Annotated in this window: 79 protein-coding genes (2 of these 79 cut by a window edge); 49 read left to right on the forward strand and 30 right to left on the reverse strand. The window is 62.5% G+C overall.

What is annotated here, in order from left to right; all coding sequences use genetic code 11:
• Positions 1 to 401, reverse strand: the 5' portion of a protein-coding gene (locus ABIE52_RS05335) for a tail fiber domain-containing protein (protein ID WP_030537101.1). It extends 115 nt beyond the left edge of the window; only the first 401 of its 516 coding nucleotides appear in the window; it begins with the start codon at positions 399 to 401; the stop codon falls past the left edge of the window.
• Entirely contained in the window at positions 385 to 513 is a 129-nt protein-coding gene (locus tag ABIE52_RS05340) for a hypothetical protein (RefSeq protein WP_003941742.1), read from the reverse strand. Before ABIE52_RS05340 ends, ABIE52_RS05335 begins: the two co-directional genes overlap by 17 nt.
• Before the next feature lie 288 nt (positions 514 to 801).
• On the opposite strand from ABIE52_RS05340, the gene ABIE52_RS05345 reads away from it, so the two are divergent.
• Positions 802 to 966, forward strand: a complete 165-nt coding sequence (locus ABIE52_RS05345) for a hypothetical protein (RefSeq protein ID WP_180279628.1) — start codon at positions 802 to 804, stop codon at positions 964 to 966.
• A 5-nt stretch (positions 967 to 971) separates the two neighbouring features.
• Here the strand turns inward: ABIE52_RS05345 and ABIE52_RS05350 are convergent, their stop codons facing one another.
• The 3 genes from ABIE52_RS05350 to ABIE52_RS05360 all read right to left on the reverse strand — a co-directional run bounded on the left by ABIE52_RS05350 (position 972) and on the right by ABIE52_RS05360 (position 2,463).
• Positions 972 to 1,346, reverse strand: a complete 375-nt coding sequence (locus tag ABIE52_RS05350) for a VOC family protein (protein ID WP_030537100.1) — start codon at positions 1,344 to 1,346, stop codon at positions 972 to 974.
• Between the two features lie 29 nt (positions 1,347 to 1,375).
• Positions 1,376 to 1,789 (reverse strand): VOC family protein, encoded by a 414-nt coding sequence (locus ABIE52_RS05355; protein ID WP_030537099.1) that lies wholly within the window; start codon positions 1,787 to 1,789, stop codon positions 1,376 to 1,378.
• A gap of 101 nt (positions 1,790 to 1,890) precedes the next feature.
• A complete protein-coding gene (locus tag ABIE52_RS05360) occupies positions 1,891 to 2,463 on the reverse strand; it encodes a helix-turn-helix domain-containing protein (protein WP_030537098.1) in 573 nt (190 codons plus the stop codon).
• A gap of 64 nt (positions 2,464 to 2,527) precedes the next feature.
• Between ABIE52_RS05360 and ABIE52_RS05365 the strand changes: the two genes are divergently transcribed.
• Positions 2,528 to 3,241 (forward strand): AzlC family ABC transporter permease, encoded by a 714-nt coding sequence (locus tag ABIE52_RS05365; RefSeq protein WP_051720889.1) that lies wholly within the window; start codon positions 2,528 to 2,530, stop codon positions 3,239 to 3,241.
• Entirely contained in the window at positions 3,238 to 3,558 is a 321-nt protein-coding gene (locus ABIE52_RS05370; RefSeq protein WP_030537096.1) for an AzlD domain-containing protein, read from the forward strand. Before ABIE52_RS05365 ends, ABIE52_RS05370 begins: the two co-directional genes overlap by 4 nt.
• Here the strand turns inward: ABIE52_RS05370 and ABIE52_RS05375 are convergent.
• Positions 3,544 to 4,200: a TetR/AcrR family transcriptional regulator C-terminal domain-containing protein gene (locus ABIE52_RS05375; protein WP_007733086.1), complete on the reverse strand. Its 657-nt coding sequence runs from the start codon at positions 4,198 to 4,200 to the stop codon at positions 3,544 to 3,546. The two genes, ABIE52_RS05370 and ABIE52_RS05375, sit on opposite strands and share 15 nt — an antisense overlap.
• A gap of 164 nt (positions 4,201 to 4,364) precedes the next feature.
• Here ABIE52_RS05375 and bioB point away from each other — a divergent pair, with 164 nt between their 5' ends.
• The 3 genes from bioB to ABIE52_RS05390 are packed head-to-tail and all read left to right on the forward strand — an operon-like array spanning position 4,365 to position 6,201.
• On the forward strand, positions 4,365 to 5,378 hold the full coding sequence (gene bioB, locus ABIE52_RS05380; protein WP_024487821.1) for a biotin synthase BioB: 1,014 nt from the start codon (positions 4,365 to 4,367) through the stop codon (positions 5,376 to 5,378).
• A complete protein-coding gene (gene bsaP / locus ABIE52_RS05385; protein WP_030537095.1) occupies positions 5,375 to 5,599 on the forward strand; it encodes a biotin synthase auxiliary protein BsaP in 225 nt (74 codons plus the stop codon). The genes bioB and bsaP overlap by 4 nt, the downstream gene beginning before the upstream one ends.
• A gap of 11 nt (positions 5,600 to 5,610) precedes the next feature.
• Entirely contained in the window at positions 5,611 to 6,201 is a 591-nt protein-coding gene (locus tag ABIE52_RS05390) for a DUF2567 domain-containing protein (protein WP_007733080.1), read from the forward strand.
• 11 nt (positions 6,202 to 6,212) lie between these two features.
• Here the strand turns inward: ABIE52_RS05390 and ABIE52_RS05395 are convergent, their stop codons facing one another.
• On the reverse strand, positions 6,213 to 7,043 hold the full coding sequence (locus tag ABIE52_RS05395) for an SDR family NAD(P)-dependent oxidoreductase (protein ID WP_037126834.1): 831 nt from the start codon (positions 7,041 to 7,043) through the stop codon (positions 6,213 to 6,215).
• Positions 7,044 to 7,126: 83 nt separating this feature from the next.
• On the opposite strand from ABIE52_RS05395, the gene ABIE52_RS05400 reads away from it, so the two are divergent.
• Together ABIE52_RS05400 and ABIE52_RS05405 are read left to right on the forward strand one after the other, a co-directional pair.
• Entirely contained in the window at positions 7,127 to 7,729 is a 603-nt protein-coding gene (locus tag ABIE52_RS05400) for a TetR/AcrR family transcriptional regulator (RefSeq protein WP_007733070.1), read from the forward strand.
• Positions 7,730 to 7,838: 109 nt separating this feature from the next.
• Positions 7,839 to 8,171: a Rossmann-fold NAD(P)-binding domain-containing protein gene (locus tag ABIE52_RS05405; RefSeq protein ID WP_030537093.1), complete on the forward strand. Its 333-nt coding sequence runs from the start codon at positions 7,839 to 7,841 to the stop codon at positions 8,169 to 8,171.
• A gap of 14 nt (positions 8,172 to 8,185) precedes the next feature.
• On the opposite strand, the gene ABIE52_RS05410 is transcribed toward ABIE52_RS05405, so the two are convergent.
• Complete coding sequence (locus tag ABIE52_RS05410; RefSeq protein ID WP_007733069.1) at positions 8,186 to 8,914, reverse strand: NUDIX hydrolase; 729 nt, start codon at positions 8,912 to 8,914, stop codon at positions 8,186 to 8,188.
• 102 nt (positions 8,915 to 9,016) lie between these two features.
• Here ABIE52_RS05410 and nadA point away from each other — a divergent pair, with 102 nt between their 5' ends.
• Genes nadA through nadC form a run of 3 tightly spaced genes read left to right on the forward strand, consistent with a single transcriptional unit; the run spans position 9,017 to position 12,494 of the window.
• Complete coding sequence (gene nadA, locus ABIE52_RS05415) at positions 9,017 to 10,054, forward strand: quinolinate synthase NadA (protein WP_003941702.1); 1,038 nt, start codon at positions 9,017 to 9,019, stop codon at positions 10,052 to 10,054.
• Complete coding sequence (locus ABIE52_RS05420) at positions 10,051 to 11,622, forward strand: L-aspartate oxidase (protein WP_030537092.1); 1,572 nt, start codon at positions 10,051 to 10,053, stop codon at positions 11,620 to 11,622. The genes nadA and ABIE52_RS05420 overlap by 4 nt, the downstream gene beginning before the upstream one ends.
• Positions 11,622 to 12,494, forward strand: coding sequence for a carboxylating nicotinate-nucleotide diphosphorylase (gene nadC, locus ABIE52_RS05425; RefSeq protein WP_030537091.1), 873 nt, complete (start codon positions 11,622 to 11,624; stop codon positions 12,492 to 12,494). Before ABIE52_RS05420 ends, nadC begins: the two co-directional genes overlap by 1 nt.
• A gap of 6 nt (positions 12,495 to 12,500) precedes the next feature.
• Here the strand turns inward: nadC and ABIE52_RS05430 are convergent, their stop codons facing one another.
• Entirely contained in the window at positions 12,501 to 13,409 is a 909-nt protein-coding gene (locus tag ABIE52_RS05430; RefSeq protein ID WP_030537090.1) for a LysR substrate-binding domain-containing protein, read from the reverse strand.
• A gap of 71 nt (positions 13,410 to 13,480) precedes the next feature.
• Here ABIE52_RS05430 and ABIE52_RS05435 point away from each other — a divergent pair, with 71 nt between their 5' ends.
• The 6 genes from ABIE52_RS05435 to ABIE52_RS05460 all read left to right on the forward strand — a co-directional run bounded on the left by ABIE52_RS05435 (position 13,481) and on the right by ABIE52_RS05460 (position 20,312).
• Entirely contained in the window at positions 13,481 to 14,374 is an 894-nt protein-coding gene (locus ABIE52_RS05435) for a dihydrodipicolinate synthase family protein (RefSeq protein ID WP_030537089.1), read from the forward strand.
• 48 nt (positions 14,375 to 14,422) lie between these two features.
• A complete protein-coding gene (locus tag ABIE52_RS05440; RefSeq protein WP_030537088.1) occupies positions 14,423 to 15,736 on the forward strand; it encodes an HNH endonuclease signature motif containing protein in 1,314 nt (437 codons plus the stop codon).
• Positions 15,737 to 15,858: 122 nt separating this feature from the next.
• Entirely contained in the window at positions 15,859 to 16,371 is a 513-nt protein-coding gene (locus ABIE52_RS05445) for a GNAT family N-acetyltransferase (protein ID WP_030537087.1), read from the forward strand.
• Between the two features lie 93 nt (positions 16,372 to 16,464).
• Entirely contained in the window at positions 16,465 to 18,456 is a 1,992-nt protein-coding gene (locus tag ABIE52_RS05450) for a glycosyltransferase family 39 protein (protein ID WP_030537086.1), read from the forward strand.
• A 34-nt stretch (positions 18,457 to 18,490) separates the two neighbouring features.
• Positions 18,491 to 19,747, forward strand: coding sequence for a hypothetical protein (locus tag ABIE52_RS05455; protein WP_030537085.1), 1,257 nt, complete (start codon positions 18,491 to 18,493; stop codon positions 19,745 to 19,747).
• Between the two features lie 61 nt (positions 19,748 to 19,808).
• Complete coding sequence (locus ABIE52_RS05460) at positions 19,809 to 20,312, forward strand: GbsR/MarR family transcriptional regulator (protein WP_030537084.1); 504 nt, start codon at positions 19,809 to 19,811, stop codon at positions 20,310 to 20,312.
• 36 nt (positions 20,313 to 20,348) lie between these two features.
• Here the strand turns inward: ABIE52_RS05460 and ABIE52_RS05465 are convergent, their stop codons facing one another.
• A complete protein-coding gene (locus tag ABIE52_RS05465) occupies positions 20,349 to 21,380 on the reverse strand; it encodes an iron-siderophore ABC transporter substrate-binding protein (protein WP_007732282.1) in 1,032 nt (343 codons plus the stop codon).
• 182 nt (positions 21,381 to 21,562) lie between these two features.
• Complete coding sequence (locus tag ABIE52_RS05470) at positions 21,563 to 23,422, reverse strand: DUF4012 domain-containing protein (protein WP_030537083.1); 1,860 nt, start codon at positions 23,420 to 23,422, stop codon at positions 21,563 to 21,565.
• 192 nt (positions 23,423 to 23,614) lie between these two features.
• Here ABIE52_RS05470 and ABIE52_RS05475 point away from each other — a divergent pair, with 192 nt between their 5' ends.
• A complete protein-coding gene (locus ABIE52_RS05475; protein ID WP_192712924.1) occupies positions 23,615 to 39,826 on the forward strand; it encodes a non-ribosomal peptide synthetase in 16,212 nt (5,403 codons plus the stop codon).
• A 348-nt stretch (positions 39,827 to 40,174) separates the two neighbouring features.
• On the opposite strand, the gene ABIE52_RS05480 is transcribed toward ABIE52_RS05475, so the two are convergent.
• On the reverse strand, positions 40,175 to 40,744 hold the full coding sequence (locus tag ABIE52_RS05480; RefSeq protein WP_030537081.1) for a DUF5655 domain-containing protein: 570 nt from the start codon (positions 40,742 to 40,744) through the stop codon (positions 40,175 to 40,177).
• A 95-nt stretch (positions 40,745 to 40,839) separates the two neighbouring features.
• Entirely contained in the window at positions 40,840 to 41,493 is a 654-nt protein-coding gene (locus ABIE52_RS05485; RefSeq protein ID WP_179090782.1) for a GNAT family N-acetyltransferase, read from the reverse strand.
• A gap of 124 nt (positions 41,494 to 41,617) precedes the next feature.
• On the opposite strand from ABIE52_RS05485, the gene ABIE52_RS05490 reads away from it, so the two are divergent.
• From ABIE52_RS05490 to ABIE52_RS05510, 5 genes are all read left to right on the forward strand, one after another.
• Positions 41,618 to 43,009, forward strand: a complete 1,392-nt coding sequence (locus ABIE52_RS05490; protein WP_192712925.1) for an MFS transporter — start codon at positions 41,618 to 41,620, stop codon at positions 43,007 to 43,009.
• Positions 43,010 to 43,012: 3 nt separating this feature from the next.
• Positions 43,013 to 44,569, forward strand: coding sequence for a pyridoxal phosphate-dependent decarboxylase family protein (locus ABIE52_RS05495; protein ID WP_030537078.1), 1,557 nt, complete (start codon positions 43,013 to 43,015; stop codon positions 44,567 to 44,569).
• A gap of 127 nt (positions 44,570 to 44,696) precedes the next feature.
• The gene (locus ABIE52_RS05500) at positions 44,697 to 46,028 is read left to right on the forward strand and encodes a class I SAM-dependent methyltransferase (RefSeq protein ID WP_030537077.1); all 1,332 of its coding nucleotides are present in this window, start codon (positions 44,697 to 44,699) and stop codon (positions 46,026 to 46,028) included.
• Between the two features lie 20 nt (positions 46,029 to 46,048).
• Complete coding sequence (locus ABIE52_RS05505; RefSeq protein ID WP_030537076.1) at positions 46,049 to 47,368, forward strand: lipase family protein; 1,320 nt, start codon at positions 46,049 to 46,051, stop codon at positions 47,366 to 47,368.
• 53 nt (positions 47,369 to 47,421) lie between these two features.
• Positions 47,422 to 48,093 (forward strand): DUF1345 domain-containing protein, encoded by a 672-nt coding sequence (locus tag ABIE52_RS05510; RefSeq protein WP_030537075.1) that lies wholly within the window; start codon positions 47,422 to 47,424, stop codon positions 48,091 to 48,093.
• 21 nt (positions 48,094 to 48,114) lie between these two features.
• Here ABIE52_RS05510 and ABIE52_RS05515 read toward each other — a convergent pair whose 3' ends face one another.
• Positions 48,115 to 48,744, reverse strand: coding sequence for a LysE family transporter (locus tag ABIE52_RS05515; protein ID WP_030537074.1), 630 nt, complete (start codon positions 48,742 to 48,744; stop codon positions 48,115 to 48,117).
• A gap of 110 nt (positions 48,745 to 48,854) precedes the next feature.
• Between ABIE52_RS05515 and ABIE52_RS05520 the strand changes: the two genes are divergently transcribed.
• Positions 48,855 to 49,511: a nitroreductase family protein gene (locus tag ABIE52_RS05520; RefSeq protein ID WP_003942413.1), complete on the forward strand. Its 657-nt coding sequence runs from the start codon at positions 48,855 to 48,857 to the stop codon at positions 49,509 to 49,511.
• Positions 49,505 to 50,110: a dihydrofolate reductase family protein gene (locus tag ABIE52_RS05525; RefSeq protein WP_030537073.1), complete on the forward strand. Its 606-nt coding sequence runs from the start codon at positions 49,505 to 49,507 to the stop codon at positions 50,108 to 50,110. The genes ABIE52_RS05520 and ABIE52_RS05525 overlap by 7 nt, the downstream gene beginning before the upstream one ends.
• Here ABIE52_RS05525 and ABIE52_RS05530 read toward each other — a convergent pair.
• Positions 50,107 to 50,910: a sulfite exporter TauE/SafE family protein gene (locus tag ABIE52_RS05530; RefSeq protein ID WP_230587605.1), complete on the reverse strand. Its 804-nt coding sequence runs from the start codon at positions 50,908 to 50,910 to the stop codon at positions 50,107 to 50,109. The genes ABIE52_RS05525 and ABIE52_RS05530 overlap by 4 nt on opposite strands.
• 92 nt (positions 50,911 to 51,002) lie before the next feature.
• Here ABIE52_RS05530 and ABIE52_RS05535 point away from each other — a divergent pair, with 92 nt between their 5' ends.
• Positions 51,003 to 51,806, forward strand: a complete 804-nt coding sequence (locus ABIE52_RS05535) for an AraC family transcriptional regulator (protein ID WP_030537071.1) — start codon at positions 51,003 to 51,005, stop codon at positions 51,804 to 51,806.
• Here ABIE52_RS05535 and ABIE52_RS05540 read toward each other — a convergent pair.
• The 3 genes from ABIE52_RS05540 to ABIE52_RS05550 form a co-directional block, all read right to left on the reverse strand.
• Positions 51,784 to 52,233, reverse strand: coding sequence for a DUF8021 domain-containing protein (locus ABIE52_RS05540; RefSeq protein WP_030537070.1), 450 nt, complete (start codon positions 52,231 to 52,233; stop codon positions 51,784 to 51,786). The two genes, ABIE52_RS05535 and ABIE52_RS05540, sit on opposite strands and share 23 nt — an antisense overlap.
• A gap of 46 nt (positions 52,234 to 52,279) precedes the next feature.
• On the reverse strand, positions 52,280 to 53,533 hold the full coding sequence (locus tag ABIE52_RS05545) for a glycoside hydrolase family 1 protein (RefSeq protein WP_082920640.1): 1,254 nt from the start codon (positions 53,531 to 53,533) through the stop codon (positions 52,280 to 52,282).
• A 140-nt stretch (positions 53,534 to 53,673) separates the two neighbouring features.
• Positions 53,674 to 56,943, reverse strand: coding sequence for an arabinosyltransferase domain-containing protein (locus ABIE52_RS05550; protein WP_371736612.1), 3,270 nt, complete (start codon positions 56,941 to 56,943; stop codon positions 53,674 to 53,676).
• Positions 56,944 to 56,998: 55 nt separating this feature from the next.
• Between ABIE52_RS05550 and ABIE52_RS05555 the strand changes: the two genes are divergently transcribed.
• From ABIE52_RS05555 to hisF, 11 genes are all read left to right on the forward strand, one after another.
• Positions 56,999 to 57,544 carry a hypothetical protein gene (locus ABIE52_RS05555; protein ID WP_007732256.1) on the forward strand — a complete coding sequence of 182 codons (546 nt, stop codon included), beginning with the start codon at positions 56,999 to 57,001 and terminating at the stop codon, positions 57,542 to 57,544.
• Between the two features lie 153 nt (positions 57,545 to 57,697).
• A complete protein-coding gene (hisD, locus tag ABIE52_RS05560; protein ID WP_020908000.1) occupies positions 57,698 to 59,020 on the forward strand; it encodes a histidinol dehydrogenase in 1,323 nt (440 codons plus the stop codon).
• Positions 59,017 to 60,159: a histidinol-phosphate transaminase gene (locus ABIE52_RS05565; RefSeq protein ID WP_030537067.1), complete on the forward strand. Its 1,143-nt coding sequence runs from the start codon at positions 59,017 to 59,019 to the stop codon at positions 60,157 to 60,159. The genes hisD and ABIE52_RS05565 overlap by 4 nt, the downstream gene beginning before the upstream one ends.
• Positions 60,156 to 60,770, forward strand: coding sequence for an imidazoleglycerol-phosphate dehydratase HisB (gene hisB / locus ABIE52_RS05570; RefSeq protein ID WP_003942383.1), 615 nt, complete (start codon positions 60,156 to 60,158; stop codon positions 60,768 to 60,770). Before ABIE52_RS05565 ends, hisB begins: the two co-directional genes overlap by 4 nt.
• Positions 60,767 to 60,916, forward strand: coding sequence for a CG2302 family histidine operon protein (locus ABIE52_RS05575; protein WP_007732248.1), 150 nt, complete (start codon positions 60,767 to 60,769; stop codon positions 60,914 to 60,916). Before hisB ends, ABIE52_RS05575 begins: the two co-directional genes overlap by 4 nt.
• 68 nt (positions 60,917 to 60,984) lie before the next feature.
• Positions 60,985 to 62,106, forward strand: coding sequence for an MFS transporter (locus tag ABIE52_RS05580; protein ID WP_037126830.1), 1,122 nt, complete (start codon positions 60,985 to 60,987; stop codon positions 62,104 to 62,106).
• Between the two features lie 9 nt (positions 62,107 to 62,115).
• Positions 62,116 to 62,751, forward strand: a complete 636-nt coding sequence (gene hisH, locus ABIE52_RS05585) for an imidazole glycerol phosphate synthase subunit HisH (RefSeq protein ID WP_003942389.1) — start codon at positions 62,116 to 62,118, stop codon at positions 62,749 to 62,751.
• Positions 62,748 to 62,999, forward strand: coding sequence for a hypothetical protein (locus ABIE52_RS05590; RefSeq protein WP_030537065.1), 252 nt, complete (start codon positions 62,748 to 62,750; stop codon positions 62,997 to 62,999). The genes hisH and ABIE52_RS05590 overlap by 4 nt, the downstream gene beginning before the upstream one ends.
• Positions 63,000 to 63,018: 19 nt before the next feature.
• On the forward strand, positions 63,019 to 63,753 hold the full coding sequence (gene priA / locus ABIE52_RS05595; protein ID WP_003942371.1) for a bifunctional 1-(5-phosphoribosyl)-5-((5-phosphoribosylamino)methylideneamino)imidazole-4-carboxamide isomerase/phosphoribosylanthranilate isomerase PriA: 735 nt from the start codon (positions 63,019 to 63,021) through the stop codon (positions 63,751 to 63,753).
• A gap of 9 nt (positions 63,754 to 63,762) precedes the next feature.
• A complete protein-coding gene (locus ABIE52_RS05600; protein WP_003942414.1) occupies positions 63,763 to 64,596 on the forward strand; it encodes an inositol monophosphatase family protein in 834 nt (277 codons plus the stop codon).
• Positions 64,593 to 65,366, forward strand: coding sequence for an imidazole glycerol phosphate synthase subunit HisF (hisF, locus tag ABIE52_RS05605; RefSeq protein ID WP_003942380.1), 774 nt, complete (start codon positions 64,593 to 64,595; stop codon positions 65,364 to 65,366). Before ABIE52_RS05600 ends, hisF begins: the two co-directional genes overlap by 4 nt.
• Here hisF and ABIE52_RS05610 read toward each other — a convergent pair.
• Positions 65,363 to 65,980 carry a TetR/AcrR family transcriptional regulator gene (locus tag ABIE52_RS05610; protein WP_030537064.1) on the reverse strand — a complete coding sequence of 206 codons (618 nt, stop codon included), beginning with the start codon at positions 65,978 to 65,980 and terminating at the stop codon, positions 65,363 to 65,365. The genes hisF and ABIE52_RS05610 overlap by 4 nt on opposite strands.
• 104 nt (positions 65,981 to 66,084) lie before the next feature.
• Here ABIE52_RS05610 and ABIE52_RS05615 point away from each other — a divergent pair, with 104 nt between their 5' ends.
• Complete coding sequence (locus tag ABIE52_RS05615; RefSeq protein WP_030537063.1) at positions 66,085 to 67,566, forward strand: flavin-containing monooxygenase; 1,482 nt, start codon at positions 66,085 to 66,087, stop codon at positions 67,564 to 67,566.
• A gap of 21 nt (positions 67,567 to 67,587) precedes the next feature.
• On the opposite strand, the gene ABIE52_RS05620 is transcribed toward ABIE52_RS05615, so the two are convergent.
• Positions 67,588 to 68,109 (reverse strand): universal stress protein, encoded by a 522-nt coding sequence (locus ABIE52_RS05620; RefSeq protein WP_030537062.1) that lies wholly within the window; start codon positions 68,107 to 68,109, stop codon positions 67,588 to 67,590.
• 103 nt (positions 68,110 to 68,212) lie between these two features.
• Between ABIE52_RS05620 and hisI the strand changes: the two genes are divergently transcribed.
• The 4 genes from hisI (at position 68,213) to ABIE52_RS05640 (ending at position 69,973) form a co-directional block, all read left to right on the forward strand.
• The gene (hisI, locus tag ABIE52_RS05625) at positions 68,213 to 68,560 is read left to right on the forward strand and encodes a phosphoribosyl-AMP cyclohydrolase (RefSeq protein WP_003942390.1); all 348 of its coding nucleotides are present in this window, start codon (positions 68,213 to 68,215) and stop codon (positions 68,558 to 68,560) included.
• Between the two features lie 6 nt (positions 68,561 to 68,566).
• A complete protein-coding gene (locus ABIE52_RS05630; protein ID WP_030537061.1) occupies positions 68,567 to 68,860 on the forward strand; it encodes a DUF1905 domain-containing protein in 294 nt (97 codons plus the stop codon).
• Positions 68,861 to 68,886: 26 nt separating this feature from the next.
• Positions 68,887 to 69,513, forward strand: coding sequence for an SRPBCC family protein (locus tag ABIE52_RS05635; RefSeq protein WP_007732240.1), 627 nt, complete (start codon positions 68,887 to 68,889; stop codon positions 69,511 to 69,513).
• 73 nt (positions 69,514 to 69,586) lie between these two features.
• Entirely contained in the window at positions 69,587 to 69,973 is a 387-nt protein-coding gene (locus tag ABIE52_RS05640; protein WP_030537060.1) for a DUF2784 domain-containing protein, read from the forward strand.
• A gap of 60 nt (positions 69,974 to 70,033) precedes the next feature.
• On the opposite strand, the gene ABIE52_RS05645 is transcribed toward ABIE52_RS05640, so the two are convergent.
• Positions 70,034 to 70,459: a nitroreductase/quinone reductase family protein gene (locus ABIE52_RS05645; protein ID WP_029255500.1), complete on the reverse strand. Its 426-nt coding sequence runs from the start codon at positions 70,457 to 70,459 to the stop codon at positions 70,034 to 70,036.
• A 109-nt stretch (positions 70,460 to 70,568) separates the two neighbouring features.
• Here ABIE52_RS05645 and ABIE52_RS05650 point away from each other — a divergent pair, with 109 nt between their 5' ends.
• Both ABIE52_RS05650 and ABIE52_RS05655 read left to right on the forward strand, forming a co-directional pair.
• Complete coding sequence (locus tag ABIE52_RS05650; RefSeq protein WP_003942406.1) at positions 70,569 to 70,991, forward strand: ArsR/SmtB family transcription factor; 423 nt, start codon at positions 70,569 to 70,571, stop codon at positions 70,989 to 70,991.
• Entirely contained in the window at positions 70,988 to 72,007 is a 1,020-nt protein-coding gene (locus tag ABIE52_RS05655; protein ID WP_030537058.1) for a cation diffusion facilitator family transporter, read from the forward strand. The genes ABIE52_RS05650 and ABIE52_RS05655 overlap by 4 nt, the downstream gene beginning before the upstream one ends.
• Before the next feature lie 34 nt (positions 72,008 to 72,041).
• On the opposite strand, the gene ABIE52_RS05660 is transcribed toward ABIE52_RS05655, so the two are convergent.
• Positions 72,042 to 72,653: a VOC family protein gene (locus ABIE52_RS05660; RefSeq protein ID WP_030537057.1), complete on the reverse strand. Its 612-nt coding sequence runs from the start codon at positions 72,651 to 72,653 to the stop codon at positions 72,042 to 72,044.
• A gap of 317 nt (positions 72,654 to 72,970) precedes the next feature.
• Here ABIE52_RS05660 and ABIE52_RS05665 point away from each other — a divergent pair, with 317 nt between their 5' ends.
• Together ABIE52_RS05665 and ABIE52_RS05670 are read left to right on the forward strand one after the other, a co-directional pair.
• Positions 72,971 to 76,075, forward strand: coding sequence for a multicopper oxidase family protein (locus ABIE52_RS05665; RefSeq protein ID WP_191908680.1), 3,105 nt, complete (start codon positions 72,971 to 72,973; stop codon positions 76,073 to 76,075).
• A gap of 117 nt (positions 76,076 to 76,192) precedes the next feature.
• Positions 76,193 to 77,431 carry an HNH endonuclease signature motif containing protein gene (locus tag ABIE52_RS05670; RefSeq protein WP_151098070.1) on the forward strand — a complete coding sequence of 413 codons (1,239 nt, stop codon included), beginning with the start codon at positions 76,193 to 76,195 and terminating at the stop codon, positions 77,429 to 77,431.
• 85 nt (positions 77,432 to 77,516) lie between these two features.
• On the opposite strand, the gene ABIE52_RS05675 is transcribed toward ABIE52_RS05670, so the two are convergent.
• The 3 genes from ABIE52_RS05675 to ABIE52_RS05685 are packed head-to-tail and all read right to left on the reverse strand — an operon-like array spanning position 77,517 to position 81,999.
• Complete coding sequence (locus ABIE52_RS05675; protein ID WP_030538060.1) at positions 77,517 to 78,488, reverse strand: antibiotic biosynthesis monooxygenase; 972 nt, start codon at positions 78,486 to 78,488, stop codon at positions 77,517 to 77,519.
• The gene (locus ABIE52_RS05680) at positions 78,485 to 81,178 is read right to left on the reverse strand and encodes a molybdopterin-dependent oxidoreductase (protein ID WP_030538059.1); all 2,694 of its coding nucleotides are present in this window, start codon (positions 81,176 to 81,178) and stop codon (positions 78,485 to 78,487) included. The genes ABIE52_RS05675 and ABIE52_RS05680 overlap by 4 nt, the downstream gene beginning before the upstream one ends.
• Positions 81,175 to 81,999 carry an FAD binding domain-containing protein gene (locus ABIE52_RS05685; protein ID WP_003941432.1) on the reverse strand — a complete coding sequence of 275 codons (825 nt, stop codon included), beginning with the start codon at positions 81,997 to 81,999 and terminating at the stop codon, positions 81,175 to 81,177. Before ABIE52_RS05685 ends, ABIE52_RS05680 begins: the two co-directional genes overlap by 4 nt.
• 260 nt (positions 82,000 to 82,259) lie before the next feature.
• On the opposite strand from ABIE52_RS05685, the gene ABIE52_RS05690 reads away from it, so the two are divergent.
• The 3 genes from ABIE52_RS05690 to ABIE52_RS05700 all read left to right on the forward strand — a co-directional run bounded on the left by ABIE52_RS05690 (position 82,260) and on the right by ABIE52_RS05700 (position 111,085).
• A complete protein-coding gene (locus ABIE52_RS05690) occupies positions 82,260 to 109,052 on the forward strand; it encodes a non-ribosomal peptide synthase/polyketide synthase (RefSeq protein ID WP_354541466.1) in 26,793 nt (8,930 codons plus the stop codon).
• An 86-nt stretch (positions 109,053 to 109,138) separates the two neighbouring features.
• A complete protein-coding gene (locus tag ABIE52_RS05695) occupies positions 109,139 to 110,161 on the forward strand; it encodes an alpha/beta hydrolase (RefSeq protein ID WP_003944025.1) in 1,023 nt (340 codons plus the stop codon).
• 102 nt (positions 110,162 to 110,263) lie between these two features.
• Positions 110,264 to 111,085 (forward strand): helix-turn-helix domain-containing GNAT family N-acetyltransferase, encoded by an 822-nt coding sequence (locus ABIE52_RS05700; RefSeq protein ID WP_030536776.1) that lies wholly within the window; start codon positions 110,264 to 110,266, stop codon positions 111,083 to 111,085.
• Positions 111,086 to 111,095: 10 nt separating this feature from the next.
• On the opposite strand, the gene ABIE52_RS05705 is transcribed toward ABIE52_RS05700, so the two are convergent.
• The 5 genes from ABIE52_RS05705 to ABIE52_RS05725 all read right to left on the reverse strand — a co-directional run.
• A complete protein-coding gene (locus ABIE52_RS05705) occupies positions 111,096 to 112,562 on the reverse strand; it encodes an FAD-dependent oxidoreductase (protein ID WP_030536775.1) in 1,467 nt (488 codons plus the stop codon).
• Between the two features lie 87 nt (positions 112,563 to 112,649).
• Positions 112,650 to 113,111 carry a carboxymuconolactone decarboxylase family protein gene (locus tag ABIE52_RS05710; RefSeq protein WP_080712754.1) on the reverse strand — a complete coding sequence of 154 codons (462 nt, stop codon included), beginning with the start codon at positions 113,109 to 113,111 and terminating at the stop codon, positions 112,650 to 112,652.
• Entirely contained in the window at positions 113,108 to 114,043 is a 936-nt protein-coding gene (locus ABIE52_RS05715; RefSeq protein WP_030536774.1) for an NAD(P)-dependent oxidoreductase, read from the reverse strand. Before ABIE52_RS05715 ends, ABIE52_RS05710 begins: the two co-directional genes overlap by 4 nt.
• On the reverse strand, positions 114,040 to 114,789 hold the full coding sequence (locus ABIE52_RS05720) for an SDR family oxidoreductase (RefSeq protein WP_030536773.1): 750 nt from the start codon (positions 114,787 to 114,789) through the stop codon (positions 114,040 to 114,042). The genes ABIE52_RS05715 and ABIE52_RS05720 overlap by 4 nt, the downstream gene beginning before the upstream one ends.
• A 60-nt stretch (positions 114,790 to 114,849) precedes the next feature.
• A protein-coding gene (locus ABIE52_RS05725; protein WP_030536772.1) for an aldehyde dehydrogenase crosses the window boundary here: on the reverse strand, positions 114,850 to 115,343 show its 3' portion. The gene runs 973 nt beyond the window's last position; the window shows 494 of its 1,467 coding nt (coding positions 974-1,467); its start codon lies off the right edge, out of view — the gene reads right to left on this strand; its stop codon occupies positions 114,850 to 114,852.

Genomic DNA, 115,343 nt, shown 5'->3' on the forward strand with positions numbered 1-115,343 from the left:
ACGTCCTTCTCGAGCGCGCTGACTTCTGTCTCGAGGGCACTGATTTTGCGGTTCAACGCTTGGATGCTCGCCATGCAGACGCCGTTCGCGTCGACGGCGGAGATCCGGCGGGCGTTGGATCCCAAGCCGAAAATCGCCGCAAAGTCTTGCGCCATCGGACCCAGGTGACGGACCGACTTGTGGTCGAATCCGTAACTCCACGTACTTATTCGGAGTGCCGTCAACCGGTCGAGCACGTCCTGCGCGCTCGTCGGAACATCTACGCCGGTATGCACGCCACGTCGATGCGCGGCCCGTGCGAACACCCACTGCGCGGGGTGTCGCATCGCGGCGTTCACCCGAATACCGACCCGAGTGCCCAAAAATTCAGTGCGCTCGCCCTCGTCAGGCGGTGAGTTCACGTCGTGCGGTTTTGACGGTCTTGTCGCTCAGCAGAATTCCCGCTCCTGCGCCGAGCAGTCCGAGGCCGATTCCGACAGCGGCGCTGCCGAGGCCCAAAGCAATTCCCAACATGATTCCTCCAAAAATTGTGCGGTGAATTGAGGGGCCAGGTGTCCGACGAAAGTGCTGCCGACCTGCTCCGCGCTCATCTTTCACATTGCTCCGCCGTGCGGGCGATGACAACCCGTCTGGACCGAATTTCTCGTGGAAAACACAGGCGTGCAACACTGGGTGAAGAACTGCTGAGTCATCGGCGTCTTGTCGGCGCCGTACGGGCGGCAGTAATTGAGTAGCCATCGACCGATCTCTAACGCAGGTTTATCTGCGCGCGGCAACGATGACCAGGCAAAAGGGTGGCATGTGAACGAATCGAGCAGTGGCTTGTTTTCCGACCTCAGCGCGTCGGAGCCCGTTGTCGACGCAAAAAGCGCCGAGCAACTGGCTGCCGAGCGTGAAACTGCGGCAGCAGAACGCTCCAACACCGACACCGCTGAACAGCGGCAGTCGCGGCTGTTCAGCGGTTAAGCGCGTCAGGACTCCTTGATCACCGACAGAACATTGCCGGCGGGATCGGTGAACCACGCGATGTCGGGGCCGTTGCCACGCATGATGCCTCGCGCATCCTGGGGGAATCCGTCGTATTTGAGAAACTCCACGCCACGTGCGGTCAGTTGGTCGACGGTTGTGTCGATGTCGTCGACGACGAAGTTGAGAATCGTGTAGGTCGCCGCTTCGTGATTCGGCTTCGGATAAACGAGGATCTCGGTTCCGCCGGCAAGATGTAGGCGAATCAGTCCCATGTCTCCGTCGGTTACCTTCAACCCGAGTGTTTCGCCGTAGAACTTCTTTGCAGAGTCGATGTCTGTCACCGAAAATCCGCTGAATGCTTTCGTGTCTGTAAGCATGACTATCTCCGTTCCCAGCGGTTGCCGGACTAGGTGGTTTGGGAATCCGTCATTCCGGATTCCATCTCGGCCCTGGCTTCCTCGCTGAACTCGATGATCTGAACGTAGTTTCCGTCGGGGTCGATCGCAGTGGCGAACAAACTGCCCCCGCGGTCTTCGAGTGGAGCGTGCCATTTTCCGCCGAGCGCATCGATGCGCTGTGCGATCGACCGGGCGTCGTCGGTTTCGACGTTGAGGAACATGCGACCCGGCTGGGGGTTGGTCTCGCCGACGTCGTCGCGTCTGTCGAGCATCACGTAGAAACCGTTGAAGTCGAGCACGTCGTAGCCGGGTTCGCCGGGAGTCCGGTCGACCTTCGGGGCGAACGCCTCGGCGTACCAGTCGCGCAAGCGTTCGGGGTCGGTGCTCGAGAGCAAAATGCTGCTGATGCTGGATCCGGACATGGGTCCTCCTGCTGTCGGTCGTTACTGTCGTCGGCAATCGAGGCTCTGGCCACGTCACCTCCCAGATACAGACTTCCCGCAGCGGCGAAACTCATCGCGGCTCAGGTGTGTTCCGACACCAAGATCGCTGTCGTCCCTGGTTCGAGCGCCCGAAAGATGTGCTCCTCGTCGCCGGGATAAGCAAGGTAATCGCCCGGTCCGAGTTCGATCGGATTTGCAGTGGGCCCGACCTCCGCCCGTCCGGTGCCGATCACGACGTGTTCGGTGGTGCCGCGTGCATGCGGAGTGGAAATACGCGGCTCGCCCGGTTCGGCGACTATCCGATACAGATCGCGTCGTGCGTTCGGTGGGCTCGGCGCCAAGAGCGTCGCGATGTACGACGCGTTTGCCGACGCAATCGCGGGACCTTCTCCGGCTCGAATCAACTGAACGGTCTGTGCCTGAGAGTCGACGAGTTGTGAGAACGGCACACCCAATGCGTTTCCGAGTGCCCACAGAGTTTCGAGGCTCGGATTTCCGAGTCCGGATTCGAGTTGGGAGAGTGTGGACTTGGCGATATCGGCGCGCCGGGCGACCTCCGAAAGGCTCAAGCCTGCTCGGGCACGTTCGCGTTTGAGTGCGACGGCGACCAGTTTCTGAGGAGTCTCCGCTGTATCCGTTTCATTACTGGGCATCGTTCGATTCTCCGATCGATCGTTCTACTTGACGAACGGTGTCACTTCGTTCAACATAGAATACATGCGTTCTTTATGGCGAACAGTTGATCGAGACACGGTTCGGGTGAGCGTGCTGATCTGTCTCTCCGTGGCCATCGTCGGTGTGTCCTACGGTGTGACGGCAGGATCGGCTGGATTCTCGTTGTGGCAGCTTTTGGCGTTGGCTGTACTCGTTCTGGGAGCGTCTTCGGAGTTCTTGTTCATCGGAATCATCGCGGCCGGAGGCGGCGCCGTCGCTGCAGTTATAGCCGGCTTGCTGATCAACTCCCGAAACTTCGCCTACGGATTGGCAGCGGGATCTTTTCTCGGCGAGGCTCGCCACACGGATTCAGGCTGGCGCAGGGGCTCGGGCTGGCGCAAGTTGGTCGGCGCGCACCTGGTCAACGACGAAAGCGTCGCGGTTGCCATGGCGCAGGGCTCGGTGAAGCAGAAGCGTGCGGCCTTCTGGTTCTGTGGGATCGGGATCGCGGTGTCGTGGCCGATCGGAGCTCTCCTGGGCGGGCTGCTCGGCAGAGTCGTCCGAGACCCCGTCGCGTTGGGATTGGATGCCGCGTTTCCGGTTGTCATTCTGGCCCTTGTCTTGCCTGCGCTGAAGGAAAAGGTGACGCTGCTTGCCGCCCTGATCGGTGCAGCAGTCGCGGTGGCCGCGTCGCCGTTCCTGCCGTCGGGTACCGCTCCGCTCGTTGCGCTGCTGAGTATCGCGGTGACGATACCGTTCCGGGAGAAGGTTCGATGAATACCGCGTCGGTCTGGATCGGTATCGTCGTGTTCGCTTGCGGTTCTTACGCTTTGCGGGCAAGTGGCGTTCTGCTCCGCGCTCGGGTGAAGCTTTCGGTTTTTGCCGAGAAAACCCTCGATCGTGCTGTCGTGGTGCTGCTGCTCGCAGTGGTTGTGACATCGACGGTCTTCACCGGGCATGACGTTGCGGGGCCGGCGCGGATGCTCGGCGTGGTGGCCGGAGGCATCTGCGCCTGGTTCAAGGCGCCGTTGGTGGTCGTGGTGATTGTCGCGGCCGGCACTACTGCAGTACTCCGACTGTCAGGAGTGTCGTAGAGCCGATTCGATGGGCGTTGAATCGGGGATCGAATTCAGGCGAGTGCGAATGCCGTCGATGAACAGGTCCAGGCCGAACTGGAAGCGCACTGTCGGATCGCCGTCGAGGAGGTCCTCGTCGGAACCGCCGCCGATCACCTCGGGGGAGTCGGGGGAAATGGGTGCTCGGGTAAGTGCCCCCATTTCTTCCATCTGCGCTCGGGACTGCTCGTCCACGGTATGGCCGAGTACGTAATACAGCAGGGCGTACGCCGCGAGTTGGGCGTGCTCGCGTGAGAGACCGGATTCTTGCCCGGCTTGTACGAAATGCTCGCGCACCTTGCTGTTCGTCATCCGCGAAGCGAAGGTGGCGCTGACCAACTCGGCGCCATCGCGGTGCGCCAGTAGGGCAGACCGAAGTCTGTGTGCCAGTTCGGAATACGCCTCTTGCCACGTGTCTGCGTCGACGGGGGCGTCGAGGTCTTCGAGGATCTTGTCGACGACCGCGCCGAGCAAGGTCTGCTTGTTCGGGAAGTGCCAGTACAGGGCGCCGGGTTGGACGCCTAGTGAGGTTGCGAGCCTGCGCATCGTGAGGTCGGCAAGTCCGAACTCGTCGAGTATCGCCATGGCGCCGTCCAGCACGTCGCCGCGTCGCAACTGCACTTGTTGTTCCCCTCGTTTCGTCCCGCTGTGGAGCGCTTTCGATCGAATGTCGATCGGACCCGCCTTTGACAGTATTCCACCACGTCTCTAACGTGAACACCGTTCAACTTGTACGGTGTTCAATTTTGCTGGTTTCGAAGGAGACGTCTGTGACCCCGCCCCCGATTAGCACGGCCCCTGCGACGGTCGACATCCTCGACCAGGCGCGCGAGCAAGTTCTCGAAAGAGGAGTTGGCCTGACCGAAAGCCAGGTGCTCGACGTACTCCGACTCGACGACGACAGGCTCGAAGACCTGCTGGCTCTCGCCCACGATGTGCGTATGAAGTGGTGTGGACCGGAGGTCGAGGTCGAGGGCATCATCAGCCTGAAGACGGGCGGCTGCCCTGAGGACTGCCATTTCTGCTCGCAGTCCGGACTCTTCCAGTCGCCGGTTCGCGCGGCGTGGTTGGACATCCCGAGCTTGGTGGAAGCTGCCAAGCAGACTGCGAAGTCGGGTGCTACCGAGTTCTGCATCGTGGCCGCCGTCCGCGGACCCGACGCCCGGTTGCTCGCTCAGGTTGCCGCAGGCATCGAGGCGATCCGCAACGAGGTCGACATCCAGATCGCCTGCTCGCTCGGCATGCTCACCCAGGAGCAGGTCGACCAACTGGCCGCCATGGGTGTGCACCGGTACAACCACAACTTGGAAACTTCGAAGTCGCATTTCCCGAACGTCGTGACCACGCACTCGTGGGAAGAGCGGTGGAACACGCTTCGGATGGTTCGTGAAGCAGGCATGGAAGTGTGCTGCGGCGGAATCCTCGGCATGGGTGAATCGCTGGAGCAGCGCGCAGAATTCGCGGCCAACCTGGCTGAACTGGAGCCGGACGAGGTCCCGCTCAACTTCCTCAACCCGCGTCCGGGTACGCCGTTCGGTGATCTGGACGTGCTGCCCGCCAGCGAGGCGCTCAAGTCCGTGGCCGCTTTCCGTCTCGCGCTGCCTCGCACGATCTTGCGCTTCGCGGGTGGACGCGAGATCACTCTCGGCGACCTGGGTGCCAAGCAGGGCATCCTCGGCGGAATCAACGCCGTGATCGTCGGCAACTATCTGACGACCCTCGGACGTCCCGCCGAGAAGGATCTGGATTTGTTGGTGGATCTGCAGATGCCGATCAAAGCACTGAACGACACTCTGTGAGCACTCCGGTGACCGAGGAGCGGTACAACCCGTTCACCGGGCGTCGGATCGTCGACGGCGTCGACGATCCGACGCCGCCTGCGGCGTCGATGGGGCTCGAGCCTCCTCGCTTCTGCGAGCAGTGCGGGCGCCGCATGATCGTTCAGGTCAGCCCTGACGGATGGTGGGCGAAATGCTCCCGACACGGTGTCGTCGACTCGATCGACGTCGCCCGCAGGTAGCGTCACTCTGTGTGATCTCTCTTCGGCAGATTCGTCTGCGCACCGCGATCGTGATCGCCGCAACCATTGCGGGCGTGAGCGTGCTCGTCGGTGTGCTGTGGGCGTTCTTGGCTCCGGCCGAGCACCTGTTGGTGGTGTCCGAGGGGCGCGGCGTCGCGTTGACGGGTGAGAGCCTTCATCAGTTCGACGCGAGCGCCGTGTTCATCTGGCTGGCACTGATCGTCGGTGTGCTGTCGGCGGTGGCGGCCTGGTTGGCACGCCTGAGTCGAGGTCCTTATGCCCTGGGCGGGTTGATAGTCGGTTCAGTGGCAGGTACCGGACTGATGGCACTCGTGGGTTCGGGCGTGACAAAACTGCGTTTCCCCACGGCCGACAATCCGGCGGTCGGGGAGATCATTGCGCGGGCCCCGAACGTCGGAACTTTGCTCGTGCTTCTGTTTCAGCCGCTCGCGGCGTGCGTCGTGACATTGGTTCTTGCAGTGCTCAATCCGTACGACGACCTCGGGGTGGGGGACCACCCGGAATCCGGGGATCCGGAATCTGGGGATCCGGCCACCGACACCGAACAGGCCGAAGTCGAAAGCCAGCCGAAACTTCCGTAACTGTTGCGTCGCTACGCCGGCGAGGTCGACGAACGCTTGGTTTCGGCTTTCATTCGCACGTCACCCAACAGTCGCCCGGAAATCAGCGCGCCCAACCGGCGGGTTGCGAAGCGAGTGCTGATCGAGGACACCCAGTTCGGCAGTCCCGATACGACGGTCGGCGGCGCGTAGCGTCGATCCAGTGCTCGGAAAGCGGTGTCCACCACCTGAGTTGCCGTCTGCATTCGCCCGACCGCCGCGTCTTCGGAGCCGACTACGTCGAAGAACTCGGTGCGCGTCGGACCGGGGCACACCGCCAATACAGTCAATCCGCTGCCGCGAGCTTCGGCCCAGAGTGCTTCGGTGAAGTTGAGTACAAACGCCTTGGACGCGCCGTAGACGGCCATGCCCGGTGTCGGCTGGAACGACGCTGTGCTGGCGACGTTGACCAGTGCTCCGCGGCCGGTGAGAAGGTCGGGCAGGAATGTGTGTGTCAGCTCGACCAGCGTGGCGATGTTGAGCTGAATCTCGGACGTGACGCGCTCGAGATCTTCGTCCACGAATGCCCCGTGTGTTCCGAATCCGGCGTTGTTGATCAGCGAGTCGACGGTGATGCCACGGTTTGTCAGCTCCTGGTGCAGCGATGCACCGACGCCGGGTGCGGCCAGGTCGGCGGGCAGGACTGTCACGATGATGCCGTGGGCGCCACGGAGTTCGGTGGCGAGTGCCTCGAGGCGGTCGGCCCGCCTGGCGACCAGAACCAGGTTTGCGCCGCGAGCGGCAAAGCGATGAGCGAATTCCACTCCGAGCCCAGCGCTGGCTCCGGTGATGAGGACGGTGGTTCCGGCTACGTCGATGGCCATGGTGGCTCCTTCGGTTCGGGTGATCCCAAATGTAGGCACTGACACCATAGTTGTCAATGACAACATTTTGATATGGTGCCACCATGCCCGCCCACGAACAGCCGTATCATCACGGCAGCCTGCGACAGGAACTCCTGGCGTCGGCCGAAGCAACACTCGAACGAGATGGCGTCGACAAGTTGTCGCTGAGGCAACTCGCGCGTGAGGCGGGCGTGAGCCACGCGGCTCCGGGCAAGCACTTTCGTGATCGCCAGGCTTTGCTCGATGCCTTGGCCGAAAGTGGATTCCATCGGATGACCGGTGCGCTCGAGCGGGCAGTCGCGGATGCTCCACCGACCGCGAGGGCCCGGTTCTCCTCGCTCGCCAATGCCTACGTGGATTTTGCGCTGGAGCATCCGGGCCTGCTCTCTCTGATGTACAGCAACAAGCATGCGCCGGGCGCCGCCGAAACTGTCGTCAACGCGGGGCACGCGACGATGGACCTGACCGTCCGGCTCGTTTCGGAAGCTCAGGCCGCAGGTGACATTGCCGCCGGTGATCCGGAAAGTATTGCGCTGGTTGCCTTTGCGACGTTCCACGGCGTCGCGACGCTTGCTGCGGGCGGAATGTTGGGCGACGTGCCGGTGGGCGAGGTGGTGAACGCGGCCTCGACGGTCTTCTGGGCGGGCCTTTCCAGGGCTGTCTGAGGTGGGGCGCGCAATTCCCCAGAGTTCTCACAGAACCAGCACAAGGGAAGCACAAGATTGCGGACTTACATAGGAGTCAAGAAGATTGATTCCGAGTGGAGGTTCGGCAATGAGTGTTTCAGAGAACGCCGCCAACAGGGGAGTTGTACTTGTCACGGACATCGGATTCGAGCACGGTGCGCGCACGGCCGCCGAGTTTCTCGACGCTGGTTGGAGCGTGGCAGTCACGGCGCGGACGGTCACCGAATTGGTTCGCGTCATGGCGGGAAAACCTGCCCATCGCTTCTTTGCGATTGTCGCCGATCCGACGGATCGTTGGCAGGCCGATCGGATTCTCGATCGGGTGACGACTCGGTTCGGTGTAATCAACCGGGTCATCGATCCGGCCGGCGCCGTGACCTCGGTGTGGTTGCAGCGCGGAAGTCTCGAAGCTGTTGCCTGACAGTGCGATCGGTGTCAGCTTGGCGGCCGTAGTGCGGCGAATTCGTCGGTGACCCGCAAGGTGGAGTCGGTGAAACGGTACAGGGCGGGTGGACGTCCACCCGACTTGCCGGACGGTGCGGTGTTGCCGGTGGGAGTCAGAACGCCTCGACGCCCCAGCACGCGTTGCAAATTGGTGGCATCGACCTGGTAACCGAGGGCAGCGCAGTAGATTTCGCGCAGTGTCGACATCGCGAACTCTTCCGGGGCCAGCCCGAATGCGATGTTGGTGTACGAGAGTTTCGCGGCAAGTCGATTGCGCGCGTGCCGTACGACGGTTCCGTGGTCGAACGACATCTCCGGCAACTTCGAAACGGGGTGCCAGGCCGTGTCCGGTGGCAGTTGTGGGTCGGCGCTGAGGGGAACGAGTCCGAGGAAGGTCGACGCGATGCGGCGCGGACCCGGCACGCGCTGTGGATCACTGAAGACGGAGAGCTGTTCGAGGTGGGCGACCTTTCGTAGGTCGACCTTCTCGGCGAGGAGTCGTCGAGCGGAGGTCGTCAGGTCCTCGTCGTCGCGCAGAGTGCCCCCGGGCAGGGACCACGTGCCCTTCTGTGGGTTGAGTGCACGCTGCCACAGCAGCACGGCCAACTCTTCACGACCTTGCGGGCAGTGATCGCCGTCACCTGCGGCGATGCTTGCGGGGAAGGTGCGAACTTGGAACACCGCTGCAAGCACTTCGTGGGTGGTGTTACTATTGGGCACGTTTTCGATCCTAAGTCGAAAACCTCGAATACGGAAATCCGGGCCAGCCCGTCCGGATTTGAACTGGGTGACGAGCCCGGGTTCACGGTTAAGGAGAACGCCATGACGACCACGACGTTATGGGAGGGATCGGCCTCGCAGATTCACGACGGCCCCGGCGGATACAACGGAGTCGAAGCGACCCCCGAGTGGGCCGCTGAGATCAAACGTCTGGCTCGCGAACGCGGCGCGACGATTCTTGCGCACAACTACCAGCTGCCTGCGATTCAGGACGTCGCCGATCATGTCGGTGACTCCCTGGCGCTGTCGCGAATCGCTGCCGAGGCGCCCGAGGACACGATTGTCTTCTGCGGTGTGCACTTCATGGCCGAGACCGCGAAGATCCTGTCGCCGTCCAAGACCGTGCTGATCCCGGACGAGCGAGCCGGCTGCTCTCTGGCCGACTCGATCAATGCCGAGCAGCTTCGTGAGTGGAAGGCCGACAACCCGAACGCCCTGGTGGTGTCGTACGTGAACACAACCGCAGAGGTGAAGGGTCTCACCGACATCTGCTGCACCTCGTCCAATGCGGTCGACGTGGTCAACTCGATCGATCCCGACCGCGAGGTTCTGTTCCTGCCGGACCAGTTCCTGGGAGCTCACGTCAAGCGCGTGACGGGCCGTACCAACATGCAGATCTGGGCTGGTGAGTGCCACGTGCACGCCGGCATCAACGGTGACGAGCTGACGGCCAAGTCCAAGTCGCACCCGGACGCCGAGCTGTTCGTGCACCCTGAATGTGGTTGCGCTACTTCGGCTCTGTACCTAGCAGGTGAAGGCGCGGTCCCCGCGGACAAGGTCAAGATTCTCTCCACCGGCGGAATGCTCGACGCTGCCCGCGTCACCAAGAGCAAGCAGGTTCTGGTCGCGACCGAGATCGGGATGCTGCACCAGTTGCGCAAGGCAGCGCCCGACGTCGATTTCCAGGCCGTCAACGACCGCGCGTCGTGCCCGTACATGAAGATGATCACGCCTGCCGCGTTGCTTCGTTGCCTTCTCGAGGGCAAGGACGAGGTCCACGTCGATCTCGAGATGGCCAAGCGTGCACAGAAGTCGGTGCAGCGCATGATCGAGATCGGTAATCCGGGCGGCGGCGAGTGACCAGCCCTGCCGGGCGTTTCGCCTGGGAGGCTCATGCCGACCTGGTCGTCGTGGGAGGCGGTGTCGCGGGCCTCACCGCTGCGCGCACCGCTTCTCTGCGGGGACTGAAAGTACTCACGGTCAGCAAGGGCGGTCCGACGGACACCGCGACTCAGTACGCGCAGGGCGGCATCGCGGTCGTCGACGATCTGAATACCGATTCCGTCGAGTCGCACGTTTCGGATACGTGTGAGGCCGGCGTCGGTTTGTGCGACGAGGAAGCTGTCTATTCCATCGTCGAAGCTGGTCACGACGCTGTTGCTGCGCTGGCCGCGTTGGGAGCGGTCTTCGATCGCGGGCGAGACGGCGAGGTGTCGCGCACCCGCGAGGGTGGGCACAGCACGCGTCGGATCATCCATGCCGGCGGCGACGCCACTGGCGCGGAAGTGCAGCGGGCTCTCAATGCTGCCGGGCTCCCCGTTCTGTTCGGTGCAGCGGCAGTCCAGGTGGTGACCAACCGGCGTGGGGTGTGCGGACTCATCGTCTCCTCGCCGGAAGGCCTCGGAGTGATCCATGCGCCCGCGGTGCTGCTCGCTACCGGCGGACTCGGTCAGCTGTATGCCTGCAGCACAAATCCGCCCGGAGCGACTGCCGACGGAATCGCGTTGGCACTCGAAGCCGGTGCGGCGATTGCGGACCTGGAGTTCGTTCAGTTCCATCCGACGGTGCTCTTCACTCCGGGCGGGGTAGGCCGCCGACCCCTGATCAGTGAGGCGGTCCGCGGCGAGGGCGCGATTCTTGTCGACACCAACGGTGATTCGGTCACCGCAGGTGTTCATCCGCTGGGTGATCTCGCCCCGCGTGACGTGGTCTCGAGGGCAATCGCAGCACGCCTACGCGATCTCGGCACTGATCACGTCTATCTCGACGCTCGCAAGCTCGACGGTTTCGATTCGAGATTCCCGACCATCACGGCGTCCTGCCTCGGAGCGGGCATCGATCCACGCACCCAATTAATTCCGGTCGCTCCGGCCGCGCACTATTCGTGCGGCGGAGTCGCCACCGACGTCCATGGACGAACGGGAGTGCCTGGTCTCTACGCAGCAGGCGAAGTGGCTCGCACGGGATTGCACGGCGCGAATCGTCTTGCGTCCAACAGCCTTCTCGAGGGTTTGGTAGTCGGGGAGCGTGCAGGAATCGCAGCTGCCGAGCGTCGCGAGGTTCATGCCGAAGTGGTCAACGTGGTGCGCAAGCCGATGCCGATTCTGCCGCGAGAGACCGTGCAGTCCGTCATGACGGCACACGCGTCGGTGGTTCGCGACGGAGGCGGTCTCCAGATTGCGCGAGCCGCGCTTGCCGACGCCGAACAGACAGTGGCGGTGGCTGCTCCGGACCTCGAAGACGCGGCGCTCACGTTGACCGCGACTGCATTGGTCGACGTGGCCGTGGCGCGAACCGAGAGCCGTGGCTGCCATACCCGCACCGACTATCCTGAAACAGATCCGAATCAGCGTCGCAGCACTCGGATCAAGATGGGTGCCGATGGAGCGCTCGAAATACCCGACATGTTGTTGACAGGAGTTCATTGATGACCGAGCAGAAGATCCTGCACGCGCCGCTCGACCGTGACGAGCTGCTCACATTGGTCAGGCTCGCTCTGGACGAGGATCTGCGCTATGGCCCCGACATCACTTCTACCGCAACGGTTCCCGCCGATGCGGTCGCGAAGGCGTCGGTCGTCTCACGCTCCTCGGGTACTGTCGCCGGCATCGACGTCGGACTGCTTGTTCTCGACGAGGTGATCGGCGCGGGTAACTACGAGGTCGTTGATCGGGTGGCCGACGGAACTCGGGTTGCGCCAGGTCAATCGGTGCTCACTGTTGTCGCGCCCACCCGCGGACTTCTCACGGCAGAGCGCACGATGCTCAACCTCGTCTGCCATCTCTCGGGAATCGCCACGGCGACATCACAGTGGGTCGACGCCATTGCCGGCACTCATGCCAAAGTGCGGGACAGCCGAAAGACGCTGCCCGGACTGCGTTCTCTGCAGAAATATGCAGTCCACGTGGGCGGAGGCGTCAACCACCGTATGGGATTGGGCGACGCGGCGTTGATCAAGGACAACCATGTTGCTGCTGCCGGTTCGGTGGTCGCAGCACTTCGTGCGGTCCGTGAGCTCGCCCCGGACATCGAGTGCGAAGTTGAGGTCGACAACCTCACTCAGCTCGATCAGGTGCTGGCGGAGAACGTGGAACTTGTTCTGCTGGACAACTTCCCGCTGTGGCAGACGCAGATCGCGGTCCAGCGCCGAGACGCTGTTGCTCCAGAAACCAAACTCGAGTCATCCGGTGGTCTCACCATCGACGTTGCCGCAGAGTACGCCCGAACCGGCGTCGACTACCTCGCTGTCGGTGCCTTGACGCACTCGGTGACGGTCCTCGACCTCGGGCTCGACATGTAGGTGTCGCTATTGCTCGGCGTCCAGCAGTTGCGGGACGGCCGAGCGAAGCGCGTTTGTCACGGTTGCGACCGCCGGGTGAGCGTCGGAGCCCGCTCGGTGTGCAATCTTGGTCCTTCGTCGAATGGGCATCGGCGTCAGGCGCACACCTAGCGGCGGATGGATTGCTCCGAGTTCAGGAACCAGCGAAACACCCTGTCCCGCAGCGACGAGGGCGAGAACGGTGGCGAACTCGTCGATGTGGTGTCGCACTTTCGGGGTGAATCCAGCTGCCTGGCATGCGCGAATAGTCATTGCATGACAAGCAGTTCCGGGAATTGCGGTAATCCAGGGACGTTCTACGCAGTCGGTCAGTGATGCGACAGCGTCGTGGGGATCTGACTCGATGTCACTCGAAGCGAGGTACACGGCTTCGCTGCACAGCGGCAATGTCGTCAGGCCCGGTTCGGTGGGGCGAGGGACGAAGTCGTAGTCGTGAATCAATGCCAAGTCCAGAGTCCCAGCTCGTAGGTCGTCGGCGACGTCCGCCGGGTCGATCTCCGAAACCATCGGTTCCAACCCGGGATGCTCGCGAGACAGGGCGATCAATGCCGCCGGGAGGATCGCCCGTGCCGCGGTCGGGAACGTTCCGATGCGCAGCGGCCCCGCCAGTCCACGACGTGCGTCGACCAATTCACCTGACGCCTGCTCCAGGCGTTGCAGGATGGCTTCGGCATGACGTGCGAGGTTCTCACCGGCGGGTGTGAGTCGGACGCGACGGCCTGTTCGTTCCAGCAGCGGCACGCCGGCTTCACGTTCGAGGACGGCCAACTGCTGCGACACCGCGGAGGGACTGAACGACAGCGCCTCGGCAACGGCAACGATGGTTCCGCGCAGCGCTAGTTCGCGCAAGAGCTTCAGTCGGCGAACATCGAGCATCAGCTCAGCTTACGCTCGACGATGGAAATGCGAACTAGACCTACAAGGTTTGTTCGGTGAGGCTGAGTTCTATGACTACGACTCGAGTTGACCTGGCCGGAATCCATGTTCCACTGATCACGCCCTTCGAGAGCGACGGTCGTATTGCAACCGATGCACTCGAACAGCTTGCGCACCAGGTCCTCTCCGAGGGTGCGGTCGGACTCGTTGCGCTGGGGACTACAGCGGAAGCCGCAACACTCACCGAACAGGAGAGAGTGACCGTTCTGGATATTTGTGCGAATGTGTGCCGTGCGAGAGGTGCGACGTTGATCGTCGGCGCGGGCAGTAACGACACGGCGGGCAGTGCGCAGGCGCTCGGGAGGCTGGCTCGGTGGCCTGAGGTCTCGGCGGCGTTGGTGCCGGTTCCCTCCTTCACGAGGCCGTCGAAAGCCGGTGTGGTGGCGCATTTCGCGCATCTGCAGTCGTCGAGCCCAGTGTCGCTGATCGTCTATCACGTGCCGTACCGGACTGCGTGCGATCTGGACAGCGGCACTTTGCAGGAGGTGGGTACTTTGCCCGGGGTTGTTGGTGTGAAGTATGCCGCGGGCGGTATCGACGCAGCTGCCGTCGAACTCTTCGCGGATCTTCCAGGCGGCTTCGCCGTACTGGCGGGGGATGATCTATTTCTCGCGCCTCTTCTGGCCTTGGGTGCGGCCGGTGGCATCTTGGCGTCCGCTCATGTGTCGACCGCTGAGTTCGTCCGCTTGGTAAAAGCTTGGGACAGTGGCGATGTGGACGGCGCCCGTGACCTCGGGCGGAGTTTGTCGAAGCTGTCCGGAGCTCTGTTTTCCGAACCGAACCCGACTGTGATCAAGGGCGTATTGCATGCGTTGGGACAGATTCCGACTCCCCATGTGCGACTGCCGTTGCTACCTGCGGGTGACGAATCGGTAGCGCGGGCGCTCGAGGTCTACCACTCTTGACTCGAACGCATGTTCGAGTATTGTGTGGGGAGGGGATCGGGGGATTCAATGAGTGTCTTGTTGTCGGATGTGGTGTCTGGTTCTGCGGTGGGGTTACGCGGACGGTTGTGGCAGTTGTCTGCTTCTGAGTTGCGTGCTGCTGCTGCTGTCGAGGCGAGTGCGGAGATTCTGCGCCTCGAGGCGGTGCGTGTGGCGGTGGTGGACGAGTTGTCGTTGCGCCCGGATGATCAGGTGATTGCCAGCCGCGGTGTCGGTTCGTGGTTGGCGGCGAACACGATGCTGCAGGTTCGGGACGGGAAGAAGATCGCCGCGTTGGGTGCGGCTTTGCGGCCGTTTCCGGCGGTGGCTGCTCGGTTCGATGGCGGGGATTGCTCGTTCGAGCATGCGGTGTTGATCGTGGCGTTCTGCGAGTCACCGCCGAAGGGGATGCCGGAGGAGGCATTACCGAAGTGCATCGATTTGTTGTTGGCTGCTGCGTCGGGGGTGGAGGCGACGACGACGAAAGTGCGGAACGTGATCGCGACGTTGGAGCGAATTTTCGAATCCGATGAGATTCCGCCCGCCGAGGATGTCGATCTCAATGAGTTGCGGATTGCTTCGACATTGAACGGTCGAGTGGTGGTGCGTGGGGATTTCGATGCCCTCAGCGGGGAAATGTTGTTGTCGGCGTTGTCGAATCTGACGATGCCGACCCCGGCACCGGACGGGACTCCCGATGCCCGGTCGGCGGCGAAGCGGACTGCGGATGGGTTCACGGAACTGATCCGGCGTTATCTCGATTGCGCCAAGACTGGTACCGATGGTGGTCAGCGTCCGCATGTGAATGTGCACATCAATGCTCGTGATTTGGCGGAGCATCGGGATTGTGCCGCACAGTCTTCGGATTCGGGTGATGACGGCTCACTGGAGCTGTCCGATCTTGATGTCGGGCACATGCCCTGGCTGGGACCGCTGTCGGTGTCGCAGACCAGGCTTCTCGGGTGTGATTGTTTCCTCTCCACGGTCCTGCTCGACGATCACGGCGCGTCGCTCGATGCGAAACCAGGGAAGAGGTTGGTCACCGCCGAACAGCGAGTGGCGTTGATCGCCCGGGACAAGGGCTGCGCGTTCCCGGGCTGCACATGCGTGCCCGCCTGGAGGGATGCGCACCATATCCGGCACTGGGCGAACGGCGGGCCGACGGTGATGAACAACCTGGTCCTGCTGTGCCGTTCACATCATCGGTTGATGCACCGCAAATCAGAGTTCGTCGGGAAGTGGGTGATCCGGATCGGCGCCGACAACAAACCGTGGTTCATCCCGCCGCCCTCGATCGACCCGCAGCAGCACCCGCGACCGGCCAACACCACATTCAAAACCTGACTGAGTGGTGACACCCGTTCAGGCGCACAACTTCACGCCGATAGGCTTCAACTCGGAGATACACCCGGGTTGGGGCCTGGAGGCCGTGTTGTGTGAACGGCTGCGAATATGGGGGAGGTCATATGGTTGTCGACGTTGTGCAAGCGGTCGAGACCGATGGGCCGGAGATTCTGGCGCTGCGGCACGCGGCAGAAGACTGGTTGGCAGAACGCGGAATCATCCAGTGGCGCCCGCGTGAAGTGTCTGTCGAGCAGGTCGGGGAGCAGATTTCGAGAGGGGAGTTCTTTGTTGCGCGAGACCGGGAACAGTCGAGGATTGTCGGTGCCCTGCGGTTGATCTGGTCAGACCCCGTGGTCTGGCCCGATTCGAACGATCCTGCCGGCTACGTGCACGGATTGGTTATCGATCGAGAATTCTCGGGCACCTCGTTGGGTGAACGCTTACTCGTCTGGGCCCATCGACGGTCCGCGCAGGAGAACGCGCAGTACCTGCGGCTCGATTGTGTAGAAACCAACGTGCGGTTGCGCCGCTATTACCGAGACGCGGGTTTCGCCGAGGTAGGGCGTCGTGACTTCGGAGACGATGCCGACAACGGTTGGTTCAGCGTCGTGCTGTTCGAGCGCTCCCTGACCTGATCCATTCACAGCAACTTTCCAGGCGGCTCCCAGTGCCGCCAGGGTTGGAGACGCGATCGTTGGCAGGACAGTAACTCGTGAAGGGACTTCCTGATGACCGCCGTTCTGCATCCGGCCCCGCGTCAGCGGCCGGCACCAACTGCCCATCGCGCGGAGCCCTCGCCGTCGTGGTTCCGCACGCGCAGTACGGGATTGGCGCTGACGATCCTGTTGGCAGCAACGGCAGTCCTGTATTTGTGGAATCTGACCGCGAGTGGCTACGCCAACACCTTCTACGCTGCAGCGGCGCAGGCCGGCTCCCAGAATTGGAAAGCGTGGTTCTTCGGGTCCCTCGATACCTCGAATTTCATCACGGTCGACAAACCGCCCGCTTCATTGTGGGTCATGGGTGTGTCCGGGCGAATCTTCGGATTTTCGAGTGCCAGCCTTCTAGTTCCGCAGGCATTGATGGGCATCGGATCGGTTGCGCTCGTATACGCGGCCGTCAAACGAGTGGCGTCGCCCGCTGCGGGTTTGGTGGCGGGAGCTGTTTTGGCAGCTACGCCCGCTGCCGCCCTGATGTTCAAGTTCGACAATCCTGATGCACTGTTGGTTCTGCTCATGACTCTCGCCGGCTACTTCGTTATTCGCGCCATGTGCACGGCGATCGGTCGTCGAGCCGCTATGTGGGTGGCGCTCGCAGGAGTAGCGCTGGGGTTTGCCTTTCTCACCAAGATGCTGCAAGGGCTGATGGTGTTGCCTGCATTTGGTGCCGCGTATTTGATCGCCGGACAGGTGCGCTTGCGGACTCGCCTGGTCCACCTGGTGATCGGTGCTGCGTCCGTTGTCATATCGGCTGGGTGGTGGGTGTTGGCAGTGTGGCTGTGGCCCGCTGATTCTCGCCCGTACATCGGCGGATCGACCAACAACAGCGTCATGGACTTGGTAGTGGGATACAACGGATTGGGTCGACTTTTCGGGAGCACCGGTGGCGGTGGCGGAATGGCCGGTGGCAGTGCAGGTTCGAGCTTCGGGGGAAGTGCCGGACTCGAACGGCTGTTCGGCAGCGAGATGGGTATCCAGATTTCCTGGCTTATTCCTGCGGCTTTGATTGCGCTGGTGTTCGGCCTGCTCGCCTGTGGGCGCGCACCGCGCACAGATCTTGTCCGTGCGTCGTTGATCCTTTGGGGTGGTTGGTTTCTCGTTACCGGCCTGATCTTCAGCTACATGTCCGGCACGATCCACCCCTATTACACAGTTGCGCTGGCGCCCGCCGTCGCGGGGATGATCGGGACCGGTGGATACGCTCTGTGGTTGGTCCGTGCCCGTTGGATCGGACGTTGCGGGTTGGCTGCGACGATGCTGGCTGCAGGAATCTGGAGCTGGGTGTTGTTGCACCGCAATGCCGACTGGCTGCCGATGCTGAAGTGGATTCTGTTGGCGGGCACTGTCGTCGGCGCGATCCTGGTTCTCGTGGGAGCTAAGGATCGATTTCGCAAGCTCGCTGTCGCTGGATTGATTCTTGGATCGTTGGCAGGGATAACCGGTTCTGCGTCTTACGCGATTGCCACTGCCGCAACAGCGCACGGTGGGTCCATCCCGACGGCCGGACCGACCGGCGCCGTGTCCGACTCCGGAATCGGCGGGGGAGGAGGTATGGGTGGGGGCCCAGAGCTGCAAAACGGTGACGCTCCGCCGAATTCTTCTGACGCGACTGTAAATCCGGCGTCGAACGGGCAAGAACTGAGTAGCGGCAGTGAAAGTACTTCCGAGTTGACGGCAATGCTGGTCAATGCGGGCACCACGTGGTCGGCCGCGACCAACGGCTCGCAAAGCGCAGCAACCTACGAGTTGGCCAGCAATACCGCGGTGATGGCGATCGGCGGTTGGAGTTCCGATCCCGCACCGACATTGGATCAATTCATCCAGTACGTGGCAGACGGAAAAATTCACTACTACATTGCCGGTGGCCAGGGCGGAAGCCAGCGAGAGGGCCAAAGCGGGGACAGCACGTCGAGTGTCATCCAGGAATGGGTCGAAGCGAATTTCACGTCGACAACGGTGGGAAATTCCACGATCTACGACCTCAGCGGGTATGTCGGATAGCGACGTAGTTGTTGTGGTAGGCAATGATCGAGAAATGTCTGGGCGCACCGCACACGAGTCGAACCGTCGCCGCGAGCAATGGACCTGGCGTGACGGGCTGGTGATCGTCTCGATCGTCGCCTTGGGAACGGTTGTCGCGGCGGTGACGAACGAAGACACGGGCGCGTCGATTCCCGGCTGCGATTCGGTGGCATCGCCGGGTCCGCCGGTGCGTATCAACTACGGTTTTGCCGGTGAGCCCGGCTATGACGACCCGGACTATCCATGGTTCTCGGGACCGAAGGCCACCGCCATGAGCGACGCACTACTCGAATCGCTGCCTTCCGATGTCGACGTTGCATTTGCGAGTCCATCGAAATCGCTCGAGTTTGCGCCGATCCAGAATTACCGGGGTGCCTCGTTTCCTGACGGGGTCGACCCGATCGAGTTCAGCGGTTCTACGTCGGCGAAGGGAACCTTGACTCGCGTCGGGCGGACTGCGGATATCTCGGTTCAGGTGCGTGCATGGGATCAGCCGGTGCCGCCGTGCTTGGAGGGTCTGGTGGATCGGCGGGAGCATCTCGAAAACGGAACAGTGCTCGACATCGCCGATTTCGAGGACAGAGCCGATTTCGAAGACACAGACGGTTCGGAAGTCGGGGGCGAGCGCGGAGTCGTCGCGTATCTCGGTGATGGATCCCGGGTTGTTGCCAGCGTCGACACGTCGACCGGAACTTCGTCGGATGCTTCCCCGCTCTTGACGATGGACGAACTGATCGCGTTAGCGACCGCGCCGGGGCTTGCGGTGACTGCGCCGGTTCCAGACTCGACGCCGCCGCCGATGGCATCCTGCTACACCGATTCTGTGAATGCCGGTCCACCTGCGTCGCGCATGGATATCGACCGACTGAATCAGTTGCTCGATGCACGTTGGAAGGATCTCGGCGCGGCAGGCGTCACTTTGGAGCGCCCGCTCGGTTCGTTGGTTCCAGATGATTACGGACAGGGAGGAGTGTGCGAGCGGATCGTCGCCTCGACAGCGGACGGCAGCAGCGATGTCGAAATATCAGTTGGTACCGCTGTGCCGGAACCGGGTGACACACTGACGTTGCCAGGCTCCACCACCGTGACTCGCCTGGTCGATCCCGATGGCTCGGGCGATGACACGGTCCGGGTTGTTCACCCCTCCGGCGAAACAGTAGTGGTGACCCAGTTCGTGACATCGGCTGGCTCCACATCGGCGTCGCCTTTGACAATCGAACAGCTCGAGTTCATCGCAACCACTCCAGGGCTGGTGATTTCGGCTCGGTGACGGTGGTGCTGGCACAATAGTGGCGAATTGTTCGTACCCAGAGACGTCGGAGGCTCAACGAATGGGCGATGCCAGCCCTGCTCGCGGTGACGATTTCTCCACCTGGTTCATCGACCAGTTCTCCGTGTACTGGCAGTCCGGCGGTGGGGCCCGCATCGAAGGACGTATTGCGGGCTATCTGTTGATCAGCGAGTCGCCAGGGGTCAGCGCCGAAGAGTTGGCGCAGGCACTCGGAGCAAGTCGCGGATCGGTGTCCACCTACATTCGTCGCTTGATCGACCGGGGGTTCGTCAAGCTCACGCGCAAGCCTCGGGATCGGACTCACTACTACGTCATGGATTCCGACGTGTGGGGCGGATTCCTCGAAACAGAGCACGTGTATCTCGAGAATCAACGCAAGCTTGCGACCGAGGCCCTGCAGTACGCAAATCCCAACGGTCCCGCGTACATTCGTGTGCTCAACATGCGCGATTACATGGGGTGGATCATCGACAATCGCATGCTGAGCAGTGAGTGGATGCGATTCAAAGCTGAACGCGACGGCAAGAAACCCGCGCCCGAATAGGACGCGGGTTTCTCGATCGCACGATGCTGATCTACATCACTTGTTCAGCTTCGCGATTGCCTCGTCGATCATCGGCACGTAGCGCTCGAGCGACCAGGGCACGGTCAGAGGGTTGATCATCGAGGAACCGGTGACGAAGGGCTGTTCGGTCGGAGCGATGACAGTTCCCCGAGCCACAGCGGGGATTGCCTGGTAAGCGGGCTGCGCTTCGATCTCGGCCCGGTTGGCCGGGTCCGAGTAGAAGGTGAAGAGCAGGTCGGACTTGTCGAGGAGGTTTGCGTTCTCGAGGCCGATGACGGCGGAGTCTGTTCCTTCAGATTCCGTCAAGGTGTAGACGACGGGATCCACCTGCAGGCCAAGTGCGCGGACCATGGCCACACGCTGCTCTTCGGCGAAAAAGACGCCGAGGGTTCCTGGGCCCGTGTTGTAGATGAAGGAGAAGCTGACGTCGGCGTAGTTCGGATGTGCTGCAGTCGATTCCGCGAACTGCGACTTGATCTTGTCGATTTCGGCTGTCGCCTTCTCGGATTCGCCCATGGCTTTGCCGATGACGTTGATCTGGTCTTCCCACGTGATGGTCCAGGGGCTCTCGGCGTAGGCGACGGTCGGCGCGAACGCGTTGAGTGAGTCGAACTGCTGCTGTGTGATGCCGGACCAGGGGGCGAGGATCAGGTCGGGTTCGAGAGCGATGATCGCCTCGATGTTGAGATCGGTTCCGCCGGTGAACTGCTCTGGCAGTTCGCCGCCTTGCTTCGTGACCGCTTCGTGGACCCACGGCAGATACCCGGTGTCGTCGCTGCCCCATGCGTACTTTTCGACGCCGACGGGGATCGTGCCGAGCGCGATTACGGTCTCTGCCGACCCCATGCCGAGAGTCACGATTCGCTCGGGTTTTTCGGTGATGACGGCGTTTCCGAGCGCACTTTCGATGGTGACGGTTTCGAAGTCGCTGCTGCTCGATTCGGTTGCGGTGTCGTTGTTACTGCATCCGCCGATTACCAGGGCGGCAATGACCAATCCACTCAGCGCCACAGTTCGGCGAAGTGAGCGCACACGGGCGTATCGCATGGGGAACCTTCCGTTGTCGATGCGCCGAGGAGTGAGACTCCGACGGATCGCAGCCGACGGCCGGTTCCAGGCGCGTCAGGAAGCATAGGCTAGCCTTTGGCAAAGTTTCAAATCTGCTGAAAGTTCACGAGCCCGACAAACGGCGACATGCCAGGGGCCTCGTCGACGTTTGCCGGTCAAGCTCAGCAGGTAGGCACGTCGACGGTAATCTTCGGGTCGTCGACCAGCGGCTGGACCGGTACGCGAGCTTCGCCCTCGGCTGTGGGCTCGGTCAGATCGAACTTCAGCTCAACCGTCTGGCCTCGCGGAATGACGGCCCTGGTCATGTAGGCCGGGTGACCCTGTTCAGTTCCGTTGACGGCAAACGAAATCTGTCCACCCACGGAGACGGCATCGAGTTTGGCGCCGGCTGTCGCAAGCAGAGTGACTGCAGCCACATTGGTGCCATTGGGCAGTCGTCCGGGGTTGTCGACGATCCCGCTGACATATTCGGTCAGGTCGGCGTCGGGCGCGTTGTTGGTCAGTCGAACGGTGACCGTTGTCTTTCGGGTGTCGCCGGTGCACGTCTGGGCTGTGTAGTCGATTTCTCGTGTGAGGTAGTAGTCGAGCTTGTTGCCGGCTTGGTTGTTGATCACCACACCGGCATACGGAGCCGCATCATCGGGAATGGTGTGCCCGAGGACGGTGTCGGCAAGAACCGATTGTTCGTCGGGGTGAGAGCTCCACACTGCGATTCTGCCCTCGCTGACACCTCTGCCCAGAGCCTCCAGTAATGCGCTCGGCGACTTGATGTTCCCGGTCATCTTCGCCACGACACGGGCCGCGATTGTCTGCAGATACTGCTTTCGTGCCTTGTTGTCGGAGGGAAAGCGTGCGTACGCGGTCGACTCGGTCAACTCAACGACGTTGTCGGCGGTGACCGACTCTCCGTCCGGCATCTCTACTGGTCCCACCGCCTCGAGGAGGTAACTCAGTGCTATCGGATCGGTCGCTATCGCGCCGTCGACCAGCTCACCCCCGGACTCCTGTGACCACAGGGACTGCCAGATCTGCGCTGCGTAGGGAAAGTGCGAGCTGAGGTTGCTGTTGCGAAAATCGGTGGTCGGTCGACTGTTTCCGTACAGCTGGTTGAAGTCAGGACCAAGGTCTATCGGTTGATTGTCCAGTGTTAGTTCGGAGTTGGGGGAGAGTGTGTCCACCCGAGCGGCGCCGTTGTCGACTCGGACGATGCCGTATCCACCCAACAGGCCGCCGGTTCCTCGCGCTTCCGCATTGGTCTGGAAACCGATGAAGTAGTTGCGCGGTCCGTCGGTGCCGAGCATCGCCGGTGCGATGCGCGCCGCGGTGGCGGTGTTCGTCAGGAGGGTAGCCAGTTCGCTTGTCTGCGACTGTAATTCTGCTCTGGCATCGTTAACTCGGCCCAGGTACTTCGATTCGGGAACTTCCTGTGCCTGCGACGACAGCAATTCCGCGGCGATAGCTGTTTCGGCCAGTTTCGGTTCCGCTTCGCGTAACGGTGCGAGTGCCAAGCGCCCACCGGGCTGCACCAATTCCGTTGGTGCGAGTGAAGTTCCGGTAGTCACGGCAGGGCCGAGAACGTCACGCGTAAGCCCCTGAACGACCTCGGTCATCTGGCGCGTCGACTCGAACGGCGACCCGATGACGGGAATTGCGGCGGTGATGTTCCAGGGGAGTGAATGGGTGTTGTCGTATGCGGCCGATGCTTCGCGATCGGCTTCCGCCGCGGCAGACTCTGCGACTCCCGTATCTCCGGCCAGGAGAGCGCTCTTCGCCGACTGTGCGTGGTCGCGAGCCGCCTCCAGGTTGTCTTTCGCCTCGTATGCCGTGTACCCGAGCCATGCCACGAAACCGCCCACTACCAGCGTCGTTGCGGTGATCGCGACTGCCGTTCTACGGCTTCGGAGAAAAGCGGCCGCCCCCTTGGTTTCGCGCTCCGGGCCCCTCGGTGGGATGGTGTTGGAGCCGCTCGGTTCAGCCCCGGAATCGTCGTCGGACTTTGGTCCCACCGTGTCGTTGTTCATCCGCTGAAGCTCCTGACGTTTGAGTGCGTGAAAGCTGCGTCGACATGTCTAGCAGTGTTGGCCCAGTGGTGAAAACTTAGACGAGACAGTAGGGTTCGGTTCGGCCGTTCGTGGTGTTCGCTCCCATGGATTCACGTGATCAGCCACCGAACGTTCGTGAAAAACAAGGCTGGTGAAATGTGAGGTGACGGGTTGAGTGCTTTTCCGTTGTCTCGGGCTCAGCTCGCGCTGTGGTTCGCGCAGCAATTGAGTCCGTCAACTCCGTTCGTGGTGGCTCAGTACGTGGAACTACGCGGACCGGTTGACGTCGACGCGCTGATCGAGGCAACGAATACGGCATGTCATGAATTGGAGTCGCCGTTCGTTCGCCTCGTCGCTACCGATGCCGAGCCGGCACAGGTCGTCGATCATTCGATCGTCGACGATCTCGCATACCTCGACTTACGCAGCGACCGCGACCCGGTTCAGCGCGCGAACGAGTGGATGACAGCGGAATACTCACGGCCACTTGACGTGATGTCTGACCGCCTGATCTCGGCAACCTTGCTTCACCTGGCAGATGAGCACTACTACTGGTACTCGCACGCCCATCACCTCGTGCTCGACGGACATGCGGCGATGACACTCACCGCTCGGGTGGCCGAGCGCTATTCGCATCTGGTTCATGGCAAGACGCTGACTCCTTTCGGTGGTCTCGGGGTACGTGCACTGCATGACCTCGACGTCGATTACCGATCCTCGTCGCGGTATCGATCGGACGAGCAGTACTGGACGGAGATGTCCGAAGGCCTGCCCCGCCCGGTTCGCCTCGCCGACGGCGCCGGCCTGACGTCCATGCCGCAGCGCATGATGGTGCGGACACTGAATCCAACTCTTGCAAAACAGCTTTCGGATGTCGCGACCGAGTGGACTACCTCCGAGGTGGCGGTCCTCGTCGGTGCATTCGCGTCCTATCTCGGTCGCATGACTGATTCCGATGACGTAGTCCTCAGCTTGCCGGTGTCCGGCCGCACCACGGCGACGTCGAAACGTTCAGGTGGGATGCTGTCCAACATCGTGCCTGTTCGTGCGCAACTCGAACGGGATCTGTCGCCACGAGAACTGGTGCGTCAGATCTCGGTTCAAATGACCGGTGCGCTACGCCACCAGCGATTCCGCTACGAGGACATGGGCTTCCAGGAAGGTCAGGGCGGATCCCGTGAGGCGGCGGGCCCGGCCGTGAACGTCATGATGTTTCACGAAGCCATTCGGCTCGGCGACGTCGTCGGCGAGTTTCACGTCCTCACATCCGGCCCCACCGAAGACCTGTTCTTCAGCATCTATCCGTCGATCGCGGGGGAGAACGTTCGCCTTTCCTTCGAAGCCAATCCGCACCTCTACAGCGAACGTGACCTGGCGATGCATCATCGTCAGTTCGTTCGGCTACTCGAGGGGTTCCTCGACTCTGCTACCCGTGCGCTCGGTGACCTCCGCATCCTCTCGACGGACGAAGTGAAGGATCTGGTCCCCGCGCTGGGTCCGCGGACGGACGGATTCGCGACGCTCGATTCGGTCATCAGAGGCGGCGCAGGGCAGGGGAGTGCTGTCGCGATCCGCGAGCAAGGTGTGGACGTCACTTACGACCAGCTCGGCGCTCGCGCGGATGCACTCTGCGCCTTGCTCGTGGAGAACGGAGTCGGACGAGGCGACGTCGTCGGGATCCTCACCGAGCGCTCGACCGATTCCGTAGTTGCATTCCACGCGGTAGTGCGGGCTGGTGCTGTCCTTCTTTACGTGGATCCTCAAACACCCTCCGAGCGTGTCGCTTTCATTCTCGACGACGCCGACGTGTCGGTTGTGGTCGGTGGCGAACTCGTGGACGTGCCGGCTTGGGTGTGCGTCGTTGATCCCAGTGGCGACGAGACCGTCGAAGGGCCGGTGGATCGACGCGTGGGGGCGGGTTCATCTATCGCCGACCTGTCTTTGGACGACACCGCCTACGTGGTCTACACCTCTGGTTCTACCGGGCGACCGAAGGGTGTCGCGGTCACGCACCGAGGCATTGTGCCGTTGCTGCGTTCTCACGCACGGCGTCTGAACATCGATAGTTCCTCCCGCGTCGCGCTCCTTGCAAACACATCGTTCGACGTGGCGATCCTCGAGATTCTGCTTGCGCACGGCTGCGGCGCGACCGCAGTGATCGTTCCTCCCGGATTGATCGGCGGAGTGGACCTCGAAGACTATTTGCGGCTCGAAGGTGTCACGCACCTGAACTCGACGCCATCGGTTCCGCTGACGATGGATCCTCGGAAACTGCCGGATCTTCGAGTGTTGAACGTCGGTGGCGAGCGACCGCCGGTGGCGCTCGTGGATGTGTGGTCGAGTCACGTCGACATCGTGAATTCGTACGGGCCCAGTGAAGCAACCGTCGCGGCATTCATGAGCGAGCCGCTCGCGCCTGGTGGTGATACTCCGATCGGGCGCCCGATCGACGGCGTTTCCGCTGTGGTGTTGGATTCGTCGTTGCTGCCCACTCCGGTCGGCGCCGCGGGGGAGCTGTACGTGATGGGACACGGACTGGCGCGAGGGTACCTTTCTCCGACGCTCACCGCGGAGCGTTTTGTCGCTGCGCCCTTCGGTGCTGCCGGCGCTGGTGAGCGTATGTACCGCACCGGGGATGTCGTGCGATGGAACGATGCCGGTCAACTCGAGTTCTTGGGCCGCTCTGACCAACAAGTCAAGATCCGTGGAGTACGCGTCGAACTGGGCGAGATCGAGGCTGTGCTCCTGTCGACTCCCGGCGTTGCGCAAGCAGCGGTGGTCGAGCGATCCGGGTCGCTTGCGGCGTATGTGACCGTGGCCGAAGGTGCAGCTCATCCGTTGAGCCAGACGATGGTGCTCGATCATCTGGCTTCCCGACTTCCTCGTTCCATGCTGCCGAGTTCGGTGACCATTTTGGCAGCATTGCCCGTCACGAGCCATGGAAAGACTGACCGTTCAGCGCTCCCCGAACCGGCGTCGTCCGCGCCGGCCGAGCAGCGCGCGGCGGTCAACCGTCCGATCGAGTACGACGAGGAATTGATTGCCTCGGTGATGGCCGAGGTCCTAGGCGTCGGAGTTCTCGGACCGCACTCCGACTTGTTCGCCTGGGGCGGTAGTTCACTCGACGCCGTGTATGTTGCCGCGCGAGTGAGTTCCGCCCTCGGAAGACGGGTTGGTGTCAGGGACGTGTTCGGTGCCCCGACGCCGGCGCGCCTGGCCCGGGTGATCCGTGCGGGGCGGGCGGAGTGGGTGGAGGAACCCCAACGCATTTCGGACGACCTCGTCGTGGAAATCGCACCGGCGCAACAACGCCTGTGGTTACTCAACCGTCTGGATCCCCAGTCGTCGGCGTACAACATTGCGTTCGAGGTCGCGTTCAGTGGTGCTCTGGATATCGAGGCGATGAGGGCGGCGGTAGGTGACCTGACCGATCGCCATCTCGTCTTGCGTACTGTTTTCTCGTTCGACCAGAATCACGATGCGTGGCCGATCCAGGTTGCGACCGCGACTCCGGTGACTCTGATCGAGGTTGCGTCCGAGGATTACGAGGCTGCGTCAGCGGATTTGGTTGCGGCGGGTTTCGACCTGGCGACCGATGCGCCTCTTCGCTTGATCCTCGCCTCCGGCAGCGACGCCGACCACCGCATGACCGTGGTTGCCCATCACATCGCCCTGGACGGCCTTTCGTTCGCGACGATCGTCTCGGACCTCGTCGCGGCGTACGACGCTCGCGCCGACGGACGGTCGCCGATCTGGCCTTCGCCCGCTCTCGACTACCGCGACTATTCCGCTTGGCACAGAACCATTCTCGGTGATCCCGCGGATCCACAGAGCTTGGCAGGACGCCAGCTGGAATTCTGGTCCGACACACTCGCCGGTGTTGATCCGACTCTTGCGCTTCCCGTGGACAGATCCCGCCGGCCGGACCAACCGTCGTCGGCTCGGGACGTGACGTTCGAGTTGCCCTCACCCATCCATGCGGCGCTGAACGAGATCGCTCGCGCGCACGACTGCACAACCTTCATGGTGTTGCACGCCTGCCTTTCGATCGCACTGAGCAAGATCACCGGTGCGTCCGATGTGGTCATCGGGACCCCGACCTCCGGACGAACGCATCCTTCGTTCGACGGTGTCGTCGGTATGTTCGTCGGGACCGTCGCGCTGCGAACGCTCCTTCGCGGCGGAGACACGTTCGGTGAGTTCTTGACTCAGGTGCGCGAGGTTGATGTGGCGGCCCTGTCCAATGCCGACGTTCCGTTCGACTGGGTGGTCGACCGTGCGGTCGGTGGGGGCGTAGGTGAGAAGAATTCCTTCCTCAGAGTGGTTCTCGCTGTCGATCCGGTAGCGCCCGACTCCGCGATCGCGATGGGAACTTTGACGGCGCACGGCACTCCGCTACCTCCGGTCCACCCTCGCTTCGACCTCGAAGTGACTGTGCGCGAGGATCGTACGATTGACGGCGACGCGAGCGGTGTTCGCGGCACTTTCCGATATGCCGCCGATCTGTTCGATGCAGGCACCGTGCAGAGCTGGGTCGAGCGGCTTCGTCGAGTGTGTGGCTCGATTACCGAGAACTCGTCAATCATGCTGCGTGACATCGATGTTCTCAGTGTTGCGGAACGCGAAGAATTGTCGGCTCGGGTGCCGGCGCCGTCGATTGTCGCGCAGTCGCTGCCTGACCTCTTCGGGGCCGTCGCAGCCCGGCATCCGAATGCAATCGCGGTGTCGAGTGGCGATACTCGTTTCACCTATGAAGAGGTGCGAGTTCGTTCGGAGGGCCTTGCCGCTGTCTTGATCGATCGAGGAATTCGAGTCGGTGATCGCGTGGCGGTCGCCCTGCCTCGATCGGTCGACCTCGTCGTAGCCATCATCGCTGTCGTTCGCGCGGGCGCGACGTACGTACCGATCGACTTGCAGTATCCCGACGCTCGTATCCACTACGTACTTGCCGATGCAGGCCCGAAAGCGATTCTGTCGACGGACGAATCTGCTGGGCGGTTCGTTGGGTACGAGCAACTTGTCATCTTCGTGGACGAGACGACTGACGCTACGGCCGACTGGCCCGTTGCACAGTCGGAGTCCGCCGCCTACGTGATCTACACTTCCGGATCAACTGGAGCTCCCAAAGGCGTAGTGGTGTCTCAGGACAACGTGTTGGCGCTGCTCGCCTCGACCCGAGAGATCTTCGACTTCAACGCCGAAGATGTATGGACGATGTTTCATTCGTACGCATTCGACTTCTCGGTCTGGGAGATGTGGGGTTCGTTGACCACTGGCGGATCCCTCGTGATCGTGGACGGTGATGTCGCGCGCTCACCCGAAAGATTCGCGGATCTGATTGTGCGGGAACGAGTGACCGTTCTCAATCAGACCCCGGCCGCCTTCTATGCGTTGGCGGAAGTCACGCAGGAAATGCTGCTTCCGCTCCGGACGATTGTTTTCGGCGGTGATCGCCTCGACGCCGGGCGCGTGGAGGCTTGGTTCGATCGGCACCCGGACGTGCGGGGCGTCAACATGTTCGGAATCACCGAAACCACAGTCCATGTCACCAGTTTCGATCTTGTCCCCGGTGACGAGACTGTCTCGCCGATCGGGTCCCCACTACCAGGGTTGCGCAGCTACGTACTGGACGCGTCGTTGAAGCCCGTCCCTCCGGGATCTGTCGGCGAACTGTATGTTGCGGGTCCGCAGGTGGCCGAAGGCTACTTGGGTCGACCCGCGATGACGTCTTCGCGATTCGTGCCTGAACCCGGATTCGATGGATCACGGATGTACCGCAGCGGCGATCTGGTCCGTTGGCGAGCCGGCCGACTCGAATATGTTCGCCGCGCCGACGGTCAGATGGCACTGCGCGGTTACCGCATCGAACCGGGCGAGGTCGAATCCGCGCTGTTGGCTCACACGTCGGTGGAGCAGGCCGCGGTAGTGGTGAGAGAACTCGACAGCGGGCCGACTTTGGTCGGTTACATCACCCCGGGGAGCGGACACGACCTCGACGGCGTCTTGCGGACTGCTCGTTCGTTGCTGCCCGCGCACATGGTTCCGTCGGCTTTGATGGCGCTCGCGTCATTACCGGTCACGATCAACGGCAAAATCGACCGAGCATCGTTGCCGACCCCGGTGTCTCTCACGCAGCCGACTCGGCAGTCGCGAGACTTCTTCGAGCAGACAGTCGCAGCCATTCTGAGCGATTTGATGGAAGTTCCGCATGTCGATCCGGTCCGGAACCTCTTCGATCAAGGCGCCAATTCCTTGATCGCCACTCGTCTTTCGTCGCGTCTGAACTCCGCCCTGGGCTGTAACCTCGACGTCCGCGATGTGTTCGAGCACCCATCCGTCGATCAGCTCGCAGACATCGCTGCTGCGCGGATAGGTGTAGGGCGAACCGGCGCGGAGCACGCGTCTGACGTGTCCTTGGGGCCTCGTTCGGACAACACGGAAGTGCACCTGTCAGCTTCCCAGCATCGAATGTGGATTCTGAATCAGTTGGATACAGACTCCGCCGGATACAACATCCCGATCGTGCTGCGCTTGGCAGGCGAGCTGGACGTGGTTGCGGCCGAACTGGCAATTCGTGACGTGATCAATCGCCATCGCACTCTGCGGACCGTGTACCCGGTTGTCGGCGGCGGCCCGGTTCAGACGGTGCTCGACGCCGAGGATGCGCTTCCGGCCTTTCAGCTCGAGGCACTCGACGGCGGCGACGCCGAGAATTGTGTAGCAGAACTGGTGGGTTCGGGCTTCGATGTCACCGTTGATCCGCCCGTACGTGCGGCACTTCTCCAGGTTTCACCTGTCGAGCACATCCTGGCTGTCGTCGTCCATCACATTGCCGCCGACGCTCGATCACTCGAATTGTTGGTCCGCGACTTCACTGCGGCGTACATCGCCCGCTCGGCGCAGCACGCTCCGCAGTGGTCGCCGCTCGCGCTCGAATACTCCGATTACAGTGCATGGCAAAGGGAATCGGGGATTCCCGAGACGGCACGCAGCTACTGGATGCAGGCTCTCGAAGGACTTCCCGAGCAGGTGACGCTTCCCCTCGATCGTCCACGTTCGACGTTCGCCCGTGCGTCGAGCTGTCGGGTGGAGATCTCAGGTTCGGTACGAACGGGCCTTCAGACACTCGCACGATCGAACAACGCGACCATGTTCATGGTTGTACACGCCGCTCTCGCGGCGCTGTTGGCGAGGTACAACGGTAGCGATGACGTAGCTGTCGGCACTGTTGTGTCCGGACGCGTCACACCTGAACTCGACGAGCTGGTCGGCATGTTTGCCGGCACGATTGTTCTTCGAACCGAAGTCGATCCGTCGAACTCGTTCGGCCGGTTGGTCGAGCAGGTTCGTCAGCGTGACGTAGCGGCGTTCGCGCACGCAGAGATGCCCTTCGAATCGCTGGTCGATCTGATCGACCCACCGCGATCGCGTTCGCGACATCCGTTGTTCCAGGTGGCGCTCTCGTTCCGAACTGCTGAGACCGCCGCGTGGTCGATACCAGGGCTGGACATCACACAGATTGCTCCTGAAGTCAGGCACGCAAATTTCGATCTGCAGGTCAACGTCACGGACGAGGGGGTCGGGGGCGAACTCGGTCTCGAATTCGTCTACAACGCTGATCTATTCGATGATCTGACGGTATCGAGCTTTGCGGGCCGGTTCGAGCGCTTCCTGAATCAAGTGTCTGTCGACCCGAATGTCGCCGTAGGGCAAATCGACCTGTTGGACAGTGCGGAACGAGCTCTTCTCGTCCCCGCACACGGCGCGGTCGACCGGCCTGATCGATCTCGACTTTCCGGTACGACACTTGCCTCCATGCTGCGCTTCGGCGTCGAATCCGCCCCGGACGCTGTGGCGGTCGAGGGTGAGGGCAACACACTGACTTACCGGGAACTCGATGCCCAGTCGGATGTCGCAGCCGACGAGTTGCGCTCCCGGGGAGTTGGAGTCGACCAGGTCGCTGCTTGGACTGCAGATCGGTCGATTGCGTCGATCGTGCAACTGTGGGCAATCGCGAAGGTCGGTGCAGCTCCGGCATTGACGGACCCGGAACAGCCGCAGGCGCGAGTACGCGATGTCCTCGAAACACTGGGCACCGGAGCGATCGGCGGCCGCAACGCTGGTGGTGAAGACGCTGGTGCTGAAGACGCTGGTGGTGAGAAAGTCACCGACTCGGTGCGCGAATATTCCGAGAACCTGGCGGCCTACGTAGTTTTCACGTCAGGAACGACCGGAACCCCCAAGGCTGTGGTCGTGACCAACGGCGGGCTCGGTGTGATCGCCGAAGACCTGCCCGGTCGATTCTCGGCTGGGCCAGGTTCTCGCGTATTCCATCGCGGAGCGCCAGGATTCGACATGACGTTGCTCGAGGTGCTCATCGCGAGTGCGTCCGGGGCCACGCTCGTTCTGGCGAAGAACGAAGAACTGTTCGGCTCGGGACTCGCATCAGCACTGAGGCGCGAGCGAATTACTCATCTGTGCGCCACACCTACTGTCGTCGCCTCCATCGGCGATCCTTCGCTGCCGGACCTTTCCACGGTGATGTTCGGGGGCGAGCGACTCGGCGGCGCGTTGGCGAAGCGCTGGCAAGCCGGACGCCGAGTCATCAACGGATACGGACCTGCCGAGTCGACGATGTATTCGCTTGCTACCGAACCACTGTCGATCGAACAACTGTCGGCTGACACTCACGACGGATCGATCGGGTATCCACTGGCCGGGGTCGACGCCGTCGTGCTCGATGATCGACTCGAACCGGTGCCGCCGGGAGTCGCCGGCGAACTGTATCTCTCAGGTCGAATGCTCGCTCGCGGTTACGCCGGCCAACCGGCCCGAACTGCGGAACGATTCGTGGCAACCGGTTCAGGCGCCCGGATGTACCGGACGGGCGATCTGGTGATGTGGAAGCCGGAAAGCCCCAAATCCGAGGGAAATACGTATCGCCTGCATTATCTCGGGCGAACCGACGTGCAGGTGAAGGTCAACGGTGTCCGGATCGAACCGGGTGAGATCGAGGCAGTCATTCAGTCTGTCGCGAACGTCGACTTCTGTGTCGTCGGGGTTCGGTCGGCCGAAGGTGGAAGTCCTCTGTTGGTCGCCTACGTGAGAAGTTCAGGTGCCGAAAGAGTTGACACAGGTCAACTTCGCGCTGCCGCCGCAGAAGTCCTTCCGACGTACATGGTTCCGCATGCCATCGTCGACATCGAGGGCGAGCTTCCGATGCGGAACGGCAAGGTCGACTTCGCCCGTCTCCCGTCGCCGACACTGGATGCTTCCCGTGCAGAGGGGCCGGCCACCGCCACCGAACGTGTTGTAGCCGGAGCTTTTGGTTCCGTCCTCGGTGGGAATGAGGACGACCGCGACGCAGACTTCTTCTCGCTCGGGGGCAACTCGCTGTCGGCCGCGGAGGTTACCTCGCTCTTGAGTAGTACTCTGGGGCTGGTTGTTCCGCTCAGGACCGTATTCGAGCATCCAACAGTTGCGGCGTTGGCAGCCCGGCTCGATTCGCTCGAGCAGAACGACTCGGTGACCGATCTTGTCCGACTGGAACCGCGCCGCGACCCCACGCCCGCACCCCTGTCACGAAACCAGCGTGCGATGTGGGTACTGAATCAGCGGAACACGGCGAGCGGCGCGTACAACCTGCCGATCTGCATCGAGATCGACGGTGAACTCGACGCGGCGGCGCTGCGTCAGGCAGCAACGGATCTTGTCGGTCGTCATGATGTCCTCAGAACCCGGTATCCGGGCACTCCACCGGTTCAGGTCGTGGATCCTCCGACCTCCGTGACAATGGAAACGCGGCTGGTCGCCGACATCGAGGTCGAGGTGCTGCTGCGAGAGTTCGGCTCGCGTGGTTTCGATGTAGCGGCAGACCTGCCGGTGCGCTGGATGCTGCTCCAGGTGTCACCGGTCAGGCACGTTCTGGCAGTGAGCTTTCATCACATCGCAGTCGACGGGGTGTCGATGCGAACGGTGGTCGGCGACCTGCTGACCGCGTACGGCAAGCGACGAGCTGGACTGGATTCGCAATGGTCTCCGTTGCCGATCCAGTACGGGGATTTTGCCGCGTGGGAGGCAGCACGTGACGTTTCCCCTGTCGTCGAGCAGTTCTGGCGCCGAACCCTCGACGGTGTGACATCTGTGTCTCCGCTGACGGTGGATCACTCCGATGGCGGGCCGGATACCGTGGCGCAGCGAGTGAACTTCGTGATACCAGCCGTCATCACCTCGGCACTGCAGGCGCGAGCCGACCGATTGAAGGTTTCGCTGTTCGCGGTGGTTCATGCGGCGTTGTCGGTGGTGCTTGCCAAGCTGAGTGGAAATCCCGATGTCGTGATCGCGACAGCTGTCGACGGACGGCGGGCGCCTCAGCTCGACGGCGTGGTCGGCATGTTCGTGGATACGGTGCCTCTTCGCCTTCGGATCGACGGGGACGTGCCGATCGATCTTCTGTTGGGTGCAGCTTTCGATGCTGATGTGGCAGCGTTCGATAACAGCTCTGTTCCTGCCGAGTTGGTTGGTGAGCTGCTCGGTGGACGAACTCCCCAGATTGCGCTGGGTCTGCAGAACTTCGCGATCCCTGCCGTGGAGGTTTCCGGCCTCACGATCGAGGCTCGCGAAATCGAGACCGCGACAACGAAGTTCCCCATGCATGTCTCGCTCGCACCCGCTGACGACGGTTCATTGACCGGAGCGCTCATCTATGCCGCGAGCGCATTCGATCCTTCGAGCGCCGACGCGGTTACCCGACAGCTGTCGAGAGTGCTCACCTCGATTGCCGAGGATGTACCAGTACTCGTTTCGGATCTCGTGGTGGGCGCGGCGCCCAGTTGGACTGCTGCCGAGGTCGATTCGTCCCGCACACTGACCGAGATCTTCGCCGCCACCGCGGCGCGATTCCCGAACAACATTGCTCTCGACGACGGACACCGCACGGTGACGTATGCCGAACTCGACTCTGCCTCGGATGCCCAAGCCTGGGAACTGGTGGCTCGGGGAGCAGGACCGGGTGCCGTGTACGAGATTCCGGCGGTACGGACTATCGCGTACCTGGTCCGAATGTTGGCGATCTCGAAAACGGGAGCGGCATTCGTGCCGATCGACCCCGACCTGCCACCGGCACGTCTGAAGCAGCTGCGCACAGTCCTCTCCGATCGCAGCCCTGTTCCCGGTCGGCAGTATCCGGATTCAGTCGCGTACGTTGTTCACACGTCCGGGTCGACCGGTGAACCGAAAGGCGTTGCAGTCACACACCGAGGACTGGGCCTGCTGACCGACGATGCTGTCCGCAAGTACGGCGTGACTTCGGACTCGGTTGTGCTGCACGGTTACAAACCGACGTTCGATGCAGCAATCCTCGAGATGATGTTGGCGATCGGCGCCGGGGCTACCTTGGCGGTCGCTCCTCGGGAGGCTTTCGGCGGAAGGGCACTCGAAGAATTCGTCGCAGAACGCGGCGTCACTCACATGTTGTCCACTCCAGCCGTACTCGACACGATGGCTCCAGAGCGGTTCGATTCGCTCGAGGTGGTGGCAGTCGGTGGCGATGTGCTCTCACCTTCCACCGCGCGTGCGTGGAGTCGCCGCGCGCGAATGCTCAATGCGTACGGACCGACGGAATGCACGGTGGTCACCACTGTCGCCGAAGTGGATCATCGGGTCACCATCGGAGTCCCGCTCGCCGGAATCGGTGCAGAGGTGCTCGATACGCGACTGCGTCCGGTGCCGTGGGCCGGGATCGGTGAGTTGTACGTCAGCGGGCCCGGGCTTGCGATGGGCTATGCCGGAGATCCTGCCGGCACCGCCACGTCGTTCATCGCAGCACCCGGTGGGCACCGCCGTTATCGGACCGGTGATCTGGTTCATCGCCGCACGGATGACACGCTCGGATTCGTCGGACGCTCCGACCGTCAGATGAGCGTGCGAGGAATCCGCGTCGAGCCCGCCGAAATCGAATCAGCTCTGCGTCGGTGCACGGGCGTCGAGGCTGCGGCGGTTGTCCTCGTCGACGACATCGCCGTTGCGTGCGCGGTCGGCGATGGTGTGGAGGCGGATCAGCTGACAATCGAGTTGGCCGCGATGTTGCCTGCGTATCTGATGCCCGGCCGCGTGGTCGTATTGGAGTCGATCCCGCTCACGACGAACGGAAAACTGGACGCAGATGCGTTGCGGCGCCATGTGTTCGAGAGCCAGGCGCCCGATGCAGCAGTGACGGTTTCGGAGGAACTCGTCACCGCTGTCATGTCGGAACACGTGTCCGGAAGTTTCGGCGCTCTGCACAACCTGTTCGAATCAGGTGGTGATTCGTTGGCCGCGGCAGCGGTGGCAGGTCGACTCGCCTCGATCTTCGCGCGAGATGTGCCTGTTCGCGCCGTCTTCGACAATCCGTCGCCGCGAGCGATGTCTCAGTGGCTGTCGGCGAGCGCGTCCGATGGCAAACGCCGCGAACTGACTCGACGTGATCCCGGCAAGCCGGCCCCGCTGGCGCCCTCGCAACAACGACTCTGGCTGATCAATCAGCTTCAGCCGGAATCGACTGCGTACAACCTGACGTTTGCAGCGGTCCTGGCAGACGACATCGATCGTTCGGTCTTGAGCAGCGCGCTCGGCGACGTCGTCGATCACCACGCCGTTTTGCGAACTGTCTGTGTTCCGGGTGAATTCGGTCCGCAACAACGTGAAATGGACTCTGTTGCATTCGATCTCACTGCGGTACACGTCGGCGATATCCGTGCGAGCGCTTCGGCATTCGCGACTGTGCCGTTCGATCTCGAACGAGATGTTCCGTTCCGTGTGCGTGTGTTCGCCGAAAAGGCAGGAGTCGACTCTGCAGGACTGACGGTCCTGGTCATCGTTGTTCACCACATCGCGATCGACGGAGCGTCGATGGGCCCGATCCTGACCGATTTCGTGGCAGCCTTCGAGGCCAGGTCGGCAGGTCTTCCCTGGGATCGCTCGTCGGGGGAGATCAGCTACGGCGACTACAGTTTCTGGGCGAGAGAGAGCTTGGGTGACCCCGAGGATTCTCTCAGCATGGCTCACCGGCAACTCGACTATTGGTCGGACGCACTTTGTGGCGTCGAGGATGTGTTGGCTCTACCCGTCGACAACCCCCGGAGTCCCGTGTCTTCACGATCCGAGGAGATGGTGACGGAAGTCCTCGACGGCGCCACCTACGACGCGTTGTCGGCGTTGGCTCGTTCGCATGGCGTCACGGTATTCATGGTCGTCCACAGCGTGATTGCCGTGCTGCTCGCTCGCGAGTGCGTCACGGACGACGTCGTGGTGGGAGCAGCTGTGAGTCTGCGGAACGATCCGGCGCTGCTGAGCGTCGCCGGAATGATGGTGGGTACTGTTGCATTGCGCACGAGGATCAACTCCACCGATCGCTTCGCTGCTGTTCTGGACGAGGTTCGCCGTGTCGATCTGGAAGCAATGGCGAACGCGGACGTCTCGTTCGACGACGTCGTTGCGAAGGTTGATCCGCCGCGCAGGATGAACGAGCATCCGCTGTTCACGGTCATGCTGGCGTACCGGCGAGCGCTGGAGTTGCCGCAGATCGACGGCATTACCGTCTTCGACATCGACAATTCAGGGGCGTCGACCGGTTACGACTTGACGTGGGACCTGGTCGACACCGGTGACAGTCTGACTATTCGATTGCTGTATGCGACGGACAAGTTCCGCGAGTCGACCGCGGAACTGTTCATGCAGCGGGTGAGACGTATCGCCGAATCAGTGACCGTGGAACCCGAGATTGTGATCGGGGAGATCGAACTGCTGTCCGGACTCGAACGCTCGGCGCTGACTGCTGCGAATCCTCGCCACGTCGAACCTCTGACGATTGCCGACATTTTCGAACGCGCTCTGCGTCAGGCGCCCGACGGCGTAGCGCTGGAAGAGAACGGCAGACGCTGGACTTACCGCGACCTGCACGAGGAGTCGTCGCACTGGACACGCGAGTTGGTGGTCCGAGGAATCGGACCCGACGACGTGGTGGCCGTTGCGCTCGGGCGCGGGCATCTGTGGATCGTTGCGTTGTGGGCAGTAGCGCGTGCAGGCGCAGCGTGGCTGTCGCTCGATCCGGCGCTGCCGACAGCGCGCCGGCAGACGATGGTCGAGGAATGCGGTTCGGTTGTCGGTTTGACAGCGGGAGGTGCATCCGAGAGTTTGCCCGAGTGCGTCGAGTGGGTGGCGATGGACGAATCCCGCACTGCTGGTGGCGCTGCCGAGGTATCGGCAACGCCGGCTCACCCCGACAACCTCGCCTACGTCATCTACACGTCGGGTTCCACGGGAAGACCCAAGGGCGTGGAGGTTTCACATCGCGGAATCATGAACGTCTGCACCGCCCACGCCGAGATCGCCGAGCTCGAGCGTGGCCCCCGAGTCCTGCAATTGGCGTCGTCGACCTTCGACGCGTCGGTGATCGAGATCCTTCTCGCGGCTGCAGGGTGTGGAACGCTGATTCTGACTCCCGACTTCGTCTACGGGGGAGAAGAACTCACGAATCTGCTGGTCGCCGCCGACGTAACACATCTGATCGTGACGCCGACGGTCCTGGCGACAGTCGATCCGGATGCAGTGCAACCGTTGATCGTCGAATCGATGGGGGAGCCGCTCTCTGCGCGCCTTGCGTCGGCGTGGTCACCCCGACATCGCATCGTCAACGGATACGGACCGACCGAATCAACGATCGCGGCATCGATTTCCGCACGGATCACTGACGGGGACGTCACTGTCGGCACTCCAGTCCCTGGTTCGACGGCATTTGTTCTCGATCAGAGGCTCCGACCGGTTCCGGATGGCGTTGCGGGAGAACTGTTCCTCGCCGGTGAGAATGTGGCACGGGGGTACGTCGCTTCCCCGGCTCTGACGTCCGAGCGCTTTGTTGCCAATCCTCATGCGGTGGGGACTCGGATGTATCGCACGGGTGACCTCGTGCGTCGTAGGCGTCACGACCGAGCGCTCGAGTACCTGGGTCGCAACGACGCGCAGGTGAAGGTGCGGGGTGTCCGCGTGGAACCGGCGGAGGTCGACGCGGCCCTGTCAAGCCATGGAGCAGTGGCCTTCTCGGTAACCGTTGTCTGTGACGACGGGCACGGAGCCGCTGAACTCCGGTCGTACGTAACGCTGGCGGAAAACGGTTCGGCGACGGAATCGGAGCTTCGCGGGTTCGTCTCCGGCCTGCTGCCGAAGCACCTGCTGCCTTCGTCGGTGACGATAGTGGGCGAGGTACCGTTGCTCGCTTCGGGGAAGATAGACGCAGCGGCACTTCCTGCTCCTTCACCGCAGCCAGGGTCGAGTGTGGATCGACCCATCTCGGATACCGAACGTCACGTGGCACAGGCATTCGAGGGCGTGACCGGCGCGAAATCGGTCGGCCGCTACGACGACTTCTTCGAGCTCGGCGGGACATCGATGGGTGCAGTTCGAGTGGTTACGCGCTTGCGTGAGAGCCTGAACAGGGAATTCCCGGTTCAATGGATTTTCACCGACCGAACTGTGGCGGAGCTTGCCTCTCGGATGGATCTCGTTCATGCCGATGTCTTCGAGGGTGATTCGCTTCGTTCGGATCCGCTGGACACGGTCGTCATGCTCGGCGGCGACCCCGATGACCAACGGCCGCCGTTGTTCTGTGTGCATCCGGTCAGCGGAATCGCCTGGTGCTACGCCGGACTCGTCGGTCAGCTGCGGGGTCGACGGGTGTACGGCATCCAGGCAACGGGAGCAGGTGAATTGCCAGGCACGGTGGCGGAGTTGGCGTCGGGGTACGTCGATGCCGTACGGACGGTGCAGCCGTCGGGTGAATACCATCTACTCGGTTGGTCTGCCGGCGGAACGATCGCGCTCGAGATGGCGAGCCAGCTCGAAGAGGCCGGCGATCTGGTCGGTTCGGTTGTCATGCTCGACGCGCTGTTACCGGAGATGATGCCATCGGTACAAGCGGCTCCGAAACCTTCCGAACTGTTCGCGCAGATCGGGCTATCCGAGGTTGAAACTGAAACTGCAGCACTGACTTTCACAGACGTTGCGACAGAGATCCGAAGGCAGACCGGTATGGATTTCCTTTCCGATACGGTACTCGAATCCGTAGTGGGTCGGGTGGAAAAACTGTCGCGAATCGTTCGGGACCACACGCCGAGGCACTATTTCGGGTCAGTGGAACTGTTTGTGGCGCAGCATGATCTGCCTGAACATCGTCACCTGGTCGAAAGGTGGTCCGAACTGGTGGGGCCGTTGCGGGCGTACCTGGTCGACTGCTCCCACTCGGAAATGTCGAGCACTGAGGTGTTGGCGGAGGTCGCCCAAGTTCTCGTCGGCTATCTCGAAGGTGTCGATTCGGATTCGAAGGATCGCAATCATACTGGGGTGCAGTAGATCTAACGGGCCGGGACTTTGGTCCGGAATTGTCACTCCCGTGGTCCCCTTGCTTCAGTTCCGCAAGTGGAATCGGTAGCATTTCCCTTGTGGCAGTAAGCCATTCAGAAACTATCTCCGGAGGATCGTATGTTGGGTTCCCTTTTTTCCATCAGCTCTGAAATCGGTGTTCCGTCCGTCGACGCGCTCTTCGAGGCTGCTCGGACCATCATCGGCGCGCTCTTCGGCCTGAGCTGACACGTCGCAGCGACCTTCCCCCGCGGTGAAGAAAGTCCCTGTTCTCCGTCAAGGAGGACAGGGACTTTCGTGCAGCCTGCAGGTGCGTTTGCGTGGCGGTGAGTGGGTGACCTACCGGCCGTTCTGTTGATACGCGATCGCTGTCAGCGATCCGACTTCGTCGTTCACGTCTGCGGTGCTGGTGAGCCCGATCTTGTGGGTCGACTGCCCGGGAGCTTTGGCCGTGACAAGAAGTTCGGATTCGGGGGCCTCGACAAAACGTAGTCCGAGGTCGACTCGGGCCGTGGTGGCCGCTGCGATGGTGGCGAATTGGCGAGCGCGAATGAAGGGTGTGTAGGTTCCGCGGCCTTCGACCCGAACATCGGTTCCGAGTTCTTCGATCAGACGTCGGGCTGCATCGAAGATCGGCCGCAGTGCTGCCTTCGGGCCGCTGTACTGCTGGTCGATGTATTGCTCGACGGTCGGCTCCACCCATCCGGACTGTTCGGCAGTCTCGAATGCAATTGCCCACTGCGAATTCTGCGGTACACCGTGCTCTGCTTTCAGCCACTTGCGCACTTCGTTCTGATCGAGCGGGTCGACCCCGGACGTCCGTACGGCCTCAACCCATTCTTCGAGGGTGCGCCCGGTACGGTCGCGCATGGACGAGGTGACTGCGGCCATCATGTCGGAGGGTTCCATGTGTCTGTTCTATCGGTTGTCACTGTTCTACTGGTTGTCGCTGTTCTTCCGGTTGTCGCTGCTCTCTCGGTTCTCACTGTGCACGGGTAGCTCGCTCAGTCGATGCCGAGCATCGTCTTGAACGCGCGCACGCCGGTCACTTCGACGGGATACGGCGGTGCGACAAAATCTTCGCGGCTGAGGGTGAAGAGACGACGCACGGTCATGCGACCGTCGGCAGCCAACTCCTCTACTGTGCCGTCTGCGCGGTACCCGACTTTGGTGGACACCGTGATCGAGGCGGGGTTGTCCGTGAATGCCGATGACACGACGCTTCGTGCACCCAAAGAGTCGAATGCGAATGCGCAGATTGCCTGTCGGGCGAGAGTGCCGACACCCCGGCCTTGGAACCCGCGTCCGATCCACGAGCCGGTTTCACCGGTACGACTTTTGGGAAAGTCCGTCGCGGCGAACGCCTGGCAGCCGACGATTTCTCCGTCGACGACAATGGCTGTTTCGAATTTCCAGTCGGTCATGGTCATCGCTCCGCGGACCGACCAGTGGTATTGGATGAATCTTCGCGACACTTCGTCGGGAGTGCCCACTGTCCAGGGGACGAGAAACGGCATCTGTTCGGCGGGGTGAATGCCGGCTCGGACCAGCGCAGTGAGTTCGGGGAAATGATCGTCGCGCACAGGGAGCAAGGTGACGGGCCCACACGTGATCGTGACTCCGTACGGAGGCCAGATCTCTCGCAGTGGGTCAACCATCGTCTTCAGACCTTCGTTTCGTGTGCGAATCGGGTCACAGTCTGGCATGCCAGGCCCGTCCGAGTGAGCGACTTCTGGTCATCGGGATTCTTTTGCCCTCGCGGTACGGAGTCGTGACATTAGTGTGTGGACGGTGACTACAGACAAACCGGTACGTCTTCGTGAAGGTAGATCGCCTGACAGGCTTTCGCGTGGTGTGGTGGCCGGATACGCAGCGGGAAGTGTCGGTACGGGTGGATTCGGTGTTCTGCCAGGTCTGGTACTGGCGTACTACCTGACCGACACGCTCGGCGTTGCCGCGGCGCTCGCGTCGCTTGTGGTCATTGTCCCGAAAATCGCCGACGTCCTGATCGATCCGCTGATCGGGTCGATCAGCGACCGAAGCTCTCATCGAACCGGTACGCGAGTGCCACTCATGCTCGCAGGCGCTCTGGGACTGCCGTTGCTCTTCATTCTCACGTTTTCGGCCCCGGTGTCGGCCGGCCCCGGAGTCGGGGCGATGTGGGTGCTCGTCTTCTTCCTGCTCGCGGCGAGTGCCTACAGCCTCTTTCAGGTTCCATATATCGCGTTGCCGACCGAGTTGACCGGCGATTACCACGAGCGCACTCGGTTGGTATCGGTTCGAATTGCGGTGTTGGCCCTGACAATTCTGGTCATCGGCGCCGGCGGACCCGAGCTCCGCGATGCTGCCGGGGGCGGAGCACGCGGTTATCTGGTCATGGCGATCGGGGTGTCGGCGCTGATGTGCGGGGCAATGATCTGGGCAGTTCGCGGAGCCGCGCGCCACACGGTGACTCACGCGGACGCGCCGGTCGGCTCGTTGCTCTCGCAGTACCGGGACGGGTTCGACGCGATACGACGTACCCGCGCTTTCCGATTGCTGGGCAGCGTCTTCGTGCTCCAAGCTCTTGCCACCGCCGTGATGTTGGCGGGTGCGCAATATCTGGCGACCTATGTGATGGGCAACGAAGGTGCGCTCACCGGTCTGTTCGTTGCACTCGTCGGACCAGCTCTCGTCGTCATGCCGCTGTGGTACCGGTTCTCGCATCGGTACGGAAAGCTTCGCGGTTACGTGGTGTCTTCGGTTCTGTTCGTCGTCGCCACGGCGTTGTTGACGCTTGCGGCTGTCGACGCGGGTTCGTGGATCTACGGTGCCGTCGCGCTTGCCGGCGTCGGCTACGCCGGCATGCAGGTGTTCCCGCTGGCGATGCTTCCGGACGTCATCGAGGACGACGCGCGAATCGGTGGGCGCCAACGCGGTGGTTCGCTCAGTGGTATCTGGACCGCCGCGGAAACCGCAGGCCTTGCCCTGGGACCCGCGGTGTTCTTGGGTGTACTCGCGGTCACCGGATTCGTCTCGAAAACTGCGGGCGAGACTGTCGTGCAACCGGAATCGGCGCTGACCGGAATTGCCCTCGGCTTCGCGGTCGTGCCGGCGATCCTGGTTGCGATCAGCCTGGTCGTATTGCGGAATTACCGCACCGAACAAGAATCCACTCACGAGAACGAAAGGTGAACGATGAGTTCCACTCGGGCCGAGGAACTTCAGGGCAAGATCGTCGAGAGCGCAAACCTCGAGAAGAGGGCGGCCGACATCTTGACTCGGCTGCGTTCGCTTCGTGAGCAGGACGCTCCGACGCACGGAGGCCGGGTTCTGTCGTACGTGTACGACAGCGGCCTCGCAGCGCTCGACGAGTTGGCAGCGGACGCAGCTCGATTGGTTCAGCCGGTCAACGGTCTCGACCCGACGGTGTTCCCGTCCACCGCGGTGATGGAGCGTGAGTTGGTTGCGTTCGCACGCGAGTTCCTCCATGGAGCTTCAGAACCAGCCGCAGATACAGACGCCGGAGGCGTAGTCGTCGGCAATGTCACCAGCGGCGGAACGGAGAGTTGTGTGTTGGCCGTCAAGGCAGCTCGCGACTTCCGTGGGCTCCCGCCGGGTGAGGGTTCGCTGGTTCTTCCGACCACCGCGCATGCCGCTTTCCACAAGGCAGCTCACCTGCTCGGACTGGAACTGATCCTGGTACCCGTAGATCCCACGTCGGGGCGCGTCGCCGCACAAGATATTGCGACGGCAGTTCGGAAAGACACGGTCTTGATCGTCGTCTCCGCGCCCAGCTACCCGTTCGCGGCGCTCGACCCGATCGCCGATGTCGCGGAAGTTGCTCGTGCACATTCGATTCCACTGCATGTCGACGCCTGCATCGGTGGGCTTGCGTTGCCGTGGTGGGGTGATCTGCCACCCTGGGATTTCCGGGTGCCCGGGGTCACCAGCATGTCCGTCGATTTCCACAAGTACGGATACTCGCCCAAAGGCGTTTCGGTCCTGCTGCACCGAGGGCGAGATCTGCATCGCAAGCAGTATTTCGGACTCACGGACTGGCCGGGGTACCCGGTGGTCAATCCCACGCTTCTCGGTTCCAAATCCGTTGCTGCTCTTGCCGGTGCTTGGGCGATTTCGCAAGTCCTCGGGCAATCCGGGTACGCCGAATTGGTGTCCCGGGCGCAGCGGGCCACTCGTGCACTGATCGGCACGGTCGAGGCAATCGAGGGTCTTCGCGTCGTGGGCTCGCCGGTGGGACCACTGTTCGCGGTCGCTACCGACGATTCCGTGCCGCTCGAACGGCGAGTGGATCCGCATCGCTGGGTGAGCGCTGTCGGTGCTCGCGGCTTCGTCCTTCAAGGGCAGCCGGCGTCGACGCAACCTGACGGGACGACGTTGCCTCGAACAACCCACCTCACCGTCACCCCGGTGACGGAATCTGTGCTCGGCGAGTTGACCAGCGCACTCGTCCTCGGTGCCGACGACGTTCGCGGCTCGGCGGCAGCCGAGGCGCCGCCGGCCCTGGCAGAGTTGGCCGGAGCATTCGAACGTGGCGATGTCACCGTCGCCGATGTTCTTGCGTTGCCCAGTGACGCCGTCGCGGCAGCGTTGACGTCGGCGGGGCTGGATCCTCGGGGCTCTTCCGATTCTCCCTTGGACATGGCGGCCGTCCTCGCGGCAGTGGAATCGCTGCCACGTGAGGTCACGAAGAGACTGCTGGTGGAATTCCTCGCCGGAATGGTGGAGCCCTGAACTCGGCGATGAATACCGAAACCGCGATGAACACTGTCCAAAACTCGGACAAATGGCGCGAAAGATTCGCGAATCGGGCGTAAGTTTTCTGTCATCGGCTAACCATCTTTTGTCGGAGGGTTGATCAGTGACTGGTGCCGCGGCCAAGATTTTGACGGTGTTCGAGGAAGTGATCGGGGTTCCGCTTCCGGTTCGCGTGCGATGTTGGGACGGTTCGGAGGCAGGGCCACCGGACGCCGCTGCGCAGGTTCACTTCCGGAATCGGCGTGCCCTACGGCGGGTCCTCTACTCTGCCAACGAATTAGGGCTGGCGAGGGCGTACGTTTCCGGCGATCTGGACGTAGACGGCGACATCTTCGCGCTCCTCGACGTCCCGGAACTGGTCACGCGGCTCGGTGAGAATCGTTTGTCGACGTTGCCGCTGCGCTCGATTGTTCGCGCCGCCGGTACTTTCGCCGGCTTGGGGGCGGTGGGTCCACCACCGTCACCCCCGGCGATCGAGATGCGTAGTAAGCGAGGCAAGCGGCACAGTAGATCACGCGATTCGGCGACTGTCTCCCATCACTACGACGTCGGGAATCGCTTCTACGAACTGTTCCTCGGGCCGAGCATGGTTTATTCGTGCGGATACTGGCCGGAAGGTGTCGAATCCCTCGAAGCTGCTCAGTACGCGAAGCTGGACTTGATTTGCCGCAAGCTCGATCTGAAGCCGGGAATGCGACTGCTCGACGTCGGCTGCGGTTGGGGATCGATGGCATTGCACGCCGCCCAGAACTACGGCGTCGACGTCGTCGGAGTCTCGCTGAGCAACGAGCAGGTCGAATACGCCAAGGGGCGAGTTGCCGACGCGGGTTTGACCGATCGCATCGAGATTCGGGTGCAGGACTACCGCGACATCGACGATGGCCCTTACGACGCGATTTCGAGCATCGGCATGTCCGAGCACGTGGGCCTGGTCAATTTGCCGGTGTACACGGCAAAACTCTACGACCTGCTCGTGCCGCGGGGTCGTCTGCTCAATCATGCCATCGCCGCGGTGAAGTCGTTGTCGGACAACGTCGATGACGGTCCCAGCTTCATCGACAGGTACATCTTCCCGGACGGTGAGATCCTTCCGTTGAGTAAAACCATTGATGCGCTGGAACTTTCGGGTTTCGAGACGCGTGACAGCGAAGCGTTGCGCGAGCATTACGCACTGACACTGCGCGCATGGGTGCAGAACCTTCGCGAGAACTGGGACGCATCGGTCTTACAGGTCGGTGCTCCCCGGGTGCGTACCTGGTTGCTGTATCTCGCTGCCAGTGCCCTGGGTTTCGAGGAGCCGCACAGGCTTACGATTCATCAGGTTCTGGCCGTGAAACCAGGGGCTCGGGGGGCCAGCGGCATGGCCCGCTCGCGTGACAGTTGGTATCGATCGATTGAAGTCCCGCAGATCGAAACCGGTCCGCGCGTCGACTGAGGCCTATACGTTGGATTTCCATGAGCACCCGGAAGGTTGTCCTCGCGGCACTGACGATTTCGGCCGTTGCGGTATCAGCGCTGTTGCCGACCTCGCTGCTGTTCACACCGATGTCGAACGCCGAACCTGTGAACGATTTCTACGATGCGATTCCGGGCGACGTCGGTGATCCGGGTTCGGTGATTCGGACGGAACCGCTGGCTCTGGCCGGTGCCGTCGGCGGAGTGCCTGGTGTGGGGACCCGGATCCTGTATTCGAGTACCGACACCCACGGATCCAAGGTTGCTGTGTCGGGCTCGTACCTGGAGCCGGCTGCCCCGTGGTCAGGAGCGGGCCCCCGCCCGACGGTGGTGATCGGTCCGGGTACGCAGGGCCAAGGTGATCAGTGCGCGCCGTCGAGGATGTTTCCCACTGCCGGTCAGCTCCGCCTGGCGGAACCCGGGAATCCGTCGAACTACGGTGCCGGTGTGGACAGTGTCGGTGTCAACTACGAGTCAGCTTTTGCTTTCGCTTTCCTCACCCAGGGCGTTCGTGTATTCGTCACCGACTACATCGGACTCGGAACACCCGGCGTCCATACCTACGTCAATCGCGCCGAGGAAGCCCATGCGATGTTGGACGGTGCGCGCGCTGCCCGAGCCCTCGCGCGGGCAGGAGAGGACGATCCGATAGCGCTGTGGGGCCACTCGCAGGGCGGCGGCGCCACTGCCGCTGCAACCGAACTGGCACCCGAATACGCGCCTGAGTTGAATCTGGTCGGGAGTTACGCGAGCGCGCCCCCGGCAGACCTGGCAAGCGTTCTGCGTCATATCGACGGTACCGGCCTGATGGCCGCGATCGGTTACACGATCAACGGCGTCCTCGACCGCTATCCCGCCGCCCGAGAGCCAATCGAATCTCGACTCAACGACTACGGCCGGTCCGTGCTCGCCGACGTCGCCGGGCAATGCCTCATCGATTCCCGAACCAAGTACGGGAAGCAGTCGACGGCGTCGTGGACCACAGACGGACGACCACTCGCCGACGTGGTGGAATCGGTACCGGAGATCCAACAGGTGATCGAGGAACAACGCATCGGGTGGCGAACCCCGGCCTCGCCGATTCTGGTCAACGGAGCGCTCAACGACGATTTCATCCCGTTCGAGCAAACCCGGCGCCTGGTTCAGGACTGGTGCGCGCGCGGGGCCGAGGCGACGTTGTTCACCGACACCTTGCCTGCGGTGAATCCGGGGAGCGGCAACAACCACCTCGCGCCGGCCGTAGCGGATTTCGGCGTCGGATTGCAGTACGTGCTGGACAGATTCAATGGCAAGCCGATAGTCGGTGCGTGCAACGCCTGAGTCGCCGTGTCACGTAACCACCGTCTCACTTCGAACAGTGGTTGACTGAGCCCGTGAACGATCGACCGCACGACCTTCCGATCAACCCGGTTCCACGGAGCGCCCTGGGTGCCGGGCCGGCGCTGAGAGTGTCGACGGGTCTGCTGCTCGGTGTGGCCGCCGGTGTCGTCACGGCGTTGGTCGGCTACCCCCGATTCGCGTTTCTGATCGGCTGGGATGTGGCGGCGATGGTGTTCACGGTGTGGACGTGGATTCTGGTCTGGCCCTTCGACGCGACGCTCACCGCAAGCCACGCAACGCGCGAAGAGCCGGCCCGAAACGTCGCGCACCTGCTGATTCTCGGTGCCGCCGTCGCTAGCCTGGTCGGTATCGCGTTCCTGCTCCTGGCGGCACCCGACGGACATCACTACCAAGTAGTGGCGGCATCGGTTGCAGTCGGCAGCGTCGTGATCTCGTGGCTGGCGGTCCACACGCTCTTCGCCCTCGGATATGCACGGCTGTACTACTCCGGCCCCGACGGCGGAATCGATTTCAATCAGGAAGAACCGCCGAGGTACAGCGATTTCGCCTACGTGGCGTACACGGTCGGGATGAGCTTCGCGATTTCCGACACCAACTTGAAGTCGTCGGACATGCGCGCGATGGCACTCGGCCACGCATTGCTGTCGTACCTGTTCGGTTCGGTGATCGTGGCGTCCGTCGTCAACTTGATTGCGGGCCTGTGATCTCTCGAGCCGTGTTACCGATCAAGCCGCTGCACGCCCGATGCTCGAGAGGAAGCCGGCGGCTCCGAAGAACAGGCCGGCGAACACTCGATTGGTGGTTCGCTGCTGTTTGGGGGAGCGCATCAAGGTGAGTACCCGGGCGGCCAGGCCGGTGTATCCGGTCATCACGATCACGTCGACTGCGCACATCGTGGCGGCGATGATCAGATACTGCGGCAGCAGCGGCGCCGACGGGTCCAAGAACTGCGGGAGCACTGCGAGCATGAAAACGACGGCCTTCGGATTGCTCGCGTTCACGAGAAATCCGCGAAGCATCATCCTCGGACCGGAGTGGCTCGCGGCTGCCTCGTCGGTCTCCACCTCGGTGGGCGCCGATCGCCACTGCCTGATCCCCAGGTAGACGAGGTATGCGACACCGAACCACTTGATCAAGGAAAAGGCCACGGTCGAACTGGCGAGAATTGCACCGACCCCCGCCGCGACAATTCCGATCTGCAGCAACAATCCCAACTGCAGCCCGAAGATGTTCCAGTATCCGCGTCGCAAGCCGTAGGCAAGTCCCGACGACATCGACGCAATGGCGCCGGCCCCCGGCGACAGGCTGATCACCCAACTTGCTCCGAAGAACGCCAACCAGACGTGCCAACTCATGTCGAAAGTCCTTTGATCGGGAAATACTCCCGACAACGAGCACGCACGGGATCAGAAAAGTGTAGACGGACAGTCCTGCTCACTGCTCGCGACAGTGCAATGATCGGGGGATGACGTCGTATCCCGTACTCGACCTGACACCCGACGAATTGCTGACCACAACGCGGACCGTTCGAAAGCGTCTGGATCTGACCCGTCCCGTGCCGTTGGACCTGGTGAAGGAATGCCTCCAGATCGCCCTGCAAGCGCCCTCCGGTTCGAATCGCCAGGGCTGGCAGTGGATGGTGGTGACCGATCCGGCACTGCGTGCAGCAGTCGGGCAGATCTACAAGGAAGTCACCGACGAGTACCTTGCCTCTCACGGTTCGGCGGCAAAACTCTTCGCCGATGATCCCGATCGCGCGCCGATTCAACAACGCGTGGGCACCAGCGTCGCGTGGCTCGGTGAGCACATGGGTGAGGTGCCGGTCCTTCTCATTCCGTGTATCAAGGCGGGCAAGACGCTGCCGGAGGGGAACCAAGCCGGCCTGTGGGGTTCGCTACTCCCGGCTGCGTGGAGTTACGCGCTGGCCGCGCGGGCACGTGGGCTCGGTACGGCGTGGACGACATTGCATTTGCAGCGTGAAGCGGAAGTTGCCGAGCTGCTGGGCATTCCGGCCGGATTCCATCAGGCTGCGCTCATCCCGACGGCGTACTTCACCGGCGAGACGTTCAAACCCGCCGCCCGTGAACCGGTCGACAACGTGCTGCACGTGGACCGATGGTGAGCCTGATCTACTCGGCGATCTGCTCGATCGACGGGTATGTGGCCGATGAGCAGGGGAACTTCGACTGGGCGGTTCCCGACGCGCAGGTCCACGCGTTCGTCAACGAGCTAGAGAGGGGAGTCGGCACGTACCTGCTCGGGCGCCGGATGTACGAGACGATGATTCCCTGGGAAACAATGGCGTCCGAGGATCTCGAGCGTTCTTCGGTGGCAGGAGGACCTTCGGCTCCGGGCGAGTTTGCCGGTATCGAGGCGGCGACCGCCGAGTTCGCACAGATCTGGCGTGGAATCGACAAGATCGTGTACTCCACGACGCTGAACGAGGTGTCGACCGCACGTACCAGGATTGTCCCGAGCTTCGATGAAGACTTCATCCGTTTGCTCGAGAGTGAAGCGGTACAAGATATCTCGATCGGTGGACCGACGGTTGCGGTTAGTGCTTTCGCGGCGGGTTTGGTCGATGAAGTCAGACTGTTCCTGTGTCCGGTCAATATCGGTGGCGGATTGCGAGCTCTCCCGGAAAGCCGGCTTGATCTGCAACTGCTCGAGGAGAAAACCTTCGACGGCGGCGTCATCTATCTGCGATACGCCGTTCGCTAAGCAATCACCATCACTGCCGTGACGACGCCGAGTAGAGCGATGTAGGTGGCGGCATGGACTCGGTCCGGTATGGCACCGACGATTCGTCGGCTCAGCGCGATCGCCGGTAGGGAACCGGCGAGTAGTGCACAGACGGCCAGAAGGTCGACAGCGCCGACTCTGCCCGCCGACAGATCCGAGGCTGAACTGTGCCCTGATGAGACCGCATACACCGCAGTCGCGACGACGGCGACAGGCAAGCTCAACGGGTTGGCGCTCGCGGCGGCGTCGGCCATCGGAACTCCGCGGCGTCGCATCATCGGAACCGTCATGACGCTCCCGCCGACTCCGAGGAAACTTGCGACGGCACCGATGCCTATCCCGACAGCGCGGACGCCGTGACGGTCAAGATGTTCGCGAGGTTCAGATGGTGTCAGAAACCCTTGTCGCAGAAGACTGTCCAGGATTGTCACCAGCAGGTAGAGCACAAACAGAATCCGGACGACGCCGTCGTCTACGTGGCCCGCCGCAACCGCTCCGAGCCCGGCTCCGAGTGCGACGGGGCCGATCAGAGGTCTGATGTACTCCGTCCGAAGCCGTCCTGACTTCCTGAATGCGACTGTGGCACCGAGTGAATTGACCACCATCACGGCCGCCGAGGATGCTACGGCGACATGCATCGGATCGATGACGTCCGGCCTCAGCGTCGATGCAGCGTAAACGACTGGGACAGTGACAAACCCGCCACCGAATCCGAACAGAACGGTGGTGACTCCGGTCAAGGCGCCGAAAGCGAGAAGGATGAGGGCGTAGTGAAGCACTTGATGAACGGTAGCGATTTCTCCGCTGGCGCACATTCGAAGGTTCGCCAGGTTCCATTGTCAATCAGACACGGACTCGGTAGGTTCCTCCGGTGCGCAACATCTCGATCAACGACGTCGATCACTCACCCCGCGGTGTTCTCGCACTCGGAACCGACTACCCACCCGGTCACGTGCTGGCCGCCCACGAACATCGACGAGCCCAGTTTCTCTTCGCTGTGAACGGTGCGATGAACGTCGAAACCGAAGACGGTGAGTGGACGGTTCTGCCGTCCAATGCGGTCATGATTCCCGCCGGTGTCGCTCATGCCGTGACAATGGACGGCGTCAGCACGCGAAGCCTCTACATCGAACCGTCCGCAGCGCCGTGGTTCCCGGTCAGGTGCCGAGTCGTCGCAGTATCGTCGCTCCTGCGTGAGTTACTTGTCGCTGCAGTCGACATGGATGTCGAGCTGAATGTGGAGGACGACTTACCCGCACACGGACGCAGCGCCGCGGTATTTCAGCTGATCCTGCACGAACTTCGCGATCTTGCGCCCCTACCTGTGGAACTCCCGCTGCCTCGGCACCCGGGATTGCGGGCGTTGTGCGCGCAGTATCTCGCAGCCCCGTCGATCCATGACTCGCCCACGCGGTGGGCTGACCGACTCCACGTCAGTGAACGGACACTGCACCGCTTGCTGATCTCGGAAACGGGGATGAGCGCGTCGTCGTGGATGCAGCGTGCCTGCATTCTTCACGCGCTTCCGAAACTTTCTGCCGGGGCCAGTGTGACGGCCGTTGCGTCTGAACTCGGATACTCGACGCCGGCTGCCTTCGCGGCGATGTGCACCCGAGTCTCGGGTGCACCGCCCAGTAGCTATCGGGCGCGCGTCACGACACAGACACCGGGATGATGTCGGCGACGACGTCGTGGATGAGACCGTCACGGACTTCGAAGGTTTCACGAATCTCCACGGTCATGAGGCGAGTGCCGCCGATTCCCGCGTCCAGCAGGTAGGTGGTCGAGACGGTGTCCCCGGCCTCTGACATCTCGAGGTCTCGGACGCCCTGGATAACGCGGTATTGGATGCCGTGTTCGAGGTCGGCGGACATCTGTGGTCCGGAGAACCCCGTCTTGAGTCCGGCTTCGACGCGGGTCGCATCCGGGGCGAAATGAACATCGGAGGCGTCATGGGAGACGAGGGCGTCGATGTAGGCGCGTGCTTGCGCCTCGCGGGGTGAATCGGCCGGGTTCGGGGCTGCCGTCGCAGCGCCTCCGGCAACCAGGATCAGGACAGCGGTGGCAGCGGCAGTTCCGGCGATATTTCGCAGTGTTCGCATGGGACATCCTAACGACGAGGAGTGGAGGAATTTCGGAAAACGGCCCTCATCGAGTAGCCGTACAGCTGCGGGGAGGATCGACGAGCGAGCAGAAAGCCGGGGCCATGACGGGCACGTAGTCGGCCCCGACGCCGTTCTCGTGAATGATCCGGCGGTAGGCGTCGACGCCGTCGGTCGGGATTCGCGCCGCAGTGGGATCGCCGAGAACATCGACCGTGTAGAGGCCGAATCGAGGTCGGTACGAACCCCATTCGTAGTTGTCGGTGATGGACCAGTAGTTGTAGCCGATCACGTCGGCACCGTCTTCTCGGGCGCGTTCCATCCAATAGATGTGATCGCGTAAGTGATTCGCGCGTGTGTATCCGTCGGCGCGCGGCGCTCCGTTGTCGGTGGGCATGCCGTTCTCGACGATGTAGAGGGGGAGTTCCGGGTACTTGCCCGAGTACCGCATCAATGCGTCGTACAGGCCTTCGGGCTGCGGCGTGACGTTGTAGAACTCGTCGAGTGCGGCGTACGCGGCAGTCGGATTGTTCAGGGCCACACCGTAGTAGTAGTCGATGCCGAGAAAGTCGAGCTTGTCGCGCACTCGATCCGTGAATACCGAATCGATCGCCTCGGACACGCCGGGAATGAAGGAGAAATTACTGCTTACGCGGGCACCGGGATCGAGAACATGGATGCGGTCGTAGATCGCCCGGTGGACTCGGACCAATGAGTCGAACATCGACGGCGCCTGGGTGAGTGCGATTCCGCCGTAGGTCAATTCGCGCTGAACGTACACAGTCGGCTCGTTGATCGTGATCCAGAGCGCCCCGATTCCGGAGTACCGCTCGACTACCTTCTCTGCGTTGACCAGCCAATCGGCTTCCGTCTTCGGATTTGTCCAGCCGCCTTGATCGACAACCCATCCCGGATACACCCAGTGGTCGAGTGTGATCATCGGAGTCATGCCCCGCGCGCGGATGTGAGCTACCACGTCGTCGTAGTAGGCGAATTCGGTCTCGTTCCAGCTCCCGGCGGCGGGCTGAACTCGCGCCCACTCGACGCCGAATCGGAAAACCTTCGATCCCAGATCGGCCGCCCGGTCGATGTCCTCGGCGTAGCGATGACGGAAGTCGACCGAGTCACCGATCTTGTCGTGGGTTCGTCCGGAATCGGAGTATCGAGACCAGTTGCTGTCCGGCGACGAACCTTCCGATTGGAACCCGGAGGTGGCAACGCCCCAGAGGAAGTCATCCGGTACCTCAGCCGAGGCGTGAGCGGGAAGGGCCAGCACCCCGAACAGGCACGTCAGTGCCATCAGCGCAGGCGCAATAGACCGTGACAGGGCTCCCATGCCTGGGAGACTAAGTCATACAAGTGTCCAGTCGCAGGCGTTTCGTCCGATCCGCCCGCGGCAGGACCGTGTCACTCAGTGACCCAGCCGCTCAGAAATTCCGCTCAGAAAACCATGGTCATCGATCCCGGGTTCCACGTCCCGGAGCGCTGAACGGTCGTTTCGTCGACCTGGGCAGGTACTGCACTCGGATCGATCGGTGTGTACTTCTCGATCGAACCCCAGTCGCGAGCCCAGTCGTTGTCGAGATACGACGGAATGGTCTGAGCGGTCAGGAGCAGATCGATCCACCCCAACGGTCCACCACCGTAGTGGTCCTGCCAGGCACTGGTCACGAGCGCGCCGGAATGGTCGGGAAGGATCCGATACTCGGGGACCTCGGCGACACCGACCCGATGATCGAAGGGGCGTTGGCATGGGAATGCCAGTCCGACAGCCCAATCCAGCATGACGGGCGCCTGTGAACCGACGACGTCGTTGAGCTTCTGGGTCTTCGGAACCCGCGGCGGGGTGACGGCCACCCATTGGTCGGGCTTGCTGTCGTAGTCGCTGACGACCAGTCGAATGCTGTTGGCTTCGACGGGAATCTGATCCAACGGCACACGCAGGTTCCGCCATGACGGCGCCGGGCCGATGTCGAGGGGCGCGATCTTTCCGAGTGTTTCGACAGCGTCTGTTTCGGCATCGTCGACGCCACGCGCTGTGCCGTACTCGACCTCGACGTTCTGGCCGTAGGTGACGATTCCGTCCTTGTCGACGGACCGAACACGACCAGCCGCGGCAATCGAGATGATGTCGCCACGTGTGGCGTTCTCGCCCACGTCGGGGAGTTGGTACCAGTCACTGGTCAGAGTGCCGGGGGAGGGCTGACCGTAACTACCCATGACGGGTGTTGTCGCCGGGTCGAGACCGAACGGCAACGCGACCGAACTGCCGTTGACTCCGGTCTGTCCGGCGCCACCGCCGGTTCCGGCCGAGTTGCCGGCGGTGTCCTCGGAGGTGTCGACGGTGTTCGCGCCGCCGGTAGCCGTGGCTTCCTTGTCTGCTCGAAGGTCGGAGGCGACGCCATTCGGATCGAATCCCGTAGCCCCACCGGCGGACAGTCCTGTGGCGACGCTGCCCGAGAGGGGCGTCAGCATCGAGGCGTTCGGATCGGTCTCGAGCAGAACGTCGTTGGCGAGTCCGCAGTGTTGGCCGAGAACGGCGTCGACGTTTGCACGGCCCACCGAATAGGCCGGGTACTGGGTGACCGCGCCCTTGGCCATGGACAGCACCTCAAAGAGGACCATGGCACCTGCGGCAACCGTCAGTGGCGAGATGGCAAGCAGTCGAGCGTGCTTCGCGGACGGTTCCTTCCCCGCGGTGTACGGCTCACGGAAGAAGTACCACGCGGCGACGCCGAGCATCAGCACCGTCAGCCCGAGGAGGACGGTGCTCGCGCCGAGTCCGCTGATGGACACAGGCTTGTCCCACCACGGAACGCTGTAGCTGGACACGTAGTAGTAGCTGTTGCTGCCGGTGAATGCCACCGCGAGGAGGAACAGGACGGCCGCCGCGAAGAGGGCCCGATTGCGCGGCGAGCGCAGGAGTTTTGTTCCCACGGCGACGGCCGTCATCATCGCCAGAACGGCGGTGAGTCCGGCAAAGATTCCGAAGTGGTGCGTCCACTTGGTCGGCGAGAACATCAGCAGTGGCAGTGCGCCGATCGTCAGCCCCACGACGCGGCGTGACGGGCCGGCGGCCAAACCGGGAATCCGGCCCCCCTTGCGCAGCATCATCGCGGTGCAGACGCCAAGGCACAGAACCATGACGAACACACCGAATCTGCGAGTCAGGGAACCGTCGACGGAGATGTTGAAGAGGTACTGATAGCGGAGGTACTCGTCGAACCAGGGCTGATTCGGTGAGATCGAGTGGACGCGTTGCATCTCGATGACGGCGGCCAGACTTTGATCGCCGAACGCGGGGATGAGAATCGAGAGTCCGGCAGCTAGCAGTGGCCCGACAGCCGCGACGTAACCGGTGGTGCGCGCACGTTCGATGATGATGCGCATGATCGGGCGTATTCCGGCGATGAGTGCGGCAAAGCAGATGAGGCCGGAAGGGCCGGCAGTCAAGGTGAATCCGGCGATCAGGATCGCGACTGCGACCGGCAGAAGTCGTCTCGTCGCGACGGCGCGTTCGATCGAGCACCAGGTCAGCAGCACGCCGAGGGCAACGATCGGTTCGGGGCGCAGTCCGTTGTTGAACGGAAGCCAGAAAGCGAGGAAGACAAGCGCGCCGGTCCAGAGGGCGAGTCGATTTCCGCGAATGGCGGCGCCCAGCCGAGGCGCAACCTCCCGGCTGATGACGAGCCAGGTGATGATGCCTGCCAACAGAGCAGGCAGACGGACCCAGGGGCTTGCGGTGCTGACGTGGGCCAGGAGTCCGAGGATGTTGTAATACGGCGTTCCGAACGGGGTTTCGGGGACCGCGAACCACCGGAAGTAGTTGGACATGTAGCCCGATTGCTCGGAGGCTCTTGCCATCGTGAACTGGTAGCCGTCGTCGGTGGTGGTAGCGCCGATGAAGTGCCACAGCACCAGCGTTCCGACGACGACCCCGTCGAGGACGGTGAACTTCCACCATCGGGCGGGCAGAAATTTGCGTGTGCCCCGGCCGTCGCGGTTGTCGAGGCGGTGCAGCGCGAAGAGGGACACGACAGCCGTGAGTGCCCCGAGAATCATGGCGAGAGTCTTGATCACCGACGGGCTCGACGTGAAGCGAGAGTCCGCCTCGATCGAGACGTTCAAACCGGCTGCCGCCGAATCGAGGTCGCTGAAGACGCCGACTACCTGTGGCCGGCTGTCGCCCTCGATGACGCGCGGTTCGGAACCGGTGGCACTGAAGGTGGTTCGGGTCGGCTCGGCGGCGAGCGTGAGTGCGCATCCACTCGGCAGATCAGCGACGGGTGTCGAGAGCAACACTCGATCGCGTAGGACAACGTCGACCCGAGCGGGAGCGTCGGAGGATTCGGGGGAGACAGTGGCAACAAATCCGTAGCGGCGCGCATCGGCGGCACCCGGGGGAGCAGTCGAGACGAGCGTTCCGCCGGTGGCGGCCAACTCACTGATCGACGCGCACGGAATCGATGCCTCCATGCGCAACGGTGTGTACGAGACCAATGGCGCCTCGACGCTTGTCGTCGACCCGGCCTGCGGCCAGTTGACGGCGGCGGTGTCCTGCTCGATCGGCAGGAACGGCACTGATCCGCACAAAACTATGCCGAGGATCGATGCGACAATCGCAACGATCCGTGCTCGGTTCGGTCCGCTGGATCGCTGAGGGGTCGGCAAGGCCGGAGGTGCGGTCGTGGCCACGTCACTGTCTGTCACGACTTTGGACCCTAGCTGTGCGTGACGTGTTTGTTATAAAAGCGCGAGTAATGGGATGGTCGTGTTCCCGGTGTCATTCCTCGGGGTGGGGTTGTCGGCGATCGAGGCGGGGGGTGCTGTGCGCGAATTTCACGAGTCCATTCCCCTGAGCCCACTACTGCGGCGGTCGGCGGTCGCATTGTGCGTCGTCCTCGGAATTGTCCTGGTAATTGTCTGCGGGTTCGCGGCAATCGTGGATCGCGACTCGGCGGGCTACGTCGGCGCCGTGTTGTCCGCGGTCCTGTCCTTCGGGTTGGCCGCGTACATGTGGAAGGTGCGCGTGATCATCACCACAGACGTCGAACGAGTGTCGATCGCGCTGTCTCCGGGGCTGCGTCAGGTATTTCGGTGGGACGAAGTTGTGTCTGCCACTGCAGTACATATCGGGATGGGCTCCGGAATCGGTTATCGAATGACCGGCCCAGGTATGCGGGTAATTCTCGCATCTCCCGGCGACGGGGTCCGCTTTCGTCTGCATGACGGCCGTGAAATCTCGGTGGCAACACCTCGAAGGGACGAGCTGATCGAACTCGCCCGGCGGCGGGCGCCGGACCTGCAGTGAGCGTTGCAGGTGGACCGGTGAAAAACGGGGTGCGCCTATCCTGGATAATTGACATCAGTTCTGTGTTTCAGGCGCGCTGTTCAGGGCCTGTGATGCCGGACCGGTTTGCTGCCGCTTGCACAGGCACCCCGTTTGCGTACGAGAGGAACTCTCATGCTTGCCCGCACCGACCTGCGTGGTCGTACCCCATCCACGGCCGAACTTCGCGCCGCGCTTCCCCGAGGTGGAGTGGATGTGGACGCGGTACTGCATCAGGTTCGCCCGATGGTCGAAGCCGTCCGTGATCGCGGGGCAGAAGCCGCCCTCGAATTCGGCGAGAAGTTCGACGGCGTTCGTCCGGCTTCGGTTCGTGTACCAGCAGCCGAGCTCGAGCGCGCACTTCGTGAACTCGACCCCGCAGTCAAGGAAGCCCTCGAGGTTGCGATCGAGCGCACCCGTAAGGTGCACGCCGATCAGCGTCGCAAGGACACCGTCACCGAGGTCGTTCCGGGTGGCACGGTCACCGAGCGTTGGGTTCCGGTCGAGCGCGTCGGGCTGTACGTGCCCGGCGGCAATGCCGTGTACCCGTCCAGCGTTGTCATGAACGTCGTGCCGGCTCAGACGGCCGGCGTCGGATCGCTTGTTGTCGCCTCGCCGCCCCAAGCCGACTTCGGCGGATTGCCGCACCCGACCATTCTTGCCGCCGCAGCCATGCTCGGCGTCGATGAGGTGTGGGCCGTCGGCGGCGGGCAGGGCGTCGCCCTCCTTACCTACGGCGGAACCGACACCGATGGAACCGAGCTTGTCCCGGTCGACCTCATCACCGGTCCCGGCAACATCTATGTCACTGCCGCCAAGCGTCTGTGCCGCGGACTGGTCGGCATCGACGCGGAAGCCGGTCCCACCGAGATCGCGATCCTCGCCGACCACACCGCTGACCCGGTCCACGTTGCCGCCGACCTCATCAGTCAGGCCGAGCACGACGTGATGGCCGCCAGCGTTCTTGTCACGACCAGCGTCGAATTGGCCGACGCGGTCGACAAGGCTCTGGCTGCGCAGCTCGAGATCACCAAGCATCGCGAGCGCGTCACCACGGCACTGACCGGCAGCCAGTCGGGCACGGTGCTCGTTTCTGATGTTTCCGCTGGTCTGCGCGTCGTCAATGCGTATGCGGCAGAGCACCTCGAGATCCAGACCGAGGATGCAACCGGGGTGGCAGCTCAGGTCACCAGCGCTGGTGCCGTGTTCGTCGGCCCGTGGGCGCCGGTCAGTCTCGGCGACTACTGCGCCGGCTCCAACCACGTTCTGCCGACGGCCGGGTGTGCACGCCACTCCTCCGGTCTGAGTGTGCAGACGTTCCTTCGTGGAATCCACGTGATCGACTACTCCGAGTCTGCACTGAAAGACGTTGCCGGACATGTCATCACGCTGGCCAATGCGGAGGATCTGCCGGCTCACGGCGAGGCTGTGCGTCTGCGATTCGAGGCTCTGCGATGAGTAGTGCTCCTGGAGAGTCGATTTCGGTCGACGCCCTGCCGATTCGCGAGAACCTGCGTGGAAAGTCGGCGTACGGCGCACCGCAGTTGACGGTTCCGGTTCAGCTCAACACGAACGAGAACCCGCATCCGCCGACCCAGGCGCTCATCGACGATGTGGCCGAATCCGTGCGCGAAGCCGCGAAGGAACTGCACCGCTACCCCGACCGTGACGCTGTGGCGTTGCGGACGGATCTGGCGGCGTACCTGGCGAAGCAGACAGGTGTACCGGTCACCGTCGACAATCTGTGGGCGGCAAACGGATCGAACGAGATTCTGCAGCAACTTCTTCAGGCGTTCGCAGGTCCGGGACGTAGCGCGATGGGTTTTGTGCCTTCGTACTCGATGCACCCGATCATCGCCGACGGTACCGATACCGAGTGGGTCGAGGTCTTCCGTCGGGACGACTTCGCACTCGACGTGGATGCTGCCGTCACCGTGATTGCGGAACGTCGACCCGACGTCGTGTTCGTGACCAGCCCCAACAACCCGACCGGACACAGCGTCGGCATTGCGGAACTGCGACGCATCCTCGACGTGGCGCCGGGCATCGTGATCGTCGACGAGGCGTACGCGGAGTTCTCCGCTGCCCCCAGCGCGATGACGCTGATCGACGAGTTCCCGGCCAAGCTGGTTGTGACCCGCACCATGAGCAAGGCTTTCGCGTTTGCCGGTGGCCGACTCGGCTACCTCGCCGCCGCTCCCGCGTTCATCGACGCACTGTTGTTGGTGCGCTTGCCGTATCACCTCTCGGTGGTCACGCAAGCGGCGGCACGTGCCGCCCTGCGTCACGCCGACGAGACCCTCGGCAGTGTGCACGCCTTGTCCGCCGAGCGCGATCGAGTGTCGAAGGCGCTGGCGGACAACGGTTTCCGAGTGATTCCCAGTGACGCGAACTTCATCTTGTTCGGTCAGTTCACCGACAGTGCACAGGCGTGGAAGGAATACCTCGACCGCGGGGTTCTCATCCGCGACATCGGCATCCCCGGATATCTGCGGGCCACCGTGGGACTCGAATCCGAGAACGACGCGTTCATCAAGGCCAGTGACGAAATCGCAGGCACCCAGCTGGTCGACACGAATTCAGGAGAGACGGCATGAGCGATCGCATCGCGCGGATCGAACGAACAACTCGGGAATCAAGCATCGTCGTCGAACTGAATCTGGACGGGACCGGCATCGTCGACGTCTCCACCGGCGTTCCGTTCTTCGACCACATGCTCAACGCGTTGGGTACTCACGCCAGCTTCGATCTCGACGTCAAGGCGAAGGGCGACGTCGAGATCGACGCCCACCACACCGTCGAGGACACCGCGATCGTCTTCGGCCAGGCGCTCGGCCAGGCACTCGGCGACAAGAAGGGCATCCGTCGTTTCGGCGACGCTTTCATCCCGATGGACGAAACGCTGGCGCACGCGTCGGTCGACGTCTCCGGTCGCCCTTACTGCGTGCACACCGGGGAGCCCGACTACATGGTGCATTCCGTCATCGGCGGGTACCCGGGCGTTCCGTATCACGCGGTGATCAACCGCCACGTGTTCGAGTCGATCGCATTGAATGCACGTATTGCACTGCACGTTCGGGTTCTGTACGGCCGCGATCAGCACCACATCACCGAGGCGGAGTACAAGGCCGTTGCGCGAGCTCTGCGTGAGGCGGTCGAGCCGGATCCGCGCGTGAGCGGCGTGCCGTCGACGAAGGGCACACTGTGAGCGTCCTCTTCACCTATCTGCTGTTCATCGGTGCGGGAATTGCCGTGGGTGGCGCCTACTCGATGTTCAAGGTCAACAAGCTTGCGTCGGGAATCCTTCTGGCGTTGGCGGTTCTGGCGGCGGTAGCGGGCGCACTGCGTCTGTGACGCGAAAAGTGACTGTGTCTGAGACGCAAGATCCTGTTCCATCACCGGGGTTGTTTCGCACTCCGGGTATGATCGGTGTCCTGATCATGGCGGCAACAGCTTTCGGTGGCTGGTCGTTGCTGTTGCCGGTGGTGCCGTTGCTGGTTGCGCAGTCCGGCGGATCGGATGCGCTAGCCGGATCGGTGACCGGTGTCTTCATGGCGGCCACGGTCTTGACGCAACTGCTCGTGCCTCGGTTGTTGCGGACGCAGGGCTACCGGCGCGTGCTGGCAGTCGGGTGTTTGCTCCTCGGCCCACCGTCGTTGGTGCTGTTGATCTCGGCCGACGCCGGCCCTGTCCTGGCGGTTTCCGCGGTGCGTGGCATCGGTTTCGGCATGCTGACGGTGGCCGGCAGTGCACTGGTGGCGGAGTTGGCGCCCAAACGAATTCTGGGCCGTGCCACCGGTGCCCAGGGAATCGCGATCGCAGCGTCACAAATGGCGGCGCTTCCGCTGGGGCTTGCGATCATGGAACGGTGGTCGGCGACACCGGTGTTCGTCCTCGGTGCGCTGATCCCGGCGCTCGCGCTGGTGGCCATTGCCGGGTTGCCGAAGATCTTCGCCCAGCCGACCGGGGAATCCGTTCGACTGAGTGTGTTCGCCGTCTTGGTTCCGGTGCTCGCTCTGGCGTGTGTGTCCGCCTCGTTCGGCGGATTGTCGTCTCTACTGCCGATCGCAATCTCGGAGCGTGCGGCCGTTGCTGGAGTGGTGTTGGCGACCGCCAGTGGGTCGATGTTGGTCGGCCGGTACTCGGCGGGCCTGATCGCCGATCGTCTCGGCAGTGGTCGGACACTCGCGCCGGCATTGGCGTCGTCGACCATCGGATTGGTGCTGCTCGCGATCAACGTCGACGGCGGGTCGACGCCGGTCTTGTTCTGCGCGGCGGTCCTTTTCGGGCTGGGGTTCGGGGCGGTGCAGAACGAATCCTTGGTCATGGCGTTTCAGGCTGCCGGCCCGAGGCAACTCGGATCCGCCAGCGCGATCTGGAACATCGGCTACGACGCCGGCACCGGAATCGGTGCACTGGCGTTGGGATTCGTGGCCACGACTGCCGGCTACGCATGGGTGTTCGCGGTCTCCGCGGTAGTTGTCGCGCTCCTCCCGGCACTGGCCGCGGGCGGCAAAGTGATCGGCAGCAGGGTTGCCCGATAGAGTTGGGGCATGAGCGCTTCCACGATTGCTGTACTCGATTACGGCTCCGGCAACCTGCATTCGGCCACTCGCGCACTGGCGCGCACCGGGGCGCAGGTGGAGGTGACCAACGACATGAAGGTTGCACTGGCGGCCGACGGTCTCGTGGTGCCCGGCGTCGGCGCGTTCGCGGCCTGCATGGAAGGTCTGCGTGCAGTGCAGGGTGACCGAATCATCGGCAGACGCCTGGCCGGTGGCCGACCGGTGCTGGGCATCTGCGTCGGCATGCAGATTCTGTTCGACCGGGGAGTCGAATTCGGTGTCGAGGCGGAGGGCTGTGGCGAATGGCCCGGCACCGTCGAGAGGCTGCAAGCAGAGGTTTTGCCGCACATGGGCTGGAACACCGTGGAGGCGCCGGAGTCCAGCACCCTGTTCAAGGGCATAGACGCCGATACCCGCTTCTACTTCGTCCACTCCTACGGTGTGCAGAGTTGGGAGCTCGCGCCGTCCGAGCACATTGCACCCCCGAAGCTGACATGGGCCGATCACGGCGGAAAGTTTCTCGCTGCCGTCGAGAACGGTGCGTTGTCGGCAACGCAGTTCCACCCCGAGAAATCCGGTGACGCAGGCGCCGAGTTGCTGAGCAACTGGGTGCAGAGTTTGTGACCGGGGGATCCGGACCGAACGGCGGTGACGATTTCTCCCTCGCCCGTCTGGCGTTGTTCTCGCTCGGCGCCGCTGTGGCTGCGCTGGCGGTCGCAACTGTCGTCATCGTTGTTCTCAAACCATCGCCGGGCGTCGGCCTCGTGATCGGTCTCGTGGGGGTCGCCGCTGCGATTGCGGCAATGGGCGTCGTATCCAAGCGGATGACCCGAAAAGCGTTCGGTGACCCGGAAGACGGTTCGAGGTCCTGACCTACTAGGGTTACCGCACGTGAGCCTGGTCCTTTTGCCTGCTGTAGATGTCGTCAACGGTGAAGCTGTTCGCCTCGTGCAAGGAGAGGCGGGAAGTGAGACCGGTTACGGGTCGCCCCGCGACGCTGCTCTTGCGTGGCAGAACGACGGTGCCGAATGGGTGCATCTTGTCGACCTCGACGCTGCTTTCGGGCGTGGGTCCAACAGTGAACTGTTGGCCGGCGTCATCGGCGACCTGACGGTCAAGGTGGAACTGTCCGGTGGAATCCGCGACGACGCTTCCCTGGAAGCCGCACTGGCCACCGGCTGTGCTCGCGTGAATCTCGGTACTGCCGCTATCGAGGATCCCGAGTGGTGTGCGCGTGCATTGGCCAAGTACGGCGACAAGATCGCTGTCGGCCTCGATGTTCGTCTCGTCGACGGTCAGTACCGCACCCGTGGTCGCGGCTGGGTCACCGACGGCGGCGATCTGTGGGAGACCCTCGCGCGTCTGGACCGTGACGGCTGCACTCGTTACGTCGTCACCGACGTCTCCAAGGACGGCACACTCACCGGTCCCAATCTCGAACTTCTCAGCCAGGTCTGCGCGGTCACCGACGCGCACGTCGTCGCCTCCGGTGGTGTGTCGACCATCGAGGATCTACTCGCCATTTCCAGCCTGGTTGATCAGGGTGTCGAGGGCGCGATCGTGGGCAAGGCATTGTATGCCGGTCGCTTCACTCTCCCCGAAGCACTGGCAGCAGTTTCCGGATAGATTTTCCAGATGACTCCGACGCGTGACCTCGACGAACTTCTCGCGATTGCGGGTCGGCTTCTCGACGGCGTCCACGATCAGTTCGTCTCCGGTGTCGGCGCCCCGAGTGCGGTCCGCAAGGGCTGGGGTGATTTTGCCACCGAGGTCGATCTTGCGCTCGAGAAGCGGTTGACCGCGGAGTTGTTCGAGCAGACCGGCATCGAGGTGCACGGCGAGGAATTCGGCGGTCCCGACGTCGGTTCCGGGCTCGTCTGGGTTCTCGACCCCGTTGACGGTACTTTCAACTACTCGGCCGGATTGCCCACTGCCGGAACGTTGTTGGCGCTTCTCGACGACGGTGTCCCGGTGCTCGGATTGACCTGGCTTCCATTGATCGGTCACACGTACGCGACTCGCGCCGGCGGTCCGTTGTTGGTCAATGGAATCGCCGTACCGCCGCTGGAGCCAACCGATCTGGCGTCGTCGATCGTCGGCTTGGGTGCGCTCAACGTCAACAGTCGAGGGCGGATCCCCGGCAGTTTCCGTCTCGACCTCCTCGCCGAGATCAGCAAGGTGTCCTCGCGGATCCGGATACACGGTTCAACCGGAGTCGATCTGGCCTTCACCGCGGCCGGCATCCTGGGCGGTGCGATCGTCTACGGCCGCAACGCGTGGGACAACGCGGCCGGGGTCGCGCTCGTTCGCGGTGCGGGCGGGGTGGTCACCGACCTGGCCGGCCGCCCGTGGACCGTAGAATCGGAGTCGGTGCTCGCTGCCGCTCCGGGCATCCACGGTGAGATTCTCGATATCCTCAACGCGCTCGGTGATCCGCGCGCTTCGTCCTCAGGAGGACCACAGTCATGACCCTCGCAGTTCGTGTGATTCCGTGCCTCGACGTCGACGCCGGGCGAGTGGTCAAGGGTGTCAATTTCGAGAATCTTCGCGACGCCGGAGATCCGGTGGAACTCGCGGCAGCGTACGACGCTCAGGGCGCCGACGAACTGACCTTCCTGGACGTGACCGCCTCCACGTCGGATCGCGGCACGATGCTCGACGTCGTAAGTCGCACTGCCGAGCAGGTTTTCATTCCTCTGACCGTCGGCGGTGGAGTGCGCACGGTCGCGGATGTCGATCGTCTGCTGCGTGCCGGTGCCGACAAGGTCAGCGTGAACACCGCGGCGATTGCGCGCCCGGAACTGCTGAAGGAACTGAGTGAGCGTTTCGGCTCGCAGTGCATCGTCCTCTCGGTCGATGCCCGCACCGTTCCCCAGGGGCAGCCGGACACACCGTCGGGGTGGGAGGTCACGACGCACGGGGGCAAGCGCGGCACCGGGATCGACGCTGTCGAGTGGGCCGAGCGTGGTGCAGAGTTGGGAGTGGGGGAGATCCTGCTCAACTCGATGGATGCCGACGGCACCAAAGCGGGCTTCGACCTTCTGATGATCCGCGCTGTCCGGGCGGCAGTCCACGTACCGGTGATCGCCAGTGGCGGTGCCGGCCTGGTCGAGCACTTTGCCCCGGCTGTCGAAGCGGGCGCAGACGCAGTTCTCGCAGCAAGTGTCTTCCACTTCGGCGATCTGAGCATCCCGGAGGTCAAGGATGCGATGCGTGCCGAGGGAATCGTCGTTCGCTAGGCGTTCTCGGCGCGGATTCCGTCGAACATGAGGCGGCTGATGGCTTGGTTCAACGCCGTGCAGTCGACGGACGAACCGGCTCGCAATCCTTGAATCGCACTTGCCAGCATCATGCCGTTGACGGCGTGGGCAGTGTTGTCGACATCGAGGTCGGCGCGTAGATAGCCGCATTCGACTCCGTGGTGCAGGTACGCCGCGGTCAACGATGCCGACTGGTCGAGTAGATCGAGCATCCGGCCCGTCAGATCGGCGTCGACGCCCGTCGTCTCGAACAGCAGAACCCGCGGGATGCGGGGGTCGTCGAAGAAGATGCGGGGGAGCGCCTCGGCGATCCGTCCCACTTGGGCGCGGTACTCGTCCAGTGTGCTGGCGGCGTCGGGAGCATTCTCGGTGGCCAGTGCGCTGATGATCTTTGCGACGAGGTCGTCGATGACGTGATCGATGATGTCGCGCTTGTTCTCGAAGTACCGGTAGAAGGTCCCGTGGCCGATTCCGAGAGTTGTTGCGATGTCGGCAATTCCGGTTGCGTGATAGCCGCGCTGGGCGAAGCACTCGAATGATGCGTCGATGATCTCGCGGCGCAATTCCGCCTTTTTTCGTTCCGCTCTGGTCATGGCCTTCGTCACATCAGGAATGATACCGTTCTCAATAACGGAATGACGTGTCAGTTTCTGATGTGCAGTTTTTCTGATGTGCAGTTCACGAGAGGGATTCTCCGATGGCAGTGCAGTACGACGCAGTAGTAGTGGGGGCGGGCTTCGGCGGAATGGGTGCGGCCATTCAACTCAAGCGGCTGGGCCTGAACAACCTGGCGATCCTCGAGCGCGAGGACGATCTGGGTGGAACCTGGCACGTCAACCGCTATCCCGGTCTGGCTGTCGACATCGCGTCGGTCACCTACTCGTATTCGTTCGAGCCCAATCCGAACTGGTCCAGGCTTTTCGCACCGGGCGCGGAACTGAAGAAGTACGCCGACCACGTCGCGGACAAGTACGATCTGCGGAAGCACATGACGTTCGGTGCCGTGGTCAACGGAGCCCGCTGGGACGAGGATTCCTCGCACTGGGTCGTATCCGTCGAAGGCGCGCCGGACATCACTGCCAAGTACCTCCTGACTGCGACGGGTTTCCTCTCGCAACCCCATCGGCCCGACATCTCCGGTATCGACGACTTCGCCGGCAAGATCATCCACACCACGGCCTGGGACGATTCCTACGATCTGTCCGGCACCAAGACCGCAATCATCGGAACCGGCGCCACCGCTGTGCAGTTGATCCCCGAGGTGGCGCGTCAGGCCGCAGAGTTGACCGTCTACCAGCGCACGCCGATCTGGGTGGTTCCCAAGATCGACGTCCCCATTCCGAATGCAGTGCAGAAGCTGTTCTCGCGTATTCCGCTCACCCAGCGAATCGCGCGCGCTGTCAGTTCGTCGATCCTAGAAATGATCATGGTCAGCGCGGTCCTGCACTACAAGCAGGTCAAACTGTTGAACAAGGGTGCGGCGGCCGCATCACGTGCGTTTCTGCGGTCCCAGGTCAGCGACGCCAGCCTTCGCAAACAACTCACACCGGACTACGACTTCGGGTGCAAGCGTCCCACATTTTCCAACAGCTACTTCCGTACGTTCACCAAGGACAACGTGCATCTCGAAACGACGCCGATCGACCACATCGCTGCCGACGGAATCGTCACCGCCGACGGTCGCAAGACCGAGATCGACACCTTGGTGCTGGCAACGGGATTCAACCTCTGGGATGTGAATTTTCCAGCCATCGAGGTTATCGGTCGAGAGGGACGAAACCTCGGTAAGTGGTGGCGCGACAACCGTTTCCAGGCCTACGAAGGGGTCGCGGTTCCGTATTTCCCCAATTTCCTCACGCTCGCCAGTCCGTACTCGTACAGCGGGTTGTCCTACTTCACGACGATCGAATCCCAGATGCAGCACATGGATCGACTGTTCGGCGAGGTGAAACGGCGCGGCGCGGAAACATTCGAGGTCACCGAAACTGCCAACGCCGAGTTCCTCGACCGGATGACCGAGAACCTGGCGGACTCCGTCTTCTACGGCGGTAGTTGCCAGACTGCACGAAGCTATTACTTCAATCAGCACGGCGAGGCTGCGATTCTGCGGCCCACGTCTACACGGAATGCGTTCGTCGAAGCGAAACGCTTTCCGCTCGAGGACTATTCGATCATCTAGGCGGGCTTGTCCCGCGTTCGGCTATCTTGCCGAGCTGACTCCGGTCGGAACCGATATCACGGGATAACGGTTCTGCCGGTTCAGTCGGGAAGTGACCGAGATGTGCATCAGTCGGCTCACCGCGGAGGCAGCGCCTTTTCGCGGAGATCCGATCACGATGGTAAATGCGTCGTATTTGTCCGCGGTTGCGAGAATGACACCGGCCGGGTCTCCATAGGTGCAGTCGTACGTCCAGGTGTCGGCGTGCGAGGCAAGTGCCGAGGTTGTCTGCTCGCGTTGCGACACCATCTCGTCGTGCAGACGCGTTTCGAATTCTGGTGAGTCGGTTTCGACAGGTAGGTCCTCGGACGTGATGCAGTGAACGACGTGGAGGGCTGAATCCTCCTTGGCGGCAAGCGTCAGTGCGTAGCTGAGTACATTCTTGCTGGTAGCACCTGGGCCGATGCCGAGAACGACGTGGCGGGTTCGGACGCGATCGGTACTCAGGTTCGCGAGATGGCAGATGTACTCCGGGTGCGGACCGTCATGACGTTGATGGTTCATGTCGGATCTTCTTCCAGAGCGAGAGAAGCGAAGGAACTTCCATTCTAGGGCGGCCGTGCAGGGGAATTCCACGGAAGTCACAGGTGGAAGGTATAAACGTCATATGAGTCTTGATCCCGCAATCGCGGCGAAGCTGAAGCGAAACGACGCCGGACTGTTCAGCGCGGTTGCGCAGGAGAAGTCGACCGGTGATGTGCTGATGGTCGCGTGGATGGACGACGAAGCGCTCGCGCGAACACTGGAAACCCGTAAGGGGACGTACTATTCGCGCTCGCGGCAGCAGTACTGGGTCAAGGGAGAGACCTCCGGGCACACCCAGTACGTGCACGAGGTGCGCCTCGACTGTGACGGCGATTCCGTCTTGCTGATCGTCGATCAGGAGGGCGCCGCGTGCCACACCGGCACTCACACGTGTTTCGACACCGACGTCCTGCTCGCTGCTGAGCAGTGACGCGAGATGGCCACTGACAAGACTCCACAACCGCTCGATTACTCGTTCACCGCTCCCATCGAGAAAGACGGTGCGTTCGCAACGTTCTTGGCCGTGCCCGGCTCGGCGGAAATTCTGGGAACCAGACGCGCTGTGAAGGTGGTCGGGACCCTCGATGGTGAGCATCCCTTCGAGGCGACGCTGATGCCCTCCGGTGACGGACCGCACTGGCTTCCGCTGCGCGTGGCGCTGTGCAAGGCGATCGGCAAGAGCGCCGCTGGAGAAGAGGTAGCGGTACATCTACAGCAGCGACTGAGCTGAAAGTTTCGCTCGAACCGAGGAGTCTCATGGTCGACAAAGCAGTTGATTCGTTGCAGTTGGTGGCGCGAGAACTGGGCCCGTTCGGCGGAGACGAGGGGAAAACGCGCATGCTGCGCATGTCGCGGACTCTCGCGGCACCAATAGGCACGGTCTGGGCGGCGATCACCGAGTTCGACCGCATTCGCCAATGGTTCATGCCGGTCGCGGGAGAAGCCATGATCGGCGGCCACTATCAGCTCGAGGGCAACGCCGGCGGCGAGATTTTGGCGTGCGAAGCTCCTCGAACTCTTCGCATCACCTGGGAATATGGCGGCGATGTGAGCTATGTGACTGTAAATCTCGCCGAAAAGGGCAGTGGTGCAACGCTGTTCGATTTCGAACATGCCGCGGACGTGGAGCCGGATCGGTGGGCCGAGTACGGTCCAGGTGCCGTCGGCGTCGGGTGGGACATGGGACTGCTCGGGCTGGCTCGACACGTGGAACTGGGGATCGCGACGCCACTCGAGACACCCGAGTGGTCGGCGAGCGACGAGGCCAAGGCATTCATCGCGGGAAGCAGTGAACTGTGGGCCGAAGCTGCGATCGCATCGGGCGACGACCCGGATGCGGCTGCAGCCGCCGCGGCTCGCACGACCGCTGCATACACCGGGTAGATCACCTCTACGAGGACTAACATCGGATTAGTCTGGTTGTTGCGGGACTTCCGCGCCACGAGCGGAGACGACGATGGTGTATCGGCTCATCGAAGTAGTAACGGTGTTCGTTCACTTCGGGTTTGTCCTCTATGTGGTGCTGGGTGGATTCGTGGCGTGGAAGTGGCGTCGTACCATCGGTTTCCACCTTCTTGCAGTCGTCTGGGGAGTCGGTTCGATAGCGGTCGGATACGACTGCCCGCTGACCAATCTCGAGAACTGGGCCCGCCGGATGGCCGGGATCGCGGAGTTGCCGTCCACCGGATTCATCTCGCACTACATCACCGGCGTGTTCTATCCGGCGAGTATCGAAGGCCTTGTACAGGCGCTCGCGGCGACAGTGGTTGTCGGATCCTGGGTAGGATACGTGCTGCTCGGACGGCATGCGAAGGGTGAGGTCAAAGCCTCTTCAGCGACCTGATTCCGTACAAACGATCCCAGCCGTTTCCGAATGGAAACGACTGGGAGGTGCTACCAGGATTTACGCGCGAGTCAGGGCTACCACCGGGATTGTGCGGATCCCAGCGGTCTTCTCCGCGTATTCGGCAAATCCCGGGTATCGACTGGCCTGCTCGTCGTAGATGCGGTCACGCTTCTCGCCGGTTACTTCGCTGACGGAGACCGGGTATGTTTCGGTGCCGATCTCGACCTCTGCCTGGTCGGTGGCAACGAGGTTGTAGTACCAGTCGGGATTGGTCGGGGCACCGGCCTTGGATGCAAAAACGTAGATGGTCTTCGGATCCTGCTCGTCTGCCAGATACATCATGGGACTCACGAAATCGCGTCCGGATTTGCGTCCTGTGTGGTGGACCAACACCATGGGCGCACCTTCGAAGGGGCCACCTACCTTGCCCTCGTTCTCCCGAAATTCCGCAATGATTCCTGCGTTCCAATCGTCGGTACTCATCGTTGTCTCCCGGTCTGCGAGTGGCGAAGGGCTCTGCCGCCAAGCTTTGCACAACTGGTGAATCGACGAGAGGTCATCTTCGGCGTCCAGCATGATCTACTATCTACGTATGAACGCAGATAGTGGTGTTTGTCGCCGTAAGCTTCCCGATGATCAAGTCGACCTCGTCGTCGAGGTGTTCCGCATGCTGGCCGACGCAACCCGTGTGCAGGTTTTGTGGGCATTGGTAGACCGCGAGTGCTCGGTGAACGAACTGGCGGAACGCGTCGGCAAGCCGGCGCCCTCGGTGTCGCAGCACCTGGCGAAATTGCGCATGGCAAGGTTGGTACGAACGCGCCGCGATGGTACGACGGTGTTCTATCGCCTGGAGAACGACCATGTGCGCCAACTGGTTACGGACGCGGTCTTCAATGCGGAGCATGCCGGACCCGGATTGCCGGGGCATCACCGTAGTGAAGGTGAACTTCGGGAGATACACCCGGAGCGCTCGGCGAACGTCGATCGGACCGATCAAGAAGAAGGTGCGTCGTGACGCACGAACCCAAGACGTCCCACGGCCACGGCCACGGCCACCGCCATGTCCACGGGCCGAGGGGATTTCGATCGGCAGTCCGCGAAGTGTTCTCGCCGCACAGTCACGACGCTGCCGACAGTGTCGACGACGCATTGGAATCGAGCGCAATCGGCATCCGGGCGGTCAAGATCAGTCTTGTTGCGCTCGGAGTCACCGCAGTTGCTCAGGTCGCGATCGTGGCGATCTCGGGTTCGGTGGCGCTGCTGGCGGACACCATTCACAACTTCTCCGACGCGCTCACGGCAGTCCCACTCTGGATTGCCTTCGCGCTCGGTCGGCGCGCTGCGACCAGGCGCTATACCTATGGTTTCGGGCGTGCGGAGGATTTGGCCGGACTGTTCGTACTCGCCATGATCGCACTGTCGGCAGTGATCGCCGGTGTCGAGGCGGTGAGACGATTGATCAACCCGGTCGAGATCGAGCACCTCGGTTGGGTAGCGGCGGCAGGTTTGATCGGTTTCATCGGAAACGAATTGGTGGCGTTGTATCGGATCAGGGTCGGCAGGCAAATCGGTTCAGCGGCCCTGGTGGCTGATGGATTGCATGCTCGGACCGACGGATTCACTTCGCTCGCAGTCCTTCTGGGGGCGGGGGGAGTTGCGCTGGGTTTCCCGTTGGCAGATCCGATCATCGGCCTTGTCATCACCGTTGCCATCGTGGCGGTGCTCAGGACTGCAGCGCGAGACGTCTTCCGGAGGTTGATGGACGGCGTCGAACCTGAGTTGGTGGACGACGCAGAGCATGCATTGATGCACGAACCTGGAGTCCTCGGTGTTCGTGATCTGAAGATGCGGTGGATCGGACACCGACTGCATGCCGATGCAGAACTCGACATCGATCCCCGGGCAACACTTGCCGAAGCTCATGCGATTGCACACAGCGCCGAGCATTCGCTCACTCACGCGGTGCCCAAACTCGCTACTGCCTTGGTGCATGCGTACCCGGCGCATGACGCGGCCAACTCCGAAGTCTGATACCGGCCGCCTTCCCGGTGATCTGTGCTTGATGTCAAGCGCAGGCGGCTTCCCAGGCGAAACCGTCTGGGTCTGTGAAGGTTTCAGACGCGCCGGCAACGGTCAGACGGTGTGATCCGGTGCCTTCCGGAGCAACCCCGGCATCCTTTGCCAAAGCGCGGCGACCATACAGTGCGAGTGTCACATTGTTTGCTGCACTGGTGAATTCGACGTACTTGCGACCGAAGCTCTTGGACACCTCGAGTCCGCGGTCGAGGTAGAACTGCTTGCTGGCCTTGACGTCTTCGGCGCCGAGCAGCAGCACGAGGCTGTCGATCGTGCGGGTGGCCGGCCCGTCGTTCTTCTTCGACGACGTGGCGATCTTCCAGATGGAACCGTCTGGAGCCTGGACGACTCCGCCGTATCCCCAGAGGGATTTCTTGACAGGCTTCAAGGCGGTGGCACCGGCTGCGAGTGCTGCGCCGACGAAGGCGTCGACGATGTTCGGTTGGGAGACGACGAGCGAGAGGGTGTACCCACGAAACCCTGTTGTCGGTTCGTTCGATTCGCGTAGCTGGATTCGATCTCCGACGCCGAGAGCGTTGTAGAAGGCTTCGGCTGCCGCGAGGTCGGGAACGTCGAGGATCACGGATTGCGCGGTGGTCATCTGGGCGCTCCCTGCTGATGTGTGGATTGGCGACGTGTGGTCGGAAGTGGACTTCTGTGGTGTGTTCATGTGTTTCAACGTAATTGCGGGTCCCGTGGCTGTGCTTCTCGATTTCTGATCGGCTTGCTGAGACTGCTTGCAAGGTGCAGCACTCACGCAGGCCTTAGGTGGGCGATTTGTCGTGAATATCCTGTTCAGCCGATGTTTTCTCGATAGGCTGGTGAGCGCTGATCGGACGTACCTCACGCCACCATGGAACGGGGAAACCAGTGATCGCACTGCGAGGAAAGTCGTTAGCCGCAGCAGTAGTGGTGTCCATGACGATGGCGTTGGCCGCGTGTACCTCCGGTGAATCGGCGCCCGAGGTGGGCGGCAATTACGGCTCTGGCGGAACCGCCGTCGACTATCGGGAGCCGGTGAAACTGAGTAGCCGAGATGGTGTTCTCGAGGTGCGCTTGTCCGCTCATCAGGGAGTGATTCCGCTCGATACCGCTTCGGCGCCCGTGTCGAATTTTCTGCTCTTCGGGTACGAGGTCATCCGCGGTACGGCGTCGGACGGATCGACCTCGGCGAGTGACGTCTATCCGGCGCCGACTCTCCGCGTCAATCCCGGAGAGCGATTGATCATTCATTACGACAACGATTTGCAGGATCTCACGATCCAGGACTTCTACGATCCGGCATTCACACCGGCGGGCGGGGACGTGCCGATCTATCCGCCGGCGCTGACGTCGGCTCCGCTGAATCTGCACACGCACGGAGTGCACGTGAGTCCGGACGGCAATGCGGACAACGTGTTGCTCAACATTCCCGCCGGCCAGGGAAACGTGTACGACTACGCGATTCCGGGGACGATGCCGAACGGTCTGTACTGGTATCACAGTCACCGGCACACCCTCACCGCCCAGCAGACGTACATGGGCCTGGCCGGGCTACTGGAAATCGGCCGGCCGGACGGCAATCTGCCTGTCGTGACGGCAAACGACGTTCCGATTCGCGATATGGCACTGCAGTACAACTTCGTATTCGACCGAAAAGGAAAGGGCCGACAGCTCAACGACGCGAACTGGCCCCAATTCGTCAGTACGTTGACGCCACCCGCCGGTACGGAACTAGCCGACGGCACGTACCGTCCGAGCCTTGCTCCGGTGAATTTCTCGGACACCACCGAGGGCACGCAGTATTTCACCAACTGGTACACCGGACCGTTGTCCCCGGCCAATCATCGTGGACAGAATCAATTCGTTCCAGGCAATCTGCAGAGCTTCGTGGGTGAATCGACGACTGTACCGGCCGATCCCTCACTGCCGGACAACCAACGCGATGTGCAGTACACCGTGAACGGTCAGTTCCAGCCGTCGCTGAAACTGAAGCCGGGGCAGACCGAGATCTGGGTGCTTGCCAACATCAGCGACTTTGCCTACATGCCGGTCACGTTGACGGAAACCGCAACCGGCGCCCATCCGAAGTTCGCCATCGTAGGGCAGGACGGAAACCCGTTCGACGAGGTCAGGCCACCCGTGGACGGGGACGGAACCAGGCTGGTGATTCCGCCGGCCTCGCGATACGCAATCGCAGTGAAGATGCCGGAGTCCGGCGATCTGGTGCTGGAGATGCCACCGCTCGAAGGTGCAAAGCCGGTGAGCAATCCAGGCATTCTCTACACCAACAACGGTACCGACAATCCGCCCGCCGAACTCGGAACCGTCACCGTCGACCCGTCGGTGATCAGTTACGCGGACGGATTCTTCACGTTCCCGACTCAGCAGTTGATCCGTGCGACGCCAGACGAGGGTGAAGGAAAGACGACTCCCTTCGAGTTCGGACAGAAGCTCGATACCTACACCTCGTTCGTGGATACCGCAGCGATGACGCCCGACGTGACCCGCAATCTCACAGTGTCCGGTGGGTTCGGAAACGAGAAGGCCAGCAACAGCGATCCGAAGGCCTTCACCTACGAATTCGCCGACAACACGTTCCCCAACATTCCGCTGATTCAACCGCGACTGAATTCCGTTGAGGAATGGAAGATCACGAACCTCAACAACGACGAACACCCGATGCATATTCACGTCAACGACTTCCAGGTAACGGAAGTTGTGGATCCCGTCGCAGGTACCACGACGGGCGTTCAGCCCTGGGGAATCGACAACGTGAACGTGCCGGCGCCGGTGACGGACGAGAACGAGAATGCGCTGGAACCAGCATCGGTGACGTTGCGGACGAAGTTCACCGAGTACACCGGAACCTTTGTGATTCACTGCCACCGACTCAATCACGAGGACAACGGTTTGATGGCGACTGTCAACGTGATTCCCGAGGTATCGACATATGCCGTCGCGATACCTGGTTCGGCCGGCGTGCCCGCCAAGGTGCAGATATTCGATGCCAACGGCGACAAACTGATCACTGCTGTGACGCCCTTCCCGTCGTTCGAAGGCACGCCGAGTGTTGCGATGGCGGACGTGAATGGAGACATGGTGCTTGATCTGGTCACTGGAACAGGAGCAGGCTCGGCTCCGGAAGTGGTGGCGTACAACGCAGTCGGCGGCGTGCCGTTCACCGACGAGTTGGCAAGATTCGCCCCCTTCGATGTGGGTTTCCGCGGTGGAGTGAACGTCGGCGGTGTCGACATCGACGGAAATGCACTGGCAGACAACATCATCGTTGCATCAGGCCCGGGGATGGAGTCGCAGGTCAAGATCTACTCTACCGACCTTCCGGCGGACAAGAGGTCCGCACCCGCAGAATTCGGTTCGTTCTCGCCGTACCCGGGATCGAGTATCGGAGTCACGTTCGCAACCGGAATGGTTGACAGTCACTCCGGTCGAGCGAGCATCGTGACAGCACCCGGCGCGGGCGAGGAGCCGTTGATCAAGACGTTCCGCTACGACCTGTACGAACCGACGGCGGCTGCGCAGGGCGACTCCGATGAACACGCAGGTCATACGGCTGGTCCTGTAATGACGTCGCAGTTCTTGGCATTCGATCAGGGCTACCGCGACGGGGTGTCTCTGTCGACGGGTTGGGTGGCGGGCGCCGAGGGCGGCGCAAAGTCGATAGTGGCAGGCATGCTCGGAGGAGAAGGATCAATCCGCGTCTTTTCGAGTGGATCCAGGCTCGACGGTGCACCCGAGATGTACCTCGAGAGTCCAGATCACCATTCGCCGGACGTGGCGTTTCGGGAGGTTGCAGCTTTCGACCCGTTCACCGGTCCAGGTTCGGGTGTCGGAGTGGCCACGACGAGCACGACCAGCGGCGCGGACCTCCTCGTAAGTGGCAGCAACGGAACGGGTGCCGAAGTTCGGAAACTCACTCTCGGTCGCGCCGATCCGTCTGCGACCACATTGACACCGACGCTTGTGGGAACGCTGCCGCCCTATCCTGTCGGCGGGGGAGTTCTGCCGCTCGGTGGCCGATGATCCGGTTTTGAGAGTTACTGAAAGTAGTTTCATATCAACGGGTCTCGAGCCTTCCTGTTCTCGAAGTTGTCCGTTTTGTCTCTGGTTATCGAAAGTGTGTTCGATTAAACTTTCGGTATGGACAGTCGGGATGCGTGGCAGCTGGATGGCGAGGACCTCAAGAGTGAGGTTCTGGATCTGGTGCGCGTCCGGCACGAGTTGCAGTCGCGGATGGTGTTGCTGATCGTGGAGATGTTTTCCCGGGAGACTGTGGTCGGGAAGGGTTTTCGGGCGATCGCGCAGTGGTTGCATGGTTCGACGAATTTGGAGATCGGTGAGTGCAGCCTGTTGGTCAGTCTGGCGCGGTTGTTGATGCTCGAACCTGTTGTCGCGGATGCATTCCATCGCGGCGATGTGGATGCGTTGAAAGCCCGTCAGGTGGCGTCGTTTTGTCAGCATCCACCCAAGAACATGACGCCGGCGGACGTGGACAAGGCCCGCGGAATCTTGCTCGGGTTGGCATCGAAGAACATCGCCGATTGTGATGCGGTGCGGGCGGCGATCCGGCGGATCGAGAAGCAGTACGGAAAACGCGAAGACGGCGTCCCGGTCGGCGAGGATTCCGAACGTAACGAGTTCTACGCCTCGAAAGGGTTGTACGGACGGGTGACCGTGAAGGGCGATCTGGATGCGGTGAACGGGGCCCGTCTGATCACGTTGTTGTCGAGCCTGTCTGCGCCGACGCCGGAGAAAGACGGCGTGAAGGACACCCGTACGCCGGCGCTACGACGGGCGGACGGGTTTTGCGAATTGTTGCGGCGGTACGAGCGGGCGGGGCTGGGTCCGATCGAGGGCGGAGTGAAACCGCACATCACAGTCACCGCCAGTGCAAAAGACATGACCGACCTCAAAGCATTGAAGGATCTACTGCCGTCGACGGAGGAACTCGGGTTTGCGTGGGCGGATTGGGTGGGTCCGATCAGTATCGATACTGCGCGGATGTTGGCCTGCGATTGCACGGTCACGCGGATTTTGTTGGATGAGAATGGTGTTCCGCTCGACTGCGGTAAGGAAGCGAGAACGGCGACGGTGCCGCAGCGGCGGGCGTTGGCGGTTCGGGATGGCGGGTGTGCGTTTCCGGGGTGCGGGACACCGTCGGGGTGGTGCGATGCCCACCATATTGTTCACTGGAACGATGGTGGCCCAACAGATCTCGACAATCTGATCTTGTTGTGCGGTCATCACCACCGGACGCTGCACCACACCGAATGGAGGGTGGAGATCGGACCCGACCGAAAAACCGTGTTCTATCCACCGATGTCGGTTGATCCGTATCAACAGCCGATCGGCGGAAACGGCCCACCGACGGCCGCCTGAACGGCCAAAACTGAAAATGCCAGCGTATGCACCGGGGAAGAATCATGCCCCGTTACATGCGCTGGCATTTCGTGTTCCGGAGAGTTCAGGGCAGCGACCAGAACTGAGTAGTCACGAGGTAGAAGACGACAACCCAGAACAACGTCACAGTGGCGACGATTGCCACCCCTTGTGCGTTGGTTTTTGCGACAGGAATCCCCGGAGGTGGACGCAGCCAACGGTGCAGGAGCCGATTCACGTAGTACGGCATCGTGAAGAAACTCATGATGAAGCTCGACAACAGGTTGCCGATCAACAATCCGAGCCAGAGTGGCAGCTTCAGCGGTGACAGCGCCAAAGTAAGCAAGACGACAGTCGGGTAGAGACCGACCCAGACCGCGATCGAGGTTTTTGTCTCCGAAGGTGGAGGGGCCTCGTTTCCGTTCTCGTCGAAGGCGAACCAACTGCCGAACGAATTGTCCACGGTTCGCAGTTCGAAGTCGTGGAACTTGCGACCCTCGGCGAGAAGTTGTTGTCGCTCAGGGGAAGTCAGCCACGTGTCGAGATGGGCAGCATTGTCGAAGCGATACAGCAGGGTCCACTCATCCTGCACACCGTCGACTGGGCGAAACAGTTCGGTGCCGCGGAATCCGTCGAAAGCACTCTCCACCTCCCGAAGGCGATCCTGCCAGGCAAGGAACTCGTCGATGCTGTCGTCACCTACTCGGTGCGTCACTACGACAGTCAGCAGTGGGTCCGGAGGCCTGATCCCGCCGCTCACTACCTGCTGCGTGGCCGGGCCGTCGAAGAACTGACGACCGCTGTCGAGGTAGTTCTGCCTCGTCGCGCTGTTGATCCACGCCTGAACATGAGCGATGGAGTCGAATCGGTACACGATCACCCAATCAGGTTGGGTGGGCGTCGGAGCAGCGATTTCTGCCCCGAGGAAGCCTGCATAATCTGCGGCCGCCCGGTTGAGATCTTTCTGCCAGACCTCGAATTCTTTCTCCAGTCCGGCACGCACTCGCTGGCCGATGATGACCGTCGCGGCGCTGTCCGCCGACGTGTTCGCGGTCATCGGTTCAGGCCTGAGTAGATGCGTTCCGGGGTGAGCGGTAGTGACCGGAATCGTGACCCGGTTGCATCCTGCAGTGCGTTCGCCAATGCAGGGGCAACCGGATTGATGCAGCACTCCGCCATGCCCTTGGAGCGGAGTGGGCCGACGGAGTCGGATGACTCGACGAGGATCACCTCCGTGCGTGGGATATCTGCATATGTCGGGATCCGGTAGTTACGTAGATTCGGGTTCATCATCGCGCCGTTTGCGTCTACGTGGAAGTTCTCGGTGAGTGCGAAGCCGATGCCCTGGGCGACGCCACCTTCGATCTGTCCCCGCACCTGCGCTGGATTGATGATCACCCCAGCGTCGGTGGCTTGGACGCTGTAGAGAATGCGGATCTCGCCTGTGACGCGATGGACGGCAATCCGGAAGCCATGAGTGTTGGACACCACGCTGCGCGGAGATCCGTATGCCTTCCGCGCCTCGGTGAATCGGATCCCGCGCGGGCGTGCGGCCTCGAGTATCTCTTGCAGTGTTAATCGAGTACTACCGCAGACGATCTTGTCGTCGTCCATCGAGCACTGGTCAATCGACACGCCGGTGTGGTGCGCGGCGAAGGCAAGTAGGCGATCGCGGAGCGCATTCGACGCGCGAAGTACCGCGTTCCCAGCGACAAACAGGCCGGCGCTGGCGAAAGCGCCTGTGTCGAAACCGGTTCGGTCGGTGTCCGACTGAATGATTCGTACACGTGACGGTGTTGTGCCCAGCTGATTCGCGGCGATCTGCACGTGGGCGGTAGAAGTACCCTCACCGAATTCGACTGTGCCGATGGCAAGTTCGTATACACAGTCTTCGCCGAGGGTGAGCCAGGCCTCGGAAATGTGCTCGGTGGGTGGCGCGGTCTCGTGTAGTGAACTGGCGGTACCGGTGCCGATCAGCCAATCGTCTCCGAGCGAGGAAACCGGTTGGCGCTTCAACGCGGCGTCGATCAGATCTATGCATTGCCCCAGTCCGTCTTCGGTGAAGATCACGTCGTCTGGGCCGTCTTCGAGTGCGACGAGCGAATCGCCCGGTCGGACGATATTGCGTCGACGCAGTTCGAGCGGATCCATGTCCAGCGCGATGGCCAATTCGGTCATGGCCGATTCCACGGCAAAGGCCGGTTGCGTCATCCCGTACCCACGTAGAGCGCCGCTCGGAACATTGTTGGTGTACACGGAATACGCATCGAACTTCTTGTTGGCGCAGCGGTAGAGCGATACTGCCGCGCCGCCGGCAAAGAGTGTCTCTCCACCGTGGTTTCCGTACGCACCGGTGTTCGAGATGTTTCGGTACTGAAAGGCTGTGAGGGTTCCGTCCGACTTGGCGCCGAGCTTGATCGTGAGCTTCATCGGATGACGCGGCGACGCGGTGGTGAACTCTTCTTCTCGGGTGAACTCGAGGCAGACGGGACGACCGGTGTCGAGGGTGGCGAGCGCCACCAGATCCTCGCTGATCACTTCCTGTTTTCCTCCGAACCCGCCGCCCACGCGTTTGCAGAACACGCGTAGCTGATCCGGGCGGAGGTCGAAGAGATGTGCGAGTTTGACCTTGGCGATGGAGGGGGACTGCGAACTTGTGCGAACGTGAAGGCGTCCGTCTTCCATCCAGGAGATCGAACCGTGCGTCTCGAGGTGCGCGTGCTGAACCCGCGGCGAGAAGTAGGTGCCTTCGTGGATGACGTCGGCCTCGGCGAACCCGGCCTCGACGTCGCCCACATGACCGTGAAGTTCGAGCAGGATGTTGTGCTCGGGATCTCGAACAAAGGGATCGTCGGATCCGTGCAGGGCTGGAGCGCCGTCGGCCATGGCCTCTTCCGGATCAAACACGGAAGGCAGGATCTCGTAATCGACCTTCACCTTCCGACGGCCTTCTTCCGCAGCGACGACGGAGTCGGCGAGGACGGCCACTACACGCTGACCCACGAACCGCACGACGTTGTCGAGAATGTAGGTGTCGTCCGGATCGACAAGGTGGTCGGTATGTATTGCCGTGGTGAAGAGCTTGCGCGGCACGTCTTTCCAGGTGTAGACGCGATGGACACCGGGGACGGCGAGCGCCTCGGTGGTGTCGATGGAGGTGATGCGTGCATGTGCGTGCGGCGAGTGCAGCACTTTCAGGTGCAGCATGCCGTCGATGGCGGTGTCCATAGTGTATTCGGCTCGGCCGGTCACCACGTCGGTGGCCGCCGGCGCCCCGACGCTGGTTCCGACGGCCTGTCCCGGGAGGGCAACTTCGACAGCACCGACACCGTTGACCGCGTCTTCGATGGATCGGTAACCGGTGCAGCGGCACAGGTTTCCCTTGAGCGCTCGCGGCAAGTCTTCTTTCTGCGCGTCGGTGAGCGCCGCCGAGGTCATGATCATCCCGGCGGTGCAGAACCCACACTGAAAGCCGGGTGCATCCCGGAACTGCTGCTGAATCGGATGGAGATCTTCGGGCGTGCCGAGTCCCTCGATCGTGGTTACCGCGCGACCGTCGGCGCGAAAGGCGGGCGTGATGCAGCTGTGTATCGGCGCTCCGTCGAGCCACACTGTGCACGCCCCGCAGTCCCCGCCGTCGCACCCCTTCTTCACCCCGTGGTGTCCGAGGTGCCGAAGAAACGTCCGGAGACACTGTCCCGGGAACGGCTCCTCGTGGAACTGCCGGTCGTTCACCGTGTAGCTCATGACTGGCTCCCCGTGAGTTCGTTTCGGAGCTCGTCGGCGTAGTGGCGGGCGAGGTGGAGGCGGTGGTCGGGGGTTCCGTTGGGATCGTCGAACCAACTGTCGGCCGAAATGGAGTCGACGGCTCGTCGCAGAGAGTGCTCGTCCGGCATCGTGTCGAACGTCAGCCGGATCGGATGGGTGGTGCCGGCGGTGATGGTGAGGTGAAAGTCGTCGGCGCCAGGAGTCTGCGTCGCGATCATGAAGATCGTCGAACGGCCGAGGTGCGTGAGACTGAAGCGGCGGTGGGCGTGCCGTTTGGTGAGTGAGTGCACCGGGAACTCGATGCTCCGAAGGACTTCGCCCGGCTCCAGGACATTCTGGTGGTCACCGGTCACGAAGTCGCACGCGTCGACGGTCCTCACTGTTCCGTCGGTAGCCCATAGTGTGAACGAAGCCTCGAGTGCAACTGCCAGGGTGATCATCGGTCCGGCTGGAAGTGACATACAGATGTTGCCGCCTACGGTTGCCGAATTCCACACCTTGAAGGAAGAGAGGAAGTACTCGCAGCTGACGCGAATAAGTGGACTCGCACGCCAATTGTCCGGCGGGACAAACGCATACAGTTCGGCAACGGTGCACGTGGCCCCGACACCGAAATGAGTCGCGCCGACCTCCAGTGATGTCCAGCCGAGCGCGTTGAGGTCGACGAGTCGACGGGTGTCGGGTTGTTCCGCTGAGAACAGCCACGTTCCTCCCGCGAGCCAGGCGTCGCCGGGACGCCACACGTCCCCTGGGCGATCCGGTGGTCGGCGTATCACGTCGGTAATGGTGGTGATGTCCATGCGCCTGCTCCCCTCGGGGGATGTGTCTTCTCGGAGTGGGACATTACCGAGGTGACGAGACACATTCACACTTTTAGTACATATCGGGCACGCGAAACATGAGCGATACGTACGTGACATCGACTGGTGGGGCGGTGCATGCGCTTGCCGATTCTGGGTACGACTGCTTGAGAGGCGCGATCAGCCTCTTGCTTTCGCGCTGTTGATTCGGACGCGGCTATGCACTCGGCGGCCGCGGAGATCATGCGGGGCGGGGCGCTGTGAAACCCTTCGAGGTAAGTCGGACCGACCCTTCTGGTGAGACGCTCTTTCCGCTCTCGGCCGCCCAACGGGCAACCTGGTTCGCTCAGCAATTCGATCCCGAAGTCCCGATTCTGATAGCGCACTACGTGGAGCTGCGCGGCGAACTCGACGTCGAACTGCTGGATCGCGAAACGCGAGCGGTGGCATACGAGTTTCAATCTCCTTTGCTCAAAGTGATCGAGATCGACGGTCACCCGATGCAGTACGTGGATGAGAAGGCCGAAATCTCGGTCGGTTTGGTCGACTTCCGTGGGTCCCCCGATCCGATCGAGGATGCCCTCGGGTGGATGCGCCGAGATTGCCGGACGCAGCTCGACCTGGCAGTCGACGGAATCGTCGCGACCGCTGTGCTGCGCGTGGGTGACGCGCACTATCTGTGGTACAGCCGCATCCATCATGTTGCGCTCGACGGTTTCGGCGCCATGACCATGATGAACCGCATTGCGCATCGGTACTCAGCCTCGGCGGCGAGAAAGGACTCGCAGCCGAGTCGTGCCGCGACACTGCGCACGCTGTACGACATCGACGAGCGGTACAGAATGTCGGATCGATTCGCCGCCGACCGGGAGTACTGGGCTGAGCGCAATACCACCCTCGCTGGATCCAGCCTGGCGGAGGCTTCTGGGCCCGCGCAAACCGAGAGCCGACTCGAAAGCACACTGATCTCGGACCGAAGTTGTGCCCTTCTCTACGAATCCGAGAACCACGCTGCCCCGGTCATCGCTGCGCTCGCGTTGTACCTCGCGCGGATGACGGCGAAAGAGACTGTCCAGATTCATGTTCCGATGTCCGGACGGACTACGGCGGTGCTGCGGGACTCGGGCGGCATGATGGTGAACGTCACGCCACTGCTCATCCGTGTCGCAGCGGTCGACACCGTCGGTGAACTGTTCGCCCAGGTCCAACATGAGCTCATGGGTGCATTGCGGCACCAGCGCTGCAGCCTCGACGACATCCGTCGGGACGCAGGCGTGACGAGCGGTCTGGAAGGCGAAGACTCATATGCCGGGCCCATGGTCAACGTCATGCTGTTTCGCCAGGAGGTGCAGTTGGGCGAGGTGGTTGGGGAGTATCACATCATCACCTCCGGGCCGGTGGAAGACCTTCTGGTCAACGTGTATCCGAGCGGCGACAGGCTGCGTGTCGACTTCCGGGCAAACCCGATCCGATACGAGGAGGCGGGTTTACGCGAGCACCACCGGAACTTTGTCGGCTTGCTGGAAGAGTTGATCGCGTCTGATTCCGGTGCCGAACTCGCAGACATTCACGGCCCGACGGCCCGAGAGGGCGAGCGACGACAACGCGAAGTCCGGCACCTCGAGTATTGGAGACATGAGCTCGCCGGGGCGCCCGAACTTTTGCAACTTCCCTTCGATCGACCCAGGCCTGCAACGCAATCGCTGGACAGTGCACAGGTTGAGGTCCTGATCGCCGCCGACACCCACGCGCGGATCACGGCGATGGCGAGTGATCTCGGGACGGACACTCGTGCGGTCTTACATGCGAGCTTTGCTCTCCTGGTGAGCCGGTTGTCCGGTGCTTCGGATGTTGTGATCGGTACGCCCGCGGGATCCGACGCGAACATCGTCGCCATCCGGAGTCGCGTCGATCTGGTGACGACTTTCACGGCGCTCCTGTACAGCGTCGTCGAGGTCCACAGTAATGCGCGGGCGCACAGCGAGATACGGCTCGAGCAGTTGGTTCAGCCATTGCACGTGGAGGATGTACCCGCCTATGCGCCGGTTGTACAGGTGACGTTCGAGTCCGTCACCGGCGCTGACGAGCACCCTCGCGACATCGGCCGCTTCGATCTCGGAGTGTCTGCAGTCGAGACTTTCGACGAGGTGGGTACGCCGTCCGGAATCTCGGTAAGGCTCGCGTTTGCCACCGACCTGTTCGACGCCGAGACGGTACGTGGCCTCGGTTTGCGGTTCGCGCGCGTCCTGGAATCCGTCACAGCGGATCCGGCAATCATGGTCGGCGACATCGACATCTTGTCCGACGTCGAGCGATCCGCGATACGGCCTGTACGCAGTGACCCGCGCGCTTCGCATCGCACCCTGGCCGATTTGTTCGACGGTGCGGCGCGCACACACCCCGACGGCGTGGCCCTGTCGTATCTCGATGCCGAGTTGACGTATCGAGAACTCGACGAGCGTTCGTCGAAGTTGGCCCGAGAATTGATCGACCGCGGCATCGGTCCGGAAAACATTGTGGCGCTGGGTATGACGCGTTCGATCGAATCGGTTGTCGCGATGTTGGCCGTGAGCAAAGCCGGCGCGGCATTCGTGCCGGTGGATCCGACCTATCCGGATGAACGTGTTCGCTTCATGCTGACCGATTCCGGCGCCGTACTGGGACTCACGGTCGTCGCGGAACTTCATCGCTTGCCGGATTCGGTTCCCTGGTCAGCGATCGACGACGCCGAGTTCCGTGGCCGACTTGCACGGTTGTCCGTGCGTTCCATCTCCGATGTCGATCGGGTGCACCCGATCCGGCCCGACAATCCCGCATACGTGATCTACACGTCCGGGTCCACCGGACTCCCCAAGGGGGTGACGGTCTCGCATCGTGGACTGGAAGCGCTTGCTGCCGAACAGCGTTCGCGGTTCGGTGCGACCCAGGATGCGCGAACATTGCACTTCTCGACCCCGAGTTTCGACGCCTCGATTTTCGAATACCTGCTGGCTTTCGGTGCCGGAGCGACCATGGTGATTGCGCCGAGCACGATCTACGGCGGTGACGAGTTGTCTCACTTCCTCGAATCCCAGCGTGTCACGCATGGTTTTGTCACTACTGCGGCGCTCGGAACAGTTTCGCCCGAGGGCCTTTCGGACTTCGGCGAAGTGGTGGTCGGTGGTGAGGCCTGTCCGCCGGATCTCGTGCAGCGCTGGGCTCCCGGCCGACGGCTGTGCAATGCGTACGGGCCGACCGAGACCACCGTCATGTCGAACATCGGCGAGCCGATGGTGTCGTCGGAGGACATCACAGTGGGCGGTCCGCTCCGCGGCTTCGAGGAGATCGTGCTCGATCAGCGATTGCACCCCGTCCCCGACGGTGTTGTGGGCGAGCTGTACATCTCGGGAGACGCGCTCGCACGTGGATATCACCGGAAGTACGCGTTGACCGCAGAACGATTCGTGGCAGACCCCTTCGGCCTCCCCGGGCAGCGGATGTATCGAACGGGGGATTTGGTGCGGTGGCGCCGTGGCCGTGGACTCGAGTACGTCGGTCGTAGTGACTTCCAGGTGAAAGTTCGCGGATTTCGTATCGAACTCGGGGAAATCGACAGCGTCGTGCGGTCGTGTCCGCAGGTCGAGAATGCAGTCACCGTGGCGCGTGCGGCTCCCTCCGGGACAGCGATGATCACCACGTACGTCGTGCCTGCCGGCGGAAGTGCGCTCTCGACGGCCGAGCTGACGCGGTACGTCGCGAGCCGTGTTCCGTCGTACATGGTTCCTGCGGCATTTGTTCTACTCGACGAGTTGCCGGTAACTCCGGCGGGAAAGGTCGATCGCGCTGCCTTACCTGCACCTCGGCTCGATGCTCGGTCGGACGACTTTCGACCGCCCGAGGGCGCTGAGGAACTAGTGCTCGCCGAGATTTTTGCCGATGTTCTAGGCGTCGAGACGGTGGGTGCGGGTGACGACTTCTTCGATCTGGGCGGGAACTCACTGATTGCCACGAAGCTGATCGCTCGCGTAAATGCCGCTGAAGAAATCGATTTCGGGGTGCGGACTTTGTTCGAAGCACCGACTATCGAATCATTGGCCCGTCACGTGCGGGATGCGAAGTCATCCCGCGTTGATCGCACGCGTTCGAAGCGTCCAATCCTGCAGGCACATTCGTACAGGGACAAGATTCCGGTGTCTGTGGCACAACGACGCCTGTGGTTCGTCAATCAGTTCGACACGTCGTCCCCGGCCTACAACATTCCGATGGTGGTCCGACTGTCAGGTGCCTTGGATGTCGCTGCGATGCAGCGCGCGGTGGGAGATGTTGTCGATCGGCATGAATCGCTCCGTACCGTCTACCCGGCGTCGGTCGACGGCCCCCATCAGGTAGTAGTGCCTTCGGAACGCGTGACGTCGAAGATCGCGTGGGAAGTATCCGTGGACGAGGAAGCCTTGGACAGGCGCATCGCCGATCTCGCTCGCGAGGGGTTCGACGTGAGCGCGAACGTGCCCCTGCGCGGCTCCCTTTTTCGGGTCACGCCGGACGATCATGTCCTTGCGCTGGTGGTTCACCATATTTCGGCGGACGGAGCATCCCTCGAGCCGCTGGCCCGCGACCTGACCCGCGCCTACGCGGCGCGGGCTGCGAAACGGGCACCGGACTGGTCGCCTTTGCCTGTGCAGTACGCCGACTACAGCCAATGGCAGATCGAACTGCTCGGCAGTGACGACGATCCGGACACGCTCGAGGCGAAGCAGTTGGACTACTGGACGTCCACCCTGGCCGGTCTACCTGACGTGATCGACCTTCCGCTGGATCGACCGAGACCGGCGGAACGATCCATGCGCGGTGAATCGGTCCGATTCTCGGTGCCCGCAGACGTGCACAGTGAACTCCTCGAACTCGCTCGGAATCACAACACGACACCGTTCATGGTGATGCACGCAGTGCTGGCGGTTCTGTTGGCACGGCTGAGCGCCTCGCCGGACATAGCGATCGGGACTCCGGTAGGAGGGCGCGCCGAGCAAGTCCTCGACGATCTGGTCGGGATGTTCGTCAACACGGTCGTCCTGCGAATCACCGTTGACACCGCCGCGACTTTCGAGGAGATCCTTTCACGAACTCGCGAAGTCGATCTGGCAGCGTTCGGACAAGCCGAGGTGCCGTTCGAGCGAGTCGTCGATGCAGTTGCGCCGGAGCGTTCGTCATCTCGCTCACCGCTCTTCCAGGTTCTGTTGGAATTCCAGAACACCGCAGATCCCCACCTCGAACTACCCGGACTGGGTGTCGATGTTGTTCCAGTCGACGTCGGTGTCGCCAAATTCGACTTGCAACTGTCGCTCTCCGAGCAGCGTGGCAAAGACGGCCTCCCCATGGGTTTCGATGCCGCCTTCACCTATGCCTCCGATATCTTCGAGCGCACCACAGTCGCCGAGTTCGGCGAGCGTTTCGTCCGCCTCCTCCGGTCGGTCGTGTCGGATCCAACAGTGCCAGTAGGGGATACGGAAATTTTGGGCGTGCCCGAGCGTGGGTTGGTGGTGGGTGGTTGGGATGGTGTGGGGGTTGTGGTGGGGGGTTTGACGTTGGTGGATGTGTTGGATGGGCGGTTTGCTGGTGTGGGTGGTGGGGGGTTGGTGTGTGGTGGGGTGGTGTTGTCGTGGGGTGAGTTCGATGTTCGGGTGAATCGTTTTGCGCGGTTGTTGATTTCGTTGGGGGTGGGTCCGGAGTCGCGGGTGTGTGTGGCGTTGTCGCGGTCGGTGGAGTTGTTGGTGGCGGTGTTTGCGGTGGTGCGGGCTGGTGGGGTGTTTGTTCCGGTGGATGTGGGTGCGCCGGTGGAGCGGGTGGGGTTTGTGGTGGGTGTGGTGGATCCGGTGGTGGTGTTGTCGCGGGTTGGTGATGGTGGGTGTTTGCCGGTGGGGGTGGGGTTTGTTGATGTGGGTTGTGTTGATGTTTCGGGGTTTTCGGGTGGTCCGGTGGGGGTGGGGGATCGGTTGGGGGTGTTGTTGCCTGAGCATGCGGTGTATGTGATGTTCACGTCGGGGTCGACGGGTCGTCCGAAGGGGGTGGTGGTGTCGCATGCGGGGGTGGTGAATCGGTTGTTGTGGATGCAGGGGGAGTTTCCGTTGGGTGTGGGGGATGTGGTGTTGCAGAAGACGCCGGTGTCGTTCGATGTGTCGGTGTGGGAGTTGTTTTGGCCGTTGATGGTGGGTGCGCGGTTGGTGGTGGCGGATCCGGGTGGGCATCGTGATCCGGTGTATTTGGTGGGTGTGATCGAGCGGTGGGGGGTGTCGGTGGTGCATTTTGTGCCGTCGATGTTGGAGGTGTTCGTGGGGGAGTTGAGCGTGGGGGAGTTGGGGGTGGGGTGTTCGGGTTTGCGTCGGGTGTTTGTGTCGGGTGAGGGGTTGTCGTCGGTGTTGGCGGGGCGGTTTGCGGGGGTGTGTGGTGCGGAGTTGGTGAATTTGTACGGGCCGACGGAGGCGTCGGTGGATGTGACGTTTCATCGGGTGGAGGGTGTTGTGGGGGTGGGTGTTCCGATTGGTCGGCCGGTGTGGAATACGCGGGTGTTGGTGTTGGATTCGCGGTTGCGGCCGGTTCCGGTGGGTGTGGTGGGGGAGTTGTATGTGGGTGGGGTGCAGGTGGCTCGGGGGTATGAGGGTCGTGTGGATTTGACGGTGGGTCGGTTTGTGGCGGATCCGGTGTCGGGGGTGGTGGGTGCTCGGGTGTATCGGACGGGTGATGTGGTGCGGTGGGGGTGTGGTGGGGTGTTGGAGTTTGTGGGGCGCACGGATTTTCAGGTGAAGGTGCGGGGGCAGCGGGTGGAGTTGGGTGAGGTGGAGGCGGTGTTGGCTGCTCAGGTGGGGGTGGCTGGTGCGGTGGTGGTGTTGCGGTCGGGTGTGGGTGGGGATTTTTTGGTGGGGTTTGTGGTGGGTGAGGTGGGGGTGGTGGTCGATGAGGTGGTGGTGTTGGAGGGGGTGCGGAGGTCTCTTCCGGGGTTCATGGTGCCGTCGGTGGTGGTGGTGTTGGGGGAGTTTCCGGTGACGGTGCATGGGAAGTTGGACCGTAAAGCCCTCCCGGACGTCAACTTCGAACCTCAACCGCTGCAGTATGTTGCGCCACGAACGCCGGTCGAGGAGACGGTTGCCGCAATCTTCGATGATCTGCTGGGAACGTCGACGGTGGGCGTGAACGACGACTTTTTTGCCCTGGGTGGGAACTCTCTCAGTGCGGCCAGGCTGGTTGCGCGAGTGAATTCTGTTCTCGGCGAACGGATCAACATTCGCGACGTCTTCGATGCTTCTACCGTTGCAGCGCTGGCCGAGTTGGCGCAGTGTCGCGGAGGAGAGGGGGCCAAGCCGGCGTTGAGGCCGCGGGGTACGACGACGGATATCCCACTTTCGCCGGCGCAGGAGCGAATGTGGTTTGCGAATCAGTTCGACCCCGAGTCCGCCGCCTACAACGTCGCGTGCGCGTTGAGGCTCGACGGCACAGTGAATCTGAGTGCACTTCACGCGGCATTTGTCGACGTCGTCGAGCGGCACGAGTCCTTGCGCACTGTTTTTCCTCTCACTGACGACGGCCCGCGTCAAGTGATCATGTCTACCTCACAGGTGGTATCGGATCTTGCACCGATACTTGTGCAGGGAGAGGAAGAGCTGCGCGAGCGTTGCCGGCAGATCGTTTCGGATGGTTTCGACGTCATGCAGCAGGTCGCGATGCGCGCCACCTTGTTGCGGCGAGACGACCAGGTCCACTCGCATGTCCTGGTGATCGTGATTCACCACATCGCCGCCGACGGATTCTCCACGGTACCGCTGGCCCGAGATCTCATGAGCGCATACACCTCCCGTGTGAACGGTGAGGCACCGCAGTGGGCGCCGCTCGGGATCCAGTATGCCGACTACGCGTTGTGGCAACGTGGTTGGTTGGGCTCGGAATCGGACTCTCGGTCTCTGATCTCGAAACAGCTCGGCTATTGGGCCGAGAATCTTGCGGGCGCACCGGAGGTTCTCGACATTCCGACCGATCGACCGCGTGTTGATGTGCGTTCGCTTCGACGCGGACGGATCAGGTTCGTGTTCGGTCCGAAGGTGCATGCCGGTGTGGTTGCCCTGTCGCGCAAACACAACGCCACGGTCTTCATGGTTGTGCACGCAGCCTTGGCAGTGCTGCTGGCGAGGCTCAGTGATGAGGACGACGTAGCCGTCGGAACTCCCATCGCCGGGCGTGGGGAGCGCGAACTCGACGACCTGGTGGGCATGTTCGTCAACACGTTGGTGTTGCGCACTGCAGTGGACCGCGGCGCAACTTTCGGAGACTTCCTCGACCAGGTCCGAAACGTAGATCTGAGCGCCTTCATTCACGCGGACGTGCCGTTCGAAAGAGTCGTCGAGATCGTGAATCCTTCACGTTCGACGGCGTACTCGCCCCTGTTTCAAGTCATGTTGGAGTTCCAAGACATCGAACGGCCTGCACTCGAACTCCCCGACCTGCAGGTGACCGACGTGGGCGTCGAGATCGACACCATCAACTTCGATCTTCAGTTGACGGTGACGCGGAACGCCGGCGCAGCCGGCGAATACGACGGTCTTCGCGCCGAATTCGGATATGCCACAGATATTTTCGACGAGGAAACGGTAGCGGGCTTCGCCGACCGCCTGCAACGGATTCTCGAGCGCGTTATCACGGATCCGCAATCACGGATCGGAGATATCGAGATCCTCGACGCCTATGAGTCAGCCGAACTGGTACCCGTGCGAGGTGAGATTTCCGCCGCTGTTCAGACCCTTCCGGATTTGCTGACTGCAGCAACAGATATGGCGACTGCCCAGGATCCCGGCGCCGTTGCGCTGGTGTTCGAGGAACGTGAAGTGACCTATCTCGAACTCGACGCGCAGTCGAACCGATTGGCCCGCATGCTGATCGAATCCGGAGTGGGTCCCGAATCGGTGGTGGCGTTGTGTCTCCCACGCTCCATCGAGTCCGTTCTGGCGGTGTGGTCCATTGCCAAGACAGGTGCGGCATTCCTTCCCGTGGACCCGGGACATCCTGCTGCTCGTATCGAGCACATGCTGGGCGACTCCGGTGCAGGGTGGGGGATAACGTCTCGAGCTCACAACGCGGCATTGTCCGGCCTCGTGCCGTGGCTGGTCCTCGACGATGCCGGTTTCGAGGAACGGCTGCGGGCGTACTCGCCATCGAAAGTCACCGACGCGGATCGGAAGGCACCGATTCGCATCGACAATCCGGTCTATCTGATCTACACGTCGGGGTCGACAGGAACACCCAAGGGCGTGACGGTCACACATCGCGGGTTGAGCGACTTCGCGCTCCAGGAGCGTGAGACCTTCGCCGCCACGACCCGATCCAGAACTCTGCACTTCGCTTCGCCGAGTTTCGACGCGTCGGTTCTCGAGCTCGTGATGGCCGTTGGTGCTGGAGCCACGATGGTGATCGTGCGACCGACCGTCTACGGCGGGTCGGAACTGGCGGCGTTACTGGAGCGCGAGCGCGTCACCCATTGTTTTGTGACTCCGGCGGCCTTAACGTCCGTCGACCCAGACGGTCTCACCACTGTCGGTTGTGTCGTGACAGGTGGGGAAGCGTGTCCGCCGGAATTGGTGGCCCGCTGGGCGCCGGGCAGAAAGATGTTCAACGCCTACGGTCCTACCGAGGCAACTGTCGTGTCGAGCATCAGTGCGGCACTGGCTCCGAACGACCCGGTCACTATCGGCACACCTACTCGCGGATTCAGCGAGGTAGTGCTGGACTCGCGTCTGCGAGCGGTACCGGTAGGTGTCGCGGGGGAGTTGTATCTTGCCGGGCCGGCTCTCGCTCGCGGCTATCACCGGCGATACCCGTTGACCGCCACGCAGTTTGTCGCAGATCCCTTCGGTGCGCCGGGAACGCGGATCTATCGCACGGGCGATCGCGTGCGGTGGACGCCCGACCGACGGCTGGAGTATCTCGGGCGCACCGATGCCCAAGTCAAAGTCCGTGGGTTCCGCATCGAACTCGGGGAAGTCGAGGTGGCACTGCAGACGCACCCGCGCGTGGCCCAGGCGGTGACGGCCGTCTGGAACGGCGACGGCAGGGATCGGTTGATCGGCTACGTGGTTCCCGATCGCGGAGCGAGTGTCGATCCGCGAGACGTCCTCGCCCATGCAGGCAAGCGCCTGCCGTCGTACATGGTGCCGGCGGCGGTGGTGGTGCTCGACGCACTTCCGCTGACGGTTCACGGAAAACTCGACCGCGCAGCGCTTCCCACACCCGATTTCTCGTCCGCCGCCACACCCGACCGGCCACCGCGAACGGAAACCGAGAATCTTCTTGCCGCTCTGTTCGCGCAGGTTCTCGGTCTCGACGCGGTAGGAGTGCATGATTCGTTCTTCGAGCTCGGTGGCGACAGCATCATGTCCATCCAATTGGTGGCCCGCGCTCGCGATGCGGGTGTGATCATCTCACCCCGAGATGTTTTCGACCACAAATCCGTCGCCGCGCTTGCCGAGTCGGCGCACCTTGAGCAGGACAGGCCTGATGTACTCGCGGAGCTACCGGGATCCGCTGTCGGAACTGTTCCACTGAGCCCGGTGGCGCAGTGGATGCTCGACCGCAGCAGTGGCGGGCTGCGTGGCGGCGGAGTGAAACGGTTCTCCCAGGCGCTCTTGCTGACAGCTCCCGCTGATCTCACCCAGGACCTCCTTGTCCGTGGTCTCCAGGTGTTGCTGGACCGCCACGGAATGCTTCGAGCTCGCTTGGTTGAGAGTGACCGGGTCATGGAAGTCTTACCACCCGGCTCGATCTCGGCCGAAGGACTGATCCACCGCGTAGCTGTCGATTCGGTGGACGACGAAGGTTTCAGGGCCTTGGCGTCGGGAGAACTCGAGGCCGTGGCCGACAGCTTGGATCCCGCCACGGCTGACATGGTGCGCGTGATCTGGTTCGACCTGGCCGACAAACCTGACGTGTCGACCGGGCGGGGCCGACTACTTGTGGTGATTCATCACCTGGTTGTCGACGGCGTCTCGTGGCGCATTCTGGTCACCGACCTGGCGTCGGTGACAGCACAACTCCAGGCCGGTGTCACGCCCGAACTGCCACAGATTGGAACGTCGTTCCGGCGATGGGCGCATGGGCTTGTCGAGCACGTGGGCGACCGGAGCGTCGAACTGGACATATGGAAAACGATCCTGGACGGCGATGACCCGTTGATCGGTTCGCGCCCACTCGATCCCACGATCGACGTCGACGACACGGTCGACACCGTTACAGTGGACATCTCGCCTTCGGCGACCAGGAACCTTCTCACCACGGTTCCTGCGGCATTCCACGCCGGCGTGAACGACGGACTCGTCACCGCTGTTGCGTTGGCCTCGATCGAGTGGCGACGACGCCGCGGTATGGATATCGCTGCCGCCCTGATCACGCTCGAAGGACACGGGCGCGAGGAAGGAGCGGTTCATGGTGCAGACCTCGCTCGCACCGTTGGTTGGTTCACCACGCTCTACCCGGTGCGCGTGGAACTTGGCGCAATCGACGTCGACGACGCACTGGCAGGTGGCGCCGACGCCGGGCGGGCTCTCAAAGCTGTCAAAGAGTACGTGCGTGCGATCCCCGATCATGGAATCGGATTCGGGATGTTGCGGTACCTGTCGGGCGAGAGCGACCCACTCGGCCGATTCCGTTCTCCTCAGATCAGTTTCAACTATCTGGGCCGGATCAGCTCCTCTGACGGAACACAGGACTGGCTGCCGGTGGAGGGCAATCGAAGGCTCGGCGGAACCCAGAACCCGTCCATGCCTGTGGCGTCCGTGATCGACATCAACGCCGCGGTTGAGGACCACGTCGACGGGCCGTGCCTGACAGCATCTTTCACCTTTCCCCGCGGAGTGCTCGACAGGTCTGACATCGCGGAGTTCGCGGAACTGTGGCGTCGTGCGCTCGACGGACTCACCGCGCACGCGTCGCGACCTGATGCGGGCGGTCTGACGCCGTCGGACATTCCCCTCGTCTCGGTCGACCAACAACAGATCGAACGCTGGGAGAACGACTTCCCCGGATTGCACGATGTCTGGTCGGTGTCGCCCCTTCAGGCCGGGCTGATGTTCCATGCCTCACTGGCGGCCACGTCGACGGACGTCTACACAGCGCAGTTGTGCGTCGAGCTCGAAGGATCGGTTGATTCCGAGCGTTTGCGCGGCGCTGCTGCCGGACTATTGGCAAACCACCCGAATCTGTGTGCAGCGTTCGTCTACGACGTACACGGCCTACCGGTGCAGTTGATTGTCGACGATGCCGTGATTCCCTGGACCGAGGTCGACCTGAGTGATCGCGGATCGGCAACCGACGCAGATCTGGAGCGCCGCCTCGCCGAGGATCGCAGTGCACCCTTCGACCTCGCTTCGCCGCCACTGCTTCGGCTGACGTTGCTGCGAACCTCGCCGACGAGGTGTGTGTTGGTGGTGACGAACCATCACATCGTTCTCGACGGTTGGTCGATGCCGTTGCTGGTTCGCGAACTGTTGATGCGATACGCGGACGACAGTCTCTCGGTCGAGAGGGCCCCGGCCGATCTTCCCGAGACTCCGTCGTACCGCACCTATCTGGAATGGTTGATGCACCGCGATATGGAGACCTCGCTCGCGGCGTGGGAGGACGCCTTGGAAGGCGTCGACGAGCCGACGTTGTTGGCGCCTTCGACGCCGATCGCGGAGCAGCTGGTGCCCGAAGAGGTTGCCGTCGATCTACCCGATTCGGTGCGCGACGGACTCGGTGCGCTGGTCCAACGGAGCGGGATCACGATGAACACGGTGATCCAGGCGGCGTGGGGTGTCCTACTGTCTCGGATGCTTTCCCGTGACGACGTAGTCTTCGGCGTCACGGTTTCGGGCCGCTCACCCGAGTTGCCTGGTGTGGAAAACATGATGGGGCTGCTGATCAACACGTTGCCTGTCCGAGTGCAACTGGATCCGGACGAGACGTGTACGCAGCTGCTCGCTCGACTGCAAAGCGAGCAGACAGCTCTGCTCGATCATCACTATGTCGGACTCGGCGCGATTCAATCTGTCGTAGGGACAGGCAATTTGTTCGACACACTGTCGGTCTTCGAGTCGTATCCGATCGATACCTCGGGGATGGGCGGGAACACCGACATTGCCGGTATGCGCGTCACCGCTGTGAATGCCCGCGACGCCACGCATTACCCGCTCACCGTGCTGTCGGTCGCGGAACCGACGCTGCAGGTCAGCCTGCGGTACCAGCCGGCGGCATTTGACCGCGCCGCGGTCGACACCATTGCACAGCGAATGTCGCGGATTCTTGCCGCCTTCGCAGCGAACGCGGATACACCGGTCGGTGAGGTCGACGTGTTTGTCGCCGGTGAGCGTGGGTTGGTGGTGGGTGGTTGGGATGGTGTGGGGGTTGTGGTGGGGGGTTTGACGTTGGTGGATGTGTTGGATGGGCGGTTTGCTGGTGTGGGTGGTGGGGGGTTGGTGTGTGGTGGGGTGGTGTTGTCGTGGGGTGAGTTCGATGTTCGGGTGAATCGTTTTGCGCGGTTGTTGATTTCGTTGGGGGTGGGTCCGGAGTCGCGGGTGTGTGTGGCGTTGTCGCGGTCGGTGGAGTTGTTGGTGGCGGTGTTTGCGGTGGTGCGGGCTGGTGGGGTGTTTGTTCCGGTGGATGTGGGTGCGCCGGTGGAGCGGGTGGGGTTTGTGGTGGGTGTGGTGGATCCGGTGGTGGTGTTGTCGCGGGTTGGTGATGGTGGGTGTTTGCCGGTGGGGGTGGGGTTTGTTGATGTGGGTTGTGTTGATGTTTCGGGGTTTTCGGGTGGTCCGGTGGGGGTGGGGGATCGGTTGGGGGTGTTGTTGCCTGAGCATGCGGTGTATGTGATGTTCACGTCGGGGTCGACGGGTCGTCCGAAGGGGGTGGTGGTGTCGCATGCGGGGGTGGTGAATCGGTTGTTGTGGATGCAGGGGGAGTTTCCGTTGGGTGTGGGGGATGTGGTGTTGCAGAAGACGCCGGTGTCGTTCGATGTGTCGGTGTGGGAGTTGTTTTGGCCGTTGATGGTGGGTGCGCGGTTGGTGGTGGCGGATCCGGGTGGGCATCGTGATCCGGTGTATTTGGTGGGTGTGATCGAGCGGTGGGGGGTGTCGGTGGTGCATTTTGTGCCGTCGATGTTGGAGGTGTTCGTGGGGGAGTTGAGCGTGGGGGAGTTGGGGGTGGGGTGTTCGGGTTTGCGTCGGGTGTTTGTGTCGGGTGAGGGGTTGTCGTCGGTGTTGGCGGGGCGGTTTGCGGGGGTGTGTGGTGCGGAGTTGGTGAATTTGTACGGGCCGACGGAGGCGTCGGTGGATGTGACGTTTCATCGGGTGGAGGGTGTTGTGGGGGTGGGTGTTCCGATTGGTCGGCCGGTGTGGAATACGCGGGTGTTGGTGTTGGATTCGCGGTTGCGGCCGGTTCCGGTGGGTGTGGTGGGGGAGTTGTATGTGGGTGGGGTGCAGGTGGCTCGGGGGTATGAGGGTCGTGTGGATTTGACGGTGGGTCGGTTTGTGGCGGATCCGGTGTCGGGGGTGGTGGGTGCTCGGGTGTATCGGACGGGTGATGTGGTGCGGTGGGGGTGTGGTGGGGTGTTGGAGTTTGTGGGGCGCACGGATTTTCAGGTGAAGGTGCGGGGGCAGCGGGTGGAGTTGGGTGAGGTGGAGGCGGTGTTGGCTGCTCAGGTGGGGGTGGCTGGTGCGGTGGTGGTGTTGCGGTCGGGTGTGGGTGGGGATTTTTTGGTGGGGTTTGTGGTGGGTGAGGTGGGGGTGGTGGTCGATGAGGTGGTGGTGTTGGAGGGGGTGCGGAGGTCTCTTCCGGGGTTCATGGTGCCGTCGGTGGTGGTGGTGTTGGGGGAGTTTCCGGTGACGGTGCATGGGAAGTTGGACCGTAAAGCCCTCCCGGACACCGATTTTGCGAGCGCTGCATATCGGATTCCTGCCACTCCTGCCGAAATCGGAATCGCCCGTGCTGTTGCCGACGTTCTCGGTCTCGACCAGGTGGGTGCCGACGACAGTTTCTTCGAACTCGGCGGGGATTCCCTCAGCGCCACTCGAGTCATCGCCCGCATCAACGCCGCATTGCACACCAATATGGGGGTCAATGCACTGTTCGACGCCCCCGTGGTCGCGGACCTGGCGGCCTCGATAGATCCAATCGACTCCGCGCCGGGCGAGCCTGGACCCGAGGAAGCTACTCGTGTGCCCCTCACGAGTAGGGCACGGCCAGAACGTATTCCGCTGTCGTTCGCGCAATCGCGGATGTGGTTCGTCAACCAGTTCGACACGTCGTCTCCGCTCTACAACATCCCCGTCGCACTACAACTGGACGGGTTCCTGGATTCGGGTGCGCTCCAAGCCGCGCTGGGTGATGTGGTGGAACGGCACGAATCTCTTCGAACGATCTTTCCTGCGTCCGCAGACGGGCCCTACCAGGTGATCGCCGAACCCGCGGTCGCTGCTCCTCGAATCCACCCCGTGCCGATTCCCGGCGAGTGGCTTTTCACGGACTTGCACGCGTTCTTCGACATCGGATTCGATGTGTCCGAAGGGTTCCCGCTGCACGTGAGGTTACTCCGAACCGGACCGGAGCAGCATGTACTCGCGATCGTTGTTCACCACATCGCCGCAGACGGCTTCTCGATGGCACCACTGGCACGCGACCTGATGAGTGCATATACCGCGCGCACGCAAGGTCGGAGCCCGGACTGGGCGCCGCTGCCGGTTCAGTACGCCGACTACACCCTCTGGCAGCGTGAGATCGTCGACGCAGACGTTGGTCCGGAAACTTCGCCCTCGGCCGAATTCGATTATTGGACAGCGAAGCTGTCGGGTATTCCGGACGTCTTGCCGCTCCCTCTCGATAGACCACGAACCTCGAAACGGTCTGCCGAGGGCGCGGTGGTTTCGATGGACTTCTCGCCCGAGATCCATCGAGCTTTGAACGAACTCGCACACCAGAACGGTTCGTCTCTGTTCATGGTGATGCATGCGGCTCTGGCGGTATTGCTGGCACGGCTCACTACAGCGGACGACGTAGTGATCGGGACTCCGGTCGCAGGTCGCGGTGCATCGGTGTTCGACGATGTGGTCGGGATGTTCGTCAACACGCTCGTCCTTCGCGCACCTGTCTCATCCGGAGCAACCTTTGCCGAGGTGTTGGCCGCGGTGCGGTCAACGGATCTCGGTGCTCTGGACCATGCAGACATCCCCTTCGAGAGGTTGGTGGATTACCTCTCGCCCGACCGTTCCACCGAGCATTCACCTCTGTTTCAGGTACTCCTCGAATTCCAGACCGATACGGGACTGCGCTTCGACTTGCCGGAACTGACGGTTCGCTCGCTCGACGTCGATCTCGCGGTTGCGAAATTCGATCTGCAACTGAGTGTGATGGAGCACGTCGACGAGCACGGTGAGCCCGCTGGTATCAGCGCCGGTTTCCGTTATGCAACAGATATTTTCGATCGAATGTCGGTGGCGCGCATCGCGGCGCGCTTCGAAAGAGTGATCGGCGCCGTGACCGAGAACCAGTCGGTGGTCGTCGGTGATATCGACATGATTCTGGCCGGCGATTTCAGCGGGTTGCTGGTTGCGCCCACGCCCTCCGGCGCCGGAACAGACGAGGATTCGTTGTCGGATCTCTTCGATCGCACGGCGCTGACGTCCGGTGATGCCGTGGCGGTGCGCTGCGGCGGATTGTCGGTTACGTACCGCGAACTCGACGAGCGAGCAAACCGCCTTGCTCGACTGTTGGTGGCGCAGGGGGTGGGGCCGGAAACCTTGGTGGCAGTCGCGATGGCCCGCTCGATCGACCTGATGGTGGCATTGCTGGCGGTGGTGAAGGCGGGTGGCGGATACGTACCGGTGGACTCGACTTCTCCGGTAAACCGGGTGGACTTCGTGCTGCGTGACGCCCGGCCGAAGTGTGTGTTGACCACCCGGGCCGACGGCGACTACATACGAGACAGTGACGCAATCGCAGACAGCGAGATTCCAGTGATTGCGGTAGACGACCCGGTGATTCTCGATGCGCTGCAAGGGTTTTCTCCGCTTGCGGTGACCGACCGAGATCGGCTGCTACCGCTCCGACCCGAATCGGTGGCCTACGTGATCTACACCTCGGGGTCCACCGGGCGCCCGAAGGGGGTGCAGGTTTCTCACCGCAGCGTAGTGACGTTGCTGGCAAACACCAGAGCGCTCTTCGGCTTCGGCAGCGGCGATGTGTGGACGATGTTCCATTCGGAGGCATTCGACTTCTCGGTCTGGGAAATGTGGGGCGCACTCGCACACGGTGGCCGACTGGTACTGGTCGACTACTTCACGGCCCGTTCACCAGAGGCATTCCTCGAATTGCTACGGCACGAACGTGTCACGGTGCTCAATCAAACTCCCACTGCCTTCTATCAATTGGCGGAAGCCGACCGGCTTGCCGGGGGTGTGGCCCTGTCATTGCGCTACGTGATCTTCGGCGGAGAAGCGCTCGACTTCGGACAGTTGACGCGCTGGTACGCCCGTCGCGGGACTTCGTCACCAGATCTGGTCAACATGTACGGCATCACGGAGACCACTGTGCACGTCAGCCATTTACCGCTCGATCGTGTGCTGGTGCGTCAACGATCGGCCTCGGTGATTGGTCGGGCGTTACCCGGATTGCGTGTGTATGTGTTGGATCAGCGGTTGCACCCGGTGCCGCCCGGTGTGGTGGGTGAACTGTATGTCTCCGGTGATCAGGTTTCACGCGGATACCTCGGCCGGTTCGGTCTGACGTCCGCGCGGTTCATTCCCGACCTCGCGGTCAGTGGTGCGCGTATGTATCGATCCGGTGACCTGGGGCGCTGGAACGACAGCGGGCAGCTGGAGTACCTCGGACGAAACGATCTGCAGGTGCAGGTGAAGGGGTACCGAATCGAACTCGGCGAGGTGGAGGCTGCACTGCTCTCCGGAGTGGGCGTGTCTCAGTCGGCGGTGGTAGCCCGCAGAGACCGGTTGGTGGGCTACGTGGTGCCGGAGTCCGGTGCCACTATCTCTCCGGCGGCGTTGCTCGAGTATGTCTCACAGAGGTTGGCGCCCCACATGGTCCCCGCTGTCGTGACGGTTCTCGAGGGTTTGCCGCTGACGGTGAACGGAAAGCTCGACCGGAATGCATTGCCTGAACCTGACTTCGGGCGACAGGCAACCGTAAGTCGTGGCCCCGCGTCCGCAACGGAAAACATCCTTGCGAGTCTGTTCGCCGAAGTTCTGGGACTCGAGGAGGTGGGGGTCGACGATTCGTTCTTCACTCTAGGCGGTGACTCGATCATGTCCATCCAGTTGGTGACGCGCGCCAGGTCTGCCGGAGTTCTGATCACACCGCGCGAGGTGTTCGAACGCAAAACTGTTGCGGCGCTGTCCGAGACGGCCGGAACGGCTGGCAACCGTGTCGTCGTCGACGAATTGCCTGGCGGCGGCGTCGGTGAGATCGAATTGACGCCGATCGTCGAATGGATGCTTGACCGTGGTGGAGATTTTCGCCGGTACTCCCAATCTGTTCTGCTCTCGGTTCCTGCCACGCTCGACGAGGTCACGCTGACACTGGCCATGCAGGCTGTGCTGGACCACCACGACATCCTCCGCGCAGGCATCCGGGCGACGCATCATCCTGAATCCGCTCGGCGGATGGACGTTGCGCCTGTAGGTACGGTGCGGGCGGAGACCGTCGTACGCCACGGGAGCCTCGGGGGTTCTGCCGCGGAGACGGTCTCGACAGAACTCGACGCAGCTCTGGGGCGGCTCGACCCGGAGGCAGGTGTGATGGTGCAGGCAGTCCTGCTCGACACCGACGGACAGATTCAAAAGGACCGGCAGAGCCGGAAACAGTTGCTAATCGTGGCGCACCACCTCGTGACGGACGGCGTTTCCTGGCGAATCCTGATCCCCGATCTTGCACTTGCCTGTGCGCAGGTGCAGTCAGGCGTCGACCCGTCACTTGCTCCGGTCGGAACCTCGATGCGTCGATGGGCACATGGCCTCGTCGACGCCGCGCGCGAGCCGGATCGGGTCGCTGAAATCGACTATTGGCGAGAGGTGCTCGAGGGCCCGGATCCGACTCTGGGTGTGCGCGCCCTGACGAAGAGGGACACCGCCTCGGCCACCATTGACATCGAAGTACGAGTTCCCACGGGATTGACCGAGGCCGTGTCGACGACAGTTCCGCAGGCGATTCACGGGAGCGTCGAGGACGGATTGTTGACGGCTTTGGCACTTGCGATGGTCCGCTGGCGCATGGACCGCGGCATCGACAATCCGGAGACATTGATCAGTCTAGAGGGGCACGGACGCGAGGAACAGGTGGTTCCCGGGGCAGATCTTGCTCGCACGGTGGGATGGTTCACGACGATCTTCCCGGTGCGGATCGATCTGAGCGGAGTGGATCCGGGTGACGCCTTCGCCGGCGGCCCGGCTGCCGGCGTCGCTGCCAAGACTGTCAAGGAACAACTCCGGGCGGTGCCGGACCGCGGCATCGGCTTCGGGTTGCTGCGCTATCTGAACCGCGAAACGGCACACACTCTTTCGCAACTTCCGGTGCCTCAGATCAGCTTCAACTACCTCGGACGCGTCGGTGGATCCGACGCCGACGCTTCAGCGGGATGGGTACCGATCCGTGACGAGGACCTGCGGACGGTTGCGGCCGTCGATCTCCCACTCGCCAGCGTCCTCGAGGTCAACGTGATGACGGTCGACAGCGATACCGAGGACGGTCCGCAGCTCGTTGCCGGCTGGACGTTCCCACCGGACATTCTGGGTGCGGACGACGTTCGGCAACTGGGGCAGTGGTGGCTCGACGCACTGGCCGGACTCGCAGAGTTCGCGGCGGGCGGCGGCGGATTCACACCCTCGGACTTCGATCTGGTCGATCTTCGACAGGAGGCGATCGACGACCTCGAAAGTCGGTGTCCCGACCTGAGCGATGTCTGGCCACTCTCTCCACTGCAAGCGGGGTTGTTGTTCCACGCCGAATTGGCCGAACGATCGGTCGACGCATACCTCGTACAAGTGGCTCTCGATCTAGCCGGCGCAGTCGATTCGGAGCGCCTGCGCCGCGCCGCCGACGCGCTGCTCGGCCGGCATGAGAACCTGCGTACCGCCTTCCTTCACAGCGCCGACGGCCGTGCCGTCCAGGTGGTCCGAAGCAACGTGGCAGCGCCGTGGCAGGAAATCGACCTCACGGGTGCACCAGATCAGGAAATTGATCGAGCGCTGGCCGAGGACCGAGCGCGCCCGTTCGACATGGCACGGGCGCCGTTGATCCGATTCACCCTGATCGCTCTCGCCCCCGAAAAGTTCACGCTCGTGCTCACCAATCATCACATCCTTCTGGACGGCTGGTCCATGCCCCTGCTGATCCGGGAATTGGCGACGCTCTATGCCGCCGACGGTCAAGTGGCGGCCTTGCCTCACGCGCGCGCGTATCGCGACTATCTGACCTGGATGAGCCGCCGCGATCAGCAAGCTTCCCGAGCTGTGTGGGCGAGGACGCTGAGCGGAGTCGAAGGACCGACGCTGTTGGCTCCAGCGGTTCGATCGCGTCGACTCTCCACCATGGCGGCCGAGTGGGTGTTCGATCTGGACGAGGAATTCACAACCTCACTTCGCGGAATGGCGCGTGAACTCGGGCTGACGATCAACACGATTGTTCAGGCATCGTGGGGGATCGTCCTTGCTGCACTGACCGGGAGAGACGATGTGGTGTTCGGAGCGACGGTGTCGGGTCGACCTCCCGAGCTGACCGGGATCGAAACCATGGTCGGGCTGTTCATCAACACAATTCCGGTCCGAATCACGCTGCGCCCGAGTGAAAGTATCGGCACACTCCTCGCGCGGATCCAGGCCGAGCAAGCAGAGCTGTCGGATCACCACTGTCTCGGGCTTTCCGAGATCCACGTAGGCGCGGGGCCGGAGATCGGATTCGACACGTTGACTGTCTTCGAATCGTATCCCGTTGACCGTCAGGGGCTTTCGTCCGATGCCGATATTGCGGGGGTCCGGATCACCGATGTCGAAGCCAAGGACGCTGCCCACTACCCGCTCAGCCTCGTAGCATCGGTCGACACCAGGCTCCGCCTGAAATTCGAGTACATACCCGAGGTTTTCGGTGCCGTCGACATCGAAGAGATCGCCGGACGACTGCGGCGCGTACTCGAAGCGTGTACCCAGCCGAATCGTCCCTTGGCTGTGGTGTCGGTGCTCGCAGCCTCCGAACATACTGAATTGGTGCCAGTCCGTGGCACGGCCGGCGGGTCGTCGCGCGTCTTCCCGGAGATCTTCGACGAGGCAGCCCAGCGTGATCCGAACGCACCGGCCGTGGAATCGGCGGACGGCAGCATGACCTACGGTGAGCTGGACATCCTTTCCAATCGCATTGCTCGCATGCTCGTCTCGCACGGCCTGGGAACCGAGGACTATGTAGCGGTCGGTGTCCCACGTTCTCTCGCGTCCGTGGTGTCGATACTTGCCGTCGCCAAGACAGGCGCTGCGTTCGTGCCGATCGATCCCGACTATCCGGACGAGCGGATCAATCACATGCTGATCGATTCGAAGGTCAGCTTCGGATTGACCACCACCGCGGGCCGAGATCGATTGCCCGATATCGCGGAGTGGCTGATTATCGACGATCCGCATTTCACGAAGAAGTGCGAGGGATTCTCGGGGAGCCCGTTGACCGACAACGACCGACTCCGTCCGATCGGGTTGGATTCAGCTGCCTACGTGGTCTACACCTCGGGGTCGACCGGCGTGCCCAAGGGCGTCGTGGTCACGCAGCGAGGGCTCGACAACTTCGCCCGAGACCAGCTCGAACGCTACGGCGCATCTCCACAATCACGCACGCTGCACTTCTCCACTCCGAGTTTCGACGGGTCGCTCTTCGAATATCTGCAGGCTTTCGGAGCCGGGGCGACGATGGTTATCGCTCCACCCGGGATCTACGGGGGCGAGGACCTGGCGCAACTTCTGGCAGAGCACGCCGTCACGCACGCGTTCGTCACCACAGCGGCATTGGCATCGGTGGACCCGGCTGGGCTGGAACAACTTTCGGAAGTCGTATTCGGGGGCGAGGCGTGCCCGCCCGACCTCGTCGCTCGCTGGGCACCTGGCCGCCGCTTGTACAACGCGTACGGACCGACCGAAGCAACGATCATGTCCAACGTCAGCCCGCCGATGACCGCCGGAGAACCAATCACCATCGGTGGACCCGTCAGGGGCGTCAGCGAACTGGTGCTCGACACTCGACTTCAAGCGGTTCCCGTCGGGGTCCCCGGCGAGCTGTACCTGGCCGGACCAGGCGTGGCACGGGGATATCACCGAAGGGCGGGGTTGACGGCAGAACGCTTTGTTGCCAACCCGGCTGACCCAGGAACGCGGATGTACCGCACCGGCGACATCGTGCGATGGACGGCGAACATGTGTGTCGAGTACGTCGGGCGAAGCGACTTCCAGGTCAAGGTTCGAGGCTTCCGTGTCGAACTCGGTGAGATCGACAGTGTGCTGATGTCGGAGCCCAACGTCGGTTTTGCCGTTACGGTTGCCGATTCCGGCCCCACCGGAGACACCCGACTCGTGTCGTACGTCGTGCCCACGGCGGGTCGACTGGACACCAGGATCCTGATTCGCGCCGTGGCCCGGCGCTTGCCTTCGCACATGGTGCCTGCCGTTCTCACGGTGCTGGAGAACATTCCGTTGACCGCTGTCGGAAAAGTCGACCGTTCGGCGTTGCCAAGACCCGAAATCGAGACGACCACAGGGGATTTCCGTCCCCCGGTCGGCCCGGTCGAACAGGCAGTGTCGGACGTGTTCGGCGAGGTGCTCGGCCTCGAACGAGTCGGTACCGACATCAGTTTCTTCGAGCTCGGTGGAAATTCTCTGAGCGCCACTTCGGTCGCGGCGAGGCTACGGTCGGTGCTCGGAGCTACCGTAGGCGTGCGGGATCTGTTCGAGACGCCGACGGTGGCCGAGTTGGCTACGGTGATCGGCCAGTCGGTTGCCGAAGGGTCGGAGCGACTGGGACCGCGCCCCCGACCCGACAACATCCCCTTGTCGTTTGCTCAGCAGCGGATGTGGTTCGTCAATCAACTCGACACCAGTTCTCCTGCATACAACATTCCGCTCGTGGTGCGGTTGAGCGGTGAACTCGACAAACCGGCCTTGAGATCAGCGATGTCCGATGTCATCGCCCGCCACGAATCGCTGCGAACGATGTTCCCGGTCCACGGTGACGGACCGGTCCAGCACATCCTGCCCACCGAGAGCGCCGAGCTGCCGCAACTGACCGAGACATCGGGGACCGACGAACATCATCTCCGTGACGAGCTTGCCCGGATGGTCTCGGCCGGTTTCGACGTCGCCGCACGAATTCCCCTGCGGGCAGCGTTGTTCACCATCGATGAGCGCGAACACGTGCTTGCCGTAGTGGTGCACCACATCTCGGCTGACGGCTTCTCGATGTCTCCGTTGACCCGAGACGTGATGATTGCATACGAGGCCCACGCGTACGGCGGGGATCCCCAGTGGACGCCGCTTCCAGTCCAGTACGCCGACTTTGCGCTCTGGCAACGGGAGATTCTGGGCTCAGTCGACGACCCCGGGTCGGTGATCAGTGAGCAGTTGGCTTACTGGCGACGTGCACTGTCAGGTGCTCCCGACCTCTTGGAACTTCCGCTCGATCGAGACCGGCCGACGCAACAGAGTTTTCACGGCTCGCGGATTCACTTCTCGATCAGCAATGATCTTCACCGCCGTATTCTGAACGTGTCGCGGCAGCACGAGTCCACTGCATTCATGACTGTGCATGCAGCGCTCGCGCTCTTGCTGGCACGTTTGGGCAGCACCGACGACATCGTGATCGGCACGCCGATCGCCGGCCGGGGAGATCGTGCCCTCGATGATCTGGTCGGCATGTTCGTCGGCACGCTCGCACTGCGCACACAGGTGGATCCGGCTCGATCGTTCCGCGAGTTGGTTGAGCATTGCCGCGAAGTCGACCTCGCCGCGTTCGCTCATTCCGACGTGCCCTTCGAGCGGGTAGTGGACGCGGTCGGGCCGAAACGGTCGAGCGCTTATGCACCGATTTCCTCGGTGTCGCTGGAATTCCAGAACAACAAACGACCGATTCTGAAGCTACCGGGACTGGAAGTCCGCGGGATCGACCCTGCACTCGAGGTAGTGAAGGTAGACCTGGAATTCCTTCTGGCCGAGGAGTACGACGATCGCGGTGAACCGGGAGGGATGAGCGGAGCCGTCGACTTTGCCACTGATCTCTTCGACCCCGGTACGGTCGGCGGTTTTGCCGATATGTTCGTTCGTGTGCTCGAGGCCGTGACCCGGAATCCGCAGGTACCGATCGGTGACATCGACCTACTCGGCGATCCCGAACGTCGCGAGTTGACGCCGGCGCATGGGCTCCCCGAAGTACCTCCGAAATTGTGGCCTGAGTTGTTGGCGGACGCCGTGGCGATCGATCCTGACTCGGTGGCCCTGTCGCTCGAGAACCGGCAGCTCAGTTATCGCGACCTGGACGAGTGGTCGAATCGTGTTGCCCGGGAGTTGTGCGGTCGCGGTGTGGGCCCGGAGACCTTCGTGGCACTGGGAATGCCTCGCTCGATCGAATCGGTGGTGGCGATCTGGTCGGTGACCAAAGCCGGAGCGGCTTTTGTGCCTGTCGATCCGGCCTATCCGCGCGAGCGCGTCGAATACATGCTCGCCGATTGCCGAGCCTCGCTCGGTTTGACTGTTCAGACCAGCCGAACTCACCTACCCGACGTTGTTCCCTGGCTGGAACTCGACGACCCACACTTCGCCCGGCGGGTAGCCGCGCTGTCGCCGGAACCGATCACCGATGACGATCGAACCGGTGAACTGAACCTCGATCATCCGGCCTACCTGATCTACACCTCGGGATCTACCGGGAAACCCAAGGGAGTGAACATTACTCATCGAGGTTTGGCGAGCTTCACGGCCGAAACTCGTGAGAGGTTCGAGGTCACTCACGACTCTCATGTCTCTCAGTTGGCATCGCCGAGTTTCGACGCTTCCATCTTCGAGTTGACGATGGCATTCAGCGCCTCGGCGCAAGTCGTGATCGTTCCGCCTGCTGTGTACGGTGGCGCCGAATTGGCCGATGTTTTCCGGCGCGAGCAGGTCACTCATGCCACCATTACACCGACCGCGCTGGCGGCGTTGGGTGACAACGGTTTCGAGGCGCTCCGTGTTCTCGATCTGGTGGGCGAGGCCTGCCCGCCGGAGGTCGTCGCGCAATGGGCGCCGGGTCGGAGGCTGCACAACGGCTACGGCCCGACTGAAACCACCGTGCAGGCGAGTGTCAGCGATTCGATGAAACCCGGTGCGGGAGTGAACATCGGCTCGCCGGCAGTGGGTTTCGGCTTCCTGGTGCTGGACGAGCGTTTGCAGCCCGTCCCGGTGGGCGTGCCGGGGGAGTTGTACATCATCGGCCCAGGTATGGCACGTGGGTACCATAATCGGGCGTCGCTCACGTCGGAACGATTTGTCGCTTGCTTGTACGGATCGCCGGGGCGCCGGATGTACCGCACCGGAGATGTCGTGCGTTGGCGTGAATCCGGCGGTGACAGTGCCAAAATCGTTGGCTCCGGCGATGGAGCGCATCACACGCTCGAATACATCGGGCGCAGCGACTTCCAGGTCAAGGTCCGTGGTTTTCGGATCGAACTCGGGGAAATCGATGCAGTTCTCTCACGCCATCCGTCGGTGGACTTCGCCGCGACTGTCGGCCACACGGGACCGTCGGGTGAAACGGTCCTGGTGTCGTACGTGCGTGCGTCAGCTGCCGACGCCACCGGCACCGACGAGATACGGGCGTACGCAGCCGACCGACTACCCTCGCACATGGTTCCGTCGGCAGTGGTGCTTCTCGATCGGATTCCGATGACACCGGTGGGCAAGCTCGACCGAAAGGCCTTACCGGAACCCGAATTCGGTTCGGCTGCAGCCGAGTTCCGCGAGCCGGTCACCGACACCGAGCGCGCCGTGGTCGACTCGTTCGTCGAGGTTCTGGGTGTCGACCGGGTGAGCACTACCGACAGCTTCTTCGACCTGGGCGGGTCCTCCCTGGTGGCCACCCGAATCGTCAGCGCACTGCACTCTCGTTTCCGACGGAGAATCCCGCTTCAGTGGATGTTCCTCGACCCGACACCCGCTGGAATCGCTCGACGCCTCGACATGCCGACAGCCGACGCCGGTATGGAAGAGCTTCTCGCCGTGGTTGTTCCACTGCGGACGAAAGGGACTGGGCGACCGCTGTTCTGTGTGCACCCCGGTATCGGCCTGTCCTGGGGGTATGCCGGCTTGGTGCGGTATCTGCCCGAGGACAGACCCGTGTACGGACTTCAGCTCCCCGCTCTCAGCGACGACGGTGACTATCAGTCGATCGAACAGTTAGCCCATCGCTACGTCGAAGAGGTGGAGGCCGTTTCGCCGGACGGGCCGTACGACTTACTCGGGTGGTCCCTTGGCGGAGTCATCGCGCACGCCATGGCCGTCGAACTGCAATCGTCCGGCCGCGACGTCGCCACACTGGCGATGATGGACAGCTACCCCGACAACGGCAATGCCCCTGCGTCAGCCGAACTCGACGTCCGAGATCTACTGCGAGGACTCGGCCTCGAGATCGAGACCGACCGAGATCTGACCTTCGACGAGGCGGCGGCCGTGTTGGCCCGGAGGCTCGGGCCCGAGACGGGAGTCGACGGTCGGGACCTCGAACGGATTGCCCGAGGGTACGAGACTTCGCAGAGAATCACGCACCAGTTCGTTCCCCAGGTCTACGAAGGAGATCTGCTGATCTTCCTGGCATCCGGAGAAGACGACACGATTCCGCGCGACAGGTCGCCGCAGGAATGGAGCCCACTCGTGACGGGCCGGATCGTGGAGGTGCCCGTGCGCTGCGAACACAACGAGATGATCGAACCTCCGGCCATGGCGGTCATCGGACCGGTGCTCGCCCGGGTGCTCTCGATGTTTTCCGGATACTCCGAACGGGCATGACAACTTCAAGCCACCAAGCCGCACGCCCGCGAAGCGAGCGCCACCGAGCTGTTGCCGGGCACCGCAATCGAGCACGAGGAGCGGCAATGAGAAGAATCGGACGTACTCGGGCAATGCTTGTCGTCGCCCTCGTCGCGTGGACGGGACTGTTCGGCGAAGCAGCGTTGGCCTCGGCTGACCCGGCCCCGACATCCCCTTCAGGCGGTTCAGCTCTCGATCATGTCGAGGAGATCAACGCCCGTCAGCTGACTATGTACGTCTACTCGGCTGCGATGGACAAGGTGATTCCGCTCGAGGTGATTCGGCCGGCAGACACAAGTGCGCCCCGGCCGACCCTCTATCTACTCAATGGGGCCGGCGGAGGCGAGGACACGGCGACGTGGCAGACACGGACAGACGTCGTCGACTTCTTCGGCGACAAGAACGTCAACGTCGTCAACCCGATCGGCGGTGCCTACAGCTACTACACCGACTGGGAGAAGCCCGATCCTGTTCTCGGACTGAACAAGTGGACCACATTTCTCACCCAGGAGTTGCCACCGATCGTCGATGCCACGCTCGGGACTACGGGTACGAATGCCGTTGCCGGATTGTCGATGGCAGGTACCTCGGTTCTGAGCCTGGCCGAGGCGGCGCCATCCGTTTACCGTGCCGTCGGTGCTTTCAGCGGGTGTGCCGAGACGAGTACTCAACCCGGTCAGGACTACGTGAGATTCGTGGTCGGATTCCGCGGCGGCAACGTGGACAACATGTGGGGTCCTCCCGGCGGTCCGGGCTGGGTAGCCAACGATCCTGTGGTCAATGCCGAGAGATTGCGGGGGGTCGACCTCTACATCAGCAATGGATCGGGCCTGCCCGGCCCACACGAGAATCTGGGCGGACCGATGGTCAACGGCGACCTCGGCGTTCTGGCGAACCAGGTGATCGTGGGTGGAGTCATCGAGGCCGGGACGAACCAGTGCACCCAGCGTTTGGCCGAGCGGCTCGACTCCTTGGGCATCCCGGCCACCTATGATTTCCGGGCAACTGGCACTCACTCTTGGGGTTACTGGCAGGACGATCTTCACAACTCGTGGTCGATGATTGCCGCGTCGATCGGTGCGCGTTAGCCGGCGAACCCTGGGGTCGGTGGCTGAGTTGTTTCTCACTCCGGGACACTCTTGCCGAACCTAGCCGACCGAACTGCAGGTCAGCGGCGTTATAGTCGCCTCATGAGTTCAGAAACACTCGCTCCCCTCGACACCGACGTACTTGCGCGCAGGTTTGCGTGCCTGGGTGATCCGACGCGGCTGCGAGTGCTTCGACTTGCTGCCGGCGGTCCGATCGACGTCGAGACGATTGCACACGCCGCATCACTCGAGCCGTCGGCGTTGAGTGCTCACCTCGAGGCCTTGATCGAGGTCGGTTTTGTCGAGGCTTCGGTGCGTGAAGGCACTTCGGTTGTCAGTGTTGCCGGAACGGCATACTCCGATCTGATGGCAGCGGCCGCCGTCGTGGCTGCTCGTGGTCCGGTCGAAGACACACTGGGAGTTCTTCCCGATGACGTGGTGGTGCGCCGCATGGAATCCGGCGACTGGGATGCCGTCCGCTCGATCTACCGCGAAGGAATCGACACCGGAACCGCGACGTTCACCACCTCGGTGCCATCCGCCGAGAAGCTCGACGCGCAATGGTTACCCGATCATCGATGGGTGGCCGAGATCGACGGCCGCGTCGAAGGCTGGGCGAGCCTCAGCCCGGTGTCCTCGCGTGATTGCTACCGCGGGGTCGCCGAGAACTCCATCTACATCGGTAGCGGCGCTCGCGGGCGCGGCGTGGGCAAGCTGCTGCTTCGCCGACAGGTGCAAGCCGCCGACGCCAGTGAGATCTGGACAGTGCAGTCGTCGATTTTCCCGGAGAACCGGGCAAGCGTCGCCTTGCATCAGGCCGTCGGATTCCGAGTCGTCGGCACTCGGTCGCGTATCGCTCAACTGGGTGGGCGGTGGCGTGACACGTTGTTCCTCGAACGTCGCAGCGAGGACGCTGACATCTGAGAAGAGACGCTCAGCCCTTGGCAGCGCTGACTCCGGCGCGTCGCCCGTAGAAGCTGCCGTCACCGAGGGACGTTCCGGAGGCGTATCCACCGGCGCAGACGCCGGCGGTGCAGCGTCCAGCGGCAAACAAACCCGGGATCGGTTCGCCGGAGACGTGGATGACCTTCGAGTTGATCGACGTGCGCAGACCGCCGAGCGTGAATCCGGCGGTGAAATTGCGAAGATCGAGCGCAGCGACGGGTGAGCCGATCGGCTTGACCCACTCCTTCTTCTTTCCCAGTACCGGGTCCTCACCACGGGCGGCGTGGCGGTTGTAGACCTCGACGGTCGACTGGAGGGTGCCTTCCGGCAGACCCATGTCGGATTCGAGTTCCTCGACGGTCTCGGCCACCCACTTGGGCTGGAATCTGAAGAACGGTGTGGAACTGTCGGCGGCGCAGCCCTCTTCGTAGGAAGCTTCGTCGATGATCAGGTAGGCCTGATTCTCGTTGCGCAGCAGCGTCTCCTGGCCGATTCTTCCCGGGTACGTGTCCTCGTTGACGTAGCGCTGGCCGCGTCCGTTGACGAGAATGCCGCGGATCATCAACTGGGGGTCGCCGAAGAATGCGACCTCGGTGGCGTCCATGTGCGCGAGGTCGGCCCCGAGAGCCTGCGCCATCTGGATGGACTTTCCGTCGTGCTCTTCGATAGCCGCACCGGGGCGCCCGATCAGCCGTGGGGCGTACGACTGGATCATCGCTTCGTTGTAGGCGAAGCTTCCCGTCGCCAGAACGACACCCGTGCGTGCTCGAACTGCCACTTCCTTGCCGTACTGCTTGGCGATGATGCCGACCACTCGATCTCCGTCGACGACCAGGCGCTGGACTCGCATGTCGTATTCTGCTCGTACGCCGAGGCTTTCGGCCGTCTCGATCAGTGGCTTCATCAACATGAAACCACCGCCCTTCTCCCCGGTGCGCTTGCCGCTCATCTGTGGAACGTGCCCGCGAGGGGCCGGTGTCGCGATCGTGTTGAACGGTGCCGAGTTCTCGCCGCCGGAATACATGAGTCCGTCGTCGAAGGGTGTTTCCCAGCCGGGTTGGCCGTAGAAACTCTTCTTGAACGGCACACCGTTGTCGACGAGCCAGTTGTAGTGCTCGACGCTGCCTTCGCAGTAGTCGGTGATCTTCTCCTCGTCGGCGCCGGGACCGAGTGCGGCCATCATGAACGATTTCATGTTGGCGGGGGAGTCCTCGAACCCGAGTGCCTGCTGCAACGGGGTCCCGCCGCCCAGATAGATGAATCCGCCTGCCAGCGCCGCAGCGCCGCCCCAGCCGCTCGTGCGCTCGAGCACCAACACGTCGGCGCCCGCTCGCGCGGCCTCGATCGAAGCACTCACTCCGGCAATGCCGTAGCCGGCGACGACGACGTCAGCCTCGAAGTGCCACTGCTCGATGTTTTCGGAGGACTGCGGACGGATTGAGCTGGCCTCGGCCATGGATTCGGATCCTTCGTTCTTCTGGTTGGTTGGTGGGGGAATCGGTGGGTGTGATCGATGCCCTGATGGCAGTATCTCGACCGAAAGTCAGTCGGTGTCCGTTTTCGCGGAATCGGCCGCGGCCTTCTCCTTGGCGCGCGCGGCCTTACGTCTGTCGGCCTTCACGGCGATCAGCGCATTGTTGAGCCCGGTGGCCAGCGGCCAGCCGACGTAGTGGCACAGGAAGATTGCGGCCTCTTCGAACTGCTGCTCGGTCAACTCCTCGTTGTGGAGAGCAGCGTTGATCTGGATCTTCGCCACATCGTTCTGCCCCTGGGCGGTGATGGCACCGATCAGGAGTAGTCGTCGATCACGTACCGACAGTCCCGGTCGCGTCCAGATGTCGGCAAAGAGGTGGTCGGCGGTGACCGCGAAGAAGTCGCCGGGAACGTCGGCGGGAAGCTCCCAGCCGTACACCTCGTTCATCTTCGCGACGCCACGAGCACGGGCCTCGGAGATGCGGCTTTCGTCGGTTCCACCGGCATCGGTCATGTGAGTGGTGTCGCTCATGCGTGCTCCCGAGTAGTAGATGCCGTTGAAGGTTCGGCCGGCCTGTCTTCGCTGTCATTCCCGACGCCCAGACCGGCACCGAGTCCGGCGAGCGCAAGGTGCGCGAGCGGCAGGTCGAGATTCAGCCGATCACCGAGGTCGATGGCCAAGGCCAAGTCCTTCTCCCCGAGATTGCGAACATGCCGCAGTATCGAGAACCACGGGTCGTCCTCCGAGACCGGTGCGGTGGTGTCGCGGAGCATGATCGCGCCCGCGCCACCAGTGATCGCATCGGTGTGCCTGACGACCTTTCCGAGCGTGCAGAGATCGAGTCCTGCTGCTTCGGCGAGTCGCGCGGCCTCGGTCGTGGCGGTGAACGAGACGAAGTGAAGAAGGTTGCGTGCGAGCTTCATTCGCGTTCCAGCGCCGACGTCACCGGCGTGAACCACCAGCTCGGCCCAGGATCCGAAGGGCTCGCGGACGGCTTCGAACGCCTCGTCGGAGCCGCCGATCATCACTGCCAGCCTGCCCTGCGCTGCGCCGCCGGCACCGCCACTGATCGGCGCGTCGACCAGCAGAACACCACGCTGTTGACAGATGTCAGCGAGTTCCACCGCCGTGGTGTCCGAGACAGTGGAGTGAATCGCGACGACAGTGCCTGGCCGTGCGGTCGACAGAATCCCGTGCGGCCCGCACACAACCTCGCGTACCTGCGCGTCGTCGAGCACCGTGACGGAGATGATGCTCGCCTGCGCTGCAACGTCGGCGGGCGTCGATGCTGCGCTCGCGCCCGCAGTGGTGAACGGTTCGAGCGCTTCTGCGCGGGCATCACACACCACCAGTCCGCCCGGCCAGTCCAGGAGGCGCTGCGCCATCGGCGCGCCCATGTTGCCTAGACCGATGTATCCCAGTCTGGTTTTCGAAGCGCTGGCTTTCGGCGCCGATTGCGTCATGACCGGTACACCTGGCCTCCGTCGACGTTGAAGATCTGCCCGGTCACCCAGCCTGCGTCGTCGGAGAGAAGGAACAGGCACATGCCGACGAGATCGTCCGGTGTTCCCATGCGCTGCAACGGAATTCGCTTCACCATGTCCTTGACGATGTTGCCGGGGGTGACGGTTCGAGTCGCCTCCGTGTCGATAGGGCCGGGAGCGATGGCGTTGATCCGGATGTTCGACCAGCCGAGTTCGGTCGCGAGTTGTTGTGTCAGGCTGTTGACGCCGGCCTTCGCGAGTCCGTAGTAGTTCGAGTACAGCCAGGCTGCTGTGGAGGACTGGTTGACGATCGAACCGCCCTTCGCTCGCATGTGAGGTACTACCGCCCGGCACACGTGCAATGCGCCGTCCATGTTGACGCTCATGAACTTTCGGTAGTAGTCCCAGTCCACCGTCAACAGGGAATCGATCTTCATTCCGCCGTAGATGGCAGCGTTGTTCACCAGGTGCTCGATGCTGCCGAACTGCTCGATCGTGAAGTCGGCGAGTGCCGCAGTCGACTCCCCGTCGGCGACGTCGACGTCCTTGAACACGGCATTTCCGCCGTCCGCGTTGATCTGCTTGGCGACTGCTTCACCGAGTTCGCGATTGAGGTCCGCCACGACCACGTTGGCCCCCTCCGCGGCCAGAGCGCGGGCATACGCCTCTCCGATACCCTGCGCTGCTCCGGTGACTATCGCGGTGCGACCGTCGAAACGTCCCATGTCGACCTACTTTCGTGGTGATCATTCTGTGGTGAGGGTGTGGGGTGAGGGTGTGGAATGTCAGGAAGGTGAAGCGACGAGCTTGGTTTCGAGGTATTCCTCGAAACCCGCGAGGCCCATTTCGCGGCCGATCCCGGATTGTTTGTAGCCGCCGAACGGTGCGTCGGCCGAATACCAGACGCCGCCGTTGACGCTCAGCGTTCCGGTTCTGACACCGGCAACGACGTGCGCGACGCGATCGGGATCGGTGCCCCACACCGACCCGGACAGGCCGTATGGGGAATCGTTGGCAATCCGGATAGCGTCGTCGTCGTTGTCGTACGGAAGGATCACGAGGACGGGCCCGAAAATCTCCTCCTGTGCTACGCGAGACGAGTTGTCCAGCCCGGCAATGAGAGTGGGTTCGACGAAGAAACCCCTCTCGCGATCGTCGGGACGGCCCCCACCCGTCACGATCGTGCCGCCCTCTTCGACCGCGAGGGCGAGGTAGCTCTCCACCCTGGCGCGCTGGCGCGCCGAGATGACCGGGCCACACACCGTTCCGCGCGCGCTGG

Origin of the sequence: Rhodococcus sp. OAS809 (genome assembly GCF_040546695.1) — a bacterium.
GTDB lineage: Bacteria > Actinomycetota > Actinomycetes > Mycobacteriales > Mycobacteriaceae > Rhodococcus_F > Rhodococcus_F qingshengii.

Coding starts and splice junctions, on each gene's coding strand:
- ABIE52_RS05505 (WP_030537076.1), top strand. CDS start 46,049: ATGAGCACCCGGAAGGTTGTCCTCGCGGCACTGACGATTTCGGCCGTT.
- ABIE52_RS05355 (WP_030537099.1), bottom strand. CDS start 1,789: ATGTCCGGATCCAGCATCAGCAGCATTTTGCTCTCGAGCACCGACCCC.
- ABIE52_RS05435 (WP_030537089.1), top strand. CDS start 13,481: ATGACTACGACTCGAGTTGACCTGGCCGGAATCCATGTTCCACTGATC.
- ABIE52_RS05645 (WP_029255500.1), bottom strand. CDS start 70,459: ATGAGTACCGACGATTGGAACGCAGGAATCATTGCGGAATTTCGGGAG.
- ABIE52_RS05720 (WP_030536773.1), bottom strand. CDS start 114,789: ATGGGACGTTTCGACGGTCGCACCGCGATAGTCACCGGAGCAGCGCAG.
- ABIE52_RS05700 (WP_030536776.1), top strand. CDS start 110,264: ATGAGTTCAGAAACACTCGCTCCCCTCGACACCGACGTACTTGCGCGC.
- ABIE52_RS05565 (WP_030537067.1), top strand. CDS start 59,017: ATGAGTAGTGCTCCTGGAGAGTCGATTTCGGTCGACGCCCTGCCGATT.
- hisH (WP_003942389.1), top strand. CDS start 62,116: ATGAGCGCTTCCACGATTGCTGTACTCGATTACGGCTCCGGCAACCTG.
- ABIE52_RS05610 (WP_030537064.1), bottom strand. CDS start 65,980: ATGACCAGAGCGGAACGAAAAAAGGCGGAATTGCGCCGCGAGATCATC.
- ABIE52_RS05650 (WP_003942406.1), top strand. CDS start 70,569: ATGAACGCAGATAGTGGTGTTTGTCGCCGTAAGCTTCCCGATGATCAA.
- ABIE52_RS05485 (WP_179090782.1), bottom strand. CDS start 41,493: ATGGTTGACCCACTGCGAGAGATCTGGCCTCCGTACGGAGTCACGATC.
- ABIE52_RS05710 (WP_080712754.1), bottom strand. CDS start 113,111: ATGAGCGACACCACTCACATGACCGATGCCGGTGGAACCGACGAAAGC.
- hisD (WP_020908000.1), top strand. CDS start 57,698: ATGCTTGCCCGCACCGACCTGCGTGGTCGTACCCCATCCACGGCCGAA.
- ABIE52_RS05445 (WP_030537087.1), top strand. CDS start 15,859: ATGGTTGTCGACGTTGTGCAAGCGGTCGAGACCGATGGGCCGGAGATT.
- ABIE52_RS05365 (WP_051720889.1), top strand. CDS start 2,528: ATGCGTTCTTTATGGCGAACAGTTGATCGAGACACGGTTCGGGTGAGC.
- ABIE52_RS05370 (WP_030537096.1), top strand. CDS start 3,238: ATGAATACCGCGTCGGTCTGGATCGGTATCGTCGTGTTCGCTTGCGGT.
- ABIE52_RS05615 (WP_030537063.1), top strand. CDS start 66,085: ATGGCAGTGCAGTACGACGCAGTAGTAGTGGGGGCGGGCTTCGGCGGA.
- ABIE52_RS05525 (WP_030537073.1), top strand. CDS start 49,505: ATGGTGAGCCTGATCTACTCGGCGATCTGCTCGATCGACGGGTATGTG.
- ABIE52_RS05695 (WP_003944025.1), top strand. CDS start 109,139: ATGAGAAGAATCGGACGTACTCGGGCAATGCTTGTCGTCGCCCTCGTC.
- ABIE52_RS05545 (WP_082920640.1), bottom strand. CDS start 53,533: ATGGCACTGACGTGCCTGTTCGGGGTGCTGGCCCTTCCCGCTCACGCC.
- ABIE52_RS05670 (WP_151098070.1), top strand. CDS start 76,193: ATGGACAGTCGGGATGCGTGGCAGCTGGATGGCGAGGACCTCAAGAGT.
- ABIE52_RS05705 (WP_030536775.1), bottom strand. CDS start 112,562: ATGGCCGAGGCCAGCTCAATCCGTCCGCAGTCCTCCGAAAACATCGAG.
- ABIE52_RS05635 (WP_007732240.1), top strand. CDS start 68,887: ATGGTCGACAAAGCAGTTGATTCGTTGCAGTTGGTGGCGCGAGAACTG.
- ABIE52_RS05400 (WP_007733070.1), top strand. CDS start 7,127: ATGCCCGCCCACGAACAGCCGTATCATCACGGCAGCCTGCGACAGGAA.
- hisB (WP_003942383.1), top strand. CDS start 60,156: ATGAGCGATCGCATCGCGCGGATCGAACGAACAACTCGGGAATCAAGC.
- ABIE52_RS05520 (WP_003942413.1), top strand. CDS start 48,855: ATGACGTCGTATCCCGTACTCGACCTGACACCCGACGAATTGCTGACC.
- ABIE52_RS05340 (WP_003941742.1), bottom strand. CDS start 513: ATGTTGGGAATTGCTTTGGGCCTCGGCAGCGCCGCTGTCGGAATCGGC.
- ABIE52_RS05430 (WP_030537090.1), bottom strand. CDS start 13,409: ATGCTCGATGTTCGCCGACTGAAGCTCTTGCGCGAACTAGCGCTGCGC.
- ABIE52_RS05480 (WP_030537081.1), bottom strand. CDS start 40,744: ATGGAACCCTCCGACATGATGGCCGCAGTCACCTCGTCCATGCGCGAC.
- ABIE52_RS05580 (WP_037126830.1), top strand. CDS start 60,985: ATGATCGGTGTCCTGATCATGGCGGCAACAGCTTTCGGTGGCTGGTCG.
- ABIE52_RS05660 (WP_030537057.1), bottom strand. CDS start 72,653: ATGACCACCGCGCAATCCGTGATCCTCGACGTTCCCGACCTCGCGGCA.
- ABIE52_RS05630 (WP_030537061.1), top strand. CDS start 68,567: ATGGCCACTGACAAGACTCCACAACCGCTCGATTACTCGTTCACCGCT.
- ABIE52_RS05470 (WP_030537083.1), bottom strand. CDS start 23,422: ATGAACAACGACACGGTGGGACCAAAGTCCGACGACGATTCCGGGGCT.
- ABIE52_RS05640 (WP_030537060.1), top strand. CDS start 69,587: ATGGTGTATCGGCTCATCGAAGTAGTAACGGTGTTCGTTCACTTCGGG.
- ABIE52_RS05665 (WP_191908680.1), top strand. CDS start 72,971: ATGACGATGGCGTTGGCCGCGTGTACCTCCGGTGAATCGGCGCCCGAG.
- ABIE52_RS05675 (WP_030538060.1), bottom strand. CDS start 78,488: ATGACCGCGAACACGTCGGCGGACAGCGCCGCGACGGTCATCATCGGC.
- ABIE52_RS05465 (WP_007732282.1), bottom strand. CDS start 21,380: ATGCGATACGCCCGTGTGCGCTCACTTCGCCGAACTGTGGCGCTGAGT.
- ABIE52_RS05600 (WP_003942414.1), top strand. CDS start 63,763: ATGACTCCGACGCGTGACCTCGACGAACTTCTCGCGATTGCGGGTCGG.
- ABIE52_RS05620 (WP_030537062.1), bottom strand. CDS start 68,109: ATGAACCATCAACGTCATGACGGTCCGCACCCGGAGTACATCTGCCAT.
- ABIE52_RS05450 (WP_030537086.1), top strand. CDS start 16,465: ATGACCGCCGTTCTGCATCCGGCCCCGCGTCAGCGGCCGGCACCAACT.
- ABIE52_RS05405 (WP_030537093.1), top strand. CDS start 7,839: ATGAGTGTTTCAGAGAACGCCGCCAACAGGGGAGTTGTACTTGTCACG.
- nadC (WP_030537091.1), top strand. CDS start 11,622: ATGACCGAGCAGAAGATCCTGCACGCGCCGCTCGACCGTGACGAGCTG.
- ABIE52_RS05440 (WP_030537088.1), top strand. CDS start 14,423: ATGAGTGTCTTGTTGTCGGATGTGGTGTCTGGTTCTGCGGTGGGGTTA.
- ABIE52_RS05555 (WP_007732256.1), top strand. CDS start 56,999: ATGGTCGTGTTCCCGGTGTCATTCCTCGGGGTGGGGTTGTCGGCGATC.
- hisI (WP_003942390.1), top strand. CDS start 68,213: ATGAGTCTTGATCCCGCAATCGCGGCGAAGCTGAAGCGAAACGACGCC.
- ABIE52_RS05455 (WP_030537085.1), top strand. CDS start 18,491: ATGTCTGGGCGCACCGCACACGAGTCGAACCGTCGCCGCGAGCAATGG.
- hisF (WP_003942380.1), top strand. CDS start 64,593: ATGACCCTCGCAGTTCGTGTGATTCCGTGCCTCGACGTCGACGCCGGG.
- ABIE52_RS05515 (WP_030537074.1), bottom strand. CDS start 48,744: ATGAGTTGGCACGTCTGGTTGGCGTTCTTCGGAGCAAGTTGGGTGATC.
- ABIE52_RS05685 (WP_003941432.1), bottom strand. CDS start 81,999: ATGGACATCACCACCATTACCGACGTGATACGCCGACCACCGGATCGC.
- ABIE52_RS05495 (WP_030537078.1), top strand. CDS start 43,013: ATGAGTTCCACTCGGGCCGAGGAACTTCAGGGCAAGATCGTCGAGAGC.
- ABIE52_RS05680 (WP_030538059.1), bottom strand. CDS start 81,178: ATGAGCTACACGGTGAACGACCGGCAGTTCCACGAGGAGCCGTTCCCG.
- nadA (WP_003941702.1), top strand. CDS start 9,017: ATGACGACCACGACGTTATGGGAGGGATCGGCCTCGCAGATTCACGAC.
- ABIE52_RS05460 (WP_030537084.1), top strand. CDS start 19,809: ATGGGCGATGCCAGCCCTGCTCGCGGTGACGATTTCTCCACCTGGTTC.
- ABIE52_RS05540 (WP_030537070.1), bottom strand. CDS start 52,233: ATGCGAACACTGCGAAATATCGCCGGAACTGCCGCTGCCACCGCTGTC.
- ABIE52_RS05395 (WP_037126834.1), bottom strand. CDS start 7,043: ATGGCCATCGACGTAGCCGGAACCACCGTCCTCATCACCGGAGCCAGC.
- ABIE52_RS05360 (WP_030537098.1), bottom strand. CDS start 2,463: ATGCCCAGTAATGAAACGGATACAGCGGAGACTCCTCAGAAACTGGTC.
- ABIE52_RS05350 (WP_030537100.1), bottom strand. CDS start 1,346: ATGCTTACAGACACGAAAGCATTCAGCGGATTTTCGGTGACAGACATC.
- ABIE52_RS05715 (WP_030536774.1), bottom strand. CDS start 114,043: ATGACGCAATCGGCGCCGAAAGCCAGCGCTTCGAAAACCAGACTGGGA.